The organism is Acinetobacter guillouiae CIP 63.46 (assembly GCF_000368145.1).
GTDB lineage: Bacteria > Pseudomonadota > Gammaproteobacteria > Pseudomonadales > Moraxellaceae > Acinetobacter > Acinetobacter guillouiae.
This window is the reverse complement of sequence record NZ_KB849287.1, coordinates 243,913-359,255: the sequence shown is the minus strand read 5'-3', so window position 1 is coordinate 359,255 and position 115,343 is coordinate 243,913. Positions and strand designations below refer to the sequence as shown.

Sequence of the window (115,343 nt, the reverse complement as noted above, 5' to 3'; positions counted from 1 at the left end):
ATGACCGCATGTAACGTATGACCTGACGGAAAGCTAAAATGATCCAATGGTCGTTCACCCAGAATAATGACTTGATGAACTTGATAAGGTCGTGGTCTCACTGTTTTGTGTTTTAAGAACTTATAAATTCCTGTTCCTAAAAGACCCATAACAACGACATAGAGAAGTTGCAGACCATAGATCCAGCTCTTTTGTAGCCAAATCAGAACCAACATTGCGCACCAGAAAGGACCATCTCCCAAACGGCTCACAGTTTTAAAGAACGTCGCAATACTTTGGGTATGCGATAAATTATTAAGATATAAACAACCTCTAAGGTCGAGATCGAGCATTTTTATTTTGGTATTTTTAAAATTCATTTTCCACTCTCCTCTCATTATTTGAGATGAACTAGGTCAGTCGTTTTGCATACTGCGTTACCTGGTATAGTGCTTCTTCGAATTGTTGTACGGGATGTTGCCATCCAATGCTTTGCACATCATGCATCGCTTGTTGCCCGAAACGTTTGAGTGTGCTGTTATCTGGAAGATCTAATACATGTTGAGTGAATTGCTTGATGTCTCCAATTGGACATAACCAGCCATTCTGAGCATGTCTGCCATGAAGTTGAGCGCAGGCATAGTCATAAGCAATAATCGGTAAACCACTCGCCATCGCTTCGATAACGACATTCCCAAAGGTTTCTACCTGACTTGCAAAAACAAAAACATTTGCACTCGCATAGGCTTCAGCAAGTTGTGTGCCAGTTAGACTGCCCATAAAAATCACATGTTCAGCACCCGGCATTTTTTCTAAACGACCGCGATCTGGGCCATGCCCTACCAGCACTAACTTTACTTTTCGTTGTGCTTGTTGTCGCAGTTCAGAATAGGCATCAATCACCACATTGACTTCTTTTTCAGAAGACAAACGCCCAACATAGATCAAGACTGTGGTGTCTTCATCTGCACCCCACTGTTGTCTCAACTGTTCGGAGTAGCGTTGTGATGAAAAGCGTTCTGTATCAATTCCTCGCCCGACCACAACCAATGGACAGGTCACACCAAACTCACGTAATGCCTGCTCTGTATCACTGCTTGGCACACAGGTCAGTTGCGTTGCGTTATGGAACCATCGCAAATAACTTTGAATTGGTTTGACCAAGAATGCTAAATCAAAGAAACGGCTAAATTCTTGGAATTGTGAATGAAAACCACTTGATACCGGAATTCGTCGTGTCTTTGCCGCATGCAGCGCAGTAAAGCCTAAAGGCCCTTCAGTCACGATATGTACCACATCAGGTGAAAATGCCGAAATCGCTTGAGAGACTTTTAGAAATTGGGGCCAGCCAAACTTCATGTCTGGATATTTCGGAATTGATTGCCCAGTCACCAAGCACTCTTTATTTGGGCTAAAGTCTTGACATTGGGTCTTCTGTGCAGGGCGAATCAGTAATATTTTATGACCTTGATTTTGCAAGCCTTTACACAGTTGCATCAAAGACAAAGCAACACCATTGATTTCTGGTGGCCATGTTTCAGTCACGATTGCAATTTTCAGTCGAGGTCGAGATAAGTCACGAATAAGATGGTCTTTATTCGTATCGATTTTTTTCTTGTTTGGATTAAAATAAAATTTAAAGTTATCGGGAAAATCTTGTTGTTTAAATTGCAAGGTGTTCGCGTACGGTTTATTCATACGATACCTAATCTCTTCATTTTTGAATAGATTAGGCTAAGTTTTTGACATTTTAATGATTATTTAATGACAGTTTTTTGACCATTTCAATTTTCATCAGAAATACGATTTAACAAACCTTTCTGAACTTGATAAAGCTGTCCATTACCAAAATCAATTTGTTGTTTTTCACCATGTAAACTTGGAAAACCAACAATTTTTTCAAGTTGCGGAGAACGTTGAAATTGTTGTGTTTTTGGATTGTACATCCAGTAAATATAGCGCTTATCATCGACTGTACGACCTTGCGACAAGTCCGACACAATGACATCATAATAACCATCAAAATTTATATCCATATAGCCAATGCTGTTTGGATAACCAGTAAAACCTGTCAAGCTCTGTGCCACTGTATTGTTGGTTTTATTTAACACATCAACACGTTTTAAGGTTTTTCCATAAGAGCTATTGGCATCATCTTGACCATAAAATTTAAAGATAAAAACGGGTTTATTGCTGACTTTAAAAGCAGGCTCAAACTGTATCGACTGCCAAGCTGTATTTGGTTTCTTTAACAATGATGCTTTAAACACGCCTGTATTTGCATTTAATAGACCAGTTAATTGATCACTACCATTTGCCAAAGGATCTGATTGAGCAGTAATCGACTTTAAATCCAGCTGATCTGCTTTTTGTGTCCCTTTAAAGTCTGTTGTTGTACCATCCATTAAATCCGTCAGCACACCATGCGGATGAGCAATCCCCGCATAAAGATTCATAAAGTATCGACCTTCACTCGATTTAAGCATGCGTTGCATCGATACGCGTACGCCACTAAAAGGCTTTAGTGCGGTATTGGTCGAAGTGGACTGCGTTTCAGCAAAACTAAAGCATGAAATAGACAAAGTCGTCATTGCGATGAGAAGTTTAAATTTCATGCTTGAATACCACGTTTAACCAGAATCAATAATGTGTAATTTATCACAAAATAAATTTTTGTTAGTTAAAAATTGCTACCCTAAAAGATGATTTTAAAAAACGCGATTTAGACGCGACCAATTGCCTGCTTAGCAACATGACCTTTTTTCTTTAACTGCTCAATGTAGTTTAATTCATTACGCGCTTTTGCGTCTGAGGGATCAACCTTTAAAACTTTATTAAAATATTGAGTAGCTTCATCCAGTTGATTTAATTCAATCAAACTCACCCCTAAACTGCGTCTTACACTCTGTTGAATCGCCAATCTTTTTTCTTCAGGCTCAAGCAAATACAGATCCTGTTCAGCAGTTTTAAAACTTTCCAATGACGCTTGCCACTGTTTTTGTGCTTGCTGAATAAACCCTGCCTCTTTTAAATACTCACTATTAAAAGGTGATAGCGTTAAAGCACTTTTTAACTTCACTTGAGCATTCTTTAGATCATTCATTTCAATAAAGGCATAAGCGGCTTGAAAGTATAAGTCCGCCCAACAACCTGAAAAAACTCGAATATTTTTTTGCTTTCCCATATCAAGTGTCAGGTATAGCAAGGTTTCAGCTGTTCCGTTGGCAGCATAGAGTGTGTCTTGACTACTGTTTTGGTATTTTTCAAAATACTGAATTGCAGTCTGTAATGCCGCGATGGCCTGTTGTGGATGACCCACATTTAAAGACTGCTTGGCTTTTTCTAAAGCATTGTACGCAATCTTTTCATCGAGTAATTTATTTTGCGTATTTTGAAGCTGATTATGATTCTGCCTAGACTTTTGCATAGGATTATCAACGCTCGTGTTCTGTGCATATACTGGATATATAGCACAACAGCCAAGCAGACTGGCGATAGCGAAATATGTTTTTAATGTCATGTTGTTTTCTGCTTTATTATTAACTTTAGCTAAAATATAGCATAAAAAAACCCACTCAAAAGAGTGGGCTTTGATAAAAACTAAAAATTAGTTCTTTTCTTTATCTACAATTTTGTTGGCTTGAATCCAAGGCATCATCGCGCGTAATTTACCGCCAGTCACTTCAATACCGTGAGCTGCGTTTTGACGGCGACGAGCAGTCATAGATGGATAGTTCAATGCACCCTCTTGGATGAACATCTTCGCATATTCACCTGATTGGATACGTTTAAGTGCATTACGCATCGCTTCACGTGATTGCTCGTTGATCACTTCAACGCCAGTCACATATTCACCGTATTCAGCATTATTAGATACTGAATAGTTCATGTCCGCAATACCGCCTTCAAACATTAAATCAACGATTAATTTAAGTTCGTGCAAGCATTCGAAATAAGCCATTTCAGGTGCATAACCCGCTTCAACAAGCGTTTCATAACCCATTTTAACCAATTCAACAGCACCACCACAAAGTACTGCTTGCTCACCAAATAAGTCAGTTTCAGTTTCTTCACGGAATGAAGTTTCGATGATACCTGTACGACCACCACCTACACCTGAAGCGTAAGAAAGTGCAACGTTACGTGCATTACCAGAAGCATCTTGATGAATCGCGATAAGATCAGGTACACCTGAACCACGTTGGAATTCTGAACGTACAGTATGACCTGGTGCTTTTGGTGCAACCATGATCACGTCTAAATCTTTACGTGGAACAACTTGGTTATAAAGTACAGCGAAACCATGTGCAAATGCTAAAGTCGCACCTTCTTTGATGTTTGGTTCGATCACGTCACGATAAAGCTGTGATTGAAACTCATCTGGTGTCAAGATCATCACTAAATCAGCTTGAGCAACAGCAGCTGGAACTTCAGCAACTTTAAGGCCTGCATTTTCAGCTTTTTTCCAAGAAGTAGAACCAGCACGTAAACCAACAGTAACGTCTACACCTGAGTCTTGAAGGTTTTGCGCGTGAGCATGACCTTGTGAACCATAACCAATGATCGCTACTTTTTTACCTTGGATGATAGATAAGTCGCAGTCTTTATCATAAAAAATTTGCATTGCTGTCTCCGCTAAAATGCTGTGTTTCCTCTTCCTATCCTGAAGATTATTGTTTTGAATCTTCTAGTCTAAGTCCCTCTCCTATTGCGAGGAGAGGTTATACATGAGGGAATAAAAAATCAAATAATTAATTACTGGTTGAGGTGCAACTAGAGTGAAAGAACCTTTTCACCACGAGCAATACCAGATACACCAGAACGAACTACTTCTAAAATTGTGTTTTCTGCAAGTGCATCAATAAAGCCATCAATTTTTTCAGTTGTACCCGCAATCTGAATGGTATAAGTCGTTGGAGTAACATCAACCACTTGAGCACGAAAGATATCCGCTGTGCGCTTAATTTCAGCACGTGCAGAACCCAATGCTTTGACTTTAATCAGCATCAGCTCACGCTCAATGTGCGCGCCTTCTGACAAATCAACCACTTTAACCACTTCAACCAATTTATTCAGCTGTTTGGTGATTTGCTCAATTTTATGGTCATCACCATAGGTGGTTAATGTCAAACGTGACATGGTTGGATCTTCAGTTGGTGCGACATTTAAAGTTTCAATGTTATAGCCACGTTGAGAGAACAACCCCACTAAACGAGAAAGCGCACCAGCTTCGTTTTCAACGAGTACAGAAATAATATGTCTCATTCAGTACGCTCCCCTTTAGACAACCACATATCTTGCATAGATTGACCTGCAATAAGCATCGGATATACATGCTCGGTACGATCAACCATCACGTTAATAAATACACATTTATCGTTAATCGCCATTGCTTCTTTAAGCTTAGACTCAAGCTCATCCGCATGGTCAATCTGGATACCTACATGACCGTAAGCTTCCATCAATTTTGGAAAATCGGGTAATGACTCAACATAAGAACTTGAATGACGTCCTTCATAGTTCATATCTTGCCATTGTTTTACCATACCCAAAGCACGGTTGTTCAAGCAGAGAATTTTCACATTTAAGCCATATTGCTTACATGTAGAAAGCTCTTGGATACACATCTGAATCGATGCTTCACCTGTGATACACACCACTTGTTGATCTGGGAATGCAAGTTTCGCAGCCATGGCATAAGGTAAACCCACACCCATTGTGCCTAGGCCACCTGAGTTGATCCATTGACGTGGACGTTTGTATTTGTAATACATCGCACCAAACATTTGATGCTGACCAACGTCAGAAGTAATGATCGCTTCACCATTGGTTACTTTGTCTAAGACTTCAACCACTTGTTGTGGTTTCATCACACCATTTTCACCTGGCGCATAACGCAAACCATGTACTTTGCGCCATTCGTTGATTTGTGACCACCATGCCGAGATTTCTTCAGGGTTTGGTTTAGAAACATTCATTTGTTTCAATTGAACCAACATCTCTTGAAGTACTGGCTCTACCGCACCCACGATTGGGATATGCGCCATAATGGTTTTTGAAATCGTCGCTGGGTCGATATCAATATGAATCACTTTCGCATTGGTACAGAACTTCGCTGGATTATTGGTTACACGGTCATCAAAACGCGCACCGATCGCCAAGATAACATCAGCATTATGCATACTCATATTGGCTTCGTATGTACCATGCATACCCAACATACCCAAGAATTGCTCATCATCGCCTGGGAATGCACCCAAACCCATCAGCGTATTGGTCACTGGGTAATTCAATAAATGCGCCAATTCAGTCAGTAATGCAGAAGCATTGCCCTGAACAACACCACCACCTGTATAAATGACAGGGCGTTTGGCATTAATAAGTTCATCAATGGCTTTACGAATTTGACCTGAATGACCGCGGTGAGGTGGCTGATAAGAGCGCATCTTCACTTTTTCAGGATATTCATAAGCAAATTTGTCGACAGGATTAGTGACATCCTTCGGAATATCAACCACAACAGGACCCGGACGACCTGAAGCAGCAATATAAAATGCTTTTTTAATAACGGCAGGAATTTCACTTGCATGACGCACTTGAAAACTATGTTTTACGATCGGACGAGAAATACCGACCATATCTGTTTCTTGGAATGCATCTTCACCAATAAGATGGCTAGCAACCTGTCCAGACAAAATCACCATTGGGATTGAGTCCATATAGGCTGTAGCGATTGGTGTTACAGTGTTGGTTGCGCCAGGTCCAGAAGTGACCAGCACTACACCTGTTTTTCCCGTCACACGTGAGTAAGCATCTGCCATATGACCAGCAGCTTGCTCATGACGTACGAGGTAATGATTGATTTTATCTTGTTTAAATAGCGCATCATAAATATGTAATACTGCGCCGCCTGGATATCCAAAAACATGTTCAACGCCTTCGTCCGCCAATGCACGAACGAGCATTTCACCACCAGATAAAAGTTCCAACGTATTCACCCTAATCTTTATTCCACAGCGCTATGGGAGACACAGGCCGTGTTTCATTCATTGATTGTGCGCTCTGTTATAGCACACATATTTACTAGTTTTTGCAGCAATAAAAAAATAAATCGTCACGCAGCTGTTTGAGCTGTATGAATCACTGAAATATGTTGGGATAAACATGCTTCGGTAGAGTCATTTTCTCGGCTTAGAGAAAATGTTATTGCTTGCTTTGATATTTTTACTCGAAGGGTGATCGAAAAAAACATCTGAAACTAAAGCAAGCATTTTTGTAGTTTTAGCGAACAAAGTCAAGGTTTCTATCAGGCTTTTTATTGTTTATTTACCAAGCGTTTATTTTTAAAACTATTCCTTTTTTTTGGTTGTCTTATAAATAAAATTTTCAAAGACTTATAAGCCAATAAAATTGCAAAAGAATTATTTAAAATTTTATTATTCTGTATAAAATAAATACGATTTTTAAAATACCCAGATCAAGCGAAAACAATCCGATGTATATTAGATAGCAGAATGATTTTTCGTTTTCATCTGAATAAAAAATGACTCAAAGGTTTTATAAAATGAAACAACGTCAACGCTTTGCACACACGGTTTTTGTATCGACAATTTTTGCCTTATTCTCTATGGTTGGGGTCAGCGCCAGTCATGCAAAACAGTATTATAAATGGGTAGATAGCAAAGGCTCTACACATTACACCACCACACCGCCGCCGAAGAATGCGCGTAGCCAAAGTAAGGTGAATACTTATGGCTATCATGGAGATTCGACACCCACCAACCCAGCACCAACAGCTCAGCCAAATGCCTCACAAAATCAGCCACAAAATGGGCAACCTCAAGGTACTCAACCTGTAACACCTGCACCAGTGGTTAACCCACCAAATACACAACAGCCGAATGTCGCACCACAAAATGAGCAAAATACACCTCCTAGCCTTGCGACGCCTCAATAATTAAATTAAAAGTAAAATCACAAGTTTTTCAGATTTAAAAGCGCGCAAAATTCACTTTTAGATGGATTTTGCGCTATGCTGTGTGCACAGTTTTTTAACCATTATTCTCAAATACATTTATGACTACTCATATTGACCCTGAATATCAAGCAAATGCGATTGAGCCTCAAGTCCAAAAAGACTGGGAAGATCGCAAATCGTTTAAAGTTGCCGACACTGTAGAAGGTCCACATCGTTATATCCTCTCGATGTTCCCTTACCCAAGCGGCAAACTGCATATGGGTCATGTGCGTAATTATACTATTGGAGATGTGATCAGCCGTTTTCACCGTCTCAAAGGTGAAACTGTGCTACAACCAATGGGTTGGGATGCTTTCGGCTTACCTGCTGAAAATGCAGCGATTGCTCATCAAGTTGCACCAGCAAAGTGGACCTTTGAAAATATTGCATATATGCGCGATCAATTGAAGAAACTTGGTCTATCTGTCGACTGGGATCGCGAATTTGCCACCTGTACACCAGAGTATTACCACTGGGAACAATGGTTATTTGTACAGCTCTATAAAAAAGGCTTGATCTATCGCAAGTTGTCTACAGTAAACTGGGATCCTGTAGACCAAACTGTTCTTGCAAATGAACAAGTTGAAAATGGACGTGGTTGGCGTTCAGGTGCATTGGTAGAAAAACGTGATATTCCAATGTATTACTTCCGTATTACCGATTATGCACAAGAATTATTAGACGATTTAGATACATTAAAAGACGGTTGGCCACAACAAGTTTTAACCATGCAACGCAATTGGATTGGTCGTTCAACGGGTATGGACATTACCTTCCCGTCAGCAAATCCCGAAGTTTATGCAGATGGTTTAACGGTTTATACCACACGTGCCGATACCTTGATGGGGGTAACTTATGTTGCGGTTGCAGCTGAACATCCTCTAGCGCTCAAAGCTGCTGCGATTCAATCTGAAGCAGGCAAGCCAGAACTTGCTGCCTTTATTGAAGAATGTCGTATGGGTTCTGTTGCAGAAGCGGATCTTGCGACTGCTGAGAAAAAAGGCATGGCAACAGGTTTATTAGTTAAACACCCTGTTACGGGTCAAGATATTCCTGTTTGGATCGCAAACTATGTATTGATGTCATATGGTTCAGGCGCGGTGATGGCCGTTCCTGCACATGATGAGCGTGATTTTGAATTTGCCAATAAGTTCAACTTACCAATCAAACAAGTCATTGATGCCAAAGGCTCAGATGATGCTGAATATTCTGCGTCAGAATGGCAAGAATGGTACGGTTCTAAAGAAGGTAAATTGGTCAATTCAGCTGAATTTGACGGCTTAGACTTCCAAGCTGCTTTTGATGCATTCCTAAGCAAATTAGAACCACAAGGTCTTGCCAGCGCTAAAGTTCAATTCCGTTTACGTGACTGGGGGGTTTCTCGTCAACGTTACTGGGGTTGTCCAATTCCGATGATCAACTGTGATAAGTGTGGTCAAGTCACTGTTCCAGAAGATCAACTGCCAGTTGTTCTTCCAACAGATGTGGTTCCAGATGGTTCAGGTAATCCTTTAAATAAAATGCCTGAATTTTATCAAACAAAATGCCCAAGCTGTGGTGGTGATGCACGTCGTGAAACCGATACTTTGGATACCTTTGTAGAGTCATCTTGGTATTATGCACGTTATGCTTCTCCTGATTTCACGGGTGGTTTAGTTAAACCTGAAGCTGCAAAATCTTGGTTGCCTGTAAACCAATATATTGGTGGTGTAGAGCATGCCATCCTACATTTACTTTATGCTCGTTTCTTCCATAAACTTATGCGTGATGAGGGTGTGGTACAAGGCAATGAACCATTTACCAACTTATTGACTCAAGGTATGGTTTTAGCGGATACCTTCTATCGTGAAGCGGAAAGTGGCAAAAAAACTTGGTTTAATCCTGCGGATATTGAGTTAGAAAAAGACGAGAAAGGTCGTGTACTTTCTGCTAAATATTCAGGTGACGGTCAAGACGTTGTGGTTGGTGGTCAAGAGAAAATGTCGAAATCGAAAAATAACGGTATCGACCCACAAGCGATTATTGACCAGTACGGCGCGGATACTGCACGTGTATTTATGATGTTTGCTGCACCACCAGATCAATCTTTAGAATGGTCTGATGCGGGCGTTGAAGGTGCAAATCGTTTCTTAAAACGTGTATGGCGTTTAGTTGCAGGTTTCCTTGAAAAAGGCAACCATGCAACAGCAATTGATGCTTCGAAACTTTCCACTGAAGCACAAGACCTGCGTCGTAAGACCCATGAAACGATTCAAAAAGTGGGTGATGACATCGAACGTCGTCATGCATTCAATACCGCGATTGCAGCTTTGATGGAATTACTCAATGCCAGCAATAAGTTTGAAGCAAAAGATGACAACGATGTTGCTGTAGCACGTGAAGCGATTACCACTTTACTGACTTTACTTGCACCATTTGCACCACACTTAAGTCAGACCTTATTGACTGAGTTTGATATCGATTTAACTTCGGTACTGTTCCCTACGGTTGATGAGTCTGCATTAACACGTAATACACAAACCATCGTAGTTCAAGTCAATGGTAAGCTTCGTGGCAAGTTAGAAGTCTCTGTTGATGCATCGAAAGATGAATTATTGGCATTGGCTAAAGCGCTGCCTGAGGTTCAACAATTCTTAACAGGTCCAACCAAGAAAGAAATTGTGGTTCCAAATAAGCTTGTGAATTTGGTGGTTTAATTTCCTGCTTAAATCCCCTCTCCTTCTAGGAGAGGGTTAGGGAGAGGTCATTCCCCTCATCCTAACCGTCTCCCTAAGGGCATAGGTATCTACACATCTTTTGTTAGAGACTCTAATGCAATTTCAGCAATCAGCTTAAGGTCATCAACCGAATGTTCAGATAATAATTGTAGTGTATTCAGTAATATTGACAGACCAGCCAAGATTGCTGGAGCACTTTCCCTTGTTCCTCTTTTTTGTTGCCTTCCTGATAGACGTGTTAGAAAGACTCTAACTCTTGAATTTTTCTCATCATTTTCTCGCTGTATTCGCCAAGTTAATACACATGCCATACTTGCAATTAAGAGTCGTCTTAATATCGCTTGCGGAGTTGTTTGTAGCCATGACTCAATGTCATGGCCCGCCTGTTTTAACAACTTAAAATAGTTTTCTATTTTCCAACGCCAGTAATACCAAGTTACCAATTCTATACTTGGTATTTCTGATGATACATTACTTAATAAGCTCCAACGAGAAAGTGATTTTCCTTGCTTATTTTTAACTTCAACTACAATCAGTCGAACGGTTAATGACTTTCCCTTTTGTGGTGGAATTCTTTTTCCCGTTTCATCTTTTTGCATTGGTCTTGCATTACGCGTAATACTGATTTGAGTTTCACCAACATAGAGTTGTTCGCAATTCCCTTTATATTGAATTGTATGGGTTTGTGTAGTTGGTATTTGGTCTGACACTTTCCTTAACTTAACATCTTCTCCTTGATATTCAACACGATTTCCTTCTTTACCTCGAATAAGAAATAAATGTTCTTGTTGATTCAATAATCTAAGATGAGCAATTGAATCTCCTTCACGATCAATAATATGTACGAGTTTCTTTTCTATTGGTAAAGACTCAATATGTTCGATTTGTTCACATAGTGCATTTAAATGGGTTTCTTTTATTTTATGCCCATCAGTAAATGTTGAATAACGTCCAGTAGCATCACATAAAGTTTGATCTAATGGTGCAATGGGTAAACCCGTTTCAGCATCAATTAATAAACTGCTTTGTAATTCATAGCCTTTGTCACTTGCATGTGTTCTTTTGAATCTATTTAACTTGTTGTTATGTTTGAAATATTGTAGTTGAGACCAATCATGAGCAACTAAGGCATAGTGGTGATTCGATAGAGCGATTTGTTCAAGCTCAAGTTTTTGAATAGGCTGATTGAGTTGTTGAAATGAAACGTTTTCGTTATTTAAGAAACGCCAAACTGCTTGGGTTGTAGCAAAGCTAGTCTTTTGGGTAGAAGCAATATCTTTAAGCGCTGGGGCTAATGAAGCAAGTGGATTCATATTAAGTTTTACAAGACGTCCGTAGCGTTTAACTAATCGGTTATCTAAGTGTGGAATGTTAAATTGGAGAGCATGCTCTCCAATTTAACTTAAATAGATTTAATTGTGTAGATACCTATGCCCTAAGGGAGAAGGGACTTTAGTAGAATAAACAAAACCCAAACAAAGCCCGTTGTCATTCAACGGGCTTTGATTCTAAAATGGCGTGAATTTATAAAGATTAAATATTCCATATCCAATGGAATTTCATGAGGACAAAGCATGCATTTAGTTCAACGTGTTGCTGCAGTTGTATTAACTTTGGGTCTGAGTGCGGGCTTAGTAGGTTGTGGCTTTCATTTAAAGGGCACCAATGCCCAAGCAACGCCTTTGGTTTACACCAAATTACAACTGGTGTTACCAGCGAATACTGAAGATCTTGAAAAGAAACTCAGTGTTTATTTAACCGCGACAGGTGTCCAACTGAGTAATTCAAGTGATGCTTATGTATTACGAGTATTAGACTACAAACCCGTTCGTCATGAGTTAAATGGTAAATTGGTAGAAACACTACTCCGTCTAAGTGTTACTTTCCAGATTGAAGATAAACAAGGGAATCCGATTACTGAACCTCGGACCTTAAATGCATCTCGTAGTTATCAATATGATGTTGCAACGGTCAACACAGATGATCAACAATATAAATATCTGAGCCAAATTTTGATTGATGACATTGCACAACAAATGTCGCGTCAAATTGCAGCCAATCGCTTACCTAAAGCACGTACTCTTTCGACCCAACCTGTAGCGCAATAATCCTATGAAACTTGACTATTTACAAGCCCTTAAACGTGTTGATGAAGCGCGAGGTGTTTGGATTTTACATGGTCAAGAACCACTTCTAGAACAAAACCTACTCGATGCTTTAAGAAAAAGCTGGGCAAAACATGAAGTAGAAAGACAACGCTATGATCTCAATAGCGTTTCCGACTGGAAAAATGTCTTTAATGCGTTGAATAGCTTATCTTTATTTTCTCAAAATCTTGCACTTGAAGTCCATGGCAATATCAAACCCGATGCCAATGGACTCAAACAACTCAAACACTATATTCAACATAATGAACACAACTTGCTTGTGATCATTATGCCCAAACAAGACTCAAGTAGTCTAAAGTCAAGTTTCTTTCAAACAGTTGAAGCCAATGGTGTTGTGATTGCTTTAACCGCAAATTACCCGCAAGACCGTCAACGAATATTGTCAATCGAAGCAGATCAGCTCGGTGTCCAATTAAATCAAGATGCCTGGATCTGGCTTGAACAACATCATGAACATAATCTTTTGGCTGCCAAAAACAGCCTGATGCGTGTTGCCGATACCTTCCCAGATCAAAAACAGATTTCAATTGAACATTTACAAGAATGTTTACAGGATCAATCACGTTATAGCACCTTTGATTTAAGTGATGCATTGATTGCTGGAAACTTGGCACTTTCGATTAAAATTTTCCAATATCTTGTGGAGTCAGGCGAACCCAACAGTTTAATTTTATGGACAATTAGTAAAGAAATGCGTCTTTTGATGCAGTTGTATGAACAACCACAAAATGCCTTACAGCTCGGTATTTGGAAAACCAAGATTTCTTTGTACCAACAAGCACTTAGACGCTTAAATCCACATTCATTTTTAACTTGGCCACAACTGTTATTGCGTGTAGATGCTGCAATCAAAGGACTCAGTAAAGAAAGTCCAGAACATATCATTCAACAATGTATTGCTGAATTATGTGGAAAAACTTTATTTATCAATGCTTAGATAGATATTATGCAGAATAATTCTCATTTCCATTTATTTTAAAAAATTCACGCTTTATCCTTATTTAATCATTATAATTTGATCAATTTTTCTCTCAGCCCAATTATCGCTATGCCAAAAATAAAACCAGCCAAAGCCATTCTTATAGCGGTTTGTCTTGCCATCATTGCCGCAATCGCATGGTATGTATTAAAGCCTAAAAATACACAACCTCAGTATATAACCTCAGAAGTCACACGTGGTGATATTGAAGATGCAGTTCTTGCAACAGGTGATTTAGAAGCAACCAAGATGGTGAGCGTTGGTGCGCAGGTTTCGGGTCAAGTTAAAAAAATGTACGTCAAGCTGGGTGACCAAGTTAAACAAGGTCAACTGATTGCACAAATTGATTCAGTGCGTCAAAGCAACGATTTAAAAACAGCTGAAGCAAGTATTAAAAATCAACAGGCTCAGTTGACAACCAAACAGGCGACTTTAGCCAAAGCTGAGGCAGAATATAACCGCCAAAAAAATATGTTTGCACAAGATGCAACCTCTAAAGCAGATTATGACAGTGCCTTAGCCGCATTTAAAACTGCACAAGCTGATATTGCTTCGATGGATGCACAAATTGAGCAATCCAAACTTACACTTGCAACATCACAAGAAAACTTAGGTTATACCCGTATTGTTGCACCTATGGACGGCACCGTGGTAGCCATTGTGACCGAAGAAGGTCAAACGGTAAACGCCAACCAAAGTGCACCGACTATTGTGAAACTTGCAAAATTGGACACCATGACCATCAAAGCACAAGTGTCTGAAGCAGATGTCATGAAAGTTCAAGAAGGTCAAAAAGTTTATTTCACTACACTGGGTGATAGTGAGAAAAAACGCTATGCAACACTGCGTCAAGTAGAGCCTGCACCAGAATCAATTAATACTGAAACATCAAGCAACTCATCTTCATCATCAACAAGTACAGCGATTTATTATAATGCCCTATTCGATGTGCCAAACGATGACGGCAAACTCCGAATTGATATGACCGCACAGGTATATATCATTCTTGCTGAAGCCAAAAATGCACTGACTGTTCCTGCTGCGGCATTACAGTCCTCAAACCGTCCACAACGTGCCAATAAATCCGCAAATGGCGCATCTGGTGCAAATTCAACTCGTTCAGCATCTGCACCTCAAGGTCAAGCAAATAAAAATGGACAAAATGCTGCTGATCGCCCAGAACGTCTTGAACTCACAGCAGATGAAAAGACTTTGATTGATCAAGGTAAAGCTTCGGTTTCGATTGTTCGCGTTTTACAGGCGGATGGTAGTGCTCAACGTAAACAAGTTTTAATTGGTTTAAATAACCGTGTAACCGCCCAAGTACTGCGTGGCCTCAATGAAGGTGATCAAGTTGTACTAGCAGATGGTTCAGATACATCCAATGACTCTGCAAAACGAAGCAATAAAAACAGTGGCCCAATGAGACTCTAAGCATGGATCAGAACAATCATCAGATCAAACCTCTACTTGAGGTCAGTAATCTGATTCGTGAGTTCCCTGCGGGTGAATCCACTATTCAGATTTTAAAGAGTATTAACCTTAAAATTTACCCTGGTGAACTGGTTGCTATTGTTGGGCAATCTGGTTCGGGTAAATCGACATTGATGAATATCTTGGGATGTTTGGATCAACCTACATCAGGTAGTTATCAAGTCAATGGACGTGAAACAGGTCAACTTGAACCCGATGAGCTCGCGCAATTACGCCGTGAATATTTTGGTTTTATTTTCCAGCGCTATCACTTATTGGGTGATTTAAATGCCGCAGGAAACGTTGAAGTCCCAGCGATTTATGCTGGTATGGATCCGAGTGTGCGTCAAAAGCGTTCACATGAAATCTTGACTGACTTAGGACTCGGTGAAAAAACTGAAAACCGTCCAAATCAGCTTTCGGGTGGACAACAACAGCGTGTTTCAATTGCACGTGCTTTGATGAATGGTGGTGATGTCATCCTTGCGGATGAGCCAACTGGTGCACTGGATAAGCACAGTGGTGTTGAGGTTATGCGTATTTTGCGTGAGCTCAATGCTAAAGGGCATACCATTATTCTGGTTACCCATGATATGAATGTGGCAAAAAATGCGACACGTATCATTGAAATCAGTGATGGTAACATCATCGCGGATAAGCCAAATGTTCCCGAACATGATGATGAGATTGATATTGTTGTCGATCCAGAACCTAAATCGAATCGTAAAAAGTCATCTAAATGGCGTTCTGCATTAGATCGTTTTGCAGAAGCCTTCCGTATGGCCTTGCTGGCAATGAATGCCCACCGTATGCGTACCTTTTTAACCATGCTGGGTATTATTATCGGGATTGCATCTGTGGTCTCGGTAGTGGCTTTAGGCAATGGCTCACAAAAGCAGATTCTTGATAACATCAGCAGTTTAGGCACCAATACCATTACCGTCTTTCAGGGACGTGGCTTTGGTGATAACTCGAAAACAGCACAGTTTAAAACCTTGGTTCCAGCAGATGCTGAAGCACTCTCAGAGCAACCTTATGTCGAAGCAGTCAGTCCAACAGTCAATAGTAGCGTAACAGCGCGTTTTAAAGACACCGAAGCTTCTGCAACCGTCAATGGTGTCAGTGCTGATTTCTTCTATGTGCGTGGTATGACCTTTAAATCTGGGCAAGCTTTTGATAAAAACAGTATCACTGGGCGAGCGCAGGATGTGGTGATTGATGCCAATACTGAAAAGACCTTCTTTGCAGATGGCACTAACCCTGTAGGGCAAGTGCTGTTATTGGGGAGTGTTCCAAGCCGAATCATTGGTGTGATTGATGCACAGCAAGGCTTTATGGGCAACTCAGACAGTCTCAATGTTTATCTACCTTATTCAACCGTCATGAGCCGAATGTTAGGACAATCCAATGTTCGTAGCATCATCGTGCGTATTAAAGATGAATATCCAACTGCGGTTGCTGAAAATGCCATTTTAAGTTTGTTGGAACAACGTCATGGCGCACAAGATGTCTTTACTCAAAACTCTGACAGTATTCGTCAAACCATTGAACAGACCACACAAACTATGACTTTACTGGTTTCAGCTATTGCGGTGATTTCATTGGTTGTCGGTGGTATTGGGGTAATGAACATCATGTTGGTGTCTGTGACCGAGCGAACCCAAGAAATCGGTGTGCGTATGGCTGTAGGTGCTCGGCAAAGTGACATTCTGCAACAGTTCCTGATCGAAGCTGTTTTGGTGTGTATTTTGGGCGGTATCTTAGGGGTTCTGCTCTCTTTAGGCATTGGACAGTTAATTGGACATATTGCGAAAGGCAGTTTCCAAATGGCGTATTCAAGCACCTCTATCATTGCGGCATTTGTATGTTCAACCTTGATTGGTGTGGTATTTGGATTTATCCCAGCTCGTAATGCAGCACAGCTCAATCCTGTTGATGCACTTTCGCGTGAATAACCGAAGAATAAGGAAATTATTAATGCAAATGAATTTAAGCAAACTTGCAAGCGCCTTGATTTTTGGGAGTTCATTGGTCGGTTGTGCGGCTGTGGTTAAAACCCCATACGAGGCCCCTGCTGTGCAAATTCCAAATGGTTTTGTTTATGACAATGCAAAATCTAAACACGTTCAGGCAGATTTATATGCAGATCAGTGGTGGACCTTATTTGGTGATGCTCAGTTAAATCAACTGGTCAATCAAGTGATTCAACGCAATGCTGATTTGGCTGTTGCAGGGATTAACTTACAAACAGCCCGTTTAAGAGCTGGCTTAGCGCGAGACCAACAAGGTCCTCGTGTTAATTCAGGGGTATCTACAGGCCATAGCTTTGACCTCAATTCAGGTGATGATGCTGCCAAAGGTCTATCTCTCAGTGCGGGTGTCAGTTATGAAGTGGATTTGTTTGGTAAACTGGCGCGTCAAACGGAAGCATCGAAGTGGGAATCTTTAGCCACTGAACAAGACTTACAAGCCACTGGGCAGACCTTAATTGCCACAACCGCAAATTTATATTGGCAATTGGGTTATTTAAATGAACGCTATAGCTCTGCCCAACAGAGCTTAGCTGCTACTCAAAAAACCTTTGAATTGGTGCGTACTCAATATCGTGCTGGCGCAGTTTCAGGACTAGATTTGACCCAAGCTGAGCAATCGGTACAAAGCCAAAAAGCCAGTTTAAGTCAGATTGAACAGCAACGTGTTGAAACACGTACCGCTTTGGCCGTGTTATTACAAATACCTGTGCAACAGTTAAATATTCAAGAACCACAGCAATTACCGCAGATCAGTCTACCCAATATCTCAGCGGGTTTACCGGCAGATATTTTGTCGCGCCGTCCAGATTTAAAAGCAGCCGAATTGCGTTTACGTGAATCTTTGGCGACCAAAGATGCCACCAAAGCCAGCTATTATCCTTCAATCAGTTTGACGGGGAATTTAGGTTCAACCAGCACATCATTGACAAATTTATTGAAAAATCCTGCACTGACTTTAGGCGCAAGCTTAAGCCTGCCGTTTTTACAATATAATGATATGCAAAAGAATTTAAAGATCAGTGAACTGGACTATGAAATAGCCATTGTTCAATATCGCAATACCTTATACCAAGCTTTTGCAGATACTGAAAATGCATTGTCGAATCGTACTGAGCTAGATAAACAAGTCGCCTTTCAACAAAAGAACTTGGAACTTGCGGAAAAAACAGAACGTTTGACCAATGTACGTTATCGTAATGGTGCAATTGCTTTAAAAAATGTTTTGGATGCCCAAGAAACCACACGTAGTGCTCGTTTGTCTTTAGTCCAAGCCAAGCAAAGCCAATACAATGCTTATGTCACTTTGATGCAAGCTTTGGGTGGCAGTCCGATTAAGCAATTACCTTAAGAATGTGTTGAGATGAGAAAGCCCTGAGGGGCTTTTTTTAAAATTACTATTTGAATAACACAAACGCTCTTTCCGAAAGCTTCAATTTATCTTATGATTGACTTATATTTAATCAACTCCATAATTTAAAACAATATAATGAAACACAATTTAATCGCTATTTTACTCTCGAGTTTAGCCTTATCTGCTTGTGCAAAAACCACCAATGAGACATATACCAATTCAACAACTCAAAAGTCCAATGAAAAAAATGATCTTGAGTTACAGGAACGAATTAAAACACTGGTAGACAAAACCAAAAAGAACATGATTTTTGTACAGGGTGGAACTTTTATGATGGGGGATTTCGGTGAACTCGTGAATAAAGGAAATTTACCTTTTGATGGCGATGGTCATAGCAAACCTTTACACAAGGTCACTTTAGATAGTTATAGCCTAAATGCATATAAGTCCAGTTATGAAGACCTAGACACTTATAGCGCAGCAACAGGACAGCCTAAAGTTATGGATGATCCTGATTTGCAAGATCTACGATATAAAAATGCAGCGGCTGGACTGAATTGGTATCAAGCTCGTGATTATTGCCAATGGTTAGGCAAGCAATTAGATGTACCTATGGACTTACCAACCGAAGCACAATGGGAATATGCTGCTCGTAACCGTGGGCAACAAGTGGTCTACCCTACCCATAATGGTAAAGTAGAGTATGGTAAAAACTTTAATAGCTATGAACAACAACAAGCATTTACAGAAACTGTTGCAGAGAATTCGATAATACTCATCACTCAACTCGGTGCCCATCAGCCTACTCCATTGGGTTTTTACGATTTAATCAATGAAAACTTAGAATGGGTCGCTGACTGGTATGCGCCTGACTATTATGCTAAATCGCCTGAAAAAAATCCCAAAGGGCCCGAGACAGGTACTGCAAAAGTACTTAGAAGTACCAATATTAATGATGAATATATGATCCGTACTGCTTTTGGTTTTACATTTTCCAGAATGTTTAAAGAACCTGGTTTAAAAGGAAAGGATTTTTCTCGCTATTACACTACTTCAGTTAGATGTGCTGCCAATAGCCCTACACCTTTATCCTAAATTATCTTTGTTATAAAACTCAAAGCTCGTTTGACCTTTATATTTTTTAACAGAATCAACCTTTATATCGTGCAAATTAGCAGTTAAGATAAAAATTAAAATACTGATAGTCTTATTTAAAAAATGATGAAACACAATATAATCGCTATTTTACTCTCGAGCTTAGCCTTATCTGCTTGTGCAAAAACAACCAATGAGACACATACCAATTCAACAGCTCAAAAGTCCAATGAAAAAAATGATCTTGAGTTACAACAAAGAATTAAAACACTGGTAGACAAAACCAAAAAGAATATGATTTTTGTACAAGGTGGAACGTTTATGATGGGGGACTTCGGTGAACTCGTGAATAAAGGAAAATTACCCTTTGATGGCGATGGACATAGTAAACCTTTACACAAAGTCACTTTAGATAGTTATAGCCTAAATGCTTATAAGTCCAGTTATGAAGACTTAGACACTTATAGTGCAGCAACAGGGCAACCCAAAGTTATGAATGATCCTGATTTACAAGGTAAAAGATATAAAGATGCAGCTGCAGGGCTTAATTGGTATCAAGCACGCGACTATTGTCAATGGTTAGGTCAACAATTAAATGTGCCAATGGACTTACCAACTGAAGCACAATGGGAATATGCTGCTCGTAACCGTGGACAACAAGTGGTCTATCCCACCGATAATGGTAAAGTAGAATATGGTAAAAACTTTAATAGTTATGAACAACAACAAGCATTCACAGAAACTGTTGCAGAGAATTCAATAATACTCATCACTCAACTCGGTGCCCATCAGCCTACTCCATTAGGTTTTTACGATTTAATCAATGAAAACTTAGAATGGGTCGCTGACTGGTATGCACCTGACTATTATTCAAAATCGCCTGAAAAAAACCCCAAAGGGCCCGAGACAGGTACTGCAAAAGTACTTAGAAGTACCAATATTAATGATGAATATATGATTCGGACTGCTTTTGGCTTTACTTTTTCAAGAATGTTCATGGAACCTAAAAAGCCAAATGATGAATTATCCTACTATACTACCTCTGTTAGATGTGCGGCCAATAGCCCCAATCCAATACAAAAATAAGATTAGCCATAGCCCCATTCATCTAAAGGCTTAGCTCATATTTTTCAAAAAAAATTTTAACTATAAAAGGATTTTAGGAAATATTTATTATGCCCTAAAATCCTTAATACTTTTTAAGTTAAATATGTATCATTATCAGATTCCGAGAATAATGGTTTATCGTTGGTGCTCGCCAAATATATAATTTCATTATTTTCTTCATATCCCTGCATATGTTTAATTTGCTTAAAAATACTATCATCCTGATTATAAGCAATTTGTGGTAAAGGCCATGTCTTAATACCTTCCAAACTCGTTCTTGCTTCTATAAAGTCTTTAATCCATTTATTGGTAGGTCCGGTATATTCTGTATTATTATTTAAAGCCAAAACAATATTATCTATTTGAAACCTTACTAGGTTTAAGCCGCTGGCTAAAAAGTTGATAATATGTCTTTCTAGATTTTTGGTATTTCCAGTATTTTTTTTACCTTGTTGATTTACTCTTTCTATAATATTTTTCCATTCATTTACATGCAATGTTGATTTAAAAATATTAACAATTGCTGTTTTTCGTTGGTCTAAATAGTGAATACCATCCCAATCTATACTTGGAAAATCATCATAATGTGCCCAGCGCGTACTCCAATGGCATAATGAATATACCAAAATCCCTTTGGAATTGGGTGTTAAACCAATCAGTGTTTGTAAGTTATTATTAATGTTCTGAGCACATGCTAGTTTTGCTTCATCTTCTTTTATTGATGAAAGCCATTTTTCAAACTGCACTGACACATTTACAAAGAACTTTGACATATTATTTAATTGTGTTGAATAATTTTTTAAAATTGCATAATCATTATTTGCTGCGAGCATCGCAAAAAGTTGAGAGAGTTGTATAAATAAATTATCAGCAATATAGGCCAAATGCATAAAACCCATTTTAAGTAAATTCTTTTTGATAAACAGCATTAAAGATACTAAATCTTTAGGATTGACTTCTAAATCAACCGCACCTTTTGCCCCAACCCCATAACATAAATGGGCAGCCAATTTAATTCTTATCGAGCCATTCGGATGAATATACATATAAAAATTAAATTCAGCTCCTGCCCCCCCACTGACTCCAGCAGTGACCGCGGCTTTTGCTAATGTTTCAAACTTAGGGTCTCCACTTGATTCACGAGGATTGCCATTTGCATTAAACCACTGCAATTCAACTTTTGGAGTGAGTGCTAACTGAGCGCCAGCAAAAGCCTTGACTTCGACTTGAGCTTTATTTAGCACATCAGGAGGTATATCTTCATTGCTTTTAACTTCTACTTTTAAGCCTTTTACTGCATCTACTGCATCTTTCATCGATTTTTTAGGATCATGTGAAATTGCTTGTAGTTTTTGATAGCCTGCAACGTTACCAATCGCGACACCCATTTGACCTGCAATTGCTAGATTTGCACCTGCAAATCCTTGTAATGCTGCACCTGCAACAACTCGAATTGTCGCAATGGGATCTCCATCATCAAAAACAATACTCCAACCGTATTTAGATGGCCAAAAAAAGTCCCAATTTGCTCGTCCCTCAAATAATACAAATTTTGCAGCCGCCTTCGCCTCAGCCTTACCGTGTAAATGCTCTTTAGACAGGTTAAGAGTCGCTTCTGTGCCATTTGTACCGACGAACCTCATCCACTGAGCATCAACAGTGAGTTCATCATTCTCACTCATCATATTATATTGATTAGAGTACTCTCCACCAACACGTCCCAACACAGGTAAATACAAGTCTCGGATACTTTTTTCATCTGCTGACTTTGATTTGTAATTTGCTAATTCAATGCCAACACCATTGATAAACTTTTTTAAGCTATTATTAAACTCTTGGGGATTCGATGTGCTTATCTCATCTGTTCCTTCTCTGGCATTTGCCCCTGTATCACTGGTAATTTTTATTTTAGTTGTGCTTTTATTTATCCTTTGAGTTCTTAACTCTTCAATTCTACGCCTGTTGGCATATCTTCTTAAGATATCCGGATTCCCATTTGAATTTCCACTTGCCTCTATTACAAGAACCTCTTGAATTTCTGCACTATTTTTAAATTCTCCATTAATTTTATCTAGTGCTTCTTTTTTCGCAATACCCAGTCTTTCTTCTATTTTCTTAATGTCAGATGGGCTTCTAGACTCAAGCTGTAATTCTAAATCCTTTTTATTCTTATAGATTGAAGATATAGATTTCTCAAAATCTTTAGTCAATTTATCAAATGGCTTAAAAACATCCATCGGTAAAATATAAATTTCATTAGATTCTGGAACAATGATTATTGGTAACGTTGTTTTAGCGCCTAAGCTCGCTGTATAAGTTTCTTTAGGATTTGTAGTGGTACTACTCAATTTAATTTCAAAAGCATGGAAATTCCCTTTGGTTGAAGCAACCAAAGGTGCCATTAATTGGGATTTAAATTTATGCCCATTCAGATCAAATTCGATATAGGTTTTATTGTCGGTATACAAAAGATTGGATATCGATTTTTCATTCAATACACTTGGTTTAATTTGTTTTGATGAAGCATCCAATCTTTCATTCTTTTCATTAAATATTCTATAACCACCTTTGGGGAAATATTTTATCTTTCCACCCAGTCTCATAAAAACCTGATATAAAACAAAGGCCTTTTGTAATACCTCAATTTTTTTCTCTACAGTAACTGTTTCTTTTTTTATAGGCTTTAAATCTAGCTTTTGATTAAATACTGACCTCGTATCAATATAGCTATAACTTTCAGCATTTATTCTATAAATTCCATTTTTCCCGTCTCTTGTCTCAGGCTTCTTACCATTAACCCAAATAGTCACTTCTGCATTTAAATAAGCATCAAAATATATTGCTCTTGTCTCTCCTTTACTATTCGTTGAAAAAGAGTCTTGAGCTAATGTACCTCCACCTAGTGAGCTTAAATCTTTTACGATGAGCTTATAATTTACTCCTGCAAGTGAGTTTCCCACATTATCTTTAACAACCAAAATAAGTTTATTATTTTTTGGTTGTAGATTAGCTTTAAAAATGTCTTTATTTTGATTATTTTTTAATGGAAAGCCTCCCATAATTTATTCCTCTACTTTCAAATTGTAGCTATTAATATTTTCATCTTCTATATAAATAGAAATATTTTCTGGTGACCCTGTTGTTACTTTTTTAGTTTTTCCTTGGCTATCTGTAATACCCTGTATAACCTCACCATTTTGTAAAATCATTAAGTACTTTTTGTTCGCTAATGGATTTCCAAATAAATCTTTTGCTTCATAAGTTAAATAACAAGGTGTTTCTTTGAATTCATGAGATTTCATCTCAACCTTCGCACCACTGGTAAATTTCTGTTGTCCCGACTTCACCTCAAACAAACCACCTGTAGTTGAAAATACCCCTGTACCATTGATCTTTAACTCAGAACCATCCCCTATCAGCCTGATCTCTTTCGGGCTGGTAATATAAACTGCTTCTTCAGTAGAGATAATTTGAATACCTTTACGTGCAATCAAATCCGCACCATCGCCTTGTGCTTGGATTTCAACTTTACCTTTCCCTGCAAATAACCTTGCTCCTTCCTGTGCCGCAAAAAGACTGATCTTAGCACTGGCATGCCCAATCAAAGCCTTTTGTGTACTTAGGTTGATACTGTCGCCTGCGGTATGACTGATTTGCCCATCTGCTGAAAGATGAATATCTTCGTTACTGGCAAGCGCAATCGAATTAGGGGAAGCCAACATCATCACCGCAGACTTAAATGCATCTGCTTTTTTCGGATCTTGTTGGTCTAGTGTATTGATAAACCCTTTTATTCTTTCCAACACCTCCAAAGGGTCAGTTTGCTGGTTCTTGGCAACTTCACTTAAGGCCTTGGAATTATTTAGACTACTTTCTAACTGACTTTTCGCGGCGGTCGCATCGAGATGGTTACCTGAAGCTGAGTCTTGAGCATGGGTACTCAGCAATAAACCTTGTCCTGCACGCACTGCTCCCCATTGGTCTGTTCTTAGTTCAAAGCCTTCGCCTCGCCCTTCACTGGTATCGGTTTCTTTAGGATGACTCAGGTTACCGAGGTTAAGTTGACTCGCACCGTGACTGCTTTGTAGCTGGCTGCTGATTTGGTCTGTGGTATCGTCAAATCTAAGTTGGTTGTAGCCACTGCCTTTAACTTCTCGACTTTTGATCCCCGCCAGTTTTTTGGTATCAGGCAATTGGCCTTTGTCATCAAATTTAGTTGGACTTCGTTGCGCTTCATGGATACGCCCCACTACAAATGGTCGGTCAATATTGCCATCAAAGAAATCTATCACCACAATCTCGCCGATCCTCGGTAAGAACCGCGCACCATAGCCTTCACCTGCCCACGGGGTCAGTACATCCACCCAAGCAGAATCAGTGTCGTTGTCATTGCTCCCTGCTCCACCATCATGACTGTGATCTTCATTGCGGGTAAATAGGAAGCGAACTTTGATACGTCCCCATTCATCCACATGAATTTCCTCTCCACTTGGCCCAACCACTTTGGCTCGTTGTGGATGGGTACTCGGGCGGTGTTGTAGTGGATGGTATTCAGGAACAGTGGTGATATTACGACGTTGTATTACCAATTGATTGGCTTGGCGTTCATCACTGTTGCTGTTGTCTGCTTTATTTTCGTTTACCCAGTTGCTTTGTTGGAGCAAGCGATTGATTTGTTCGCTCAGGTCTTTGGGTAAGTTGTTCTGGTTATAGAATGTCTTTGACGTAATCAGAAACTCTTTGTCTGAGCCACTGTGTTGGTCTATTTCTGGGTGTTCGTTTAACTCAAACCAGTAACCTACTTGTGCATCACGTACAGTGGAGTTGGCAACAAATTGTTTGGATTGAGCATCGTAATAATGACTGAGGTTTTGGTTAATCTTTTCAATCTGATTGTTATTTGAAGCAGTTGCTTGATCTTCACCATTCAGGTCTTGAATCCATGCCGGACTGATATGCCAAGCTTGTTCTAAACCGAGACTGGCATTGTTTTGATTTTGACTGTGTTGGTGTTTGCTTTGAACACTGCCTGCACCCTCTTCTTGCTCTAACACATCTGCTTGCCAGCGTTGTACGTGGACAGCGGTGGATTGTAAGCTACGTTGTCCGATAAAGCTGGTGATGCTGTCTTGTTGTTCTGTGGGACTGCTACGATGGAAGCGGATCTTTCTTCGTTCTAGCGCTTTATATTCGCTATTGTCATCCACCAAGCGCAGTTTTTGTGGCTGAATTTGAGTCGCAGAACTAGGCACAATCAATTGCGCTTCATCAATCAACCAGTTGATCCCTTCACTGCGCATCAGGCGGGTTAAAAATGCATAATCGCTTTCGTTACTCTGCATGATGAATGGTCGAATATCGTAATCTTTTTTAAGACCACTTTTATCGAGGCTTAGACTGGAGGCAAAGAGTGGGCTTTTGTCTTGCCATTCTTTAAAGAGGGTTTCTATGACTTGCACAACCGACTTATTCATAAACACTCGGCTGTTACGGCGTTTATGCCATAGTGAAGTGGCATCTTCGAGTTTGAGTTTATATAGCGTTAGTGCACCATCACTTTGCCCTTGTGCGGCCTCAGTAATCACCCCAGTGCTACGAAACAGTTGTCCATGATCTGTGACTTGATCAATCGCTACTTGGCTACCAATGAATTGTTTAAGCGGAATCGTTGCTGAGGTGGCAAGGCAAATCAGTTCAATAGACACGCCTTGGTTTAGACCATGTTGTCCATCGATACGTTGTAAGAAGACTTGGTTGTTTAAGTCTGTATTGCTAAATTGGATATGCAAGGCTCGTTTTTGCGCAGTCAATCCAAGGTGTTGCAGAGCCGAAAATATATTGGCAAAATTCATTTTCTTATCAAACTTAAAATAATATTAATATTTATGAATATTTAATCAAAAAAAACGATTGAATCCTAGTTTATTGATCGGTTAATTTTTTAAAATTTGTAAAAAAATCTCAACATTAAATGCTTAATGTTGAGATTTATATTTTTAATTCAAATTGTTATATAGACTAAATACTATTCGCTGTCCATCATTGACTGGCTCATACCGACTGTATTAAAACCAGCATCGACATATAGAATTTCACCAGTGATCCCATTTGCCCAAGGTGAGCATAGGAATAAGGCTGCATTACCAACGTCTTCAATCGTAACATTACGTTTTAACGGTGCAATTTTTTCATTAGCATCTAACATTTTACGGAAAGATTTAATCCCAGATGCCGCTAAAGTACGGATTGGACCTGCTGAAATTGCATTTACACGGATACCTTCAGCACCTAAGCTTGATGCTAAATAACGTACCCCTGCTTCCAAAGATGCTTTCGCCATACCCATAACATTATAGTTTGGCATAACAGACTCTGAACCTTGGTAAGTTAAAGTCAATAAACAGCCTTGGCGAGCCAACAATAAAGGTTTTGCTGCGCGTGCCATAGCAACAAAACTATAAGCGCTGATGTCATGGGCAATTTTAAAACCTTCACGATCTGTGACGTCCGTGAAATCACCATCAAGTGTATGCGCAGGTGCAAAGCCGATTGAATGTACAACACCATCCAAACCATCCCAATGCTTCGCTAATTCAGCAAATGCATGGTCAATTTCAGCATCCACAGCAACATCACAAGGGAAAACTAAAGTAGAACCGAATTGTTCTGCAAAATCATCTACACGTTTTTTTAGTTTATCGTTTGGATAAGTAAATGCGAGTTCTGCACCTTCACGATGTAATGCCTGAGCAATACCAAATGCAATGGATAATTTACTTGCAATACCCGCGATTAAAAAGCGTTTACCTGCCAATAGTCCTTGTGCCATGAAATTCTCACCTGATCAATTTTGTAAGCATAATGCCAAGTCTTGACCCATAACTAAATTGCATAATGCATCTTTTTTTAAAAGTTTACTAAAAACATAAAAAAAGCGCACTGAATCGAGTGCGCCTTTTCAAATCTATCAATCTATATAAAGGGAATGATTAATCATCACCTTGCAACAAGCTCAATAAACGTAAGAATGAATAGTACATCCATACCAATGTTGCCAATAAAGCAATACCACATAACCATTCATAAGCTTTCGGTGCACGTTGTGCAGCAGCAGATTCAATCAAATCGAAATCAAGAATCAAGTTCAATGATGCGATCACTGCAACAAATGCAGCAAAACCAATACCTAAAATGCTGCTTTCAAATAAGAATGGAATGCTTGAACCAAAAGCCAAACGCATAATGAACTGCACCACAAAAACCAATGCAATTGCGATAGATGCTGAAATCACAATAGATTTAAATTTTTCAGTTGCACGAATAATTTGGAATTTATATAAACCAAACATCACTAAAGTTGTGATAAATGTAGCTAAAAGTGCTTGTAATGGTACGCCCGGAAACTTCAGTTGGAAGATCACTGAAACACCACCCAAAAATGCACCTTCAAAGAACGCATAAGGAATAGCTAAAACACGTGCCGTATTCGGCTTAAATGTAGCAACCAATCCAAGAATCAAACCACCAATTGCACCGACCACTGCGGCAGCATAGGCAATTCCAACATTCATTGTGGTAAAGCTATAGAAAAAAATTCCAACACCGAGTATGGCCGCAATAACAGTCAATAAAACTGATTTTTGAATTGCGCCTTGTACAGTCATTGGCTGTTCATAATCTGCATACGTTTCCGCACGCGTTAAAATTGGGTTATTACTTTGCATAGTCAATCTCTTTGTAATAATTCAAATATATATAAGGATATTAAAACGTTTTTTATGCAAACAATTTGAACTGCTTGCTATTTTTTGTAACGAGTTGTCAGAGGACATCAGCTTTAGTATAGCTTAAAAAACCAAAATGCATAGCAAAAAAAGAGGCTAAAAAGCCTCTTCTTTCAATCTGATATGTAATGAGATTTAACCACTCAAATGATTAATCTTGATTGGCGATAAAGAAATACTGACGATAATATTTAAGTTCAGCAATCGAATCGCGGATATCATCCATTGCCAAATGTGAAGCATTTTTCTTTAGACCGCTCATAATTTCAGGTCTCCAGCGTTTTGCTAACTCTTTCACTGAAGACACGTCCAAATTACGATAATGGAAGAATTGTTCAAGCTCAGGCATTAAACGGTGCATAAAACGGCGATCTTGGCAGATTGAATTACCACACATTGGCGAAGTTTTAGGATTAATCCATTTCTTCAAAAATTCTAACGTTTGCTGCTCTGCATCTTGCGCTGTGAGTTTACTACGACGTACCCGTTCAATCAGACCTGACTGACCGTGTTGTTTGGTGTTCCACTCATCCATTGCATTGAGGATAACATCTGATTGATGCACTGCAAGCACAGGCCCTTCCGCCAAAATGTTCAAATGATCATCTGTTACAATTGTCGCAATTTCAATGATCTTGTCATTATCTGTATCTAAACCTGTCATCTCTAGGTCGATCCAAATTAAGCGGGTATCCGGAGTGCTGCTCATATAGTGCAATCTTATTAGGCCAATAAAAAATGAATAGTAGCAAATTTCTTGCATCTTCGCTGTAATTCATTCGCCTGTCATGGTATTTTTGCCTTCTCATTTTTAAGGTTTTTAGGATATGAATGGCTTTAATTCGTAAACGTCGTTTAACTGAACAGCAGCAACGCCGCATTCAGAAACAACATAAAACACGTCAAGAAGAAATCGACACTTCCAATGACCTTGAAGGTCTTGTTGTTCAGCATTATGGACGACAACTCGAAGTACAAGCCCTTTCTGTTCCTACTCAACATCCGCAAAAACCCATCGTCAATGAAGGTGATCCAGAGCCCTTTTGGAAACCGATTGAATTAGGCAGTGTCTGGCGCTGTCATACACGAACCAATTTAGAGCTGTTAGTGACGGGCGACAAAGTTCAGTGGCAAGCAGATCCAAATACAGGTTTAGGCATCATCACTGCCATTCACCCAAGGACCTCGTTGTTAACGCGTCCCGATCGTTATCATAAAGTTAAACCTGTCGCAGCCAATATCAGTTTAATCGTCATTGTCTTTGCAACTCTGCCTGAGCCAGCACCCACGCTGATTGATCGCTATTTGGTGGCATGTGCAGATGCGGATATTCCAGTCCTTTTGGTGTTAAACAAATCAGATTTACTCAAAGAAAATGATCCTATTTTAGATCTCATTAAAGAATATCAAGACTTGGGCTATGAAGTACTGATCACTCAGTCTGAAGGTGATATTAGCGAATTAAAGCAACGACTCGACAACGAAACTGTTGCTTTCGTTGGGCAATCAGGTGTCGGCAAAAGTACCTTGATTAATGTCATCGTTCCTGATGCAGAGCAGAAGACCAATATTATTTCTGAAAACTCAGCACTCGGACAACATACAACCACCTCTACCCGTTTGATTCGTTTTGGTGAAAATGGTGCTTTGATCGACTCGCCCGGCATCCGTGAATTTGGGCTTTGGCATTTGAGCCTAGAAAAGATTGATGCAGGCTTTCCTGAAATCTCTAACTTGATTGGACATTGCCAATATCGTAATTGCACCCACACACATGAGAAACAGTGCGCAATTAAAAAAGCGGTAGAAAATGGTGAAATTCTAGCCAGACGACATGAAAGTTATTTACGTTTAATTGAAGAAATCACTGATGCGCAACAAAAAAATTAAATTTCTTCTTTGAGAACCTTGAAGCGGTGATTTTGATCACCATATATATACGCTATACTCGACGCAATTTTTGATTGTAATTAGGTGACTTGTGGAACGTTGGTTTGAGTTTATGGGGAATCACCCCTTCTTATTTGGTATTTTAGGGGTACTGGCGATCTTGTTCTTTATTTTTGAAGGACAACGCAGTGGTCGTAAGATTTCACCACAATCACTTGGTATTTTAGTGAAGGCTAAAAATGCGATGTTGATTGATTTACGCGATGCTAAAGATTTCCGTGAAGGTCATGTGAGTGGCAGCCGCAACATTCCATACAGTCAAATTGCCAGTCACATTGAAGAGTTAAAAACTGCTGACCGTCCTTTAGTATTTATCTGTAACTTAGGTCAAGTTGCAGGAAGTGCTTTACAACAAGTCGGCCATGCAGACAGCTATCGTCTTGATGGTGGTATCAGTAACTGGAAAGCCCAAGGCTTGCCATTAGTTAAAGCTAAAAAATAAGCTTAAGGAGCTCAACATGACTGCTGAAGTAAAAGTATATTCAACAACTTTTTGCCCATACTGTGTACGTGCGAAATCTCTACTTGAGCGTAAAGGTGTTGCTTTTACCGAAATCAATCTCGATGAAGAAGCACCTGAAGTTAAGACTGAGCTGATCCAGAAAACTCGACACCGTACAGTGCCACAAATTTTTATTAATAATGAATTTATCGGTGGTTTTGACCAGCTTTATGCTTTAGAAAAAGCCGGCAAACTCGATGAGTTACTTGGTTAATCCACAACTTAATTAATGAATCACTTCTTAAAATTTAAGGAATAAAGAATGAGTGAAGAACAACAAGCTCAACCACAACTTGCTTTAGAACGTATTTATACAAAAGACATTTCTTTTGAAGTACCTGGGGCTCAAGTTTTTACCAAAGAATGGCAACCTGAATTAAACATCAACTTGTCTTCTGCTGCTGAAAAAGTGGATGCAACCCACTTTGAAGTGTCTTTAAAAGTTGTTGTGCAAGCGAACAATGCTGGCGATACAGCATTTATCGTCGATGTAACACAATCAGGTATTTTCTTGATTGATGGTATTGAAGAAGACCGTCTTCCATACATCTTAGGTGCTTACTGCCCGAACATTTTGTTCCCATTCTTGCGTGAAGCAGTTAATGATCTTGTAACGAAAGGTAGCTTCCCTCAATTACTTCTTACGCCAATCAATTTTGATGCAGAGTTTGAAGCAAATATGGAACGTGCCCAAGGCGCTGCTGCTGAAGGCCAAGCTTAATTTCTCAATAATTAAGTTTAAAAGACCGCACTATGCGGTCTTTTTTATATTTGATCAGATAAAAATCACCCAAACTTCACAACCGTGGGTGATGCAATTTTTTATAATTTAAACATCACAATAAGCATGAACAATAACAATGCCATTTACTCCCTTACATTTGGGCTTAGGCGCAAGCTGTAAAGCCATTGCAAATAAAAAATTTAGCTTGTTAATTTTCTCTGGTGTTCAGGTTTTGATGGATATAGAACCTCTATTTGGCATCATTCGAGGCTGGACCACACTCCATTTATATACCCATAACTTACTTGGTGCTTTGTTGATTGCTTTGCTTGCAGTCCCCATAGGTAAAGTGATGAGTGAGTTTTGCTTACGCAACTTATTCAAACAAGCAGACTGGCAGATCACATGGCAAGTGGCGACAGTCAGTGCTTTGGTCGGTAGTTTTAGTCATGTTTTTTTAGATGCGTTGATGCATGTAGATATGTGTCCCTTTTATCCACTGAGTTATTCTCAAGTTTTACTCAACATGATTCCCTACAATTTTATTTTCTATGGGAGTTTAATCAATTTTATTTTTGCCGCAATGGTTTGGCTTATCCGTGAGGGAAAATCATGATTCATCGATTGTTCTAAAGGTTAGATTAATCCGAGCCGTATGCACTTTCTTTGTTGGGGCTAAGCGGTGCAACCAATATGTTTGTGTGGTGTCTTTCATGACCAGCAAACTGCCATTTTCGAGAAAAACCTCAATCTTTTCTTGGCTATTTTTATGTTTAAAGGCAAATTTTCGAACTGCGCCTAGGCTTAAAGATGCAATTGCACCATTCTTTTTTAGATCTGTTTCACCATCACTGTGCCATGCCATACCCTCTTCACCTGTATGGTAAAGATTCAGCAAACAAGAATTAAATGTTTCACCCGTGATCAATTCAATCTGTTTTTTCAGTTCGATTAATTCTTCAGTCCATGGCAAGGCATATTTGGAGCTATTTGAATAAGTGTATTCAAAAGCACGATCTCCATACCAAGCCACTTTCCGTTTGGTGATAATCTTTTTGCCAAAAATAATCGCTTGGTCATTTTGCCATTCAATATGCGTTAGCAATTGCTCAAAATAATCATTGGCGATGGCTTCATCCATGATTTTTCCGAAATAATTCACTGTTCCATCTTGTGGAAGCAAGTTCTCATGGTGATCGGTTAGAAACTCAAGTTGTTGCATTTTTCCATTTCACATAGGCTGATTTCATACAATGTCTACACGGGCGAAATTGCAATGCCAAGGCTTCAGCTTCACAACTAAAGAACACCCGATTGGCTTTTAACATACGCTTGCCCGAACCACAGTTTAAACGTCCATAAATTTTTAGCTTTTGATTGCCTGCAAATAAAATTTCAGCATTCCTGATTTTTCGATATAACGCCAAACGCTCAATGTCATCATGCTTAATCATCATTTAACTCACAGCATCATGAAAAATAATCCCCAATGTATAACGCTCCCCTGTACGCACCTGACTGACAGCATGCTTCATATTGACTCGATAATAGCCATGAGTGCTTTTCTTGGGTCTAAACTGCGTGGTAAAAATTAACACATCCCCTTGATCAGGTTGTAAAACAATGGCTTTTGACTGTGCTCGTGGTACTTGCTCAGTCAACACCAACTCACCACCGGTAAAATCGCTATTGACTTGACTAAGAACAAATACCATTTGGATCGGAAAATAGACCTCGCCATATAGATCTTGATGTAAGGTATTAAAACCATCTTGCTGATAGTGCAAAATCAAAACAGTGGCCTTATTTTGACCCACTTGTTGGCATTGTTGTAAAAATTCAAGATGTGAATCTGGATATTGTCGATCCAACTTTAAAGCATCAGACCAAGCATTGGCGATAGGAACCAGATAGGGATAAAACTGAGTTCGAAGCTGTTGAAGCAAGTTTGGTAATGGATAATTAAAATATTTATACTCGCCATATCCAAAACGATGTTGCTGCATAGTGACGGTTTTTCGATACAGTTGTTGATGGTTATAATGACTTTTGATTAACTCACACAATTCATCAGATAAAAAGTCTTTAAGGATTGAGTAGCCTTGTGTATGCATCTGAGCATGGATTGACTCCCAATCTAAACCCTCAATTTTATTGAGCAACGCTGTTGCTTGTTGTGAATTAAACGCTGGCATGTACTTGCACACCTTCCCAGCCAATCATTGCGGCTTTACGTGTTTTTCCCCAATGGTATTCACCTAAAACACCTGTCGCTTGAATCACACGATGACATGGAATTAAAAAAGCCACTGGATTATTGCCAATCGCAGTACCGACTGCACGGGAAGCTTTTGGATTTCCAATCTGTTCTGCAAGGTCTGCATAGGTCGCCAATTGTCCCATCGGGATTTTAAGCAAACTTTCCCAAACTTTAAGCTGAAAATCAGTACCTTTTAGATGCAGCTTAATTTGGCTCCATGGTTTTTGTTCAGATGAGAAAATGGCCAAAGCGTGTTCATGCAAGGCATCTGCTTGCTGATAAAATCTTGCTTTAGGAAATTTTTCAACGAGTGCGCTATAGGCATCTTGTTCATGCTCGACAAAAGACATAAAACAAATCCCTTTGGCTGTTGAAGCCACTAAAACTATTCCAAAGCGTGTTTCAGCATACTGGTAGTGGATGGTTAAATTTTCTCCGCCACTTTTGTATTCAGCAGGTGTCATCCCTTCAATTTGTATAAATAGATCATGTAACCGACTGGTGCTCGATAGTCCTGTATCATAAGTCGCATCAAATACCGAATGCTCTTGTTTTAACAAGTTTTTTGCATGTTCTATGCTGATATATTGCAAGAACTTCTTCGGGCTGGTACCAGCCCATTCTGTAAATAAGCGTTGAAAATGTGCAGGGCTTAAATGAATATGCGCAGCCACCTCATCTAAATTCGGTTGTGCTTTAAAATTGTGTTTAATGTATTCAATGGCTTTTGCAATACGTTCAAACTGATGGTGCTGTTGCATCGCATTTCTCCTCACTTTTCTACATCTAACTTAACAGTTGTTATGCAATGAGCAAATCCGAATCATGCTGAGTTTAGTGATTCAATATCGTTAAAAATCTCCTCACAATAAAAAACCGTTAGTCATTAAAACTAACGGCTTTTAAATGGATAAATCTATTCTTCGAAATTACGTTCGTCAAAAAACAAGTAGTCCATACGCAATCTATATAAATTTACCTGATTCTTTGTATTATTGAATCGTACATGGTCGATCTATCATGTGGCGACATGGATGTCGCTGTTGGGCGGGGGTACAGGACGTACCCCTCGCCCAACGGAAGATTTTTGTCACCTTTTCATCTCTGAAAAGTGAGGCATCGCCTACGCAAAGCTATTTAAACTTTAATTGTAAAGTGTGGCATTGCAAGCGTTATAACCATATGAATCACGTTAATGAAAGTATATAAATATATGATTTATAATTTTGACCTTATTTATAAATCATCTAAATGCATATTTGCGCAATAAGACTATTGATAGATCTTATGCCCTTGATCACGTATTTCAGCAATTTTCTTGCCTTCCATTTTGGCATGATCTAAATGACCGCCTTTGACTAGCGCTTGAGTCTTATCAATTTGCGCAATCAATTGATCATATAACTGAGTCGAAGTCGGTGCACTGGCATCACCACGACCTTTAAGTTTGACTTTTTTAGCGTCGGTTGCAGCAGCACGCATATTATCTAAAGCTTTATTTGCTTCAGCGGCATTATTGGTTTGATTAAATGCTTTATAGTTTTTACCTAATGCCTGCATATTTTGTTGTAGCGTTGCAGCAAAAGTCATTGAGCTGAAACCTAAAGCAGAAATCATCATGACGGTGGCTAAAGTTTTTTTGATCATTATGATCTTCCTTAAAACTGTGGCTATTGTTGGGTGTAAAAAAGCCCATTGTGGCTATTGTCCATTTCCAAGATTAAACATAGTTTAAAAGCACAAAAAATAGCAAATAAAAATGCAACGAATTCGTTGCATTTTTATATTCAGAAATAATCAGAGAAAGGCTTAAATTGGTTCAATCTCATGATGTAAGGCATCGTGGATCGCTTCAACCAATTGTTGTGCAATCTCTTGTTTCGAGGCTTTCTCTAAATCACGCTTTTCCATCTGGTACTGTTCTGCAAAAAACACGGTCATCGCATTTTGGTCAGAAGCAAAACCAATATCAGCACGCGAGACATCATTGCAGGCAATCATATCGAGTTTTTTGGCAACCAGTTTTCCTGCTGCATATTCCTCTACATTCCGGGTTTCAGCCGCAAAACCCACCATAAATGGGCGCTTTGACTGCTGTGCAATGGTCGCCACAATATCAGGGTTTTTCACCAACGAAACATTCAGCTCATCACCCGCTTTCTTGATCTTATGTTCCGAAACTTCTGCCACACGATAGTCAGCGACAGCCGCGGTTGCAATAAACACGTCACAGCCTTCCTCAAGCTGATGCATGCTTTCATCAAGCATTTTTATCGCAGAAGAAACATTGATACGACGCACACCATTCGGAGTATCCAAACTGACTGGACCAGCCAATAGTGTCACTTTTGCCCCTGCTGAATAACAGGCTGCCGCAATAGCAAAGCCCATTTTCCCTGTACTGTGATTGGAAATATAACGTACAGGATCAATCGCTTCACGTGTTGGTCCCGCAGTAATCACCACACGTTTTCCAGCAAGCAAGCCAAACTTCTCAGCAATCGCACGTTGTGCTTGATGGAAGTAATTTTTAACTTGTTCGGCTAAATCTTCAGGTTCAGGCATACGCCCTAAACCGACATCACCACAAGCTTGCGAACCTGCTTCAGGCATAATCACATGTACGCCATCTTCAACTAAGGTATTCAGATTACGTTGTGTCGGCTTAGCTGCCCACATTTGCTGATTCATCGCAGGCGCAACCCAAACAGGTGCTTTGGTTGCCAAATACAAAGTACTGAGCAAGTCGTCAGCCAAACCCGCGGCGAACTTTGCGATGGTGTCACAACTTGCAGGTGCAACTAAAATCAAATCGGCCCAACGCGCCAATTCAATATGCCCCATTCCCGCTTCTGCTTCAGGGTCTAATAACTCAGTATGAACAGGATTGCCGGATAAGGCCTGAAAAGTTAAAGGGGTAATAAATGCCTGTGCACCTTTGGTCATTACCACGCGTACATTAAAGCCATAATCCTTTAAACGACGTACCAGGATTGCACTTTTATAGGCGGCAATACCGCCTGTTACAGCGAGGATAATATTTTTATTAGAAAATACACTGAGATCAAAACTCACTATCAGGCTACCTTTCAGTTGCAGTGGCGCTCACAATATCATTAAATAGTCTATCTCCCAAGTCATTCAAGGGAGAAAAATCAGAAGTAAAATAATTTTAAAATGTGAAAAATAATGAATCATTCAATCAAACAATGGCCTGAACAAGAACGTCCACGTGAAAGATTACTCTTACAAGGGGCGCACAGCTTATCTGATGCAGAATTACTTGCGATTTTTCTACGTTCAGGCTCAAAACAACACTCCGCTGTTGAATTAGCACGCTTGCTCATTCAACATTTTGGTCATTTAAATGCTGTATTTGATTCGTCTTTAGACGATTTAAAACAATTTCATGGCATTGGTGAAAGCAAGTATTCACAACTGATGGCGGTGAAAGAACTGGGGCGACGTTACTTGAAACATCAACTGAATCAAGGTTTAGACTTGAGTCGTTCTGATTTAATCCGAGATTATTTACGTTATGAATTGATCGGAGAATCTCAAGAAGTCTTTGCCGTACTCTGTTTAGACAGCCAGTTACGTAAATTGAGTTTTAAAAAACTATTTTATGGTTCAATCAATTACTGCAATATTTCCATTAATCAATTATTACGATATGTCATACAAAAACATGCGACTTTTATCGTTATTGCCCATAATCACCCTAAAGGTTTTGCCAAGCCTTCACGTGAAGATTACGATTTAACTCAAGAAATATTAAAAGCCTGTCAACTGCTTGAAATAGAATTATTGGATCATATGATCATTGCTGCTGAGCAAAGCTACTCCTTTGCTGAACACGGACTCATCAAACCCAAAACTTTCCCTACAAATGTGATTGACAAGCACCTTTGAAGCGGTGAAGATCATTAAAAAATATAGATTTAAAAGTATGATTGTCCGCGATCAAAACGATACCCTTAAAATATTACTCTCTTGGCGTGGTACGATTTTACCCAAAGTGCTGCCACCGCTTGGTTTTGTGATGCTGATTTCTGCAATTGTGGGTGGCATTGAGTATACCAATTTATATCGTTTTCCTGAATTACCCTTGGTTGGCTTTACCCTGATTGGTGTGGTGCTTTCTATTTTTCTAGGCTTTAAAAATACCGCCTGTTATGACCGTTGGTGGGAAGCGCGTAAACTTTGGGGAATGCTGATCGCCAATGCACGTCACTTTGACCGTGATTGTCGTATATTCCCTCAAGGGCGTCGTGAACGAATCATTCAACATGTGATTGTATTTGCAAACTTATTAAGAGATCGTCTGAGACATCAAACAGCAAATCCAGATGCGCTGGTGGAAACCAGTGGTATGAGTCAACAGGCACTGACACAGTTGTATCAACAAACCAATGCGCCGCAATACACGCTGAGTTTGATCCAATGGGAATTGATGCAAGCGCTCAAAGAAGGCGAAATTTCCGACATTATCTATACCCAATTAAATGAACATGTAAATGAGCTCAGTTTGGTACAAACCGGTTGTGACCGTATTGCAACCACACCTTTGCCTTTTGCTTATTCAGTTTTATTAAATCGTACGGTCTATTTTTTCTGCTTTATGCTGCCCTTTAGCTTAGGTTCATTACTGGGTTTAGCAACACCTTTGCTGGTGGGTATTTTAGCCTATACTTTTCTGGGGCTAGATGCTTTAAGTACCGAGATAGAAGAACCTTTTGGTACGCAAAGTAATGATTTACCTTTAGATTCAATGGTAAGAATGATTGAAATTGAATTATTGGGAACTCTAGGGAAACCGACTCCTCCACCGATTCAAGCCCATGATCACAATTTACTTTAATACATCAGTTTCTGATTTTATTGCCCTTTTTAAAGAGAAGTTAAAGTAAAGGCCGAGCACTGAAAATGAAATATGTAGTTATCTTTAAGGCACAGATCAATACGCTTGATCAACAGTATTTTCAGACTGCACAACTTTTACGAGAGAAAGCATTGAGCCAGTTTAATTGTCAAAAATTTGAGTCTCTTTGTGAAAATGACGTTGAAGTTGCACTTTCTTATTGGAATACACTTGAAGATATCCAGGCTTGGCATAAAGATGCAGAACATCAAGCAGCCCAGCGGATTGGCAAACAACAGTGGTATAAAAAATTTAGTGTTGAGATTTGTCAAATTCAAAAAAGCTATTAACACTAGATCACTTAAAAATCGGTCTATTTATGAAGGTAGATACTAAAAAATAGAATCAAGATAATCCCATTCAATCTGGTTCAGTTTCTAGCGCACTTCAAATTCAGATTCAGCTGGATCAAAACGCCAAGTACGCACGATCCGCAGTTCAGAAATATCTTTCATTTTTGAATCAAAACGTCCAAAAGGTGCACCTTTACGCACTGAGTTTTTGGCAGCTTCATCGAGGATTGAATGACCTGAGCTTTCAATCAATCGTATAGCACGAATCCCACCCTCATTATTGAGAATGACCATTAAACGGACCTCACCCGAAAGACGCTGCTGTTTGGCAAGATCTGGGTAATATCGGTTTCCATACATCTCAACTTTTTCGCGAAATTTATCTAAATATCCAGCAGATGCATCTTGTTTGGCTTGAATACCATCTAAGGTTTTAATTTTTTGTTGTTTACTAAAATTTTGTTGTTTCTGCAAATATTGAGCTTCTAAACTCGCCACCATTGCCGTTTTAGCTTGCATTTGGCTCTGCAACTCTTCCATGGCCTTTTTTCGATCGTTCTGTTCCGCCTGCTTTTGCCAGCTAAGAACCGTCATTAATACTTTTTCTTCGAATTTCAATTCTCGTTTTTGCTGTATTTGCTCTAAAGCTTCGAGTTGCTGATCACCCGCACTCTTGTCTTCTGCTTGCGCTGGCATATCACTTGAAATACGATGCTCTTTACGGAATGTTCCAGAACCTTGCTGATTTGCTTGCGCTAAAAAGTCTGCATCTTTAATTTCATCTTCACTTGGGCGAATACTGATTGCGATTTCTTTTGTGCTGGTATTATTTTCTTGTGGCATTCCAAATTGAACAGATAAAAAAAGTACATGTGCAATGACAGCTGCAGAAACAGCTCCAACAAATAATGCGTCTTGCCACCAGTACTCAGAATGCTGTGTATTGGCAAATAATTTTTTTATCATGACATTAATCCGACAAAATTCCCCAATCGCCAAATTTAAAATTTATTAAAATAAGTTTAACTTTACATTATTCACAAACTTTGTGACTTATTTAGTAAAAGTAAAAACGTAATTTTAAAACACTCAAAATGGTGCAATGTTTTTTGTTAAACTGCAATCGTTAGACTTGTATTTTTTTAATAATCGACAAGTTTATCGCCTTAAAAAATGATGATGATTTGGGACAATACTTATGCCGACGCTACTTTCTAACATTGTTAAACGTATTCGACAAGTATACCAAAAAGCAGAAGGTTTTATAGAAGAAGAACGCGAGTTTCCAGTATCACAAGTATTTTTAAATGCGACCTTTAAACGTTTTGTCACCGACAACGTCAAAATTTTAGAAGATTTACATGCCGACCTGCATGATGATTGGTTAAAACTTTATGCCACACTCAATGTCAAAGGCATGCATTTGGTTCTTTCTGTAGATCTTAAGTTAGTTCAAATGGAACTCAACAAAGATATGCAGTTGATTGTTTTTGAACAAATCAGCAACACCCAAGTGATCGAAGCTAGCTATCCCAATGTTTGGTATAAGATGGGCGTAAATACTGCTTTATTCTTCTATCAAAAGGTACTGAAAAAAGATCCTTTAGGAATGATCCTAGAAAAATTTAATGTCATTACCGTAAAAGATGAATTACTTCACTTAGATCTGAATCGTTGGTTAGGAAAAAATCGTTCTATTATGGACACATTAAACAAAGTCCATGTGAACCATGCAGAATTACGTGAAACTGAGTTGGTGGTGATTGGTAATGTAAACCTAACCGCTTTATTTAGTAAATTTAGAGAAGATAAAGACCCAGACTGGGACGAAGATGATTATCTTGAAACTGAAGTTACACCGATTGAGCAAAAGAGTTAAGTCTCAAATTGCAGATTAGATTTCAAGTTATCGCAATCAAAATGTATACATAAATTCACAGGATTAGAAATAAAGTGAATATTTTCTCTTTAATTACACCGCATAATAGGTGTCATATCCAAAAATACTTTTAAATGCATAGGACATTTAATGATGGCAAAAACGTTATTTAAAACATTAAGTATCGCAACTGGTGTTTCAACTGCAATGTTATTGGTTGGATTTTCAAGCAATGCTCTTGCCATGAGTCCGTTCCAAGCAAGCTACCAGTTTGCCTATAATGGTAAAAACTTAGGTACTGCGACCCGTACATTGAGTCAAAGTGGCAATAACTGGACCTATGTATTTGCAGCAAAAGCAGCAGCAATTGCTTCTGCAAGTGAAACAAGCCGTTTTAGCTTTACCAATGGTCAAATTAACTCAAGTAGTTTTAGTCGTACCAGTAAAGTGTTGGTACATAATGACACTATGACCATTAACTTTAATCCAAACAGCAAAACCATTAACACCAAGAAAAAAGATCAGGCACGTTCTTTCCCATGGAAAGCAGGTGCTTTAGATGAGTTAAATGCTGAATTACAAGTACGTGAAGACTTAAAAGGTGCAGGTCTAAAATCAAGTTATTTGATTGCAGATGCAAAAGGTTTAGATGCGCGTCGCTTTGTTAAACAAGGCACAGAGTCAATTAAAACCCCTGCGGGAACCTATAACACGGTCAAAGTTGTACTCACCCATGACAATGGTGAAAAGAGTTCAATTTTCTGGTTAGCGCCTCAATTAGACTATTTACCCGTGAAAATGTCACATGTTGATGGTAAAACATCTTATAACCTAACCTTGACCAGTTACAAAAAGTAAGACATTTTTCACCTTTTGATCAATTTCAGCTTGCATTTTTTTTAGTGCTTTTTAAAATACGCCTTTGCTTTAAAAAGCACCTTGCCTCTAGAGGATTCTCCCTGTGCACGCACTAGAACAGAAAATCTTAGCTGAAGGTATCGTTCTATCTGATCAAGTTCTGAAAGTCGATTCTTTCTTAAATCACCAAATTGACCCTGTGATGATGCAGCTCATCGGTCAAGAGTTTGCTCGTCTTTTTAAAGATGCCGGCATTACCAAAATCATCACAATTGAAGCATCAGGTATTGCGCCTGCTGTGATGGCTGGTTTGGAACTTGGTGTACCCGTTATTTTTGCACGTAAATATCAGTCTTTAACCCTTAAAGATGATTTATATCGTTCAAAAGTATTCTCTTTTACCAAGCAAATTGAAAGCACCATTGCGATTTCTAAGAAACATATTAGCAAAGGCGATAAAGCTTTGGTTATTGATGATTTCTTAGCGAATGGTCAAGCCGCTTTAGGTCTTGCTGACTTGATTCATCAAGCGGATGCAGAAGTTGTGGGTATTGGGATTGTGATTGAAAAATCTTTCCAACCAGGCCGTCAATTGTTATTAGATAAAGGCTACCGTGTTGAATCTTTGGCACGTGTTGAATCTTTGGCAAACGGTACGGTAAGCTTTGTAGAAGAATAAGCTGGTCTTACTTCAAAAGTTTTCATTAAAAAAGAGTGCTTTAGGCGCTCTTTTTTTTGCTTTTTGATCAGTAGCGTCTTTGTTTTACCTTTTAATTTGATCAAGCCCTCAGCTATATTGTGTAAATAAAGAGATAACTCAGGTAAATAATAAATGAGATCAATCACTCAAAAATTAGTTGATCTACTCGACGTACAACAATTGGATGATGGTCTATTTCAAGGGCAAAACACACGTTTATTTGGATCACACCTTGTGGGTGGGCAATTGGTGGCACAAGCATTGATTGCCACATCAAAAACCACCAATCGACCAGCACATTCATTACATGCTTATTTTATTCGCAGTGGTCGCACAGATATTCCGATTTTATATAAAGTTGAAAATTTAAGAGATGGCAAAAGTTTTTCGACTCGCCAAGTCCATGCTTGGCAAAACGGCCATATTATATTTTCGGCCATGATTTCATTTGCCAATATTGAAGAGGGTTTAGAAAATCAAATTGAACCGCCTCTCTACCCTTCGCCAGATGAACTGATCCCAGAACAACAACTTAAACAAATGATTTATGAGGATGTTCCTGAACCTGCACGCGCAATATTTATGCGTCAATTTTTGATCAACATCCATCCTGTACAGCCATTCAATCCATTTAAACCGATAAAATTAGACACAAATTATGCTGAATATTTTCAAACCTTTGAAACGATTCCCACTCAACAAGATACACCCATGATGCACCAAGCCATTGCTGCATATTATTCTGACTATAACCTACTGACGGTTTCACTTAGACCGCATGGTGTCAGCTATGCGAACGGCGGTGTACGTAGTGCAAGTTTAGACCATAGCATTTATTTTCATACAGATTTTAGAGTAGATGAGTGGCTACTTTATGATATGAACGCCACAGTATCTAGCCAATCCAGAGGGCTTAATTTCGGCCGGATGTGGCAAGATGGTCGATTGGTGTGTAGCGTTAATCAGGAGAGTTTAATGCGGCTGAAGCAATAACAAGATGTTTCTATAAGCTTGTATCAATCATTCTATCTATTACATTCACACAAAATATAAAGACTGATCACGGTATTCAGTTACAATCAAAATCATGTCATATCCCTGACATGATTGTAACGATAGCGATAAGCATGACAAAAATGCCAGTAGTGAACGTGAATATAACGCTTAACCATAACTTAACGAAGACAAATGGACTTTGTTGAGTGAGTAAAAATCAATGACTGATGAACAAACAGTAAAGTGCCCAAAGTGTGGCGCTACAGACTTAGAACGCCGTGACCATGAACAACTTTTAGGCAAAGCAGGCAGTGTATTATTGACTTCTGCGGGTGCAGCAGCAGGAACTGTAGGTGGCGCTGCCTCTGGTGCTTCAATTGGTGCGGCTATCGGAACGGTTGCAGGTCCTTTAGGCGTTATTGTTGGTGGAACTGTAGGAACCTTCGTGGGCGCAATCAGTGTTGGAATTACAGGTGGATTTCTAGGAAATCGCTTTGGTAAACGAGCAGGTGTGATTGTTGACCAAAATATCTTTTTTGATTACCAATGTAAAAAATGTAATCATCGCTTTAATCTAAAATAACAAAATATAAAATATCAATATGATAAAGAACTTCTCTTTTTATCCATTAGACGCCAGATAAAAGAGAAGTCTTTGAATTTTTATCTAGATCTCGCAAGAGCATCAAAAATTATGGGTTTAACTTTTTAACCGTTTCACCTAGACGTTTGCCCTGTTCTGCACATAAAGCTTTTTCATCGGAACTTAAGTTTTGGTCATGACGTGGTCCACTGACATGACTGACTCCATACGGCGTACCGCCTGATTTGGTATTGGATAAGGCTGGATTGGCATTGGTCAGCCCCATGATCATCATGCCATGATGAAACAATGGCGGTAACATCGTTAATAATGTGCTTTCCTGTCCACCATGCATTGACCCTGACGCGGTAAATACACAAGCAGGTTTATCGTGTAATGCACCATTTAGCCAAAGGCTGGTGGTTTGATCCCAAAAGTATTTCATTTCAGATGCCATATTGCCAAAACGTGTTGGTGAACCTAAAGCCAATCCTGCACAATTTTGTAAATCATCCAATGTACAATAAATATCGCCATGTTCTGGAATACTGGCTTCCGCTTCTTTCACTACAGTGGAAAGATTAGGCACAGTGCGAATTTTTACTGCGACACCCGCTGCTTCTACCCCATTGGCAATCAAGTGTGCCATCTCTTTGGTAGATCCATATTTACTGTAATAGAGTACGAGAACATAAGCTTGCATAGAGATTTCTTGATTTCAACATAAGAAAATAAAACTATACGGTATTTTTCTGCTTTTTTGGGTAAGCTAGACAATGAAAATGCAAGATATGCCGAAAAATAATTGAGATCAAAGATATATATGCTTGAATTACTTAAAAAACTACCCTTCTATGAAAAAACTTGGTTTCAATTCATTCTTTTTGTACTTGGTCGTTTTGAAGCAGATCGTTGTCGTGAACAAGCGGGATCGCTGACCTATACGACATTATTTGCTGTTGTTCCAATGTTGACTGTTTTCTTGGTTATTATCTCATCAATCAAAGCCTTAGAGCCTGCTAGACAGCAACTCCAGCAGATGATTTATAGTAATTTCTTGCCGAAAACCAGCATTGCTTTTGATAAAGCTTTTAATGTCTTTACCGAGAATTCAAGTAATTTAACTGTTATTGGTGTGCTGTTTTTATTCATTACCACAGTACTGATGCTTACCAGTATCGAAACGGTTTTTAATCGGATTTGGCGTGTTCAAGAAACGCGTAATGGCATCATTGGCTTTATGCGTTATTGGACCATTATTTCTTTAGGCCCGATTTTATTGGGGAGTGCCTTTGTCATTTCATCAACATTGGCCTCTATGAATGTTTTAAGTAATAACTTTGCAGGTTATGAAGTTGATGGTACAGCGTTACTTGGGGTCATTTCGTTTGCACTGACTACTTTAGGCTTTTTCATTTTATATTGGACGATTCCAAATCGCAGTATTCCTGTTCGAGCGGCTGCGATTGCAGGTCTTTTTGGTGCGATTGCATTTGAGCTACTTAAAAACCTATTTGGTTTTGTTATGGCAAATTTCACCAGCTATACCCTTGTTTATGGTGCTTTTGCTGCTGTACCAATTTTCCTGTTGTGGATCTTTTTATCGTGGAATATCGTCTTATTGGGTGTGGAAATCAGCTATGCCCTTACCGCATTTCATACAGGTAAAATCCAAACCCGCCATCCTGTGTTGATGATGCTCGATATTCTGGAATTATTTTATAAAAAACAGAAAACGGGTGACGTGGTGACTGATGCAGAAGCACTAAATATTTTAGGTCGTGGTGAAATTGGACGCTGGCCAGTTTATATCCAACTTCTAGAAAAACAAAATTTGGTTAAATGTACTGACAATAATGAATATGTGCTGGTCAGAAATTTAGATGAAATTGATTTCTGGTCATTCTATACATCATTGCCTTATACCCTCCCTCGTCGTCATGATGTTGAACATGTCCATGATGATGATGTTTGGATGAAACATATCGGTCCAACTTTAATTGAATCCGATGAATATTTGGCCGCTAAATTATCAATTCCACTTTCAACCATTTTGGATGATAAGTAATTTTAACCCAGATAGATAAACAACGTCCCTTTCCAAGCAATGCCCATTGGAAAGGGACGTGATATTACTTTTTCGATGAATCGTTATAATTTCGCAATAGCCAAAACCACTGCATAAAGCGGATAAAAGACACCACAATGGTATGAACCTGTCTTTTTTATAGGATATAATTCAAAGTAGACAAAAGATCTTTTTATTCAGGCAATCTTTGCATGACGATAACAAAAACCAGCGATAAAAATATACTGACTCAACTCAGTACCAATGATGAAATTGTTGCACCGCTGTGGCTTATTTTTCGACATGATCCTGCACTGTCTGTTTATCCTGAACATGGGCATGCTTGGGGCGAATTTATTTATGCCTTTAATGGGGTGATGGAAGTCAATATCGATCAAATTAATTATATTACGCCACCTCCATATGGAGTTTGGTTACCGCCAAATACGCAACACAGTGGTTTGAACCGGACTCCTGTTTCCCATGCAACTTTGTATATCCACCAATCGTTATGTAGTGCCTTACCTCAACAAGCTGGGATTCTCTTAACCTCACCCTTGGTTTCAGCGATTTTACAGCACATCAAACAACACCCAATGCAAGCATCTGAGCCTGAATATTTGCGACTGTTACAGGTATTACTTGATCAATTACAACATGCTGAGTTAATCGGTAGTTATTTACCCCATACCAATCATGTTGCCTTAAAACAAGTTTTGGATTTTTTACATGCCCACCCTGCTGACCACAGTACCCTAGAGGCCTTAGCCCAACGGATTAATATGACTGAACGTACCTTGGCAAGGCTGAGTCAAAAAGAGCTGGCTATGTCACTCAATGAATGGCGACAACGACTTAAAGTCATGAAAGCGATGTCTATGCTCAATGAGGGAAAAACGGTTGAAAGCATTGCACTGGATTTAGGTTATGCCAATGCTTCTGCTTTTATCAATATGTTTAAACGTTGGATGATGCGTACCCCAGACCAGTTTAGAAAATTGTTGCGTCACTAAATCAACTTTTTAAATTTTGAGTAGATGAAGTGGAATGATCTAAATACTGATAATAAACAATCTTCCCGACCAATCTATACACCGATCTAAAAATGCATGGGCTGAATTTAACTTTGGGTTATGTAGTAATTTACCAAAGTCATCCAGCTTTTCTGCTTCTTCGCTATCAAAGCGTTTCGTCCAAGCTTCTACACGATAGCTAAAAAATAGCGATGCTGTAAATTTCAACTGATAAATAAAGCGGGATATATCCCAAAAGTTAGTGATGAATTATTGTTTTATAAAACTGTAGATAATAAAAAACCCAATGCGTATTGATTATAAATAAACACTGGGTTACTTGAATTTTAAATGCTTATTTTACAAAAGTTTTCCAAACAAAATCTTGGCTTTGACCATGTAAAGTCATACTCAATTGATCACCAGAAGCCAATGCTGCAACACCTGCTGGTGTCCCTGTCATCACCACATCCCCTGGTTCTAAAGAGAATACTTGGCAGATGTCTGCAAGTAAGTAAGCAATATCAAAAATCAATAAAGCAGTATCTCCCTTTTGACGAACTTCATCATTGACTGCAAATTCAAAAGTAACAGCCGACCAATCTTTAATTTCATCCACACTGACCCAATCTGCCAGTACACATGAGCCATCAAAAGCTTTTGAACGCTCCCAAGGCTGGCCTTTGCCCTTTAAGTCATCTTGGAGATCACGTAAAGTTAAATCTAAGCCTAAAGTCACCGCACCAATCGCATCCAATACTTTATCTAAATTGGTTTCGCCCTTAAGTGGCTTATCGATACGTAACGTCAGTTCACACTCATGGTGGCAATTTCCCCACGCCTCATTCCAAGAGATACCGTCTTGCAATGAAATCAAACTACTGGGCGGCTTGATAAATAAGACTGGACGATCTGGAATTGCGTTACCTAATTCTGCTGCATGCGCTGCATAACTACGACCGACACATACAATTTTAGATGGACGTGTACTCATATTGTTCCCTTCTTATTGCTCAGCGTTAAAAACTTTATAATTCCAAATTACTTTTTAAAAGTATTGATAAAAATCGTTTGATCTGCGGGTGTAGCAAATGCTCGTTTAGGCACAATCACCACAGTACGATTTTTTAATTCGATCATATAGGTAAGCTTGCCTTCTGCAAATTTATCTACATCTGAATAATGATGAACTTGTTTTGGACGGCCACTACTGAATAATTCCATATAGTCTTGAAATAATTCAATACCTTGTTCGCTTTTACCAAATTGATATTTAACGAATTGGCGTTTAAACATCATCGGTAAAAACCAATACCGCATCAGCATTTGCAGAATTAAGAAAAAAGCACCTAAGCAAACATAATATTTACCCACACCCTCTAAACCGAGGTAAATCCCCCAAACGATGATTCCGATGCTGACCAAAGGCGTGAGAAATTGGCTAATTTGCTTTTTACCAAAAGTTGCCAATTTAAAACCGTCTTGAGATTCTTCTAAATTAAGATAATAACGTGCAGATAATGCAGGCTGGGTGTCTGACATAGTTGCTTCAATACAAATATTTTACGATGCCAAGATATTACACTAGATTTTTCCAGCGAGATGCGGATTTTCATCTTGTTTTACAGAACACCTCTATTTTTTAAAAGTGAATCCTTTTAGGGTCTTTCATACAAATGGTTTTTATAAAAACAAAAGATTGCCGCTTATCAAGGCGCAAAAGGAATTGTGATGAAAGCTTTTTATTTAAATATCGGTCTAGTGCTCTTAATCGGTATCAATCAAATCAGTTTCGCGAAATTGGTCACTTGGACCGATAATATTCCCAGCGCATTAAAGCCATTTGGCAATAATGCCCAGCAAATTGCGGCAATTGCTCAAGACAATATCTTAATTTATGCCCATCCAGCGACCAAGACGTCGCTACCAACATTCAGCAAACAGCCCCAACCTATAGCTAAATTTTCAACAGCAGCCATTGTTGTGCCTGTAAGTAGCCAAGAAGTGGCTAAAACATTAAGCAATTACACGCAATATGTTGGGTTATTCCCGACTTTAAAATCAGCAAAAGTCATCGAAACAGCAGGACCTGTCAGTCAATTGAAATATCGTATTTCCATCCCGACACCGATACCTGTATTGAATTTTAATGAAGATGTGGTGATGCAACATCAAATTGGACAAAATAGCATTTCAACCATGGTGATTGATGGCCCAATTCCTTATGCATTAGGGAAATTTGAATGGTTCAATTTAGCTGACAACAAAACCTTAGTGACCCTGACACAATGGGGCGATTTAAACCAACCGCAGGGTTTCCTATTTAAGAAAATTTTAAATGCTTTCCCTGAAGTAAAACTGGCGATTCCAAATGGTTCGAGCGCCTTTGTTTTAGAAGCACTCAAAAATAAATACACGGCTAAAAAAGTGACGGCATTAAATGCAGGGCAACTGCCTAGCCCACAATTAAATACAGCTCAAATCAATAAAATTGTTCAGGTCAGTGCCAACGTGCAACAGCCCGTCAGTATTGTACTTAATCCTGTTACTGTACCTTATACCCATGGTCGGGAAGTTTTACGCTTTACCACAAGCTATCAATATTTAAATGCCACCCCGCTACAATTACAACGTTGGACACAACCCTTATCCTATAAAGAAATTTTTCCAAAACAAATCAAAAGTATTAAAACCACAGCGATCAACACACAAGGACAAGATGCAGACTTTAAAGTCAGTGTCGGATTGGGGGTTATTAGCATCCCATTTGATTTTAAAATGCGTTTTAGCTATCCCAAAGCCACTGAAAATAACTTCTATGCCAATGGCGGTGATCTACGTTATCTCAAAGGTCAAATTCAATTTTTACCCCAAGGCAATAACACCTTACTCAAAATGACCACCACCATCAAAATTGATGAAAAAGCACCATTTCTACTCAAAGCAGCACGCAGTTTACCCTACCATGAAATGTTACCTGCACTGGGTGCAAATGCAATTTTTGCTCAAAAAGTAAAGTAGTGCTGATTGGGCTTTTAAAACTCAATTAATCAGCCAGATGTTTGATTGTTGTGCCAATATTAAATAGGAAATATAACGGGATTACGACCAGATCACCGACTAAAGTGACTGGGGTTAAGGCGACTTTCTGCAACAGTGTTTTAGAATGTAGTGAGTATTTGGTTTTTCCTTGTGTATACATCGCAATCGTATAGTTCTGATTAAAGTTTTGAAATTTCATATTTTTAATTTCAGCGTTTAAACCCACAATACGCCCAACCAATCCAATTTTTCTTTGATAAAATTCAGAGTTTTCCTGACCATATTCGTACTGACTCAGTCCAAGTCGAGATAACCTATTTTCTTCCTGTTCAGTTAAATTGTTTTTTGCATAATACAGTTCAATATCACCGCTAAATTGAGTTGCTTGTGGATTTTTTTGATCATCGCTTTCAGGCATTAAAGACAAGCTAAAATGCTTGGCACTCGGACGGACTGGTTTGATCCGCCAATACTTGGGGTCTAAATCAGATTGAATGGTCTCTAAAATTTCCTTATTTCCAATATCAATCATATACGCATATTTTTGCCCAACCACGATTAAGGAGCGATCTACATTGCTTCTATCATGGCTATTTTTTGAGGAGGCATTTTCTTCTAAATAGGCAAAACCGACAATTTGATCCTGATCTACAATCACACGATCTGCATGGGTTGAAACCACTTTACCCGTCGCCAACCTGCCAGAATCACTGTTATTCCAAAGAATGGCGGTACATCCGATCATTTGACTGATGAACAGCACGATAAACAATGAGAAATATTTATGCATGAATGATTGGCCTTATTTTTATTATCTCACTCATTGTGCCATTTTTTAGGCACAAAAAAACCGCAATAAAGCGGTTTTTTTAAATATTTTATCAAGTTGGTGCGCTCAGAGAGATTCGAACTCCCGACCCCTTAGTTCGTAGCCAAGTGCTCTATCCAGCTGAGCTATGAGCGCGACGTCTTGATGGGACGCATTATACGCCTTTTCATTTTTTTGTTAAGGATTATTTCAATAGTTAAACACCAAGTGTTTAGTATTTGGGCTATTTATCTTTAAATCGACAAAAAACCTAGAATTTATGCATTTATACACTGCTTGCATGCTGTTTCATTTGAAATTGAATTAAATATTTTTCAGTAAACAACCAAAATAAATAGCCAACTACACTCAATAGGACTCCAGCCGCACACACGATATACCATCCCCAATGACCATAGAGTGTTGTTGCCAGTAATGATCCCACAGCACTGCCCAATGCATAAAACAACATATAAGCACCAACCAATCGCCCATGTAATCGAATATCGGCTTGGAAGATCAGACTTTGATTAATCACATGAACTGATTGAATGGCCACATCCAATAAAATAATCGCTAAAATAAAAATCCAAATTGAAAAATATAAGCTGGTTAAAATGACCCAAGCTCCAATCAGTAATAGAAACGCATATTGTGTAACACGCTGCGCATAGCCTCGATCAGCCAACCCACCAACACGGATTGCCATAACCGCACCAATAGCACCAATGATGCCTAAAAAACCAATCAAACTATGTGAATATTCAAAAGGCTGGACAGATAAAGGAAACACCAGAGCATTCCAAAACAGATTTAAATTGACGAAAATGATGAAAGCAAGTACGCCTCTAATCTGTAACACTCTATTTTTAAAAAATTGTTCAAACAATGTAAAGATCATCTGGGAATAAGTAGATTGCTGAATAGGATCTTTTTCGATACGGATAACAGCTAAGTATTTCCATAAAAACACACTGATCATACTCATACATAGTACAGAGAATATATATACCCCTTGCCATCCAAACCAATCAGCTAAACTACCAGACAGTACCCGAGATAAAAGTATGCCAATCAACACACCAGCTTGGACTGTACCGACGATTTTGCCGCGTTCATCAGCAGCTGCCAAAACTGATGCATAAACAATTAAGCCTTGGGTCATCGCTGTGCCCAACATGCCCACAATCAGCATACTCAATAACAACGTGAAAATATGATCTGAAAAAACCAACGAGATTAAAGCTAGGCATAAAATGATGGACTGAAACAACATCAAAGATTTTCGTGGTAATAAATCGCCTAAAGGCACAATAAAAATTAATGCAATGATTGATCCCACTTGAGTCAATGAAACAACTAACCCCGCCCACGAATAATCTAATTTAAAATCTTGGGCAATCAAATCCAGCAATGGCTGTGCATAATAAACATTTGCAACACTCAATCCAGCAGCACACGCCAACAGCATCACCAAGGCTGGAGAAAGATGGGATTGCTTTTGCTCTCTTGTTTTATTGCGCTGATGATGATCTGTTTTGTTCATTTTGCACCAATCTGGTTTTAATTTGCAACCAGATTAAATTACGCAATCTTGTTTTAAATTGCAACTAGATTTATAGTCTATTTTTTAAGATGAAAGGAACGACTGATGAATCAAGACAGATATGAAGCTTGCCCAGTTGCACGGTCAGTGCAATTGATTGGAGATCGTTGGGCTTTATTGATCATTCGCGAAGCTTTTGATGGGGTAAAACGATTTAGTGATTTTCAAAAAAATTTAAATGTCGCCAAAAATATTTTATCTGATCGTTTGGCTAAACTTATTGATGCTCAAATTCTAAAGAACCAACCCGCTTCTAATGGCTCAGCCTATTTGGAATATGTGCTCACTGAACAAGGTTACGCACTGTTCCCGATCATCGTGGCATTACGTCAATGGGGTGAGCAATTTTTATTTGCTGAGGATCAACCACATTCTATTTTACTTGAGAAAAACACAGGTGATGAATTGGCACTTATGCAACCTATGACAAAAAAAGGAAAACATCTACTTGCACAAGAGACCTTTGTGAAAAAGATCAATTAAATGCAAATCATGTTTTCCCAGTTAAAGTCGATGATATTTTTAAAAGAGCAAACTTAAGTTTTAAGGGTTTTACTCAACCAATAAATCTTTTGGATTAATGCTATCACCGTAGACAGGTTTTAACGTCTTTTCATAGGCTTGCTGGATAACCCCTGCTTTAGATAATTTTTCTAAGTCTTGATTCAACCAATCCAATAATTCTTTATCGCCTTTTTTGACTGCAGGTGCAATTAAATCATGCTGACCTAAGCTGGTAATACCCACGGTGTAATTTGGGTTCTCTTTTGCCCAAGCCAGTACCAATAAATTGTCATGTGCCAAAGCCACACCACGTCCATCTTTCAGCGCATCAAAGGTCTCTGTATTCTGCTCGTACTTCTGTAATTTAATTTCAGGATGTGATTTGCTAAAGAATGAGTCTGCTGTCGTGCCTTTATTGACCAATAAAGTCTGGTCTTTAAGCTGCGCAATATCTGTAATCGGCTTAGCTTTAGGTGATACAACGCCCAAAGAAACCTTTAAATAAGGCTTGGCAAAATCGACAACTTCCTTGCGTTCAGGTGTCACGGTGAAATTGGCAAAAATAATATCCACCTTATTGGCTTTAAGGTACTCCACACGATTGGCAGCTTCCGTTAAAACAAACTGAACTTTGTTTTCATCTCCCAATAGGTCTTTGGCAACATGCTTGGCAATTTCCACATCAAAACCTTGGTTTTTACCTTGTGCGTCCAAGTAACCAAAAGGCGGCTTATCACTAAACACCCCGATACGAACCACACCATTTTTCTTAATTTGCTCGATACTTGAGCTGGTTTTTTCAGGTTCAGCAGCTTTTTCAGTTGTTGACGCGTTTTTATTACACGCCGCTAACCCTAAGCTAAGCACTGAGGCCGCAAGTAGATGAGTCAGCTGTTTTATTGATATATTCATTTAATTTTCCTCTGATCTATTTTCATATTTAAACAATGATTTCTTTTCATAGTTAAACGCTTTAATGCAATTTTTATTTCGGTGTCACATCCAAAAAGACTTGAGCATCCACAGTTCCACCGTAAACAGGCTTTAAGGTCTGATCATAAATCTTCTGAATTTCACCTGTTTTTTGTAAGCTTGAAATTTCAGTATTGAGCCAATTTAGAAGTTGGCTATTGCCCTTTTTCACTGCAGGTGCAATAAAGTCTTGATTACCAATTTGTTGAATTCCCGCCGTAAATGTTGGATTCTCAGCTGCCCATGCCAAGGCATAAGTACTGTCTTGAGAAATTGCATCACCACGACCATCTTTCAATGCATTAAAGGCATCAGTATTTTGTTCAAACTTTAATAAATTAATTTTTGGGTAATTCTTAGTGAAATAAATATCTGATGTCGAGCCTTTATTGACGATCAAGGTTTTGCCTTCAAGCTGCTGAATATCTGTAATCGTCTTGGCTTTAGGCGATACGATGCCTAAAGCAGCCTTTAAATACGGTTGAGCAAAATCAACCACTTGTTTACGTTCAGGAGTGACTGAAAAGCTGGCAAATACCGCATCTGCTTTACCCGATTTTAAAAACTCCACCCGATTAGCAGCCTCAGTCACCACAAATTCAACTTTATTTTCATCCCCAAGCAAATCTTTGGTCACTCTTTTTGCTAAAGCGATATCAAAACCTTGTGGTTTACCTGCACTGTCCACATAACCAAATGGTGGATTATCTGCAAAAACAGCCACACGAAACACGCCCTGCTGTTTAATCTGATCTAAAGATTGATCATTCTGGGTATTTTGCTCCGCTGATGCATTTGGTTCAGTTGGCTGACTACATGCGCTCAACATTCCCATACATAAGCCCACACTCAATGTTCGAACAACGTTGGAAATATTAAAAAAAATCGATGGTTGAGTTAAATAAGATAAAGCCATACATCCTCATTTTTATAGATCATTATGTGTTGCTATTAGGGTGAATATTGATGTCTAAATTACTGTTAGTAATTCAACATATTTAAAAAGGCTTTTGCCCGTTCAGTCTGTGGATGCTCAAAAAATTGTTCAGGTGTGGCTTGCTCAATAATTTTGCCTTTATCCATAAAAATAATTCGGTCTGCGACTTTTCTGGCAAAAGACATTTCATGAGTCACGATCAACATGGTCATTCCTTCATGTGCAAGTTTTAAAACCACATCTAATACTTCACGGACCATTTCAGGGTCTAAAGCAGCGGTGATTTCATCTAGCAGAATCACTTGAGGCTGCATCACCAATGAACGCACAATTGCGATACGTTGCTTTTGCCCACCCGATAACTGTCGCGGATAATCTCGCTTACGATCGTATAAACCGACACGTTTCAATAATTCGTCTGCGACTTTCTCAGCTTCAGCTCTTGTTCGTTTTTGAACTTTTAAAGGGCCTAATAAAATGTTATCAATCACATTCATATGCCCAAAAAGTTCATAGTTTTGAAACACCATGCCAATTTTTTGACGTACATCCACCCACGCTAAATCTTTGCCCAATACACCTGAGCCAGCTAAATTGATTGTGCCACCCTGAATTTTTTCCAAGCCATTGATACAACGCAACAATGTGCTTTTCCCACATCCCGATGGACCAAGGATCACCACGACTTCACCCTGTTTTACGTCCAAATCTATGCCTTGTAAAATATGACTTTCTGCAAATGATTTCTGTAAATGTTGTATAGATAACAAAGTCATGATTACTCCCAAACTTTTTCTAAATGCGTCGCTAAACGGGATAAGGGATAGCAAATGATAAAATATAAAATAAAGATCAAACCATAAATCCAAAGAGATGCATTCGGAACAATTAACAGCGAATTTTCAATAATTTGCTGTCCAACTTTAATCACTTCGACCACGCCAATCAGCACTGCCAAGGAGCTGGTTTTAATCATACGCGTGAATAAATTGATTGCGCCCGGCGTGACTCTTTTTAAACTCTGCGGGAAAATCACATAGCCCAAAGTTTGGATAGGACTCAGGCCAAGTGCATGTGCAGAATCGCGTTGATGTTGATCTATCGATGTGATGGCAGCACGGACTAAATCGCCCATTTCAGCAGTCCCCCACAATACAAAAACCACAATACATACCAGTACCGCTGAGAGCTGCCAGTTAAACCATGTTGCAAAGCCAAAATAGAAAACAAACAATAAAACCAGAATTGGAATAATCCGAATCGCTTCTAAATACAATCGACAAAAACTTTTAATCAGTAAATTTTTTGACGTCATAATGACACCGAAAATCGTGCCAAAAATTGCTGAAAAAAATACTGATATAAAGGCAATTTTTGCAGTAACCCACAGCCCTTCCAGTAATCGTGCAAGATGACTGGGTTGAAACAGATAATCAAATTCCATGGCTCACCTTCCGACTGCGGTATTCCAGATAACTGGTGAGAATAGACACAGGCAATAAAATAATCAGATAAGACATGATCAAGAGAAACAATGCTTCTGTGGTTTTATAATCCATACCAATTAAGTCTTTGGTGACAAACAATAGTTCCACCACTGCGATGGCACTCACCACAGAACTTTCTTTAATCAGAAATAAACAATTTGCACCAATTGCAGGAATTGAAATTGCTAGAGCTTGAGGGAAGATCACATATTGAAAAACTTGCAGTGGATTCAGTCCAATACTTTCACCAGAATCAATTTGCCCTTTGGCCACAGCTTGTAAACCCGCACGAAAGGCTTCAGCCATATAGCTTCCACCTAGAAAAGTTAAACCAATGACCCCACAGGTAAATCCATCAATTTTAATCCCCAGTTTTGGTAAACCGTAATAGAGAAAAAATAACTGAATCAATAAGGGCGTATTGCGTGATAATTCAATGTAAATTTTGGCAATTTTGTCAAAGCCCCGTACCCGATAGGTAATGAGAATACTGCAAATTAAACCAACCAATATTGCGAGAATAATACTGATGATTGAGATTTTGAGTGTCGTCACCATTGCCGAAGCAAACTGTGGCATCACACTGTAGATATATTGCCAATTCAAAGAAATCGTCCAAAATAATTATTTTATTGTTACGCTCTAAAGCAGAAAAAATGATTTGGAACTATCTTACAGTGAGAATTTTTTCTAAATAAATATGATTATCAGATAAGCTTTTCTATAAAAATAATGCTAGAGAATGCTTACTTTTTTAGCGAGAAAAATAGGCGTAGTTAAAATTGAACAATCATCGACCCGAAGCAATTATTCGGCATTCACCACATCTAACAATTCCATACATTCAGCACAGAAGATGACAGATTCATTTTCTAAACTTTGGATTTGCAGTTCATAGACAAAACCTGTCAGCGTGCGATTACAGCCATCACACTGTTGCCGGTTGAAATGACAAATAAAATCAACATGCTGGTAAATATAATATCCATCTGTATATTTCTTCATGTTCTTCTTTCTAAAGCTCCGGTTATTTTATTATTTTAAAGTTTTTAGCTCTAGAATAGATGTTGCAATCCTTGCTCTGCGACAAGAATAGACGTGTAGATTTAATTGCAATTATAGGTGTAGACTTTTCTTAAATTTTGTAGTTTTATTAATTAATAATTCTTAGCCACTATATTAAAAATGAGCTGTTATATTACTTTGCATTTTTCGAATAGTCTCTCCCCTGAATACGATTTCAATGATGCCGATACGCCATACTTTGCATCGAAAAATTTAATCCCTTTATTTTGGTTAGCACTTTTTTCTAAAGAAAATATCCATCTTTATGAATCTCACATAGAGGATGAATATTCCTATTATTACTTACAAACCAATCGATTAAATGCTATTTATAATTTTCAAAAATATTTTGGGATATGGATCCACTTTGGTCAGGAAGCACTACAGCTCTCTCAATTATTTCTAGATTTTTTAAAAAGCCAAAGTCAAGAATATATAATTCTTAGACTTGATGATTTATTTGCGATGGCTGAAGAACCTGACACCCCAAACGTATACTCAATTTTAATCGAAATGTTAAATTTTTACCCTCAACTCCTTAAAAAACCTAACCTAAAAAAGGTTAAAGCTTACTGTTACTTAGCTCTATCTGTTGAACTATATCTAGAAGAGAATATGCGAAATGGTTTAGATGCTGATATGGTCCAATTTATTAAAACTGAATCGCAAACGGTAAATCAAAAACCTAAAAATCAACTAAAAGAATTTTTTTCAAATTTGTTTAATAAACTATAAAACTCAGATGATAAAAGGAAACAATGGGACATTACTCAACACTTTTAATTTCATCCGATCTCGATAGAACCACGGGTGAAATGGATGAAAATGAAACCTATCAAGAAGTTAAATACTCTATTCCATTATTTTGGTTGGCCTTATTTAAAGTTGAAGACATTACCACTCTTCAAGATGAAGATGGCTTAAGCTATTACGTCTTTCGGGCAACGATCTTAAAAAGCTGTGAAACATTTAAATCCAGACTCAATATATGGTCAGCACTCTATAATGATGAAAAAGTAGCAACTTTAGCTCAATCATTTTTACAATATTTACAACGTACTCCAACATTTTCAGTCGAGCTTAATATTACCGATATTATGGCAATGATGATTGATCCATTTAGCATAGAAGCTAACAATGAAATGGTGGATATGATCCATTTCATCGAAGAAAAACATCGAGATCCCAAAAGTCCATCACCATCCAAATATTGGCTGCCAAAATCTTTTGAACTTAAAACACCCCAAAATCGATATTTAGATATCGATGGTTTTGGAGAGTCTTTACTGCCCTGCTTTGAGGTGGATAGATGGTTAAATAATCATGAAAAGACACAACAGCCTGTTAAAAATAAACTCAATGCGTCTTTTGATGAGATCCATTTTTATCGAATGCTGCTGTCCAAAGCTGAAATCTCGCCAAACAGTTCATTCGGTTTTAAACATCGGTTTTTATTTCTGACGCGAATTAAAAATAAGGCATTACGCAAATGGCTCTTTCAAGTATTCTTCTTTAATGAAATGCTATTTTTCTGTTTATTGTGGCTTAGTCTAAGTTTAATCAGCATCTTTTTTCTTTTTAAAATTAGCACTTTTTCCTATTTAGAGATAACTGGCATTATTATTGGGCTTATTGCATTTAGCTATTTTATTTTTCGAAAAATAGCCAAGAGAATCAAGATATTCAACCAGCTAAAATCACCGGTCTAAAATCATCGACCTAAACTCCAGGCACAAAAAAACCGCAATGTATGCGGTTAATTCTTCAAGTTGGTGCGCTCAGAGAGATTCGAACTCCCGACCCCTTAGTTCGTAGCCAAGTGCTCTATCCAGCTGAGCTATGAGCGCGTCATAAGTAATCGTTGGCGGTGAGAGAGGGATTCGAACCCTCGATACAGTTACCCGTATGCATCCTTAGCAGGGATGTGGTTTCAGCCACTCACCCATCTCACCGTAACGAGCCGCCATAATACAAACTAAAACCCGATTCGGCAAGTGATGACATTAAAAAAAATAGAGAAATTTACTCAATTAAATACTTTTTAAGCGATTTTCATCATTTTGTTGTTTTTTTATGCTACAAAATAATCACAATCTACAAATACCTAGAAATTTTCTCTAAAAACTAAATTAAAAACACAATATTGCAATCAATTACGTGCAGTATTCCACTGTATGTCTTATGCTAATCCTATCTTCTGACTAGAAACCAAATACATCATGAAAAATTGGGTCGATCCTGAAGCCAAAGCTGAAGCTGAGCGTTACGACAATCCCATTCCAAGTCGTACCCTTATCTTAGAAATCATTGAACGAAAACAAGAAGCATTGTCACATGCAGATCTTGTTGAACTGCTTGAAATTGTCGATCAAAAAAGTATAGATGCGCTCAGCCATCGTTTAAGTGCAATGGTCCGTGATGGTCAGTTGATGAAAGATGGTTTTAAATATCAGCTGATGGCAGATCAACCTACCCTAGACGCTACTGTTTATGTCAACGCTAAAGGTTTAGGCGTTGCAAGCTTAGATGGTAAGAAAGATGAATTCCTTCTCCCTGAACGCGAATTACGTCAAGTCTTCCATGGTGACCGCGTTAAAGTCCAACAAACTTCTGTAGACCGTAAAGGTAAAGCTTGGGGCTATATTACCGAAGTGACTCAACGTCGAGTTAAACAATTGATCGGTAAAGTTGCAGAATTTGAAGGTGAATACTTTATTCAACCTGCACCTCCAAATGCACATCAACCCATAACTTTAGAAAAAGAACTGATTGAACATGCCAAAGCCAAAGTCGGCGATGCATTACGTGTTGAAATTGATGACTATCCAACTCGAGATGAATTTGCGACAGGTCATGTGATTCAGTCAATGGCGGATAAAGCAGATACTGAAATCATTATCCCGCAAACCATTTTAGAATATGGTTTACCTTATGAGTTCCCAGAAGAAGTCATCAAAGAAGCTGAAGCATTTAAAGAACCTTCTGCAAAAGATCGTCATGGCCGTATAGATTTACGAGATTTGCCTTTAGTCACCATTGATGGTGAAGACGCACGTGATTTCGATGATGCAGTCTATGCGGAAAAACGTCCTGGTGGTGGCTATCGTGTCGTTGTCGCGATTGCAGATGTCAGTCATTATGTCCGTGTTGGTAAACCTTTAGATGATGAAGCGCAAGAACGTGGTACATCGGTGTATTTCCCACACTATGTATTACCAATGTTGCCTGAAGCACTTTCAAATGGCTTATGTTCTTTAAATCCACATGTTGACCGTTTATGCATGGTGTGTGATTTAAATTTAAGTCGTGCTGGTAAAGTGACTAAATTTGAATTTTATCCGTCAGTGATGCATTCAAAAGCACGTTTAACCTATACCCAAGTTGCACAATATTTGGATGGCGACAGCAATGCGATTCCTGAAGATCGTGATGTCCGTAAATCGGTCAATACGCTCTACCAATTGTATGAAACCTTAAAAGGTTTACGTGCACAACGTCATGCAATGGAATTTGAAACCGTTGAAACCTACATGACTTTTGATGAATTGGGTGGAATTAAAGAAATTTTACCGCGTTCACGTAATGTTGCGCATAAGCTTATTGAAGAATGTATGTTGCTTGCTAACGTTGCAGCAGCGGAATATTGCTTAAAAAATGAAGTTCCAATGTTGTACCGTGTGCATGAAGCACCAGAGTTTTCACGCATTCAAAAAGTAAAAGACTTTGTAAAATTATTGGGCTTTAAATTCCCAGACCAACCGACACAAGCCGATTATCAAACGGTGATTGAAGCAACCAAAGATCGTATTGATGCACCAAGTATTCATGCGGTGTTGTTACGTTCAATGATGCAAGCCTACTATGGTCCAAAAAATGTGGGGCACTATGGCTTGGCTTATGAAGCATATACCCATTTCACTTCACCAATTCGTCGCTACCCTGACCTGCTATTACATCGTGCGATTAAAGCCAGTTTAACCAACAAAAAGTATCCTCTTTCAGGTGCGGCGTTAGAAGATGCGGGTGAACATTTCTCAGCGACTGAACGTCGTGCAGATGAGGCTTCGCGTTCGGTTACTTCATGGCTGAAATGTCACTATATGCAGCAGCATTTAGGCGAAGAATTTGTTGGTGTGATCAGTGCAACCGCTGAATTTGGTTTATTTGTAACCCTAAAAGACTTATATGTGGATGGTATGATTCACGTGAGTCAATTGGGTGATGACTACTTTGTTTATGACCAAGTTAGTCAAAATTTAGTCGGTCAAAATCGTGGTCAAGCCTTTGGCTTGGGTGACGAAGTCAAGATTAAAGTTGCTGGGGTTAACCTAGAAGAACGTAAGATTGATTTTGAATTGTTACAACAACTGTCGCATGCGGGCCGTGTAATCCGTAGTCGTGCACCACGTGTTGCAAAACCCGTTGCCAAAGAAGAAGTTTTTTCTGAACGTCCTGTCAAAGTTAAATCTGAATCTGACAGTGGGAATGCCAGCGAAGATGGGGAACGTCCCATTCGAAAGAAAAAGCCCAAAGGAAAACCCAGCTCTTACACTAAGAAACCTGGAAAAAGTGCTGCAACTCAGCCTGAAACAAAGGCTAAAGATAAAGTGAAGAAAAAGGCTAAAGCAAAAAAGAAAAAGTCGAACGCTAAAGCAAAGACTGAATAATTTTACTTACCGCAAAATCAGAGAGCTTCGGCTCTCTTTTTTATCATTAAAATTTTAAATTTGAATACGTCTAAAAATACTTTTCTTGTACCCTCATAGAGTCTTCCTTGTTTTATAATGCATCTATAGTGACTCAAATAACTCTAGAAATAACAGTATGAAAATTAAAAATATACTATCACTCTCAATGCTGCTACTCAGCTGTATAGCTTCTGCTGAAACCATCACCTTTACAACCCAAGCGATTCCTTCAAAATACATAAACTTTTCAGGAAATTTTCCCTTTATCCAAGGCAAAGGTTTTGAAAAAATCAACCAACAGATCAAACACGAACTTTTGGCAGATGATGCTACACGTATCGACTTTAGTTCAGGAAAGATCTATCAGGATCAAAACTATTTAAGTGTTTATACTCATTTAGAAATTGAAGGCGGACGAAGCTATTTTCGTGAAAAGTATTACGTGATCGATTTAAAAAATAAACAGTTCGCAACATTGTCCCAAATACTACAAAAATATCAATTGTCTGCAGCACAAATCTCAAATGAAATTGCTCAGCAACTTGACCCATGTATTGAAAATAAAACAGCAACGCTTTCTAAAACGTCTAATGACTGTGATAGCGCAGATCTGCAATATCTATACCGATACTATGCTGAAGATCGAAATTTTATTGCGCTAAAAAATGCAAATGGCTTTTATCTTAAAAAAGATATTTTGGGCATCAGTTTTGATGCGGGCGCATATTCTATCCCTTTTGAATACAACCTCAAAACCAAACAAGTCCATTAACATCTGTGTTAATTTTATTGTCACACCTTGATTTCCCCTGCCAGAAGCCCTACATCTATCTATAACTTAAGAAATGATTTGGCATAAAGCTCATGACACTAGAACAGGCAACGTTGCCAGTACCGCAATTTGATCAAATTAGTTTAGATCAACTCAAACAAAATATTGAAAAAGCCATCCAAGACGGTCAAAACTTTTTAAATGACTTGGTCCAAGTCCCTGAAAGCATTCAACAACAACTTGCAGTGATCGAAAATGTAGATTCACTTGAAAATAACATGAGTGAATCTTGGGGAATTTTGTCACACCTCAATGCAGTGATGAATAACACTGAAACGCGTGAAGTCTATCAAGCCTTATTGCCAAGTCTAAGTGAATACTACACTCAGATCGGTCAACACGTTGCCTTGTTCCAAACTTATCAAAATGTTTATGATCATGCGATTTTTAGCGACTTGCCAACGGCGCAACAAAGTGCAATTAAGCTGGCTTTACGTGATTTTAAACTTTCAGGTGTTGCCCTCGAAGGTGAGGCTAAAAAGCGCTATGCAGAAATTTCAGCACGATTATCACAACTGTCTTCTGATTTTTCTAATCATGTTTTGGATTCGACTCAAGCCTATAGCAAAACTTTAACCACGGATCAGCTTAAAGGTCTACCGCAAGGCAGTATTGAATTACTCAAACAATATGGTCAACAACGCGAACTAGATCAGCCTGTTGCTACCTTAGATATTCCATCTTATTTGGCCATCATGACCTATGCAGAAGATCGCGCGCTCCGTGAAGAAATCTATCACGCTTATGTTACACGCGCCTCAGATCAAGCCAGCGATACGCAATTTGACAATGCACCCGTGATGGTTGAAATCCTCAGCTTACGTCAGGAAATGGCCAAGCTTTTAGGTTTTGACAATTTTGCAGAATACTCACTTGCTTCAAAAATGGCACCCGATGTGGCCACTGTTGATCAATTTCTGGTTGATTTAGCAGAGCATGCACGTACACCTGCATTAAAAGAAATCGAAGAACTCAAAGCCATTGCCAAACAAGATGGCATAGATGAGCTAAAACCTTGGGACAGTAGTTATTATTCTGAAAAACTAAAAGTTCAACAGTTCAACCTTTCTCAGGAAGATTTAAAACCATACTTCCCTGCGCCTAAAGTGATTCAAGGCTTATTTAATGTGGTCAATCGTTTATATGGAATCCAAGTCATTGAACGCCAAGCACCACTTTGGCATACAGATGCTCATTATTATGAACTAGAAGACCAAGGCACTGTGATTGGTGGTTTTTACTTTGACCTCTATGCACGTAACGGTAAACGTGGTGGTGCATGGATGAGTGGTTTCCGCTCGCGTATGCAAACCGAAACGGGGTTACAAAAACCAATCTGCTATATGGTTGGGAACTTTACCCCGCCTGTCGGTGATCAGCCTGCCCTATTAACGCATGATGAAGTCAATACCTTATTTCATGAGTTTGGTCATGGCTTACACCATATGTTGACCGAAGTAGACAATATTGCAGTTGCTGGAACGCACGGCGTTGCATGGGATGCAGTGGAGTTACCTAGCCAGTTTATGGAATTTTGGACATGGGATACGGAAAGCTTGGCTTTAATCAGTGAACATATTGAATCTAAAGACTCACTTCCTGAGCATCTTTTAAAAGCATTACTCGATGCTCGTTTCTTCCAGTCAGGTATGCAAACTTTACGACAAATTGAGTTTGCACTGTTCGATTTAACCATTCATAAACTTACACCTGCACTAAATGCCGAACAAATCCAAGCCACTTTAGATGATATTCGCCAGAAGTATGCTGTTTTAGCAACAGCACCTTATAACCGCTTCCAAAATGGCTTTAGCCATATTTTTGCGGGTGGTTACGCTGCGGGTTATTATTCTTATAAATGGGCAGAAGTTTTAGCAAGTGATGCTTTTGACCGCTTTGAAAATGAAGGTGTGTTTAATACCCAAACTGGACAAGAGTTCCGTAAGGCAATCCTTGCAGTTGGCGGAAAAGATACAGCACTTGATGCATTTATCAATTTCCGTGGTCGTGAACCTAAAATAGATGCATTATTACGTCATCAAGGTTGGACGAATAGCTAAAAAAACGCTTAAACTAACGGCCAAAATTGTTTAAAGTGTGGTGGGTGTATGAATATTAGACGTCGTTTCATTGCTGGTGCAAAATGTCCAAAATGTGAAGCGATGGATCGTATTGTTATGCTCACCCAAGGCGATGCTGAATGGATTGAATGCATCGAGTGTGGATATTCTGAAAATCGCCCTACCCATGTAGATGCGCCTGAAGAACCTGCTATACCTGATGAAATTGGGGTCATTCAATTCAAGCCTCGCTCTTCAAAATAGATCGGACCGAATAAAATGCATATAGAACAAAGAAACAATTCAAAATTAATGTGGATTATTGCAGGCGGGTTGGGGGCAGTTATCGTTTTAATTGCTATTTTTTTCTGGTTAAATAACACCTCTGAAAGCACCCAAATCAATGAGCCATTGAATCAGACTACACCTGCTGCGAAGAAAGTGGAAGCAACGGCACCCCCTGTGGCAACGCCTGTTGAACAAAGTGCTGCTTCAGAGGCTGCCAATGTAGAATTGGTCAAAGCATCAATTTTAAAAGATAAAATTCCTGAAAATGCCAGTTTAGCTAAAGAAGAAGTGGCTAAACTAGAAGATATCCAAAAACAACTTGATGATCAGCAACAAAACCTAAAATCACAACATGCTGATGCGGATCAATTGATTAAACTTAAGGAAGAGCAAATCAAGCTACTTCAACAGCAAATGGCCGCACAAAATCAATAATTTTGATCATGGGCAAAAATGACGATCTGATATCAGAAAGCCTTAACCTCTTTATAAGTTAAGGCTTTTTTCAATTTGAACAATAGACATTTCAATATTTTAAAGTGAGTCCAATGACTGCTGTGTTGATTTTTTCCATTGGATTGGCTTTTGGATAATTTGCGCCAATAAAATTCCACAGAGTGTTAAACCACCACCAATCAAATGAAAAACTTGTAAATGTTCACCCAAGAGCACCACGGCAATTAAAGCTGTAAACACAGGCAATAAATTCATAAAAATACTATTTTTATTGGGTCCCAAATGTCTTACACCTTCAATCCATAGATAAGACAATAAAATCGATGAGAAAATACTGGCATACAAAATCAAAGGAATGGTCTGTTGATTCAGTTGCATTTGTGATGCGGGTAAAAAGATAAAAAACGGCAAAACATATAAGATGGCAAAGCTCGACATCACAAAATTCGATTGCCATGCAGGGATCGGCATTTTCCAACGTTTTAACAGCACACCATATAAGGCGTAGCCGATTGCGGCAAGCAACATCAAGCCATCTCCAAGATGCATACCTTGGCTAAAAACTTGGGCAATATGACCATGACTCAATAAATACAAAATGCCATAGAATGATAAGAAGCCTCCGATCACTAAGCCATAGCTAATCTGATCTTTTAAAATCCATGTACTTAAAATAATCGTCAATAATGGAATCAATGCCGTCACAATCGCCATATTGGTCGCTGTTGTGGTTGTCGCTGCTTGATAAGACAAAAATTGGAATAAGGATACAGAAAGAAATCCACCTAAAGCCAAATGTTTCCAATACTGGCGAATAATATGGCGATTTTTCCACGTGGGAATCAATACAAAAGTACTCATCACCGCGAGCGCAAAAACCAAACGATAAAATGTAATCGCCACAGGTGAAATTGCATGACTTGCCATTTTAGACACAATCACATTTCCAGCCCAAAATAAAATGGCGAACAATGGGTAGAAATAAGCTTTTTGAAACATGCTGCTCTGCCTATACAGAAAGATTCAACCATGTTAAAAAATAATCATTTTGTATTTGTACGACAAAATGACAATAACTATCGCAAAAAGGACATTATGCTTGAGGTCTAAGCAATTCCACGAATATATGATTGGCAGTGCCGTATTGATTGAGGAGTAAATCGTGGGGAATAATTATGATCATGGATTTTTAGATTATCCAATTTATGCCTTTACTGAAAATTATTCCCATGGGCATATTGAAGATTGGCATAGCCATGAACGTATCCAACTGATTCATACGCTTTCTGGTGTTCTCCGTATTCAAACGACAGAAGGAACATGGGTCACGCCACCGGGACGCGGTGTATGGATTCCAGCATATAAGGCTCATGCGTTACTGATCAGTGGTGATGTGCAAGCTTATGGTGTATTTATTGAGCCAGATGCGCGTTCAAAATTAGTCAATGAATGTCGTGTTGTCACGATCTCGCCCCTGCTAAAAGAGCTTATTCGCTCAGCGATGCAGATTCAAACCACAATCCATCCTCAAAGTCGTGAAGCACGATTGCTTGAACTAATTTTAGATGAGTTGGAGCTTCTCCCTGTTCTACCATTTAACTTACCTGAGCCACAAAATATTAAATTACAAAAGCTTTGTGCTGAAATCAAACTTGATCTCAGCCATACATGGACACTCGAACATGCCGCCCAATTTTTACATGTTAGTCCGAAAACCCTTACTCGGCATTTTCAGAAAGAAACCAATATGCATTTTAGTCATTGGGTACGTCAGGCAAGGCTGATGCAAGCCATGACTGATTTGGCAATGAATAAATCTATTTTCAATGTTGCACTTGATTTGGGCTATGACAGTGCCAGTGCCTTTAGTGCCATGTTTAAACGTGAAACCAGTTTGACGCCGAGTGAGTACATTCAGCAGTTTCAATTTAAAGATCACTAAATCTATTCAAAGCCACAGACAGAAAAAAAGCGCCCGAAGGCGCTTTTTAGACATTCAATTATTTACTGGCATACCAGTCAAACAAGTTAAACATGTACGGCGCATAGGTCACAATCACCAATGCTGAGAACAGCACCACGATTGGCAAAATCCAACGCTCATAACGATAGTAGAAGCTTGTATATTTGGCTTTTGCCTCAGCATCGGCGGCGGCAACCTCTGCATCACCGACCGAGAGCCTCGTCAGCAAATGATTGAGCGCAACAGGTGGCGTAACATAACCAAACTCAAATGCAACCAGTACGATCATCCAGAAGTGAATCGGATGAATACCATTTTCAAATGCAACTGGCGCAATCGTCGCAGCAACAAGAATCACCGCACCAAATGGATCTGTTGTCATACCAATTAATGCAAGTAACAATGCCATAAAGCCAAGTGTCACCAAGATACTACCCAGATGCGTTGGAACCATGGTCACGATTTCACTACGTTCAATCAGACCACCAACACTTGCAGACAATGCCATTAGGATAATTAACGCACCAATATGACCAACACTTTCCGATGTTGCAAAACGAATTGCGCTACGGAAGCCACGTTTCGTTTCAGCGGTATCACCATGCTCACGTAAGTATTCAGAATTTTTTTCATGCTCTAGAGCAAGCGCTTTATTTGGGTTTTCTGGTATCGGTAATTTATTACCAAATAACTTATCAAATAAAATAAATGCCAATAACATGATTGGAAGAATTACAGGTGCAGTAAATTCATCCATTTTCGTGTCCAGACCAAACTGATAGAAGCCAATCACGACAGCAACAATCAAGATATATGGAAGCACTGGAACGAAAGCACGCAACATACCTGGGACAGCAGTTTTCGGTGAGTTAATACGGAACTTATTCTCTGCAAGGAATAACGACACCCCTAAGAAAATAAATGCGGTTAACCAGAATACATAAATACCATGATCAAATAACTCGTCTGAAGTTACATGACGGCTATCCAGCATTGAAATTAAGATCACCAAGAGACACGGACGTAATACAACACCCAGTGAACCAGACATTGCCGAAACAGCCAGTGCATATTGACGACGTGCACCTGAATTCCACACTTCTTTATAGATAATCGCACCAGCAGCAACAACGAAGATTCCCGAAGCACCTGTATATGCGGTTGGAATTGCTGCACCAATCAAAATGATCCACGTCAACGTTTCAGGCGCTAAGTTCCAAGGACGAAGAATCGCCAAGAAAAGATCCATCACACGTGTTTGGGTCAATAACATCCCTGCCCAAATAAACAGTGCTAAGTTAAGGAAGATATTTGAAAATTCAGTCAACAAGCCAAGGTAAATACCTTGCCCCATTGGGTAGTCCATAAAGAAAGTAAACGCAATACCTGTCACAATTGCCATAAAGGCATATAAAGGTATGCTCAACAGCGCAAGGCCAAATTTACCGCCTTCTTCAGCATTTTCTGGTGTACGGAATAATTTAAACAGGCTGATGACTGTTAAGACTACAAACAGAATCATCCATAGCCAATAGACTCCAATCGTTTCAATGGTCGATTCAACACCAGAATTGAGTACTGAACGATATTGGCTAATGACCGAGAAGCTCAGTAAGGCATTCCCCAGTACCATCGCAATATTATAGACTTTAAAATCAAGCTTAGTACGCGCTGGACGTAGCCCAATATGATGCATCTTCAATGATGCTGTAATTGCAGCAATCACCACCATCAAAATCAGGATGAGTACGCGATGTTCAGAGCCCCATTTTAATATCCAGAAGAAACCCGTTTCCATCGAACGATATGAACGAAGGGATGGATGATCTTCCATATGTTTGATCGATTTATCATAGAACGCATACTTCTGTTCACAATCCGTTTGAGCTGAAACGAATGAAGCGCGAACATCTGCTTCTGGCGTTAAACCAAAAAATGCCGCATCAGGATCACTGGCTTCCTGTTGCATTTTTTCTTTGACAAGCTTATCGATATCTACATTGCGGTCACATGAAGGTTTGTTGGGCTCAGCACGTAAAAAGGAATATTGCATTCCTATTTTTTCGTCTCCATATAGGCGTTCACCTAAACGAAGCATTTGCCCATGAATCATATCCCCTGTCCCAATGATCAAGGTCAGGAGAAGCAGAATAAGGATGGAAAAGGTTGAGAACCACTCATTCCAGAGATAACTGAGTAGACCTAATCCCGATCTATTATTTACAGGTTCTTGCATTGTTATTCCAGTTTTTATAACCAGTGTACAATCGCTTGCACAGCTTATCTTTTATTATTAGGTGAGAGGTAAAATCCTTTACCAATACCCATTCCTATCATCACCACTCAAATTTGCCCTAATTTTCCTAAGAAAAACATGACAAAGATTAATTTTTTTGGCGAGCTTTTTGTCAACTCATCTATAGTCTTATCATTAAATGTGAAAAAACAACTAAGTACTTATATTTTTTACAACTAAAATGGATGTAACATTCACATAATTAACCACAAATGAGAATCAGCATCCATTCATTACAAAGCATTCATTCAAATTTATTTTTTAAATATCTTTACACTTCTATGTGCTTAACCTCATCAAAATAATGAAATTTTATAGAATAATACTTCATACAAATAATATTCTTGATTCATTGTCTATTTCATAACATTAAGTCGAAAAATTAAGCTCAAGATGGCACAAATACTTCCAAAAATCACCCCAAGCAAATGCGCCTGTATTAAAACAGGATGACCAATCAATTGTTCAGTTTGTAGTGCACCAAAAAAATGTTCCCATGCGATTTTGCCGAAGATGCATAACAATACGATGAAGGCAAAATTTCGTTCTGGCTTTTCTTTTAAACTGACGATTGCACAAAATACAAACAGACCATGAAGAATGCCAGACAAACCTGCATAAGCAAAAATATGAGGATAAATCAGATAAAAACAGAGACTGAGTAAAGGCGGTAAAATAAGCAATAAAGCAATAAAAACTTGCTTTTTAATGTTTGGAAATAAAAAGGGTAAACAAGCCAAAGCCAAAACATTTAAAACATAATGAATCCATCCCACATGAACCCAATGCCCTGTCCACCAGCGCCAAGGCTGGCTTAAAAAAACATCGTGCTGATAAATGAAATGAGTTTGAAAAAGCTGAAGAATTGCAAAAAAAATGATACTGGTTGCAATAAACAATATATTTTTATCTAACTTGTGTTGTTCCATGCTACACCATAAAAAAAGAAGAGCTATCGCTCTTCCTCAATTCTAACCAATTCATGCAATTGAATACTATGGATTTGCTACAGGTTCGTCAGCTGAAGCACTTGGCTCTTCGGTCGGTGCAGGTAGATCATTAAACAATTCATCATCACCCGTAGATGCTTGTTCATCCCAGAATGTGGTCATGCCATCATCTGCTGCACGAACACCAGTATGTTCAGTCCAATAACGATCTGCAATACCTTGAACCATTTGACCGGCCATACCATCTAATAATCTAAATTCAGGGTTTACTGGCTTATCATCTGCACGCGATGCGGCATAGGCTTTTAACGCCGCTCTTAATTTAGCATCATCACCACTGGCTTGCGCTGCAACGGCATTCATTGCAAATGCTAAACGAACACCTTTCTGTTCTGCGATTTGCATTGATTGTTGTAAGGTCTGTGTTGGATCAGGCTTACCATCTCCTGCACCTGGTAACAATACCCAAATCACTGCACGTGTCGCCATTGGCGCACCCCAGAATTTGTTATTGTCTAAACATGCCATACCACGTTCGACAATCGCAGCAATATCTTTCGGTACATTCACTGCACCGCCAGAGTTAATGTCATTGGTCATCGATTGCAAACCACTGAGCATACCAATTAAATAGATGGTTTGATCTAAGTCCTTACGCATGGTTGGACAAGAATCACCTAAAGTATATTTATATTTTGCCTGCCAACGTTCTGCAAATAATTGATAACCCGTGTATTGACGTTCTGCGGCAAGGGCTGCCCAACGTTTTTGTTCTATACGAGCATCTTGCGCTTCAGTCACTTTACCGTCTTTTGAAGCACGTAAATATCTGAGTTCTGCATCCAAAGCACGATTTTCTGCACACATCCCCGCAGCTGAATATAACAATACTGCCATACGGGTTGGGTCGGCCCCCATATCTTTTGTTGCCATAATCGCTGGCGTTAATGCATTGCCTGAGTTGCACGCCATATCAGTATCATTGCCCGCCAAAATGGGTGGGACGATATGTTTTTCACTAAAGCCAAGCGCAACATTGGCACCTGATTTTACAACATATGAACAACCTGATAACACAGATGAGGCAACAACAGCGGTCAGCATCAATTGACCAAGCTTGTGGACCTTAGACATACTTCCTGTCCTCTATATAATTGTGTTTATATCCCTTTTAAAATAACAATATCAGATGCAATCTCTGAATAACAGAGTAATAGCTCTAATTTCATCTGAAGAATTTGCCACAATATAGAAAGTATTCAATTGACCTGATCTGGTTTTTATACAAATTTTAAGCAAAAAAAAGTAGCATTGCGACGGTTCAGCACATGCTACTTGTTAAAAGGTAAACTCTTTAAGAGAGTTTATTGGTTTTAAGTCTTTTAAATTTGCTACCGTTAACACTGTTAGCGTTAGCTTTCTCAATCTGTTCCCTCAGCATAGTTCCTAGTCTTCCAAATATAATTGCAAAAACAATTGCAACCACTAAGAACCAAAACGTATGAATTTCACCCATTTGGAAATTCCTCCTCGCTGTTGGTAGTTTTAATTTACATGCAAGATCAGATTTTTACAGAGATAATTGTCGGACAATTTTACAATTGCGCTATTTTGTATATATTTGGTCTAACAATGAATATTAAATAAGCAAAAATATAAATAAGGTTATGTTTTATTTAAATTAAATTAAAATTATATTTTTTATACTTGTTAGACAATTAACTTAATTTAACCCGAGATTTTAAAGATTTCCACTGTATTTTGCTCACTTGATCTTGCCAAATAATTAAACTTTTATTGTTTTTCTCACAAAAATACACTGCAATATAAAATCGATGATCAATCATTTGCTGAATTTGTACATGATGAATTTGATTGGAATCCTCATATTGTAAGGTCCACTGATCTAAATCAAAATGTTCTAAACTTCGGACTTGTGGACGCATTCTAAATATTTTTAGACTGAAGCATGCCAACAACAGCAGTAATACACTTATCCATACAGTGATAATGGAGTACAGCACTATAAAAATAATTGTTAAACACAAAAGCTGAAAACCCAGTGCAATACGACTGGGTTTGAATTGATATCGTTGGTGAGTTTTTAACTCATCCGTGGACATAATCTTTAAGTTTATTGATCAAGCTTCTGAGTTCAGGTCGAGGTGGCTCTGAAACTTCCATAAACCAATCCAATAAATCTGGGTCTTCTTGATCAACTAACTCTTTAAACAAGGCTTTTTCTTGGGCACTTGCTTCTAAGTAATATTGTTTTACGTATGGGTCAAAATATACATCAATCTCTTTTAAACCGCGACGAGCACGATAAATCACTTTACGTTCTTCTAAAGTAAGTTCTTCTGACATCATTTTCCCCCAATGGTTAATTCTGACTTAGTTTACCCGATTCCCGATCAATTTCTCGCTAAATTCTTCTAAATGACCAAATTCATCATTTAAAAATGAGTTTTGAGCATTCATCTCATTGCGACAAATAAGCAATTCACATAATTTCAACTCACTAAAACTCATATGGATATTATAAAAATGCAATCAGGTGCTATCCGACCTTTAACCAATATGTTGCCTCGTAAATTGTTTAATTCCGATCACGATGCTTTTCGTGAAACAGTACGTAAATTTTATGAAAAAGAAGTTGTGCCAAATATTGCTAAATATGAACAGCAACAACATGTAGATCGCGATTTATGGAACAAAGCAGGTGAAATGGGTCTGCTCTGTGCGACTATGCCTGAAGAATATGGTGGCTATGGCGTAGATCGCCTCTACAGTATGATTCTGATTGAAGAACAAGCCTATGCAATGGATTCTTCTACAGGTTTTTCTTTGCACTCGGATATTGTTGCCAACTACATCAACAACTTTGGTAATGAAGAGCAGAAAAAACATTGGATTGCTAAAATGGCTTCTGGAGAAACCGTCACAGCCATTGCGATGACAGAACCAGGAACAGGCTCAGACCTACAAGGTGTTCGCACCACCGCTGTTTTAGATGGGGATGAATATGTAATCAATGGTTCTAAGATCTTTATTACCAATGGTTATCTATGCGATATGGCAATTGTCGTATGTAAAACAGGCAGTTCAGAGAAAGGTTCTGCCAACCTATCTTTGATTATCGTTGAAGCTGACCGTGCTGGCTTTAGCAAAGGAAAACCACTCAATAAAATTGGTATGAAAGGACAAGATACTTGCGAATTGTTCTTTGAAGATGTTCGTGTGCCAAAAGAAAATTTATTGGGTATGGAAGGCATGGGTTTTATCATGCTGATGAAAGAGTTGGCATGGGAACGTATGCTGGTCGCGATTATCTGTCAAGCAGGCGCAGAAGCAGCGCTAGCACATACCGTTCAATATACCAAAGACCGTAAAGCGTTTGGTAAACCGATCGGTGCTTTTCAAAATACACGTTTTAAACTTGCTGAAATGCGTACAGAAATTGATTTCTGCCGTGCTTACCTCGACCGTTGTATGGAATTACAACTTGAAGGTACATTAGGTGTTGATGCTGCAGCTGCCGCAAAATACAAAATTTCAGAAGTATTCTCTAATGTGGTTGATGAATGCCTTCAATTACATGGTGGGTATGGTTATATGCTGGAATATCCAATTGCACGCGCTTATATCGATAATCGGGCAAATCGTATTTATGCAGGTACAAACGAGATTATGAAAGAACTGATTTCTCGTTCTTTATAATTTATCTCATGACAGTTAAAGGAGCTTTGGCTCCTTTTTCTATCGCCAAGCATTCTTTTTAAATCAATTTTCCTGTTGCAATAAAAAGGAGCTTTCGCTCCTTGTTTATTTCATAGCTTGTTTATTTTGCTATTTCTTAGTTGAGTGATTTCTAGGTTTGATTAAGAAACCAGTTTAGGCTTTTTTGCGAGTTGCGCTTCACGCTTATGAAATTTTAAAACACCATCTTCAAACTTGGCATTTTTAAGTTCTTTACGATCTGCTAAATAGTTATTCGACACTTTCCAAGGTGCATGCTTACCTTGTTTTGGCATCACATCCGCCGCACGAGCAATATACCCTGAGCTTAAACTACCCATCACCGTATCTTCCATCAATTCAGTTGCATCACCTTGAGGAATAACTTCGTCATAGCCCTTCTTGTCCATATAGTTTACAAGACGGCAAATATACTCACCTGCAATATCAACCTTCAATGTCCATGACGCGTTGATATAACCAATGATCATTGCCATATTTGGCACATCGCTAACCATCACACCCTGATACAGCATGTGCTGAGACGTATTCATTGGCTTATTATCAATTGTAGCTTTGATACCACCCAAGATTTGGATTTCTAAACCTGTTGCTGAAACGATGATATCCGCATCTAAATGCTTACCAGATTTTAATTGGATACCTGTTGCTGTAATTTTCTCAATTTGATCTGTTTCAACGCTGGCTTTACCAGAACGTAAAATCTTAAATAAGTCACCATCTGGCACAACACATAACCGCTGATCCCACGGATTATATGTTGGGGTAAAGTGTTTCATATCCACTTTACCTTTTAATTGCATTTCAATCGATTTGAGTAAGAACTTACGCAGTAACTTCGGTTGTTTTTGTGCAAGCGCATAAATACCGCGTTGCATACCAATATTACGTGCACGGGTTAACTTATATGCCACATCTTCAGGTAAAACCTTACGCATTTTGTCATAAACAAAATCAATAGATGGGATTGAAGCAATATAGGTTGGTGAACGTTGCAACATGGTCACATGCCCTGCTCCACCTTTTGACATCGCAGGCACTAAGGTAATAGCTGTTGCACCACTACCAATAATCACTACTTTTTTACCCGTATAATCTAAGTTTTCAGGCCAAAATTGTGGGTTAATAAATTCGCCTTTAAAATCATTTTTACCTGGATAATCAGGTTGATAACCTTGATCATAATTATAATAACCCGTACATCCGATTACAAAGTTTGCAACCCACGTATTGAGTTTTTGATTTTCATCTTCAATTTGTACGACCCATTTTTTAATTGATGAATCATAATTTGCAGTACGTACACGTTGATTAAAATGAATTTTATCTTTTAGTTTAAATTCATCGACAACTTCAGCAACATAGCCTTTAATCGAAGCGCCATCTGCCAAGACATTGGCTTTTTGCCATGGTTTAAAATTAAACCCAAAAGTAGACATATCTGAATCGGAACGGATACCCGGATATTTAAATAAATCCCAAGTACCACCGAAGCTCTCACGACGCTCAATAATTTCAAATGAACGTTGTGGTGAGTGTTTTGAAAGATGCGCAGCTACACCAATACCAGAGATACCTGCACCAACGATAAGAATATCAACTTGCTTTTCCATGTTGTTTTTATAACCTTTTTAAGAGTACTTTTTTATTAAAGCACAAATCTGACAATACGCAATGTCAAGTTTGCATTTTTCTGACGAAATTTAAGTCAATTTGGGACAAAACCATAAATTGTCCAACAAAAAGGCATAAAAAAAGGCCGATGAAACACCGACCTTTTTCGAACAACCGATTGTTCTGTGACGTGAGTAATTAGTTTACTTCACGATCCACAAGTTCTACATAAGCCATCGGTGCAGCATCACCTGCACGGAAACCAGCTTTAAGAACACGTAGATAACCGCCGTTACGTTCTTTGTAACGAGGGCCAAGAACGGTAAATAATTTACCAACTGTTGCTGCTGAACGAGTACGAGCAAACGCCAAACGACGGTTTGCTACAGTATCGTTTTTAGCTAAAGTGATTAAAGGCTCAGCTACACGACGTAACTCTTTTGCTTTAGGCACAGTAGTTTTAATTAACTCATGCTCAAACAAAGAATTAGCCATGTTTTGAAACATCGCTTTACGATGGCTGCTGGTACGGCCTAATTTCACACCACTATTACGATGACGCATGGTGATAGTCCTACTTAATTAACGGCTACGATAGGCGAAACGATCGTCCATACGGAGACTAGCTGGTGGCCAGTTCTCTAAACGCATGCCGAGCTGTAAGCCCTTAGAAGCCAGAACATCTTTGATCTCAGTAAGCGATTTTTTACCAAGGTTAGGAGTTTTAAGCAACTCAACCTCAGTACGCTGTACTAGATTACCAATGTAGTAAATATTTTCTGCTTTCAAACAGTTAGCAGAACGAACAGTAAGCTCTAGATCATCAACTGGACGAAGCAAGATTGGATCAACTTCTTCACGTGGCTCTTGAGCAACTGGAGCTTGATCTTTCTGAAGATCAACAAAAATTGCAATTTGTTGTTGCAAGATTGTTGCCGCTTTGCGGATAGCTTCTTCAGGATCTACAGTTCCATTCGTTTCAAGATCAATGACGAGCTTATCAAGGTCAGTACGTTGTTCTACACGAGCATTTTCAACTGTGTAAGACACACGTTTAATCGGGCTATAAGAAGCATCTAACTGTAGACGACCTACAGGACGCGTTTCGCCTTCAGGGAAACGAGAGTCAGAAGTTTCATAACCACGACCTTGAGAAACTTTCAAGCGCATTTTTAATGAGCCTGAAGCACTTAAAGTACCAATCAGATGTTCAGGGTTAACCACTTCAACATTATGTGGTAAACGAAGGTCAGCAGCAGTTACATCGCCAGGACCTTGTTTTTCCAATGTCAAATATGCTTCGTTTTGATCGAACAGCTTAATAGACAATCCTTTTAGGTTCAGCAAGAGCTCGACGATGTCCTGCTGCAAGCCTTCTAAAGTACTGTACTCGTGCTCGACACCCTCAATCTCTACTTCAACCACGGCTGCGCCAGGTAAAGAAGACAAAAGGATGCGACGTAAAGCATTACCAAGAGTATGACCAAAGCCACGCTCTAATGGTTCAAGAATCACTTTTGCCGAGGTCCCGCTTGCCGCTTCGACCTTGATCGCTTGCGGAGTTAGAAACTCGTTTGCAGTACGCGTCATTATTGCTACCTCAAGGATTATTTAGAATACAATTCTACAATCAAGCTTTCGTTGATTTCAGCAGGTAAATCAGAACGATCTGGTGCAGCTTTAAATGTACCTTCAAGTTTTGAATGATCTACTTCAATCCAAGCAGCTGTTCCACGTTGAGCAGCTAATTCAATTGCGTTTTTGATACGTAATTGTTGTTTAGCGCTTTCGTGAACTGCAATCACGTCGCCCGCTTTAACTTGGATAGACGCGATGTTAACACGACGACCATTTAAAGTGATTGAACGGTGAGATACCAGCTGACGAGCTTCTGCACGTGTAGAACCAAAACCCATGCGATAAACAACGTTATCGAGGCGGCTTTCAAGCAATTTCAACAAGTTTTCACCTGTTGCGCCTTTAACACGAGCAGCTTCTTTGTAGTAGTTACTAAATTGACGCTCTAAAACACCGTACATGCGACGTACTTTTTGTTTTTCACGTAATTGTAGTGAATACTCTGATTGTTTAGCACGGCTTTGGCCATGTTGACCAGGAGCTTTAGCAGATTTTTTTGTTTTGACGTCAAATGGTTTAACGCCAGATTTTAATTGCAGGTCTGTCCCTTCGCGGCGAGAGAGTTTGCATTTTGGACCAATATAACGAGCCATGAATGTTTCTCCTTACACGCGACGTTTTTTAGGTGGACGGCAACCGTTGTGCGGAATCGGTGTCACATCGGTAATGCTGTTAATTTTATAACCCACTGCACCTAATGCACGAACCGCAGATTCACGACCTGGACCAGGACCTTTTACAAGGACGTCCAAGTTTTTCAAACCGTAATCTAAAGCAGCTTTACCAGCAACTTCAGCAGCTACCTGAGCAGCAAACGGAGTTGATTTACGTGATCCACGGAAGCCTTGTCCACCTGAAGTAGCCCAAGCCAATGCATTACCTTGACGATCAGTAATCGTAACAATGGTGTTATTAAAAGAAGCGTGAATGTGTGCAACACCTTCAGAGACGGTACGAGTGACCTTCTTGCGTGTGCGAGTATCTTTAGCCATCTTTTAGCTTCCAGAAATCTTATTTCTTAATAGGTTTGCGCGGACCTTTACGGGTACGTGCGTTAGTTTTGGTGCGTTGTCCGCGAACAGGCAAGCTGCGACGATGACGAAGACCGCGGTAGCAGCCTAAATCCATTAAACGTTTAATGTTCATGGAAATTTCGCGACGTAAGTCACCTTCGGTCGGAACCTTAGCAACTTCTGCACGAATCGCATCAAGCTGAGCATCATCTAATTCACGAATTTTAGTAGTAGTCGTAATACCTGCAGCAGCTAAAATGTTTTTAGCTGTGTGGCGGCCAATACCAAAAATATACGTGAGAGAGATAACAGCATGCTTGTTATCCGGAATGTTTACACCGGCAATACGAGCCATTCAAATTTCTCCAAAAAGGCAGTAGAGATAATCAACCGCCCCACAAAAATCTTGAGGGGCGGATAATAACCTAATTAGCCTACTGAAATCAACAGGTCTTAATTAAATTAACCTTGACGCTGCTTATGACGAGGTTCTGCGCTGCAAATTACGCGAATAACCCCATTACGACGGATAACTTTACAGCTACCACAAATTTTCTTTACAGAAGCTTGTACTTTCATGATGAAACCTTCTAAGTGCGCTTATCCCTTAGGATGAGCAGTCGTTTTTCTCATTAACGATTGATCGTCATACTGGTGTGATGTCAAATGGGCTTGAAGCTGAGCCATAAAGTCCATAACAACAACAACTACGATAAGTAATGAGGTACCACCCAAATGGAATGGAATACCAAAAGAACTTTGTAAAATCATCGGCATTAAACAGATGACTGTAATGTAGATTGCACCAATAAACGTCAAACGATTAAGAATATGATCTAAGTAACGAGCAGTTTGCTCACCTGGGCGAATACCAGGTACATAAGCTCCACTGCGTTTCAAGTTCTCTGATACTTCTTTCGGGCTAAAAACAAGCGCCGTATAGAAATAACAGAAAAAGATAATTAACGCACCGAAGAGCACTAAATACAACGGTTGTCCAGGCGATAATACCAATGCCAAATCTTGTAGGCTACGTTTTACAATTCCTGCATTTGGATCAGCACTACCTAACCATTGACCTAAACTTGCAGGGAACAACAATAACGAACTTGCGAAAATTGCTGGAATAACCCCTGCCATGTTGATCTTCAATGGCAAATGCGTTTGCTGTGCAGTGAATACACGACGACCTTGCTGTTTTTGAGCATAGTTCACAGGTATACGACGTTGAGCTTTTTCAATAAACACAATCGCTGCTAAAACAGCAACTGATAGCAATCCAAAGATAGCCAAACCAATTAAACTTGATTGGCCATTATCTACCGAAGTAAATGCTTGGATCACTAAGTTTGGTAAACCAGCAACAATACCTGCAAAGATAATCATTGAGATACCGTTACCAACACCGCGTTCAGTAATTTGCTCACCTAACCACATTAAGAACATGGTACCTGCAACTAACGATGTTAGCGCTGGAATGTAAAAAGCCAGTCCTGAAGTCAAAGTAATACCTTGACTGATTAGACCAGCACACATCCCGATACCTTGGACTAATGCAAGTAAAAGGGTGCCGTAACGCGTATATTGATTAATCTTACGCTTACCTTGCTCGCCTTCTTTCTTCAATGCTTCTAACGAAGGCACCACGGTCGACATCAACTGCACAATAATAGATGCAGAAATGTACGGCATGATACCTAACGCCAGAATGGACATTCGTTCTAATGCTCCACCCGAGAACATATTAAACAAACCTAAAAAAGTACCTTCATTAGCTTTGAAAAAACGTTCTAGAGCAACATTATCAATACCTGGCAGCGGAATATGCGCTCCTAGTCGAAAGACTACCAATGCACCAATCAAGAACATTAATCGGCGAATAATTTCACGATATTTCACATGAAATGGTTGACCTTTCATCATGTTAACATGACCTGAAGAACTAGGAGACATAGTCACTCGCGATTACTCCTCGACTTTACCGCCAGCAGCTTCAAGAGCAGCTTTAGCGCCTTTAGTCAATGCAACACCTTGAACAGTGAATGCACGAGTGATTTCACCAGAAAGAACAACACGAGCACGCAACATATCTTTACGTACAACATTCGCAGCTTTCAAAGTTTCAAGTGAAATAATATCACCTTCAACTTTAGCAAGTTCAGACAAACGTACTTCAGCAGTTTTCAAAGCCAATTGGCTTGTGAAACCGAATTTAGGTAAACGACGATATAACGCAGTTTGACCACCTTCAAAGCCTGGACGAACGCCACCACTTTTACGTGATTTCTGACCTTTGACACCACGGCCACCAGTCTTACCGACACCAGAACCGATACCACGGCCTAAACGACGATTATCACGTTTTGCACCTTCAGCAGGTGCAAGCTCATTTAAACGCAGAGTCATGGCTTATTCCTCTACACTAACCATATAGTAGACTTTGTTGATCATACCACGGTTAGAAGGTGTATCTATTACTTCTACTGTATGACCAATACGACGCAGACCTAAACCTTGTAGGCAAAGTTTGTGATTTTTCAAACGATGCGAAGAAGATTTAGTCTGGGTAACTTTAATCGTTTTCATGATTGATTACCCTAAAATTTGTTCTACTGAAAGACCACGTTTAGCAGCAACTTTCTCAGGAGACGTCATATCACGTAAACCATTAAAAGTTGCATTTACAACGTTAGCCGCGTTAGTAGAACCATAACATTTCGTCAATACGTTACGTACACCAGCAGCTTCTAAAACTGCGCGCATAGAACCACCAGCGATTACGCCAGTACCTTCAGATGCAGGTTGCATGTAAACACGGCTAGCGCCATGACGAGCATGAATAGGATGTTGTACAGTACCATCAACAAGATCAACAGTGATCATGTTGCGGCGTGCAGCTTCAAGTGCTTTAGAAATAGCAGCTGGAACTTCACGCGCTTTACCGCGACCAAAACCTACACGACCATTACCATCACCCACAACAGTTAATGCTGTGAAAGAGAAGATACGACCACCCTTAACAACTTTGGCTACACGATCAACGGCAACCAGCTTTTCAACAAGACCTTCGTTTTGTTCAACTTTAGCCATGATTAGAACTCCAAGCCGTTTTCACGAGCAGCATCAGCCAAGGCTTTGATACGACCATGATATTTAAAACCAGAACGGTCAAATGCAACTTTAGTTACACCAGCAGCCTTTGCACGTTCTGCGATTAAAGCACCTACTTTAGTTGCTGAATCTACATTACCTGTAGTTCCGCTACGTAAAGATGCATCCAAAGTAGAAGCTTGCGCTAATACTTTGCCACCATCTGCAGAAATAACTTGAGCATAGATGTGACGCGGCGTGCGGTTTACACACAAGCGAGTCGCACCCAATGCACGAATGTGCAAGCGTGTGCTTTTCGCACGACGCAAACGGGATTGTTTCTTTTCGTTCATAAGAACCTCGCGCCTTATTTCTTCTTAGCTTCTTTACGAAGAACAACTTCGTCAGAATAGCGAACACCTTTACCTTTATACGGCTCTGGTGGACGATAACCACGGATTTCTGCAGCAACTTGACCTAACAATTGCTTGTTAGCTGATTTCAAAATGATTTCAGTAGCAGTCGGAGTTTCAGCAGTTACACCTTCAGGAAGAGCGTAATCAATCGGGTGAGAATAACCAAGGTTAAGGTTCACAACTGTACCTTTAACCGCAGCTTTATAACCAACACCGATAAGTTGTAACTTACGTTCGAAGCCTTCATTAACACCTTTTACAAGGTTATTAAGAACAGCGCGAGCAGTACCAGCTTGCATCCAAGAATCGCGAGATTCTTTAACTGGAGCAATATGAAGTTGACCTTCTTCCTGTTTAAGCTCGACCAGCGCATGCAGGTTGAAAGACAACGTACCTTTGCTGCCTTTCACTTCGACCTGCCGGCCGTTCTGAGTAACTGCTACACCGTTAGGTACAGTTACTGGGGCTTTAGCCACACGAGACATGAGGAATCACCTATTAAGAAACAAAAGCAATAACTTCACCACCAACGCCTGCAGCACGTGCAGCGCGATCAGTCATGATGCCTTTGCTTGTAGAAACAATTGCAATACCTAAACCTTGCTTAACGCTCGGAAGTGCATCTTTACCGCGATACTGACGTAGACCTGGACGGCTTACGCGTTTCACAGTTTCGATAACTGGTTTGCCTTCAAAATATTTTAAAGTAATTGTCAAAGTAGCTTTGCCTTCAAGATCAGCAACTTCTACATTTGAAATGTAACCTTCTTGTTGAAGTACGTTTGCAATTGCAACTTTCAACTTAGAATTAGGCATAGAAACAGTTTGTTTCTTTGCCATTTGTGCGTTACGAACACGTGTTAGCATGTCGGCAACGGTATCTTGCATACTCATTTATAGTCGCTCCTTACCAGCTTGCCTTAACAACGCCCGGTACATCACCCTGCATTACTGTGTCACGTAATTTGTTACGGCTTAAGCCGAACTTACGGAAGTAACCATGAGGACGACCAGTTAAACCACAACGGTTACGAAGACGTACTGGAGACGCATTACGTGGTAATGCTTGTAACTTCATCATCGCTTCGAAACGTTCTTCATCAGATGCATTTACGTTTGCAATCGTAGCTTTTAATTCAGCACGTTTTGCAGCGTATTTAGCAACTGTAGTTTCGCGTTTCAATTCGCGATTAATCATACTTTTCTTAGCCATATCGACCTCTTATTTGAACGGGAAGCCGAATGCACGGATTAGCGCACGGCCTTCGTCATCAGTACGAGCAGTCGTAGTGATAGTAATATCCATACCACGAATACGATCGATCTTATCAAAATCGATTTCAGGGAACATAATTTGTTCCTTGAGACCCATTGAATAATTACCACGACCATCGAATGATTTCGCAGAAAAACCGCGGAAGTCACGAATACGAGGGATAGCGATAGAGATCAAACGGTCTAAGAATTCGTACATTTGTTCGCCGCGTAAAGTTACTTTACAACCAATCGGCCAACCATCACGGATTTTAAAACCAGCGATTGATTTGCGCGCTAATGTAAGAACTGGTTTTTGACCAGCAATAGCTTGCATATCCGCCAAAGCGCCATCTAACAATTTCTTGTCAGCTGAAGCCGCACCAACACCCATGTTGATGGTGATTTTAGTAATGCGAGGAATTTCCATCACATTGCCCAAACCAAGTTCTTCTTTCAACTTAGCTCGGATTTCGTCGTTATAACGTGTTTTAAGTCTGGCCATAGCCTAGTTCAACCTATTACTTCGCTACCGCCACTGATTCACCATTTGATTTGTAAACGCGAGTTTTCACGCCTTCAATCACTTGGTAACCAACACGGTCAGCCTTTTGGGTTGCAGCATTAAAAACTGCCACGTTTGAAATATGAAGCGAAGCTTCTTGTGTAACAATAGCGCCTTCAGCACCTGTTGCACGGTTCGGCTTTTGATGCTTCTTAACTAAATTAAGGCCTTCAACCTTAACTTGGTCATTTGAAACAGACAAAACAGTACCCTGTTTGCCTTTTTCTTTACCTGCGATCACAATTACTTGATCGCCTTTTCTAATCTTAGCCATGATTGCCTCTATTATAGAACTTCAGGAGCCAATGAAATGATTTTCATGAACTGTTCAGTACGAAGTTCACGAGTCACTGGTCCGAAAATACGAGTGGCAATCGGAGCCTTGTTGTTGTTCAAGATAACTGCAGCATTATCATCGAAACGGATCACAGAACCGTCTGGACGACGAATACCGAATTTAGTACGAACTACAACTGCATTCATCACGTCACCTTTTTTAACACGGCCACGTGGAATTGCTTCTTTTACAGTAACTTTAATAATGTCGCCAACAGAAGCATAACGACGATGTGAACCACCAAGTACTTTAATACATTGTACGCGGCGAGCACCACTGTTGTCTGCTACGTCTAGCATACTTTCGGTCTGAATCATTGCCCTACTCCAAAACCGAGCATCACCGGTCGCAATTTCGAAAGGCTCAAAGAGTACTCGAAATTGACCGATGATGCAACAAGAACGTCTAATTACTCAGCAGCTGCTTCAATAACTTCCACTAAAGTCCAAGCTTTAGTTTTTGAAATTGGGCGGCTTTCTTTAATGGTTACAACATCGCCAGTTTTAGCAGTGTTGTTCTCATCATGAGCGTGTAATTTTGTTGAACGGCGGATTGATTTGCCATACAACGGGTGTTGAACGCGGCGTTCAATAAGTACAACAATAGACTTGTCCATTTTGTCACTTACTACTTTGCCTGTTAACGTGCGAACTGTTTGCTCACTCATTGTGCGTTCCCCTGTTTTTCGGTAAGGAGGGTCTTGATACGAGCAATAGTCTTACGAGTTAACGCAACTTCATGCGATTTACCCAATTGACCAGTTGCTTTCGCCATACGAAGACGGAATTGGTTAAGCTGTTGCTCATCAAGCAAAGCTGCCAACTCTTCTACCGATTTTTCACGTAGATCTTTAGTTTTCATTACATCACCGTCTTAGTAACGATAGTGGTTTTAAATGGAAGCTTAGCAGCTGCAAGCGTAAACGCTTCGCGTGCCAATTCTTCACTAACACCATCCATTTCGTACAAGATCTTACCTGGTTTGATTTGGCAAACCCAGTATTCCACAGAACCTTTACCTTTACCCATACGAACTTCTAATGGTTTTTCAGTAATTGGTTTGTCTGGGAAAACACGGATAAAGATCTTACCACCACGTTTAACACGACGGCTAATTGTACGACGCGCAGCTTCGATTTGACGAGCAGTCATTTGACCACGCTCAACAGATTTAAGTGCGATTGTACCGAAAGATACTGTGCTACCACGATGCGCTAGACCAGTGTTACGGCCTTTTTGCACCTTACGGAATTTAGTACGTTTAGGTTGCAACATGGATTATTCTCCTTTTTCAGCAGAACGATCATTGCGACGACCACGACGCTCTTGACCTTCACCACGACCGCGACCGCGTTTAGCTGGACGTTCTTCAGCAGGAGCAGGGTTCATGACTTGTTTCATGCCACCTAAGATCTCGCCACGGAAAATCCAAACTTTAACACCAATCGTACCGTAAGTAGTTTCAGCGCGCATAGTTGAATAGTCGATGTCAGCACGAAGTGTATGTAAAGGTACACGACCTTCACGATACCATTCAGTACGTGCAATTTCTGCACCACCTAAACGACCAGAAACTTCAACTTTGATACCTTTCGCACCAGCACGCATAGTGTTTTGAACCGCACGCTTCATAGCACGACGGAACATTACACGTTTCTCTAATTGTGAAGCAATTGCTTCAGCAACTAAACGAGCGTCTAAGTCTGGGCGATCGATTTCGTTGATGCTTACTTGCGCTGGAACACCCATAATCTTGGTAAGTTCACGCTGTAATTTCTCAATGTCTTCGCCTTTTTTACCGATAACGATACCTGGACGAGCAGTGCTAATAGTTACTTTAGCAGCGCCTGTAGGACGTTCGATAAGAATTTTGCTGATCATCGCGCTTTTAAGTTTTTTAGTTAAAAACTCACGAACTTGAAGATCTTTAAGCAAATATTCAGCGTATTGTTTCGGACTCGCATACCAGTTGGCGTTATGACGTTTTACAACACCAAGGCGGATACCGATTGGATGAACCTTCTGACCCATATCAAACCCCTACCTTAACGGTAATGTGACAAGTACGCTTAGTAATACGATCTGCACGGCCTTTAGCACGTGGCATAATACGTTTAAGGCTAGTGCCTTCATCAACGTAAATCGTAGTAACCTTAAGGTCGTCTACATCTAAACTGTTATTGTGTTCAGCGTTTGCAATTGCAGATTCCAATGCTTTTTTCACTATAACTGCAGCTTTTTTGTTGCTGAAGTTTAAGATATTAAGCGCGTGAGCAATAGATTTGCCACGGATTAGGTCTGCAACCAAACGAGTTTTTTGTGCCGAGATAGCGGCACCGCGTAATTTAGCAGTAACTTCCATCATAGCACCTTAACGTTTAGACTTCTTGTCAACACCGTGACCACGATAGGTACGAGTTGGCGCGAATTCACCGAGTTTGTGACCAACCATATGTTCAGATACGATCACTGGAACATGGTTACGACCATTATGTACAGAAATTGTTAAACCAACAAAATCCGGGAGGATCATCGAACGACGCGACCAAGTTTTGATCGGCTTACGGTTATTAGCCGCGATAGCCGCTTCAACCTTAGCGAACAAGTGCGCATCGACGAATGGGCCTTTTTTCAGAGAACGAGGCATTGTCAGATTCCTTTACTTGTTACTTAACGCGACGGTCGCGAATGATCATCTTAGTCGTACGCTTATTGGTACGTGTTTTGTACCCTTTAGCTTTTTGACCCCATGGGCTTACAGGTTGAATACCTTTGTTACGCCCTTCACCACCACCATGTGGATGGTCAACTGGGTTCATCGCCATACCACGAACGGTAGGACGAACACCACGCCAGCGTGCAGCACCTGCTTTACCAAGTGAACGAAGGTTGCTTTCTGAGTTAGATACTTCACCTAACACAGCGCGACATTCAACGTGTACTTTACGCATTTCGCCTGAACGAAGACGAATAATTGCGTAAGAACCGTCACGACCCAACAACTGAGCAGAAGTACCAGCAGAACGCACTAATTGTGCACCTTTACCGATTTTAAGCTCAATGTTATGTAATGTAGAACCGATAGGCATATTACGAAGCGGTAAGCAGTTACCTGGACGAATTGGAGCATCGTTACCAGATTGTACTTTATCGCCAGCACGTAAGCCTTTAGCAGCAATAATATAACGACGCTCACCGTCAGCATATTTCAATAAAGCAATATGAGATGTACGGTTAGGATCGTATTCAATACGTTCAACTACAGCTGGGATGCCGTCTTTGTTACGTTTGAAGTCAACGATACGGTAGTTTTGTTTATGACCACCACCAACGTGACGAGTAGTAATGTGACCGTTATTGTTACGACCACCAGTACGTTTTTTAGCTTCAACCAACGGTGCATAAGGCGCGCCTTTGTGAAGATGATTATGAACCACCTTCTCTACAAAGCGACGTCCTGGAGACGTTGGCTTACATTTTTGAATTGGCATAATTTTCGTCCTTATTCCGCTGTGCTTTCAGCGGTATCGCCCAAGTCAGCCATTTCAACATCTTGGCCAGCTTTCAGGGTGACGTATGCTTTTTTAACATCAGAACGACGTCCTAATGTTTTACCAAAGCGCTTAGTCTTACCTTTAGTGATAGTCGTGTTAACTTTAACAACTTCTACACCAAATAATTGCTCTACTGCTTTTTTGATTTCAAGTTTGTTTGCATCAATAGCAACCTTAAAAACTTGAACACCAGCAGTTTCGCCTAGAACTTGTGCTTTTTCTGAAAAAACAGGCCCTTTTAGGACTTGATAGATACGTTCGTTGTTCATCCGAGTTCTACCTCAATCTTCTTAGCAGCCGCAACAGACATAACAACTTTATCAAACGCGATCAAGCCAACAGGATCGATCCCAGCAGCATCAACCACATCAACGTGTGGAAGGTTACGAGCAGCTAAATATAGATTTTCATCTACAGCTTCTGTAACGATTAATGCGCGAGTAGCGTTCAAGCCGTTAAGTTTAGCAAGCAATTCTTTAGTTTTAGGTGCTTCAACAGCAAACTCTTCAACCAATACAAGACGATCTTGGCGAACAAGTTCAGCTAAGATACATTGCATTGCACCGCGGTACATTTTACGGTTAACTTTTTGAGACCAATCTTGTGGACGAGCAGCAAAAGTCTTACCACCACCAACCCAGATTGGGCTACGAATAGAACCCGCACGAGCTCGGCCAGTACCTTTTTGACGGAATGGTTTCTTACCACCGCCAGAAACGTCTGCACGTGATTTCTGAGCTTTAGAACCTTGACGACCACCAGCTAAATAAGCTGTAACAACTTGGTGTACAAGAGCTTCATTAAAATCACGACCGAAAGCTACTTCTGATAATTCAACAGCAGAGCCGGAAACAGTTTTTAAATTCACGTTATTTCCCCTCAGGCCTTGATCGTAGGACGAACGATAACGTCGCCACCAGTAGCACCAGGAATCGCACCTTTAACAACAAGAACTGAACGTTCTGCGTCGATAGATACAATTTCAAGACCTTGAACTGTTACGCGTTCAGCACCTAAATGGCCAGCCATTTTTTTGCCTTTAAATACGCGACCAGGGGTCTGGTTTTGACCTGTAGAACCTAAAACACGATGCGACAAAGAGTTACCGTGTGTAGCATCTTGCGTACGGAAGTTCCAACGCTTAACACCACCCTGGAAACCTTTACCTTTTGATTGACCAGTTACGTCAACAACTTGACCTACTGCGAACAAATCAACACCGATAGTTCCACCAACTTCACGACCTTCAAGATCAGCTTCTGTAGCACGGAATTCGCTAACTAAACGACCAGCAGCCACACCAGCTTTCGCAAAGTGACCTTTCTGAGCATTTGTTACGCGAGATTCGCGACGTTCACCAGTAGTGATTTGAATCGCTTGATAACCATCAGTTTCAAGCGTTTTGATTTGAGTGATACGGTTAGGATCAACCTCAATCACTGTTACAGGTACAGAAACACCAGCATCTGTAAAGATACGTGTCATACCGCACTTGCGACCGACTAAACCAATAGCCATGTGCATAAACCTCTAAAAAAGCGGCCTAATTAACTTATAGAGCGTTAATTAACCGAAAGCCTTAACCCAATGCGATCTGAACATCAACACCAGCTGCAAGATCCAACTTCATCAACGCGTCTACAGTTTTGTCTGTAGGTTGAACGATGTCGATCAAACGTTTATATGTGCGGATTTCATATTGGTCACGCGCATCTTTGTTCACGTGTGGTGATGTTAAAACGTTAAAACGTTCGATGCGAGTAGGCATCGGAATTGGACCACACACTTGTGCGCCAGTACGTTTTGCTGTTTCTACGATCTCTTGAGAAGATTGATCAATTAAACGATGATCAAAAGACTTAAGACGGATACGAATTCTCTGGTTAGACATACCAGTTAACTCCAAGCCAAATATATAAAGAATCACCCTTGACGCATCTCACCCCACTAAATAAGGTAAGTGTCAAAGGCAGTGAAAATCACTAAGGTCGTGATCGATGCCACGACTGTAACGATCTGAATGACTTTCTTCGCCATTCACCCCACCATATCGGAGGGTCGCTCATTATAACGATTGTTTAACACTTAAGCAAACTTATTTGGACATTTTTACCTTTTTTTGAGTAATTAATTATAAATAAAGCGCTTATTATTTAAACATCAGCTTAAACCCTTAAAACGTAGTCAATCGCATGATTGAGCAACTGATTCCCAATCACATAATCCGTTTGTTGCGATTTTTTTAGCTTCAATAATGATTGACTGTGTACTCCACTAAACACCATATCTTCTTCTTCATGCTCAATGAAGATTTTTAGGCTATGCGGGGTGATTTCTGGATGGAACTGAAACCCCAATACATTTTTGCCAATTTGATAAAGTTGGTTGGGACATGCTGGATTCTCCGCCAAACGAATTGCGCCTTTAGGAATATCAAAGGTCTCACTATGCCATTGCATGACATTGACCCGCTCAGGCAATTGGAAATAACCTTCTGGCACATGGTTGCTTTTATTGACCAAGGTCCAGCCAATCTCTTGCACAGTATTACGCCGAACATTGGCACCTAGAGCATTGGCTATCAACTGCCCACCCAAACACAACCCGATTGCGGGCTTTTCCGAAGCCAAATAACGGCGAATCCATCGTTTTTCGACCTTTAACCAAGGATAGTTGGCTTCATCATTTACACTCATTTCCCCACCCATAATGATGAGTAAATCCACATCATTGACATGCGGCAAAGCTTCTATTTCTAATTGTGAATCTGTGGGTAAAGCAAAAAATTCTGTTGCAGTAATTTCCGCGCCCATTGCTTTTAAATACTCATAACAGCTACCAAAGCCTTCACCTGCAATATGCTGAAAATAATGCACTTTAAGTTTTTTCATGTTATCACCTATTCTTGTTGTATCAATTACGCTACAAATCACAAAACATAGTTGGATAAATGCAAAAATGAAGCCAATATCAATTTTATTTATTATTTTTCACAATTTATTGCTTTTCGTCACTGAGCGATTATGTTTTGCTTACTTTAGTCCAGCTATTAACAAAAATTGAGTATTCCTGTGAAACAAAAACCAGTTACTGCTTTAATTCATTCTTCTCGTAAAGCACCACAATATATAAATACAATACAGCCTCCCCTATTTCGTGCGTCAACAATTATATTTGAAAATACCGATGCACTATTTAATCGCCATTGGACAGATCGTTATGACTATAGTTACGGCACACATGGCACACCGACAACGTTTACCTTAGGCGATCACATTGCCCAAATAGAAGGTGGTGAATATTGCTTGCTTGCGCCCAGTGGTTTATCTGCGATTAATCTAGTCAATTCATGTTTTTTAAGTCATGGAGATGAAGTCTGGGTCGCTGACAATATCTATGGTCCCAACATGGAACATCTACGTCATCTTGAAAAAAGTTATGGCATTATCGTTCAAGTTTATAATCCTATCGATGCAGACACATTCCAACCCAATGAAAATGCCAAACTGATTTGGTTGGAGGCCGCAGGTTCAGTCACACTCGAATTTCCTGATTTAGTGAGTTTAGTCAAAAAAGCCAAAGCAAAAAATATCCTCACGGCTTTGGACAATACCTGGGGCGCTGGCCTAGCGTTTAATGCCTTTGATTTTAGTCATGAACATTTAAGTGTAGATATCAGCGTACACGCCTTAACCAAATACCCAAGTGGTGGTGGCGATATTTTAATGGGATCTGTGGTCACTCAAGATAAAGCTTTACATCATCAGCTGTTCCGTATGCATGCCATCCAAGGTATCGCGATTTCGGGTGATGATGCCGCACAAGTACAGCGTAGTTTGGCCTCAATGCAAATTCGTTATGAGCATCAGTCTCAAAGTGCTTTAAAGATTTTAAATTGGTTAAAGAATCAAAATGCGTTTGCTCAAGTTTTACACCCTGCGGATTCTGACAATATAAGCCACACCTATTGGAACCAGACCTGTCAAACAGGACAAAGTGCTGGTCTGGTTAGTGTTATTTTTAAACCTGAGTTTGATATCAACAAAATCAGAAAGTTTTGTGATCATTTATCTTTATTTAAACTCGGTTTTAGTTGGGGTGGTCCTGTCAGCTTAGTCATGATTTATAATCTGACTGACATGCGTCATTTAGAACGCGCACATCTAGAGCAAGGTCTATTGGTTCGTTTCTGTATTGGCTTAGAGCATCCAGACGATTTAATCCAAGATATTCAAAACGCACTTCAAGCCATTCAAGCTTAATATTTTAACTCAGCAGGCTTAATACATAATATCTGGGTCTTTGCTATATCAAATGATGGCAAGGGCCTTACACTCACCTCTAAACACGATTAAGCGCAGAGATCATTCAGCAAAAAGTACATTTAGCTTTTACTTATTCCCACTGCATTTCAAGACACAATCCGCACCACCTTACATTCAAATTCAACAATAAAAACAGATTTACAACATCATCATTTAATGCAATTTTGTATAACAACAATGATATAAATATTGAGTCAGATAAAGAACATCCAAACTCAAATTAAAGCTATAGGAATAACAATGGGCACACCAATCGTCATCGCAAAAAAAACCTCAGATACAACACAAGATATTGTATTACATTCACAATTTGCTAACCGCCATGGTTTAATTGCAGGTGCCACAGGGACAGGTAAAACCATTACCCTTAAAGTGCTTGCTGAAAGTTTCTCACGGATTGGTGTACCCGTATTTCTTGCCGATGCCAAAGGGGATGTTTCCAGTATAGCCAAAGCAGGTTCAACCAATCCTAAATTTGAAGAACGCATTAAAAGCTTAGGAGTAGACAGTGTTCCTTTTGCTGCATCACCGACTATTTTTTGGGATTTATTTGGTGAACAAGGACATCCGATCCGTACCACAATCTCTGAAATTGGCCCACTGTTACTTTCGCAAATGCTGAATTTAAATGACACTCAAGAAGGTGTGCTTTCAGCAGTGTTCCGTGTTGCAGATGATCAGGGCTTACTGTTAATTGATTTTAAAGATTTAAAAGCCATGCTGACCTATGTCAGTGAAAATGCTACGGCTTTAAAAGCAGAATACGGCAATCTCTCACCAGCAAGTTTAGGTGCTATTCAGCGCAATCTATTGGCCTTAGGTGATCAGGGCGGTCAACGTTTCTTTGGTGAGCCAAGCCTTGATATTATGGATTTTATCCAAACTGATGCCAATGGACATGGTTATATCAACCTATTGGCTGCGGATAAGCTGATGAACACACCAAAGCTCTATGCGACCTTCCTGCTTTGGATGCTTTCAGAATTATTTGAAAAGTTACCTGAAGTCGGTGACTTAGATAAGCCAAAATTGGTGTTCTTTTTTGATGAAGCGCATTTGCTCTTTGATAATGCCAGCCCAGCATTACAAGAAAAAATTCAACAAGTGGTCCGTCTAATTCGCTCTAAAGGTGTCGGAATTTATTTCATCTCACAAAGCCCATTAGATATCCCAGAAAATGTTTTAGGACAGCTAGGCAACCGTGTACAACATGCTTTACGCGCTTTTACCCCTAAAGATCAAAAAGCAGTAAAAACTGCGGCTGATACCTTCCGCGCTAATCCAGAGTTTAAAGTAGATCAAGCAATTACAGAACTGGCTGTCGGTGAAGCGCTTATTAGTTGCTTAGATGAACAAGGTACACCTCAAGTGGTTGAACGAGCGATGGTGATGCCACCCTACTCATCATTTAGCCCAATTACTTTAGATGAACGAAAAGCATTGATGGCGCAAAGTATTGTTGCGGGTGTTTATGACAATGAAGTTGATCGTGATAGCGCTTATGAAATGCTACAGCGTAAAGTTTCTGATAGCTCACAACAGCAGGTGGCTTTTGATGCAGTGGCTCAACAAGCCAAGCAATTAGAAGAGCTCACAAAGCAACAACAGACTCTCGATAAGCAACAAGCCAAAGAGCAAGAACGCATAGAGAAAGAGGAAGCAAAAGCTGCAGCTGCACGTGCCAAACTGACTCAAGATGTGATCGGAACTTTTGCTAAAAGTGCCGCAAGAACCTTAGGCGGTCCTACAGGGCAAAAACTGGTCCGCGGTTTGTTAGGTTCATTATTTGGTGGCCGTTAATTCTTTTAAACAAAAATATGAGGAGCGTTAGCGCTCCTTTTTTATTCCTCATTTTATAGCTTATGTTCTTGCTTATGTTTTTATTTGCTTATCCCGCTTATCAAGCTCGCTAAACATATCTAAAAACTTATCAAAAAATTCATCTAAAAAAGCTTAAAAATAAGTTCAATGATTTCAATCAATAAAGCTTAAGTTCAAAATAAACCATAATTATTTTATGTGTTTTTCTTAAAGGTGTATTGCAAATACATTTTATAAGGTATATTTTAAATACATCTTATAAATGACAGCCAAGAGAGATCAACAATGACTCCGCAGCAAATTGACCTTGTAAAAGCAACAGTTCCTGTTCTTCGCGAAAATGGTGTAGCACTTACCGGTTATTTTTATAACCGCATGCTCGGCAATAATCCTGAATTAAAAGAAACCTTTAACATGGGGCATCAACGCAGTGGTGCTCAGGCGCAAGCCTTGGCTGGTGCTGTTTTAGCATATGCTGAAAATATTGAAGATCCTTCAGTACTTTTGCCTGTGGTTGAACTGATTGCCCATAAACATGTCAGTCTGAATATTCAAGCACCTGATTACAACATTGTCGGTGAAAACCTATTACATTCAATTAGTGAAGTATTAACTATTTCGATGGAAGATCCATTGATTGATGCATGGGCTGCAGCTTATGGGCAATTGGCCGATCTATTTATCAGCACTGAAAAAGCGATTTATGAGCAGCACCAACAAACTCAAGGCAGTTGGTTAGGCTGGCGTAAATTTAAAATCGCTAAAAAAGTGAATGAAAGTGAAGAAATTACCTCTTTCTATCTTGCACCAGTCGATGGTGGCGCATTACCTAAATATGAAGCGGGTCAATATATTTCAGTGCGCGTATTTGTTGAGGCATTAGGCTTAAAACAGCCACGTCAATACACGCTATCAACAAGCCCACAAACAGACTATTTACGTATTTCAGTTAAACGTGAAGATGAAAAAGGTGATTTGGCAAGTGGTTGGGTATCAAATACTTTACATGGCTTAGCTGAAGGCTCAGAAATTGAAGTGTCTGCTCCAACAGGTAACTTCTACCTAATTGATAGTAGCAAACGTAATGTCTTCATTAGTGCGGGTGTAGGTTTAACCCCAATGATTGCAATGCTTAACCAATTGGTGACTTTAGACATGCCTCAACCGGCTAGCTTTATTCATGCATGTCGCAGTAGCCAAGTACATGCGATGAAACAACATATTCAAGAGCAAAAAACTAAATTCCCACGTCTCAGTACATTTACAGCTTATGAGTTCCCACATAGCGGTGATGTTATAGGTGAGGACTATGATGTGGCTGGTCGTTTAGACTTAGCAACGGTTGATACAGCATTACTCCCAGCCCATGCTGATTATTATCTTTGTGGCCCAATACCATTTATGCAACAACAACACCAAGCATTGGTGGCTCGTGGTATTAAACCTGAACAAATTCATAGTGAAGCGTTTGGTACGGGTGGTGCAGGTATCTAAATCTACATCCGTTCTTTATAAGGCTGGTCTATGATAGACTGGCCTTATTTATTTCAGGATGAGATACATCTTTACCCATAGATGAGCAGCCTACATGCAACTAAATAAATTTACCGACTATGCCCTGCGCATCTTAATGTACATCGCGCCTCCAAAAGATGTGCCTTATACGATTGCTGAAATTGCAGAAGATTTACATGTTTCAGAAAATCACTTGGTCAAAATTGTGCATTTTATGGGAAAGCAAGGTTGGTTGATTACCACACGAGGTAAAGGCGGTGGTTTGCGCTTAAACCCAGATATCTTAGAATTTCGCTTAGGATATATTGTACGAATTCTCCAACGCGATGCACAAATTGTAGAATGCAATACGCCACCTTGTGTACTACGTCCACGCTGCGGCTTAAAGGGTATTTTAGATCAGGCCGTTGAACAGTTTTATCAAAGCCTAGATCACTATACTGTTGCCGATGTTCTCAACGCACCACCACAACATCCAAAGATCGTAAACTCGCCTATTCCCAATCTCAATGTTTAAATCACAAAAGTTCATCGTCCAAAATCCAATACCTCGATAGCCAATATCTCAGTTTAGACGATCAAAATTCGCTTGAATCTCCGACTTCCTTTATAATGCACTTTGTTTATCCGTTTATTGAAGTTGAAATATGCATCGCAGCAGTGGAAAGTCTAAAAATAGCAAGACCTCAAGCGCCCCTAAACAAAAAATCAGTTATGAAAAAAAGGCTGATCCTGCGATTTCAGAATACTCAACTTCATCTTTGAACTGGTTGCGTAAAGCTGAATTTCTGATGAGTGCGCCTAAACTGAATCTTTGTGTAGAAGATACCGGTTATGAAGTTGCCTTTGCAGGCCGTTCAAATGCTGGAAAATCAAGTGCTATCAATGCATTGACCAATCAAAAGCAATTGGCACGCGCGTCGAAAAGACCTGGCCGTACGCAAATGATTAACTTTTTTAGTTTAGGTAACCCAGATCAACGCCTTGTCGATTTACCAGGTTATGGTTATGCGGCTGTACCTGAAGCAATGAAAATTGTATGGCAAAAAGAACTTGAGAATTATTTGATTCATCGAAAAAGTTTACAAGGTCTTGTTCTACTCATGGATATTCGCCACCCTTTACAACACTTCGATGTGATGATGTTGGAATGGGCATATTCACGTCACTTGTTTGTGCATGTGCTGTTAACTAAATCCGACAAACTCAACCGTGGCCCTGCCAGTAAGGTATTGTTAGATGTACAAGAGCAATTGAAGAAAATGAAGTTGAATTTTTCTATACAACTGTTTTCATCACTCAACAAACAAGGTCTAGAAGAACTTGCTTCGATTATGGCGGGTCGCTTAAATTACACCTTAGACAAAACTTTAGATTTTGATATTGATGCAATTCCTGAAGCCACTGAAGATGATTTGGATGAAGAGTTCATTGATCAAGACCAAGAATCCGAATTCAATAGTGAAAATATTGATGGAAATGTAGATGAAAATCCACAAGGATAAATAAAAAAGTCTTGTCTAACAAAATTCATCACATATTGATACTGGAATGTCCTAAATTGCTAATAACTATTTAGGACATTTTTTTATACTTGAATAATAAAGTGTGAAATCACCAAAGAAAAATTAGGACACTGTGATGAAGTTACTCGCTAAATTAAAGAACAGTCGGATTGGATCGTCTATTCAGTACCACATCAAACCACGTAAAGTGAAATTTGAATGGCAAGATACCCCTGTCGATTGGATTCCAAATCAGCCATTTGTCAGCTACTTTATCAATGAAATTAACAATATTCTCCCAGCAGGTGAATTTTGGTTTTGCCGTTTATACAATCGTGTTTTACCCAAAATCACAGATGAAAAATTAGCTGAAGATGTTCGTGCCTTTATCCGCCAAGAAGCGATGCATGCTCAAGCACATGCTTCAGCAAATAAAGAATACTTAACTGTGCGTAATATTGATATTCAACGTAATCTTGAGATTATGGATTTCTTGTTTGGCAAATTACTTGCAGATCAACCACTCGGCTTTAAAGTACCCAAAATCCTCGATCATCAATGGGATTTGTTCCGCCTAGGTATCGTCGCCACTGTTGAACATATGACTTGTGTGTTGGGTAAATATGCGCTTTATAATAAAAAATGGGCGGAATTGGGTGCAGATCCAAATATGCTTGATTTAGTCAAATGGCATGGTGCCGAAGAGATTGAACACCGTACAGTGGCTTTTGATCTGTATCGTCATTTGGGTGGTGGTTATATTTCCCGTTATTATCAAAGTGTTATCGTGATTGCCGCTGTATTAGGCTTATGGGTTGATGGTGCTGCACATATCATGGGGCAAGACCCACGTTATGCAGATAAAAAACCTGCTTTCTATAAGCCTTGGATTTGGCGTGAATGGGCGAGTATCGCACAATCAGATAATCGCTTAATGCCACATCCATTATGGTTGGTTTCACAGCAATTGGGCTATTTAATGCCTTGGTATGATCCAGTACATGAAGCTAAAACAGAAGATGCGATTGCTTATTTGGATCAATCCCCTGCAGCAAAACGTGCATTGCCTAGAGTTGCAGCATAATAACTGTTAAAACTAATCAATACTGAAATCAAATAAAAAAAGCAGGATTTAGATCCTGCTTTTTTTGGGTCAATCTTTTAGAACACGATCCTAACCATACACTAAGTTGGACTTTCCATATCTTTGGTATTTCGGTCAACAACCACACTAATCATCATATCCCCTTGTACATTCACTACGGTACGTACAGTATCGAGAATACGATCAATTGGCAGAAGAATCGCAATTGCCTCTGCTGGTAATCCCACAGATTGTAGCACCATGATCATGGTGACCATGCCCGCACTTGGAATACCCGGTGCGCCCAATGAAGCAATCATCGCAGTCAGACAGACAATCACTTGTTGGGTAATTGATAACTCTAAACCCATTAAATTGGCAATAAAAAGCGCTGCTGCTGCTTCATAAAGTGCTGTTCCATCCATGTTCAACTGAGAACCGAAAGGAATCACAAAGCCTGCAATTTGTGGACGTACACCTAAATTTTCTTGAGTACACTTTAAACTCAAAGGCATGGTTGCAGAACTTGAACTGGTTGCAAATGCTGTAATTAATGCTGCACGCGTTCCTTTAAAAAAGGTAATCGGATCCATTTTTCCAAAGATCCATAACAACAATGGCAGAACCACAACACCATGAAATATCGTGGTTCCCGTAACAACAATAGCAAACTCAGCAAGACGGCTTAAAATAGAGATGTCTTCTGTTGCAATCAGCTTTGCCATCAACGCAAAAATACCAATTGGCGCAACTTTCATCACCCAACCCACTAACATCATCATGATGTCAAAAAACTGACGCGCCAGTTGTTTGATTGAATTAAAACGCTCTCCACCATGTACCAGTGCCAAGCCCAATAACAAAGCAAACAGTACGACTGCCAAAACATTGCCGTCACTAAATGCTTTAAATGGATTGATGAGGGTATTTTGAATAAAATTGGTTAAAAACGAGCTGGGTGTCAGTGAATCTGGGCTTTTATGTTGATTCATTGCATCTTGAAACATTGCAATGTCCACACCTTGTCCTACATTGAATAGATGTGTTGAGGCTAAACCGAGAATAAGTGCCAATGTCGTTGTGGTCACACAACAAGCCAAGGTTATTTTCCAAACTCGACTGAGTTGACTACCCGCTTCTAAGTTTGAAACACCCACCAAGATTGAACTAAAAATAAGTGGAACCAAAAGCATTTTTAATAAACCAATAAAAATACTACTGGCGATGCTCAAACCATAAATGCTGGCATCTAAAAATTGAGTATTAGGGAATTGATTTAATAAAAATCCAAATGCCACACCAAGAATGGCTGCAATAAAAATTTGGGTGTTTAAACTCATCTTCGCTGACTATTTATAAATATTTACACGTTGAACTATGCCATTGAAGTTATTTAGAATCGAGCATTTTTTTGTCACAAGCTCTGCTAAAAAATAGAAAAGCCATCAGAGATGATGGCTGAGTTTCACGATTAGCGTATCAGTGCAAAAGTATTATTGGTTTTCGATTTCACGTACCCGCATCAAACCTTCTTGCACCGTACTACAAACCAATTCGCCATTTTGCCACATACGACCAAAATTCAGACCGCGTGAATTTGCACTGACTGTTGCATCCATATCGTAAAGCATCCAATCATCTGCTTTTACTGGTTTATGGAAATAGATCGTATGATCAATACTGGCACATTGCAAACTTGGCGAGAGGTAATTGAGACCATGCGGTCGCAAAGCAGTCATCATCAAGGTATAGTCCGAATAAAACGCAACAATTGCCTGATTTAACGAGATGTCATCCGCCTGTTCTGCAGCTAATGGCTCATGCGTACGCAAGTAATGTGCATAAGACGGCGCTTCAGGTTGTGGTTGAAATGGATTGGTCACATTGATCGGACGAATTTCTACCTGACGTGGACGCATAAACGCAGCACGAATATTTTCCGGGATAAAACTGATTAAATTTTCTTTAAGCTCTTGCTCAGCTTTTAATTCATCAGGTGCCGGATATTCTGGCTCAGCAATTTGATAATTCAAGCCTTCTTCAGGTGTTGCAAATGACACCATTGCTGAAAAAATGGTACGTCCATGCTGGATTGCACGTACTTGGCGACTTAAGAAGCTTTTGCCATCACGTAACCGATCAACCTCATAAATGATTGGGGCATTGATATCCCCACCATATAGGAAGTACGCATGTAAAGAATGTACGGGGCGATCAGCGGTGTATGATGCTGCCCGCAGTGCTTGTCCTAAAACTTGCCCACCAAAAACACGCTTACCAACTAAATTTCGACTTTGACCACGAAAAATATGTTCTTCAAGTTTTTCAAGGGTTAAAAGCTCTACAAGCTCTTGGGTTAAAGCATTCATAAGTGACCTTTCTATATACTGACTTTATTCCAATGGATAGAACAAAGTATCCATATTTTAGAGATTTAACTCTATTTTGCCATAAGTCCTGAGAGAAACATTAAATTTTCATAAACTGTATTGTCACTTCTCTTGTGCTGATGGATTGTTTAAAATACGTTTTTTAACGATAAAATCTGACAAGCGACCCGCAGTTTGTCAGAAAATGACATACTGTTCTGTGCTTTAATTACAGAAAATATTTTTTATCCGCTTTATTGCGTGATTCACCATTGGCTAGGAGTATTTATGTCCAAGAGTGGCTTTGGTCAAATGTATCGTCGACTTTCGAGTAAAATACTTGACCTTGTGGTAACACCACATGTTCTTGGAGAGGTTCCTACAGAAGCTCAACCTTTAGACCCTTCAACTGAAAATTCTGAGCTCATTCAGCCCACAACTCAAAAAGTTGTCTGCTATGTTCTACAGAATTACTCACGAAGTAATGCTTTAGTTGTTGATGGTGAAACACGTCGTTTGCAGCTTCCTCCTGCACTTGACCCATTAATGATTGGCAATAGTCGCGAAAAAGCTGCAATTTTATTTTTACAACACCAAGACGAAAACAATTATTTTAATCCGCCTACGCATGCTTATCCGCCACGTTTAGTTAGACTGATTGAATCACTTGATCAAAATGCTGATTTAGATATTGAATTAATCCCTGTTACAGTACTATGGGGACGTTCACCAGATAAAGAAGATTCTTGGTTTAAGCTGTTATTTACGGACACTTGGGCGACTCCAAGTAAAGTCAAACAATTGATGAACATTGGTTTACATGGTCGACAGTCATTCCTTGAATTCCATGAAGCGCAATCACTTAGAGCTTTAGTGGATCATGCGAAAATTGATCATCCCAATATTTCACCAGCCACTTATATTGTCAATCAATTAAATGACTACTTAGATCGTCAGCGTGAAGTCATTCTCGGTCCAGATTTATCTGATCGCCGTAATGTCATGCAATCACTGATTAAAGCCCCTGATGTACAGGATGCAATTCGTAAAGAAAGTATTCGCTCAAAAATCAGCATGATTGATGCTGAACATAAAGCGATTGGTTTTGTAAACGAAATTGCATCCGACTATTCTGCATCGGCTGTACGCTTTGCAGATATGGCCTTGACTCGTCTATGGACACAGCTTTATGACGGCGTTGAAGTACATAACTTCAATACTGTGCGCGAGTTAGTCAAAGACTATGAAGTGATTTATACGCCTTGTCACCGTAGCCATATCGATTACTTGTTATTGTCTTATGTGATTTATAAACGTGGTTTGATGGTGCCGTATATTGCTGCCGGCGATAACCTTAACATGCCATTTGTCGGTCAATTACTGCGTGGAGGCGGTGCATTCTTTATCCGTCGTTCATTCCGCGGCAATGCACTTTATACATCGGTATTTAAAGAATATTTATTTAGCATTCTGTCTAGAAACACACCTCTTGAATACTTTATTGAAGGTGGTCGTTCTCGAACTGGACGTTTGTTACCACCAAAAACTGGCATGCTCGCAATGACGGTACATGGTCATTTGCGCGGCCGTGCCAAACCGATTGTCTTTATCCCAACCTATGTCGGTTATGAGCGCTTGATGGAAGGCGCAACTTATGTGGGCGAAATGAATGGTAAGCCAAAAGAAGCTGAATCCATTTGGGGAATCTTGCAAACCCTGAAAAAAATTGAGCGTATTTTTGGTAAAGTGCATGTCAATTTTGGTGAACCTGTTTTCTTAGATGACTTACTCAAAGCACATGGCGCTGATCAAATCACCATTGAACATAATGATGATCCAATCCCGCAAGAAGTCTCAGATGCAGTGACCAGCTCGGCAAATGCGATTCTGGAAAATATCAACCGTGCTGTGGTGATAAACCCTGTTTCTTTATTGTCACTGATTTTATTGGCAACTCCAAAACACACACTTGATGAAGAAATCTGCATTAAACAGCTTGATACATATCGCAAGTTATTAACTGCAAATCCTTATGACAGCCGCACTCAGGTCACGCCATTATCAGGTAAAGAAATCATTGCCTATGGTATGAAACTGAAATTGATTAAACGTGTCCAGCACGTCCTTGGCGATATTATTGCCATTGAAGATAATCAAGCAATTTTACTGACTTACTTCCGCAATAACATTTTGCATGCCTTTGTTTTACCGTCGCTGGTCGCAGCATTGGTCGAACATAATGGCAAGATCAGTAAGTCTGATTTACTTAATGTGATTCGTACCCTTTATCCATTCTTAAAAGCAGAGTTGTTCTTAAAATGGAAAGATAGTGAAATCAAGGCTCAAGTGACTGAATATGTCGATGCTTTGGCTCAAGCGAATTTAATTTTTGTCGATGATGAAGATTTTATTTTCAGCCCTGCGCCAAACTCAGAAGACCATAATCAATTGGCTGTTTTGGCTGCTCCAGTACGTCAAAGTCTTGAACGTTATTACATGACACTGGCTTTAATTACTCAACGTGGCTCTGGAAATATCTCGATTCGCCAAGTCGAAGAATTAAGTCACTTGGTTGGGCAACGTTTATCTGTATTGTATGAGTTCAACTCACCTGAGTTCTTTGATAAAGCGTTATTCCAAAGTTTTATGAAAGTCTTAACTGAACAAGGCTATATCAAAACCAATGAAGACCATGCCATTGTTTTTGATGAGCAGTTTAGAAATGTTGCGCAATATGCCAATTTGGTTCTTGATGATGTAACTTTGCAAATGCTGCACCATATCACCTCATTTACAGATGAGGAGTTAAAAGAAGCTTTAGATGCTTTAGCCGCTCAACAAGCCAAGAAGCGTTTAAAACGGAAGAAAAAATAAAAGCTTTAAAGTGCCTTTTCCCTTTGGGAGAAGGCTGGGATGATTACCTCTCCCTAACCCTCTCCTGCAAGGAGAGGGAACTTCTCAAAGTCTCAATTATTGAATAATCCTAAGGCTCTCCGAGCTAATTTATAATTTTCAGATTCTAGTGTGATATATCTAGCTACGAAAAAAGTAACTGTTTCATCAGTTAAATTTATTATTTCTATTTTTAGGCTCTAGCCCCACCAACAACTTATCTGCTGACTAAATTTTACAGCAGCTTCCGAAACGTCAGACTCATTCTAGCCTGTTCAATATTTGATTTTGGAATACAATGTTGCCATTCCTCCTGAATCTGCTGACTCATATAAATTAAACTGCCAGCTGCCAACAAATACTCAGAAGTTACCTCATAAGCATGTATTTTTCTAAATTTTAAAATCCGCTCACCACCTAAAGAAATAATCACAACACCAGTTCCTGGAACAAGGACATCTGTTTGATCCGAATGCCATCCCATACGCGCCTGACCATCTATATAATAATTAATAAGACAATTATTTGGTTCAAAACTCAAAGTCTCTTTAATTAAATCAATAATCGGTCTTATTTCATCCAAAAAAGGAGCTTCAGGATAGGACATTTGAGAATAATTATAAGCTTTACCAAAACTCGCAGTTTTACGTGCTGTCATACGCTCATCCCATATTATTTTTCTATTTAAAAGAGCAAATAATTTATGGTTATCTTTTAAAAAATCTTTAATATAAATAATATCTTCCACTTAAGTCTCGCTAATTTAATTTAGTATTCTGACAATAATTTTTGCTCATAATCAATATAACAATTTTGATGTGCCCACTTAAATCCTGTTGCAAGCATCCTCTCCGCAAAAATCTGCTTCCCTGTTTGATTGGAACTTTCTAAAACCAAGTGCGATAAATTCAACTGTTGTTGGAACCATAAAATTATTTCATGCAATGGTAGCGGTTGATTATTTGTACAAATATATGATTTTTCTGGATGTTCCACGTGAAGCAAATGTGCTAAGAAATGTGCAAGGTCATCTATATGGATTCGATTTGACCAATGAATATTGGGATAGCTTGGCGTGGTTTCTGCAAGCTTAACCATACGAGCAACGGATCTGCCATAAATCCCAGTTGGGCGCACAATCACACATTTAGATGGATAAGCCTGTTGCCATCGCTGCTCCATTGCCAATAACAACTGCCCCTGTTGATCACTTGGAATAGGCATTGACTCATCATCAATACGTTCACCACGGTTTTCCCCATAAACACGTGTAGATGACACCACGATGATGCGTTTTACTGAATGATTTCTTAGTGCCTTAACAATCGGCTGCACCGAGTCGACATAGGTTTGTTGATAATTTTCGATAGCACTTAGCGGAGAATTTCGAGATGGTGCGAGCAATACATACACCACATCGACAGGCTGAATTTGCGCTAAATCGAGTTGTTGAATGTCTTGAATCAAATGTTGTGCGAAATCATCATCTTTCGCACTTCGGCTAACTGTGGTAATTTGGTGATCTTGCTGAAATAATTGTTTGGCAACACGTTGCGATGTTTTACCATAACCAATAAATAGAATATGCATTACACGACCTATTCTTTGAAACCGATTTTCAAAATCAATCAAACTTAAGTTGAGGGGACATGGCTGCCGTCCATCAATTGCAAGGGGTTGGCAATGCCGCCGCTGCTTTACTTGAAAAACTAAATATTTTCACCACAGATGATTTGCTGTTTCATTTGCCACGTGATTATGAAGATCGTAGCACGATCATTCCCATGAACCAATTACAAGTCGGTCGTAGTTATCTCATGGAAGGCGTGGTCAGATCAATCGATATGCCACCCGGTAAACGCAAATCGATGGCGATTTTATTGCAAGATGATTTTGGCAAGGTTACCTTACGCTTTTATCATATCTATAAAGCACTCACAGATCGTGCTAAAGCGGGTAATCGTTTAAGAATTTTTGGGGAAGTCCGTGTTGGCGCTCGTGGCCTTGAACTTTACCATCCCGAGATCCAGTTAATTACTGAACATACAGCACTCCCTAAAACCCAACTAACAGCAATTTACCCTGCCACCGAAGGCTTAACCCAACCCAAATTACGTGAATACGTTAAGCAAGCTTTAAACCAGCACGCTGATGCTTTACCTGAGTTATTACCTGAAAAGTTCACCAATGGTTACGCGCTTAAACAGGCGCTGGAGTATATTCATCACCCTCCTGTAAATGCCAATATGCTACAACTTTCACAAGGCTCTCACCCTGCTCAACAACGTTTAATTTTTGAAGAATTGGTTGCACATCAAATCAGCCTATTAACCCGACGTGCTTATATTCAACAAATTGCAGCGCCAGCATTTTCAACCAGTAAAAAGTTTGCAAAAGCCTTATTGGCAAGCTTACCTTTTGAAATGACCAATGCACAAAAACGTGTATCAAACGAAATTGCCAAAGATTTAAAACAAAACAAACCCATGTTGCGACTGGTTCAGGGCGATGTAGGTGCAGGTAAAACATTGGCTGCAGGTGTTGCGGCTTGTCATATTTTGGAAGAAGGCTGGCAAGTGGCGCTGATGGCACCGACTGAGATTTTAGCTGAACAGCACTATATCAATTTTAAGAAATGGTTCGAGCCACTCGGTTTAAATGTGTCATGGCTTTCAGGCAAACAAAAAGGCAAGGCACGCGCTGCGGCTGAACAAACCATTAAGGATGGAACTGCCAATATTGTAGTGGGTACCCATGCCTTATTTCAGGACAATGTTGAATTTTCCAAACTTGGTCTCGTAATTATTGATGAACAACATCGTTTCGGGGTAGATCAACGCCTAGCTTTACGTAATAAAGGCGTGGATAACACCACGCCACACCAACTGGTCATGACGGCAACACCAATCCCTCGCACACTGGCAATGTCTGCCTATGGTGACCTAGATACCTCAGTGATTGATGAATTGCCTCCTGGACGTACTCCCATTCAAACAGTCACGATTCCACTTGATAGACGCGAAGAAGTGCTGAATCGTATCACCACCAACTGTGCTGAGGGTAAACAGGCGTATTGGGTCTGTACTCTGGTCGAACAATCAGAAACTCTCGATGCTCAAGCCGCAGAAGCCACCTATCAAGAGATTAAAGATCGCTTTCCAGAGATTAATATTGGCTTAGTCCATGGAAAAATGAAAGCCGATGAGAAGCAACTGGTCATGCAACAATTCAAAGACAATGAATTGCAACTGCTGATTGCAACGACAGTGATTGAAGTCGGGGTCGATGTTCCAAACGCTTCCATTATGGTGATTGAAAATGCTGAACGCTTAGGCCTGTCTCAGTTGCATCAGTTACGTGGTCGTGTCGGTCGTGGTGCAACCGCAAGTTTCTGCGCCCTACTCTATAAACATCCTTTATCACAAAATGGCCAAGAACGTTTACGTATCATGCGTGAAACCAATGACGGTTTTATCATTGCAGAAAAAGACTTAGAAATCCGAGGGCCGGGTGAATTACTGGGCACCAAGCAAACAGGAGATTTAGGTTTCCGTGTCGCCAAGCTAGAACGAGATGATCATTTACTTAATCAAGCACATTATGTTGCCAGTCAAGTACTAAAAGATGATCCAGAAAATGCTGAAGCTTTATTAAAACGCTGGTTACCTGAAGCACCGAGATATGCCTATGTCTAAACATTTATTTAGAATATCCATGCATAGACATCATAGCTCAGATGTTTGATTCATTCAGTCTAACGACGCTTATCAAAATCTATGCCCACAAATGATGACATGGAGGTTGTCATAACATGCTGATATGAAGATTAAGTGATATAAAGCTTAATAAAAATCTGCTATTGATCTATTCAGCACACTATGCGAAATTAATCACAAATAAAAAATAGAACAGAGCATGCTCCAATTTATCAATCAACTTCTCCATAAAAGCATACAAAGCCTTTCCCCTTGCCTCCTTTGTGGAATAGACCGACAACAACAGCATTCCCTTTGTAACACGTGTTGGAACGAACTTCCTTGGTATAAGCAGCATATAGAACGGCATCAACACCAGATTGTTTGTGCTCACCGTTACGACTTCCCAATTGATCGCATCATCCAAGTCTATAAATATGAACAACAACTGCAATATCAGACACTATTGGCACAAAGTTTATTGAATTTAAGCCTACCTAAAATTCAAGCCATTGTCCCTATGCCAATTTCTACTGCTCGTTTAAAAGAACGCGGCTACAATCAAATGCTGATTATCGCCAAAATCATGGCAAGGCAATTAAATATCCCGGTATGGCAACCCGTGATTCGAGAGGTGCAACACTCGCAAAAAGGTTTAAGTAGAATTGAGCGCTTAGAAAATATTGAATATCAATTTAAAATGATCAAAACAGAAAAAAGAAAATATAAAAAAGTACTGATTATTGACGATGTCGTGACCACAGGCAGTTCAATTCATGCTTTAACCCATGCGTTAGAAAACTTAGGCTGCCAGCAGATTTATAGTGTATGTATTGCCGCAGCTCAATAAATTTTCATCATCGCTCAGCGATACAAATACTGTGAAGCAAACATAGCGAAAATTATGAATGGATTAAATTTGCTTTACACCATGGAATGACGATCTCTTTGGTCAATGGTGCTAAAAGCGTTTGCGCATCATCCAAATCAATCCATTTCATTTCAGCAATTTCTGCATTAATTTTGGGTGTTTGCTCTAGGTCAACTTGATAGAGATAACTCACCAATTGAAAGTCTGCTTCATTGGCTGCTTTTGTTTCAAAACGCCCAATAAACTGAGTAATCTCTGCTTGAACACTAATTTCTTCTAAAATCTCACGCAACATGGTCTGCTCAGGTGGTTCATTGGGCTCAAGCTTTCCACCAACCTGCATAAAAAATTGTGTATTTTGCTTTCTCACCAAGAGCAATTGATTTTTATCATTCAAAATCACAGCTGCCGCGACAGTAATTACATTTATAAGATTTAAAAATAGAATAAAAACACAATATATTGTGACAGCAATAAATTTAAAAACAATATATTGTGTTTTAGTTTTTAACCAAATGTACGATCTACTTGATCTAATTTAACCAATTCTTCACGTTCTTTTACACCCCATTTTGGTTCTGGCGCTTGATAGTGACTAAACTGGGTTAGAATTTCTTCGATCGAGGCAGAATCAATCAACTGATCTGTAAAACGCGCTTTAGAAAAACCTTTGTCTGTCGTGAGTTGAATAAATTTCAATAAATCATCATAAAAACCTTCAACATTTAAAAATGCACAAGGTTTTAAATGAATTCCCAATTGTGCCCACGTCCATTGCTCAAAAATTTCTTCAATGGTTCCTGCACCACCAGGCAATGCAATAAAGCCATCGGAAAGTTCAGACATTTTTGTTTTACGTTCATGCATATTTTTAACAATATACAGCTCGGTCAAATCTGGATGTGCCAATTCACGATCGACCAATCCCTGAGGGATCACACCAATCACTTTGCCTCCTGCTGCCAAAGCACTGTCAGCGACGATGCCCATTAAGCCTGAACGGCCACCACCATAGACCAAAGTTTTCCCTTGCTTGGCGATTGTTTCACCAGTCAGCTCTGCAACATCAGCAAAAATTTGATCCGTACCTAATGATGAACCACAAAAAATAGCAATAGAATTCATAAATTTAACCTAACTTTAATTTTGTCATGCTAAAAATGCAGACGACCAATCAAGATTTTTTTTACAAAACAGCAATGTAATGAGTGTTTTTCCTAAAATCCTTGTCTAAAATACACACATCAAATCGACACCACACTGCGCAAGGGAGAAAAGACATAATGCTTGAAGCCTTTTACGCCACTGAGCGCGGTAGCTTAGAAGATGCAACAATTAATGGTGGATTCGACCTACATCCTGAATTGGTATGGGTTGACCTCATTGCACCTTCACAAGAAGAACAAGAATGGGTTTTAGATGCTTACCAGCAAAATTTACCAACTCTTAAATCTTTAGAAGACATTTCATCCTCTGCACGATTCTACCGTGATGATGATGGGATTCTACATATCAGTACTTATTTTTTAACAAAAAATAAAAATTACCAAGTTGAAGGCGATCCCGAAGATACTTCAAACATGCTTGCCAATGTGCAAACGGTTGCATTCATTTTGCATAAAGACCGCTTATTTACCTTACGTGGTGAAAAGTTGGTTGCCTTTCGTGCCTTTCGCGCACGTGCACGCCGTAATGACTATGAAATCGAATACAAAGATCCGACATGGATTCTTTTAGGCTTATTAGAAGCAAAACTGGATGAGCTTGCGGATATCTTAGAAGATATCCACAAAGACTTAGAGTTATATTCCACAGAAGTCCTCAACGTACGTCATCGTGAAATGATTTTAGACTTAGATGACATGATTACCCGTTTAGCACAAAAGGAAGATATGCTTGGAAAAGCGCAACTTTGTCTGATTGACTTACGTCGTGTCTTAACCTTTTTGTCTCGTCCTCGCGCATTGGGGAGCCATATCTATGATGCAGATATTCGAGAGTTAAGTGAGGATGTACGTTCCCTTGTAGAACATGATGCGTTCTTGTTCCAAAAAGTACGATTCTTGCTTGATACCACCTCTGGATTTATTAACACTGAACAGAACGATACCATTCGTCGCTTCTCCATCTTACCCAGCATGCTTGCTCCACCGATGTTGATTGCCAGTATTTATGGGATGAACACTGAGATTCTGCCATTTGCCCATGGTCACTGGAGCTTTTATGTGGTGATTACCATCTTAATTGCTTTCTTTGTGGGGCCTTTGGCTTACTTTAGATGGAAGAAATGGATTTAAATACTGCATTCCCCTTATTGGATTGAGTTGATATTTAGCACTGCTCAAAGCAGAAAGAAAAATGAGTTAATAAAAAAGCACCTTTAGGTGCTTTTTTACATCAATCTTGCATAGGCTAAATTAATTTCAAGTCATCTTGCAAATGGCAAGCTTGAATAATTTTCATCATCTTTTCAGGCACTGCTTTAAACTGCAGTCCCTGAAGATTTGGTGTTTGACGTAACCACTGCACAAACACAGATAAAGCAAGGGTACTGCCATGTTCAAGCTGTGATAGATTCACAGTTATTGGAAAATTTTTCTCATTTTGAATCACTTTCAAACCATTTAAATAATAGCTTTCAGCATTCTCGTAAGCAATTTTACCGCTAACATATAATTCCTGATTTTTAAATTCAATCACTCGCTTGCACCTATCTATGTTATGAGCTTACTTCTTAACAGCAGCGTCTGCATCAGGCTTGAATGTTGCAATTGCTTTATCAATATTGCCGCCATTACGTTGCACGTTCGCAGCAAATTGGTTACGGAATTGCAAACCTAGATCGATACCAGACACATTCAAATTACGTACTTTCCATTGGCTACCTGCATCAGACAATTGGAAAGATACAGGGATCTTTTCGCCATTGTTATTGAAGTCTAAAGTAACGACAGGAAACTTGCTGTTGGTTGCCTTATACGGACGCATTGAATACGATTGATTTGAATACTTCGCAAATGCGCTACCATAATTCTCAATCAAAGTATTACGGAAGTTTTGTTCAAATTGCGCACGTTGAGCAGGGGTACTGCTATTTGCATAAGTTCCCATCACAATACGTGTAAACGCTTGACCATCCACATAAGGATCAAGGTTTTGGCGAACAATCGCTTTCACAGTAGCAGGGTTTTGCAATTTACCTTGATCTGCTTTTAAGCGCGAAATCAGGCCATCAGCAACACGTTTAACAAATGCCGGTGGTGCTTCTGCTGGAGCAGCTTGAGCCGCAGTCGCCACCATAGTTGCCAAAATAGTTGCAGTAAAAGTTTGTTTTAACAGCATGTTCATTTTCAATAACTCCTCTAATGCCTATTCAACAAATGAAGTTTGAGCATCAGTTGTTTCAGTGGATGCAGATGCATCTTTAGCTTCCGATGCGCCAGTTGATGATTTTCCTGCACCACCCGTAATAAATTTGGTAATCAAATCTTCTAGATCCATCGTACCTTGGGTATTTTCAATGCTTTCACCACGTTTAATGTAGTTAATGCCGCCGCCTGGTACGATTTTCAAATATTTTTCGCCTAAAAGACCATTGGTTGCGACCATTATGTAAGCATCTTCATCAATATTTGTGATGGATTTCATGTTACCTAACAGTTGCGTTTCCATTTCTTTTTGTTTCTCAGGTGTCGCAGCCTGATAATCAGCACTGTAGTGTAAATCACCTAGCGCATTTTCTTTTACTTTTTTCAACTGTTCTGCATTGAAGGTGGTCAATGAACCATCCAAATCGAATCTAACCGTTGCATGACGGGTCACAGGATCAAGTGTAATCGCATCAACTTGTCCAATTTTAACACCGCTCATGGTCACTTTGGCACGCGGTTTTAAACCATTCACATTGTCGAATGTTGCAGTCATTTCATAACTGTCTTTTAAGTTTGTACCGACCAAACCACTCACTTTCATGGCTAAAAAGAATAGAGCAAGACCAAAAATGATGACAAAAATACCGACGGTCAGCTCACTAGCACGTGATTTCATTAAACACCTCCGAACATGACCGCAGTCAACACGAAATCAAAACCTAAAACACATAACGATGAATACACAACAGTACGTGTCGTAGATGTTGCGATACCTTCAGATGTTGGTTCACAAGCATAACCTTGATACACCGCAATCCAAGTACAAATTAAAGCGAATACTAAACTTTTAATGATGGTCCCGTTAAACACATCTTTCATAAACTGGGTGCTACTCAGAATACCACTCCAGTATGAGCCTTCGTCTGCGCCAAGAAAATCAACACCGACCATTTTGCCACCCATAATACCAATCGCAGCAAAGATCACAGACAGCATCGGTAAACTGACAATACCTGCCCATAAACGTGGAGAAATCACACGCTTTAACGGATCAACACCAATCATTTCCATACTGGATAATTGTTCAGTTGCCTTCATTAGGCCAATTTCAGCAGTCAAAGCAGAGCCAGCACGACCAGCAAAAAGCAAGGCTGCCACAACAGGCGCAAGTTCACGTAACAAGGTTAAAGCCACAGCCGCGCCCAACATGGCTTCACTACCAAAAGTGACCAAGATGTTATACATCTGCAAACCGAGTACTGCACCGATGAACAGACCAGATACAGCAATGATCAATAAAGACAGTACGCCTACTCGATACATCTGATAAATGAAAAGTTTTACACCAAGTATTGTTGGCAAAGAGAATAAAATGCGCAACAACATGAGCATTGCAACACCAATGCCCTGAACACGTTCTAGAACGCGTCTACCCAATAAGGCAATAGCATTCATGAACTAACCTCATTACTTAAATAGGCTTGATGACTAAATTGATAATCAACAGGACCTTCAACCGAACCTGTTAAAAATTGCTGTACAAATGGAGAAGCGTGTTGTTGCAATTGCTCAGGTGTCCCCTCGCCTTGCACCTTACCTTCAGCCACAACGTAAATATAGTCAGCAATTGATAATGTTTCATCAACATCATGTGAAACAATAATTGTTGTTAGATCTAAAGCATCACGTAATGATCGAATTAATCGGGTCAAAACCCCCATCACAATCGGATCTTGCCCAGCAAAGGGTTCGTCATACATAATCAAGTCTGGATCAAGCGCAATCGCACGAGCAAGCGCCACGCGTCGATTCATCCCGCCAGAAAGTTCTGCGGGCATCAACTTTTCAGCACCACGCAAACCAACCGACTCTAATTTTAGCGCCACCAACTCAGCAATTAAATTTTCTGGTAATTTTGTATGTGCGCGAATTGGAAAAGCAACATTTTCATAGACGGTCATGTCGGTAAATAACGCACCACTCTGAAATAACATCCCCATACGCGCACGTGCAGCAAAAAGCTCATTACGTGACATCGAAGCAATGTTTTTCCCATCAAGTCGTACTTCACCAGCATCTGGGCTAAGCTGACCACCAATGAGCCGTAATAAGGTTGTTTTACCCGTTCCAGATGGTCCCATGATTGCGGTAATTTGCCCACGACGAATCTGCAAACTCACATTATCGTAGATAACGCGTTCACCTCGGTTAAAACTTAAATTTTTGACTTCAATTAAAGCTTCAGCTTCGGAATGACTGTGTTTATTCATAGCTGAACTTTTTCCTGCATTTATCAGCCCACATACTATACTCTTAAATATCTATATGTTTTGTAATTAAAAGATAATAAAAAATCATAAAGAATATTCATCTTTATAAACAAGGTTACTTGGGCTATTTTTTTAGTTTTTTACTTTTAAATTTTATTTAATGAGCAAATAGATTATCTAAAAAGCAGGCTATAAAAAAAGTACCCAACATTTGAGATCAATAAAAATGAGAACATATATAACATAATTACCTCAAAGAAATCATCAACTTTATTAGATTCAATTTTTCATAAGTTAAGTCTAACTGTTTTATTAAATAAATTGAACTATGTCACACTTTATTCTACCAAATACTTTTCAACTTGCAATAAAAAACCAGCCTTTAGGCTGGTTTTTTATTAAAAATATCTAATTAATCGTTGAATTTGCGACGCGGACGGTCTGCATTGAATTCACGCTTTGGACGGTCTTCACCACCAAATTCACGCTTAGGACGATCTTCACCGCCAAACGCACGTTTAGGACGATCTGAATTAAATTCACGCTTCGGACGGTCTTCACCACCGAATGTACGCTTAGGACGATCATCACCGAAAGAACGTTGTGGACGGTCACCGAAACCACCTTCACGGCGTGGTGGACGATCACCAAAATCACGCTTAGGACGATCAGCAAAACTGCCTTCACGACGTGGTTTGTAATCTACGCTGTTGCCACGGTTGTCATCATTCGAGTTAAAACGAGGTTTATCGTTAAAACCGCCTTCACGACGTGGACGATCAGAGTTGAAATCACGCTTAGGACGATCTTCGCCACCGAATGAACGTTGTGGACGGTCACCGAAGCCACCTTCACGACGTGGTGGACGATCACCAAAATCACGCTTAGGACGATCTTCACCACCGAATGAACGTTGTGGACGATCACCGAAACCACCTTCACGGCGTGGTGGACGATCACCAAAATCACGCTTAGGACGATC

At 39.4% G+C, this 115,343-nt stretch carries 123 protein-coding genes, 3 tRNA genes and 2 pseudogenes (1 of these 128 running past the window's edge); 45 read left to right on the top strand and 83 right to left on the bottom strand.

What is annotated here, in order from left to right:
• From F981_RS21915 to F981_RS21885, 7 genes are all read right to left on the bottom strand, one after another.
• On the bottom strand, window positions 1-359 hold the 5' portion of the coding sequence (locus tag F981_RS21915) for a phosphatase PAP2 family protein (protein WP_004725875.1). The gene continues 193 nt to the left of window position 1, outside the view; 359 of the gene's 552 nt are visible here — the first part of the coding sequence; it begins with the start codon at window positions 357-359; its stop codon lies off the left edge, out of view.
• A 31-nt stretch (window positions 360-390) separates the two neighbouring features.
• On the bottom strand, window positions 391-1,677 hold the full coding sequence (locus tag F981_RS21910) for a glycosyltransferase family 4 protein (RefSeq protein WP_004725874.1): 1,287 nt from the start codon (window positions 1,675-1,677) through the stop codon (window positions 391-393).
• 86 nt (window positions 1,678-1,763) lie between these two features.
• Complete coding sequence (locus tag F981_RS21905) at window positions 1,764-2,594, bottom strand: XAC2610-related protein (protein WP_004725872.1); 831 nt, start codon at window positions 2,592-2,594, stop codon at window positions 1,764-1,766.
• A 107-nt stretch (window positions 2,595-2,701) separates the two neighbouring features.
• Window positions 2,702-3,499, bottom strand: a complete 798-nt coding sequence (locus F981_RS21900; RefSeq protein ID WP_004725871.1) for a tetratricopeptide repeat protein — start codon at window positions 3,497-3,499, stop codon at window positions 2,702-2,704.
• Window positions 3,500-3,586: 87 nt separating this feature from the next.
• Window positions 3,587-4,603 (bottom strand): ketol-acid reductoisomerase, encoded by a 1,017-nt coding sequence (gene ilvC / locus F981_RS21895; protein WP_004725869.1) that lies wholly within the window; start codon window positions 4,601-4,603, stop codon window positions 3,587-3,589.
• Between the two features lie 149 nt (window positions 4,604-4,752).
• A complete protein-coding gene (gene ilvN / locus F981_RS21890; protein ID WP_004725868.1) occupies window positions 4,753-5,244 on the bottom strand; it encodes an acetolactate synthase small subunit in 492 nt (163 codons plus the stop codon).
• Window positions 5,241-6,968: an acetolactate synthase 3 large subunit gene (locus tag F981_RS21885; protein WP_016539389.1), complete on the bottom strand. Its 1,728-nt coding sequence runs from the start codon at window positions 6,966-6,968 to the stop codon at window positions 5,241-5,243. The genes ilvN and F981_RS21885 overlap by 4 nt, the downstream gene beginning before the upstream one ends.
• Window positions 6,969-7,543: 575 nt before the next feature.
• On the opposite strand from F981_RS21885, the gene F981_RS21880 reads away from it, so the two are divergent.
• Window positions 7,544-7,936, top strand: a complete 393-nt coding sequence (locus F981_RS21880; RefSeq protein ID WP_004725864.1) for a DUF4124 domain-containing protein — start codon at window positions 7,544-7,546, stop codon at window positions 7,934-7,936.
• A gap of 119 nt (window positions 7,937-8,055) precedes the next feature.
• The gene (gene leuS, locus F981_RS21875; protein WP_004725861.1) at window positions 8,056-10,692 is read left to right on the top strand and encodes a leucine--tRNA ligase; all 2,637 of its coding nucleotides are present in this window, start codon (window positions 8,056-8,058) and stop codon (window positions 10,690-10,692) included.
• Window positions 10,693-10,781: 89 nt separating this feature from the next.
• Here the strand turns inward: leuS and F981_RS21870 are convergent, their stop codons facing one another.
• The gene (locus F981_RS21870) at window positions 10,782-12,026 is read right to left on the bottom strand and encodes a transposase (protein WP_004725860.1); all 1,245 of its coding nucleotides are present in this window, start codon (window positions 12,024-12,026) and stop codon (window positions 10,782-10,784) included.
• Window positions 12,027-12,287: 261 nt separating this feature from the next.
• Here F981_RS21870 and F981_RS21865 point away from each other — a divergent pair, with 261 nt between their 5' ends.
• The 7 genes from F981_RS21865 (at window position 12,288) to F981_RS21835 (ending at window position 20,898) form a co-directional block, all read left to right on the top strand.
• The gene (locus F981_RS21865) at window positions 12,288-12,821 is read left to right on the top strand and encodes an LPS-assembly lipoprotein LptE (RefSeq protein ID WP_004725857.1); all 534 of its coding nucleotides are present in this window, start codon (window positions 12,288-12,290) and stop codon (window positions 12,819-12,821) included.
• A 4-nt stretch (window positions 12,822-12,825) separates the two neighbouring features.
• Window positions 12,826-13,818, top strand: coding sequence for a DNA polymerase III subunit delta (gene holA, locus F981_RS21860; protein WP_004725854.1), 993 nt, complete (start codon window positions 12,826-12,828; stop codon window positions 13,816-13,818).
• A 111-nt stretch (window positions 13,819-13,929) separates the two neighbouring features.
• Window positions 13,930-15,294, top strand: coding sequence for a MacA family efflux pump subunit (locus tag F981_RS21855; protein ID WP_004725852.1), 1,365 nt, complete (start codon window positions 13,930-13,932; stop codon window positions 15,292-15,294).
• A 2-nt stretch (window positions 15,295-15,296) separates the two neighbouring features.
• Window positions 15,297-17,288, top strand: a complete 1,992-nt coding sequence (locus tag F981_RS21850; protein WP_004725851.1) for a MacB family efflux pump subunit — start codon at window positions 15,297-15,299, stop codon at window positions 17,286-17,288.
• 22 nt (window positions 17,289-17,310) lie between these two features.
• Window positions 17,311-18,714 (top strand): efflux transporter outer membrane subunit, encoded by a 1,404-nt coding sequence (locus F981_RS21845; RefSeq protein WP_004725848.1) that lies wholly within the window; start codon window positions 17,311-17,313, stop codon window positions 18,712-18,714.
• A gap of 138 nt (window positions 18,715-18,852) precedes the next feature.
• Window positions 18,853-19,812 (top strand): formylglycine-generating enzyme family protein, encoded by a 960-nt coding sequence (locus F981_RS21840; protein ID WP_004725846.1) that lies wholly within the window; start codon window positions 18,853-18,855, stop codon window positions 19,810-19,812.
• Between the two features lie 126 nt (window positions 19,813-19,938).
• A complete protein-coding gene (locus tag F981_RS21835) occupies window positions 19,939-20,898 on the top strand; it encodes a formylglycine-generating enzyme family protein (RefSeq protein ID WP_016539387.1) in 960 nt (319 codons plus the stop codon).
• 113 nt (window positions 20,899-21,011) lie between these two features.
• Here the strand turns inward: F981_RS21835 and F981_RS21830 are convergent, their stop codons facing one another.
• From F981_RS21830 to orn, 5 genes are all read right to left on the bottom strand, one after another.
• Entirely contained in the window at window positions 21,012-23,978 is a 2,967-nt protein-coding gene (locus F981_RS21830) for a hypothetical protein (RefSeq protein ID WP_004725842.1), read from the bottom strand.
• 3 nt (window positions 23,979-23,981) lie between these two features.
• The gene (locus tag F981_RS21825; RefSeq protein ID WP_004725840.1) at window positions 23,982-26,771 is read right to left on the bottom strand and encodes a type VI secretion system Vgr family protein; all 2,790 of its coding nucleotides are present in this window, start codon (window positions 26,769-26,771) and stop codon (window positions 23,982-23,984) included.
• Window positions 26,772-26,944: 173 nt separating this feature from the next.
• Window positions 26,945-27,748: an enoyl-ACP reductase FabI gene (locus F981_RS21820; RefSeq protein ID WP_004725837.1), complete on the bottom strand. Its 804-nt coding sequence runs from the start codon at window positions 27,746-27,748 to the stop codon at window positions 26,945-26,947.
• 160 nt (window positions 27,749-27,908) lie between these two features.
• Window positions 27,909-28,643: a Bax inhibitor-1/YccA family protein gene (locus F981_RS21815; protein ID WP_004725835.1), complete on the bottom strand. Its 735-nt coding sequence runs from the start codon at window positions 28,641-28,643 to the stop codon at window positions 27,909-27,911.
• 211 nt (window positions 28,644-28,854) lie between these two features.
• A complete protein-coding gene (orn, locus tag F981_RS21810) occupies window positions 28,855-29,412 on the bottom strand; it encodes an oligoribonuclease (protein WP_004725833.1) in 558 nt (185 codons plus the stop codon).
• Window positions 29,413-29,534: 122 nt separating this feature from the next.
• Between orn and rsgA the strand changes: the two genes are divergently transcribed.
• The 5 genes from rsgA to F981_RS21785 all read left to right on the top strand — a co-directional run bounded on the left by rsgA (window position 29,535) and on the right by F981_RS21785 (window position 32,495).
• On the top strand, window positions 29,535-30,593 hold the full coding sequence (gene rsgA, locus F981_RS21805) for a small ribosomal subunit biogenesis GTPase RsgA (protein ID WP_004725830.1): 1,059 nt from the start codon (window positions 29,535-29,537) through the stop codon (window positions 30,591-30,593).
• A 91-nt stretch (window positions 30,594-30,684) separates the two neighbouring features.
• Entirely contained in the window at window positions 30,685-31,095 is a 411-nt protein-coding gene (locus tag F981_RS21800; protein ID WP_004725828.1) for a rhodanese-like domain-containing protein, read from the top strand.
• 16 nt (window positions 31,096-31,111) lie between these two features.
• On the top strand, window positions 31,112-31,369 hold the full coding sequence (gene grxC, locus F981_RS21795; RefSeq protein ID WP_004725827.1) for a glutaredoxin 3: 258 nt from the start codon (window positions 31,112-31,114) through the stop codon (window positions 31,367-31,369).
• Window positions 31,370-31,417: 48 nt separating this feature from the next.
• Window positions 31,418-31,876, top strand: a complete 459-nt coding sequence (gene secB / locus F981_RS21790) for a protein-export chaperone SecB (protein ID WP_004725824.1) — start codon at window positions 31,418-31,420, stop codon at window positions 31,874-31,876.
• Window positions 31,877-32,015: 139 nt separating this feature from the next.
• On the top strand, window positions 32,016-32,495 hold the full coding sequence (locus F981_RS21785; RefSeq protein ID WP_004725822.1) for a DUF4184 family protein: 480 nt from the start codon (window positions 32,016-32,018) through the stop codon (window positions 32,493-32,495).
• Here the strand turns inward: F981_RS21785 and F981_RS21780 are convergent.
• The 6 genes from F981_RS21780 to coaBC all read right to left on the bottom strand — a co-directional run bounded on the left by F981_RS21780 (window position 32,490) and on the right by coaBC (window position 37,214).
• Window positions 32,490-33,101 (bottom strand): alpha-ketoglutarate-dependent dioxygenase AlkB family protein, encoded by a 612-nt coding sequence (locus F981_RS21780; RefSeq protein ID WP_004725820.1) that lies wholly within the window; start codon window positions 33,099-33,101, stop codon window positions 32,490-32,492. The genes F981_RS21785 and F981_RS21780 overlap by 6 nt on opposite strands.
• Window positions 33,088-33,333 carry an Ada metal-binding domain-containing protein gene (locus F981_RS21775; protein ID WP_004725819.1) on the bottom strand — a complete coding sequence of 82 codons (246 nt, stop codon included), beginning with the start codon at window positions 33,331-33,333 and terminating at the stop codon, window positions 33,088-33,090. The genes F981_RS21780 and F981_RS21775 overlap by 14 nt, the downstream gene beginning before the upstream one ends.
• Window positions 33,334-33,336: 3 nt before the next feature.
• On the bottom strand, window positions 33,337-34,074 hold the full coding sequence (locus F981_RS21770) for a 2OG-Fe(II) oxygenase (RefSeq protein ID WP_004725818.1): 738 nt from the start codon (window positions 34,072-34,074) through the stop codon (window positions 33,337-33,339).
• A complete protein-coding gene (locus F981_RS21765; RefSeq protein ID WP_004725814.1) occupies window positions 34,061-34,900 on the bottom strand; it encodes a methylated-DNA--[protein]-cysteine S-methyltransferase in 840 nt (279 codons plus the stop codon). The genes F981_RS21770 and F981_RS21765 overlap by 14 nt, the downstream gene beginning before the upstream one ends.
• A gap of 511 nt (window positions 34,901-35,411) precedes the next feature.
• On the bottom strand, window positions 35,412-35,786 hold the full coding sequence (locus F981_RS21760; RefSeq protein ID WP_004725812.1) for a cytochrome b562: 375 nt from the start codon (window positions 35,784-35,786) through the stop codon (window positions 35,412-35,414).
• 162 nt (window positions 35,787-35,948) lie between these two features.
• The gene (gene coaBC, locus F981_RS21755; RefSeq protein ID WP_004725810.1) at window positions 35,949-37,214 is read right to left on the bottom strand and encodes a bifunctional phosphopantothenoylcysteine decarboxylase/phosphopantothenate--cysteine ligase CoaBC; all 1,266 of its coding nucleotides are present in this window, start codon (window positions 37,212-37,214) and stop codon (window positions 35,949-35,951) included.
• A 114-nt stretch (window positions 37,215-37,328) separates the two neighbouring features.
• Between coaBC and radC the strand changes: the two genes are divergently transcribed.
• From radC to F981_RS21740, 3 genes are all read left to right on the top strand, one after another.
• Window positions 37,329-38,051 (top strand): RadC family protein, encoded by a 723-nt coding sequence (radC, locus tag F981_RS21750; protein ID WP_004725808.1) that lies wholly within the window; start codon window positions 37,329-37,331, stop codon window positions 38,049-38,051.
• A 37-nt stretch (window positions 38,052-38,088) separates the two neighbouring features.
• A complete protein-coding gene (locus tag F981_RS21745) occupies window positions 38,089-39,000 on the top strand; it encodes a bestrophin family protein (RefSeq protein WP_004725806.1) in 912 nt (303 codons plus the stop codon).
• Window positions 39,001-39,065: 65 nt separating this feature from the next.
• Window positions 39,066-39,350 (top strand): antibiotic biosynthesis monooxygenase family protein, encoded by a 285-nt coding sequence (locus F981_RS21740; RefSeq protein WP_004725804.1) that lies wholly within the window; start codon window positions 39,066-39,068, stop codon window positions 39,348-39,350.
• Window positions 39,351-39,437: 87 nt separating this feature from the next.
• Here F981_RS21740 and F981_RS21735 read toward each other — a convergent pair whose 3' ends face one another.
• A complete protein-coding gene (locus F981_RS21735) occupies window positions 39,438-40,319 on the bottom strand; it encodes an energy transducer TonB (protein WP_004725801.1) in 882 nt (293 codons plus the stop codon).
• Window positions 40,320-40,551: 232 nt separating this feature from the next.
• Here F981_RS21735 and F981_RS21730 point away from each other — a divergent pair, with 232 nt between their 5' ends.
• The 5 genes from F981_RS21730 (at window position 40,552) to F981_RS21710 (ending at window position 44,369) form a co-directional block, all read left to right on the top strand.
• Window positions 40,552-41,232 (top strand): hypothetical protein, encoded by a 681-nt coding sequence (locus tag F981_RS21730; protein WP_004725799.1) that lies wholly within the window; start codon window positions 40,552-40,554, stop codon window positions 41,230-41,232.
• Window positions 41,233-41,382: 150 nt separating this feature from the next.
• The gene (locus F981_RS21725; protein ID WP_004725798.1) at window positions 41,383-42,090 is read left to right on the top strand and encodes a DUF3108 domain-containing protein; all 708 of its coding nucleotides are present in this window, start codon (window positions 41,383-41,385) and stop codon (window positions 42,088-42,090) included.
• Between the two features lie 103 nt (window positions 42,091-42,193).
• Window positions 42,194-42,769 carry a xanthine phosphoribosyltransferase gene (locus F981_RS21720; protein ID WP_004725796.1) on the top strand — a complete coding sequence of 192 codons (576 nt, stop codon included), beginning with the start codon at window positions 42,194-42,196 and terminating at the stop codon, window positions 42,767-42,769.
• Between the two features lie 153 nt (window positions 42,770-42,922).
• The gene (locus F981_RS21715) at window positions 42,923-43,783 is read left to right on the top strand and encodes an acyl-CoA thioesterase (RefSeq protein WP_004725794.1); all 861 of its coding nucleotides are present in this window, start codon (window positions 42,923-42,925) and stop codon (window positions 43,781-43,783) included.
• Between the two features lie 223 nt (window positions 43,784-44,006).
• Complete coding sequence (locus F981_RS21710; protein ID WP_004725792.1) at window positions 44,007-44,369, top strand: FmdB family zinc ribbon protein; 363 nt, start codon at window positions 44,007-44,009, stop codon at window positions 44,367-44,369.
• A gap of 109 nt (window positions 44,370-44,478) precedes the next feature.
• On the opposite strand, the gene wrbA is transcribed toward F981_RS21710, so the two are convergent.
• Window positions 44,479-45,072, bottom strand: coding sequence for an NAD(P)H:quinone oxidoreductase (gene wrbA, locus F981_RS21705; RefSeq protein WP_004725790.1), 594 nt, complete (start codon window positions 45,070-45,072; stop codon window positions 44,479-44,481).
• Window positions 45,073-45,192: 120 nt separating this feature from the next.
• On the opposite strand from wrbA, the gene F981_RS21700 reads away from it, so the two are divergent.
• Both F981_RS21700 and F981_RS21695 read left to right on the top strand, forming a co-directional pair.
• Window positions 45,193-46,437, top strand: a complete 1,245-nt coding sequence (locus F981_RS21700) for a YihY family inner membrane protein (protein ID WP_004725788.1) — start codon at window positions 45,193-45,195, stop codon at window positions 46,435-46,437.
• A 212-nt stretch (window positions 46,438-46,649) separates the two neighbouring features.
• On the top strand, window positions 46,650-47,450 hold the full coding sequence (locus tag F981_RS21695; RefSeq protein ID WP_004725785.1) for an AraC family transcriptional regulator: 801 nt from the start codon (window positions 46,650-46,652) through the stop codon (window positions 47,448-47,450).
• A gap of 355 nt (window positions 47,451-47,805) precedes the next feature.
• Here the strand turns inward: F981_RS21695 and F981_RS21690 are convergent, their stop codons facing one another.
• Window positions 47,806-48,444 carry a fumarylacetoacetate hydrolase family protein gene (locus tag F981_RS21690; RefSeq protein ID WP_004725784.1) on the bottom strand — a complete coding sequence of 213 codons (639 nt, stop codon included), beginning with the start codon at window positions 48,442-48,444 and terminating at the stop codon, window positions 47,806-47,808.
• Window positions 48,445-48,491: 47 nt separating this feature from the next.
• Window positions 48,492-48,992, bottom strand: a complete 501-nt coding sequence (locus tag F981_RS21685; RefSeq protein ID WP_004725782.1) for a YcxB family protein — start codon at window positions 48,990-48,992, stop codon at window positions 48,492-48,494.
• A 189-nt stretch (window positions 48,993-49,181) separates the two neighbouring features.
• Here F981_RS21685 and F981_RS21680 point away from each other — a divergent pair, with 189 nt between their 5' ends.
• Entirely contained in the window at window positions 49,182-50,471 is a 1,290-nt protein-coding gene (locus F981_RS21680; protein WP_004725776.1) for a hypothetical protein, read from the top strand.
• A gap of 25 nt (window positions 50,472-50,496) precedes the next feature.
• On the opposite strand, the gene F981_RS21675 is transcribed toward F981_RS21680, so the two are convergent.
• The 3 genes from F981_RS21675 to F981_RS21665 all read right to left on the bottom strand — a co-directional run bounded on the left by F981_RS21675 (window position 50,497) and on the right by F981_RS21665 (window position 52,846).
• Entirely contained in the window at window positions 50,497-51,282 is a 786-nt protein-coding gene (locus tag F981_RS21675; protein ID WP_004725775.1) for a YidX family protein, read from the bottom strand.
• 97 nt (window positions 51,283-51,379) lie between these two features.
• Window positions 51,380-51,456, bottom strand: a tRNA-Arg gene (locus tag F981_RS21670).
• Window positions 51,457-51,586: 130 nt separating this feature from the next.
• On the bottom strand, window positions 51,587-52,846 hold the full coding sequence (locus tag F981_RS21665) for an MFS transporter (protein ID WP_004725774.1): 1,260 nt from the start codon (window positions 52,844-52,846) through the stop codon (window positions 51,587-51,589).
• 105 nt (window positions 52,847-52,951) lie between these two features.
• On the opposite strand from F981_RS21665, the gene F981_RS21660 reads away from it, so the two are divergent.
• The gene (locus F981_RS21660) at window positions 52,952-53,389 is read left to right on the top strand and encodes a winged helix-turn-helix transcriptional regulator (protein ID WP_004725772.1); all 438 of its coding nucleotides are present in this window, start codon (window positions 52,952-52,954) and stop codon (window positions 53,387-53,389) included.
• A gap of 69 nt (window positions 53,390-53,458) precedes the next feature.
• On the opposite strand, the gene F981_RS21655 is transcribed toward F981_RS21660, so the two are convergent.
• The 6 genes from F981_RS21655 to F981_RS21630 all read right to left on the bottom strand — a co-directional run bounded on the left by F981_RS21655 (window position 53,459) and on the right by F981_RS21630 (window position 57,811).
• Entirely contained in the window at window positions 53,459-54,322 is an 864-nt protein-coding gene (locus F981_RS21655) for a cysteine ABC transporter substrate-binding protein (RefSeq protein WP_004725770.1), read from the bottom strand.
• A 73-nt stretch (window positions 54,323-54,395) separates the two neighbouring features.
• Complete coding sequence (locus F981_RS21650; protein WP_004725768.1) at window positions 54,396-55,298, bottom strand: cysteine ABC transporter substrate-binding protein; 903 nt, start codon at window positions 55,296-55,298, stop codon at window positions 54,396-54,398.
• A 65-nt stretch (window positions 55,299-55,363) separates the two neighbouring features.
• A complete protein-coding gene (locus F981_RS21645) occupies window positions 55,364-56,095 on the bottom strand; it encodes an amino acid ABC transporter ATP-binding protein (protein ID WP_004725765.1) in 732 nt (243 codons plus the stop codon).
• 2 nt (window positions 56,096-56,097) lie between these two features.
• Complete coding sequence (locus F981_RS21640; protein WP_004725764.1) at window positions 56,098-56,763, bottom strand: amino acid ABC transporter permease; 666 nt, start codon at window positions 56,761-56,763, stop codon at window positions 56,098-56,100.
• Window positions 56,753-57,412 (bottom strand): amino acid ABC transporter permease, encoded by a 660-nt coding sequence (locus tag F981_RS21635; RefSeq protein WP_004725761.1) that lies wholly within the window; start codon window positions 57,410-57,412, stop codon window positions 56,753-56,755. The genes F981_RS21640 and F981_RS21635 overlap by 11 nt, the downstream gene beginning before the upstream one ends.
• Window positions 57,413-57,613: 201 nt before the next feature.
• On the bottom strand, window positions 57,614-57,811 hold the full coding sequence (locus tag F981_RS21630) for a hypothetical protein (protein ID WP_004725759.1): 198 nt from the start codon (window positions 57,809-57,811) through the stop codon (window positions 57,614-57,616).
• Window positions 57,812-57,991: 180 nt separating this feature from the next.
• Between F981_RS21630 and F981_RS21625 the strand changes: the two genes are divergently transcribed.
• Together F981_RS21625 and F981_RS21620 are read left to right on the top strand one after the other, a co-directional pair.
• Window positions 57,992-58,606, top strand: coding sequence for a hypothetical protein (locus F981_RS21625; protein WP_004725757.1), 615 nt, complete (start codon window positions 57,992-57,994; stop codon window positions 58,604-58,606).
• 23 nt (window positions 58,607-58,629) lie between these two features.
• Entirely contained in the window at window positions 58,630-59,580 is a 951-nt protein-coding gene (locus F981_RS21620; protein ID WP_004725755.1) for a hypothetical protein, read from the top strand.
• 61 nt (window positions 59,581-59,641) lie between these two features.
• On the opposite strand, the gene F981_RS21615 is transcribed toward F981_RS21620, so the two are convergent.
• Window positions 59,642-59,718, bottom strand: a tRNA-Arg gene (locus F981_RS21615).
• A gap of 15 nt (window positions 59,719-59,733) precedes the next feature.
• Window positions 59,734-59,823, bottom strand: a tRNA-Ser gene (locus tag F981_RS21610).
• A gap of 264 nt (window positions 59,824-60,087) precedes the next feature.
• On the opposite strand from F981_RS21610, the gene rnr reads away from it, so the two are divergent.
• From rnr to F981_RS21585, 5 genes are all read left to right on the top strand, one after another.
• Window positions 60,088-62,538: a ribonuclease R gene (rnr, locus tag F981_RS21605; protein ID WP_212749879.1), complete on the top strand. Its 2,451-nt coding sequence runs from the start codon at window positions 60,088-60,090 to the stop codon at window positions 62,536-62,538.
• A 157-nt stretch (window positions 62,539-62,695) separates the two neighbouring features.
• Complete coding sequence (locus F981_RS21600) at window positions 62,696-63,331, top strand: hypothetical protein (RefSeq protein WP_016539380.1); 636 nt, start codon at window positions 62,696-62,698, stop codon at window positions 63,329-63,331.
• A gap of 92 nt (window positions 63,332-63,423) precedes the next feature.
• Entirely contained in the window at window positions 63,424-65,451 is a 2,028-nt protein-coding gene (locus F981_RS21595) for a M3 family metallopeptidase (protein ID WP_004725750.1), read from the top strand.
• A 54-nt stretch (window positions 65,452-65,505) separates the two neighbouring features.
• Window positions 65,506-65,715 carry a YheV family putative zinc ribbon protein gene (locus tag F981_RS21590; protein ID WP_171066870.1) on the top strand — a complete coding sequence of 70 codons (210 nt, stop codon included), beginning with the start codon at window positions 65,506-65,508 and terminating at the stop codon, window positions 65,713-65,715.
• A 15-nt stretch (window positions 65,716-65,730) separates the two neighbouring features.
• On the top strand, window positions 65,731-66,174 hold the full coding sequence (locus F981_RS21585) for a hypothetical protein (RefSeq protein WP_004725747.1): 444 nt from the start codon (window positions 65,731-65,733) through the stop codon (window positions 66,172-66,174).
• A 99-nt stretch (window positions 66,175-66,273) separates the two neighbouring features.
• Here the strand turns inward: F981_RS21585 and F981_RS21580 are convergent, their stop codons facing one another.
• On the bottom strand, window positions 66,274-67,194 hold the full coding sequence (locus tag F981_RS21580; RefSeq protein ID WP_004725746.1) for a DMT family transporter: 921 nt from the start codon (window positions 67,192-67,194) through the stop codon (window positions 66,274-66,276).
• A gap of 163 nt (window positions 67,195-67,357) precedes the next feature.
• Here F981_RS21580 and F981_RS21575 point away from each other — a divergent pair, with 163 nt between their 5' ends.
• Window positions 67,358-68,137, top strand: coding sequence for an AraC family transcriptional regulator (locus tag F981_RS21575; protein WP_004725744.1), 780 nt, complete (start codon window positions 67,358-67,360; stop codon window positions 68,135-68,137).
• 58 nt (window positions 68,138-68,195) lie between these two features.
• Here F981_RS21575 and F981_RS21570 read toward each other — a convergent pair whose 3' ends face one another.
• The 6 genes from F981_RS21570 to F981_RS21550 all read right to left on the bottom strand — a co-directional run bounded on the left by F981_RS21570 (window position 68,196) and on the right by F981_RS21550 (window position 73,771).
• The gene (locus F981_RS21570) at window positions 68,196-70,394 is read right to left on the bottom strand and encodes a TRAP transporter large permease subunit (protein WP_004725742.1); all 2,199 of its coding nucleotides are present in this window, start codon (window positions 70,392-70,394) and stop codon (window positions 68,196-68,198) included.
• Between the two features lie 416 nt (window positions 70,395-70,810).
• A complete protein-coding gene (rrtA, locus tag F981_RS21565) occupies window positions 70,811-71,383 on the bottom strand; it encodes a rhombosortase (protein ID WP_004725740.1) in 573 nt (190 codons plus the stop codon).
• Window positions 71,384-71,449: 66 nt separating this feature from the next.
• Window positions 71,450-72,538: a hypothetical protein gene (locus F981_RS21560; protein ID WP_004725739.1), complete on the bottom strand. Its 1,089-nt coding sequence runs from the start codon at window positions 72,536-72,538 to the stop codon at window positions 71,450-71,452.
• Window positions 72,539-72,758: 220 nt separating this feature from the next.
• Complete coding sequence (locus F981_RS24055) at window positions 72,759-72,920, bottom strand: hypothetical protein (protein WP_004725737.1); 162 nt, start codon at window positions 72,918-72,920, stop codon at window positions 72,759-72,761.
• A gap of 202 nt (window positions 72,921-73,122) precedes the next feature.
• Window positions 73,123-73,350: a hypothetical protein gene (locus F981_RS21555; RefSeq protein ID WP_004725735.1), complete on the bottom strand. Its 228-nt coding sequence runs from the start codon at window positions 73,348-73,350 to the stop codon at window positions 73,123-73,125.
• Between the two features lie 163 nt (window positions 73,351-73,513).
• The gene (locus F981_RS21550) at window positions 73,514-73,771 is read right to left on the bottom strand and encodes an FAD assembly factor SdhE (RefSeq protein WP_004725733.1); all 258 of its coding nucleotides are present in this window, start codon (window positions 73,769-73,771) and stop codon (window positions 73,514-73,516) included.
• A gap of 180 nt (window positions 73,772-73,951) precedes the next feature.
• On the opposite strand from F981_RS21550, the gene F981_RS21545 reads away from it, so the two are divergent.
• A complete protein-coding gene (locus tag F981_RS21545; protein WP_004725731.1) occupies window positions 73,952-75,124 on the top strand; it encodes an acyl-CoA dehydrogenase family protein in 1,173 nt (390 codons plus the stop codon).
• A gap of 161 nt (window positions 75,125-75,285) precedes the next feature.
• On the opposite strand, the gene F981_RS21540 is transcribed toward F981_RS21545, so the two are convergent.
• The 30 genes and pseudogenes from F981_RS21540 to F981_RS21395 all read right to left on the bottom strand — a co-directional run bounded on the left by F981_RS21540 (window position 75,286) and on the right by F981_RS21395 (window position 91,534).
• Window positions 75,286-76,776: a flavin-containing monooxygenase gene (locus F981_RS21540; RefSeq protein WP_004725729.1), complete on the bottom strand. Its 1,491-nt coding sequence runs from the start codon at window positions 76,774-76,776 to the stop codon at window positions 75,286-75,288.
• Window positions 76,777-76,975: 199 nt separating this feature from the next.
• Complete coding sequence (rplQ, locus tag F981_RS21535) at window positions 76,976-77,341, bottom strand: 50S ribosomal protein L17 (RefSeq protein WP_004281488.1); 366 nt, start codon at window positions 77,339-77,341, stop codon at window positions 76,976-76,978.
• An 18-nt stretch (window positions 77,342-77,359) separates the two neighbouring features.
• On the bottom strand, window positions 77,360-78,367 hold the full coding sequence (locus F981_RS21530; RefSeq protein WP_004725727.1) for a DNA-directed RNA polymerase subunit alpha: 1,008 nt from the start codon (window positions 78,365-78,367) through the stop codon (window positions 77,360-77,362).
• 17 nt (window positions 78,368-78,384) lie between these two features.
• Complete coding sequence (rpsD, locus tag F981_RS21525) at window positions 78,385-79,008, bottom strand: 30S ribosomal protein S4 (RefSeq protein WP_004725725.1); 624 nt, start codon at window positions 79,006-79,008, stop codon at window positions 78,385-78,387.
• Window positions 79,009-79,020: 12 nt separating this feature from the next.
• Window positions 79,021-79,407, bottom strand: a complete 387-nt coding sequence (gene rpsK / locus F981_RS21520) for a 30S ribosomal protein S11 (RefSeq protein WP_001040166.1) — start codon at window positions 79,405-79,407, stop codon at window positions 79,021-79,023.
• A gap of 19 nt (window positions 79,408-79,426) precedes the next feature.
• Window positions 79,427-79,783: a 30S ribosomal protein S13 gene (gene rpsM, locus F981_RS21515; protein WP_004725722.1), complete on the bottom strand. Its 357-nt coding sequence runs from the start codon at window positions 79,781-79,783 to the stop codon at window positions 79,427-79,429.
• Between the two features lie 107 nt (window positions 79,784-79,890).
• A complete protein-coding gene (gene rpmJ / locus F981_RS21510; RefSeq protein WP_000867907.1) occupies window positions 79,891-80,007 on the bottom strand; it encodes a 50S ribosomal protein L36 in 117 nt (38 codons plus the stop codon).
• 21 nt (window positions 80,008-80,028) lie between these two features.
• Window positions 80,029-81,348, bottom strand: a complete 1,320-nt coding sequence (gene secY, locus F981_RS21505) for a preprotein translocase subunit SecY (RefSeq protein WP_171066869.1) — start codon at window positions 81,346-81,348, stop codon at window positions 80,029-80,031.
• A 45-nt stretch (window positions 81,349-81,393) separates the two neighbouring features.
• The gene (gene rplO, locus F981_RS21500) at window positions 81,394-81,834 is read right to left on the bottom strand and encodes a 50S ribosomal protein L15 (protein ID WP_004725719.1); all 441 of its coding nucleotides are present in this window, start codon (window positions 81,832-81,834) and stop codon (window positions 81,394-81,396) included.
• Between the two features lie 3 nt (window positions 81,835-81,837).
• Window positions 81,838-82,014 carry a 50S ribosomal protein L30 gene (gene rpmD, locus F981_RS21495; RefSeq protein WP_004725717.1) on the bottom strand — a complete coding sequence of 59 codons (177 nt, stop codon included), beginning with the start codon at window positions 82,012-82,014 and terminating at the stop codon, window positions 81,838-81,840.
• 6 nt (window positions 82,015-82,020) lie between these two features.
• Complete coding sequence (gene rpsE, locus F981_RS21490) at window positions 82,021-82,518, bottom strand: 30S ribosomal protein S5 (protein ID WP_004725715.1); 498 nt, start codon at window positions 82,516-82,518, stop codon at window positions 82,021-82,023.
• Window positions 82,519-82,520: 2 nt separating this feature from the next.
• Window positions 82,521-82,871 (bottom strand): 50S ribosomal protein L18, encoded by a 351-nt coding sequence (rplR, locus tag F981_RS21485; protein ID WP_004725713.1) that lies wholly within the window; start codon window positions 82,869-82,871, stop codon window positions 82,521-82,523.
• Window positions 82,872-82,885: 14 nt separating this feature from the next.
• Window positions 82,886-83,419 (bottom strand): 50S ribosomal protein L6, encoded by a 534-nt coding sequence (rplF, locus tag F981_RS21480; RefSeq protein WP_004725711.1) that lies wholly within the window; start codon window positions 83,417-83,419, stop codon window positions 82,886-82,888.
• A gap of 13 nt (window positions 83,420-83,432) precedes the next feature.
• Complete coding sequence (gene rpsH / locus F981_RS21475; RefSeq protein ID WP_004725709.1) at window positions 83,433-83,828, bottom strand: 30S ribosomal protein S8; 396 nt, start codon at window positions 83,826-83,828, stop codon at window positions 83,433-83,435.
• A gap of 13 nt (window positions 83,829-83,841) precedes the next feature.
• Window positions 83,842-84,147 (bottom strand): 30S ribosomal protein S14, encoded by a 306-nt coding sequence (gene rpsN, locus F981_RS21470; RefSeq protein ID WP_004725707.1) that lies wholly within the window; start codon window positions 84,145-84,147, stop codon window positions 83,842-83,844.
• A 9-nt stretch (window positions 84,148-84,156) separates the two neighbouring features.
• Window positions 84,157-84,693, bottom strand: coding sequence for a 50S ribosomal protein L5 (rplE, locus tag F981_RS21465; protein WP_004725705.1), 537 nt, complete (start codon window positions 84,691-84,693; stop codon window positions 84,157-84,159).
• Between the two features lie 16 nt (window positions 84,694-84,709).
• The gene (gene rplX, locus F981_RS21460) at window positions 84,710-85,027 is read right to left on the bottom strand and encodes a 50S ribosomal protein L24 (protein ID WP_004725703.1); all 318 of its coding nucleotides are present in this window, start codon (window positions 85,025-85,027) and stop codon (window positions 84,710-84,712) included.
• A gap of 11 nt (window positions 85,028-85,038) precedes the next feature.
• Window positions 85,039-85,407 (bottom strand): 50S ribosomal protein L14, encoded by a 369-nt coding sequence (gene rplN / locus F981_RS21455; RefSeq protein WP_004725701.1) that lies wholly within the window; start codon window positions 85,405-85,407, stop codon window positions 85,039-85,041.
• A 92-nt stretch (window positions 85,408-85,499) separates the two neighbouring features.
• Window positions 85,500-85,757: a 30S ribosomal protein S17 gene (gene rpsQ / locus F981_RS21450; protein WP_004725698.1), complete on the bottom strand. Its 258-nt coding sequence runs from the start codon at window positions 85,755-85,757 to the stop codon at window positions 85,500-85,502.
• Window positions 85,754-85,951 (bottom strand): 50S ribosomal protein L29, encoded by a 198-nt coding sequence (gene rpmC, locus F981_RS21445; RefSeq protein ID WP_004725696.1) that lies wholly within the window; start codon window positions 85,949-85,951, stop codon window positions 85,754-85,756. The genes rpsQ and rpmC overlap by 4 nt, the downstream gene beginning before the upstream one ends.
• Entirely contained in the window at window positions 85,951-86,364 is a 414-nt protein-coding gene (rplP, locus tag F981_RS21440; RefSeq protein WP_004725694.1) for a 50S ribosomal protein L16, read from the bottom strand. Before rplP ends, rpmC begins: the two co-directional genes overlap by 1 nt.
• Window positions 86,304-87,120, bottom strand: a pseudogene (rpsC, locus tag F981_RS21435) (30S ribosomal protein S3). The gene rplP and the pseudogene rpsC overlap by 61 nt, the downstream one beginning before the upstream one ends.
• 1 nt (window position 87,121) lies before the next feature.
• Window positions 87,122-87,451 carry a 50S ribosomal protein L22 gene (gene rplV, locus F981_RS21430; RefSeq protein ID WP_004725688.1) on the bottom strand — a complete coding sequence of 110 codons (330 nt, stop codon included), beginning with the start codon at window positions 87,449-87,451 and terminating at the stop codon, window positions 87,122-87,124.
• 9 nt (window positions 87,452-87,460) lie between these two features.
• Complete coding sequence (gene rpsS, locus F981_RS21425) at window positions 87,461-87,736, bottom strand: 30S ribosomal protein S19 (RefSeq protein WP_004281508.1); 276 nt, start codon at window positions 87,734-87,736, stop codon at window positions 87,461-87,463.
• Between the two features lie 19 nt (window positions 87,737-87,755).
• Window positions 87,756-88,580 carry a 50S ribosomal protein L2 gene (rplB, locus tag F981_RS21420; protein WP_004725686.1) on the bottom strand — a complete coding sequence of 275 codons (825 nt, stop codon included), beginning with the start codon at window positions 88,578-88,580 and terminating at the stop codon, window positions 87,756-87,758.
• A gap of 11 nt (window positions 88,581-88,591) precedes the next feature.
• A complete protein-coding gene (gene rplW / locus F981_RS21415; RefSeq protein WP_004725684.1) occupies window positions 88,592-88,912 on the bottom strand; it encodes a 50S ribosomal protein L23 in 321 nt (106 codons plus the stop codon).
• On the bottom strand, window positions 88,909-89,511 hold the full coding sequence (gene rplD / locus F981_RS21410; protein WP_004725681.1) for a 50S ribosomal protein L4: 603 nt from the start codon (window positions 89,509-89,511) through the stop codon (window positions 88,909-88,911). The genes rplW and rplD overlap by 4 nt, the downstream gene beginning before the upstream one ends.
• Before the next feature lie 11 nt (window positions 89,512-89,522).
• Window positions 89,523-90,161, bottom strand: coding sequence for a 50S ribosomal protein L3 (rplC, locus tag F981_RS21405; protein ID WP_004725679.1), 639 nt, complete (start codon window positions 90,159-90,161; stop codon window positions 89,523-89,525).
• 61 nt (window positions 90,162-90,222) lie between these two features.
• Window positions 90,223-90,534, bottom strand: coding sequence for a 30S ribosomal protein S10 (gene rpsJ / locus F981_RS21400; RefSeq protein WP_004725677.1), 312 nt, complete (start codon window positions 90,532-90,534; stop codon window positions 90,223-90,225).
• Window positions 90,535-90,808: 274 nt separating this feature from the next.
• Window positions 90,809-91,534, bottom strand: coding sequence for a type 1 glutamine amidotransferase (locus tag F981_RS21395; protein ID WP_004725673.1), 726 nt, complete (start codon window positions 91,532-91,534; stop codon window positions 90,809-90,811).
• 180 nt (window positions 91,535-91,714) lie between these two features.
• On the opposite strand from F981_RS21395, the gene F981_RS21390 reads away from it, so the two are divergent.
• The 6 genes from F981_RS21390 (at window position 91,715) to F981_RS21365 (ending at window position 98,893) form a co-directional block, all read left to right on the top strand.
• Window positions 91,715-92,905 (top strand): PLP-dependent transferase, encoded by a 1,191-nt coding sequence (locus F981_RS21390; RefSeq protein ID WP_004725672.1) that lies wholly within the window; start codon window positions 91,715-91,717, stop codon window positions 92,903-92,905.
• Window positions 92,906-93,208: 303 nt separating this feature from the next.
• A complete protein-coding gene (locus F981_RS21385) occupies window positions 93,209-94,768 on the top strand; it encodes a helicase HerA-like domain-containing protein (RefSeq protein ID WP_004725670.1) in 1,560 nt (519 codons plus the stop codon).
• Window positions 94,769-95,074: 306 nt separating this feature from the next.
• Complete coding sequence (gene hmpA / locus F981_RS21380; RefSeq protein ID WP_004725668.1) at window positions 95,075-96,283, top strand: NO-inducible flavohemoprotein; 1,209 nt, start codon at window positions 95,075-95,077, stop codon at window positions 96,281-96,283.
• A 94-nt stretch (window positions 96,284-96,377) separates the two neighbouring features.
• A complete protein-coding gene (locus tag F981_RS21375) occupies window positions 96,378-96,821 on the top strand; it encodes an RrF2 family transcriptional regulator (RefSeq protein ID WP_004725666.1) in 444 nt (147 codons plus the stop codon).
• Between the two features lie 130 nt (window positions 96,822-96,951).
• Window positions 96,952-97,809 carry a ribosome biogenesis GTP-binding protein YihA/YsxC gene (gene yihA, locus F981_RS21370; protein WP_004725664.1) on the top strand — a complete coding sequence of 286 codons (858 nt, stop codon included), beginning with the start codon at window positions 96,952-96,954 and terminating at the stop codon, window positions 97,807-97,809.
• Between the two features lie 136 nt (window positions 97,810-97,945).
• On the top strand, window positions 97,946-98,893 hold the full coding sequence (locus tag F981_RS21365) for a metal-dependent hydrolase (RefSeq protein ID WP_004725662.1): 948 nt from the start codon (window positions 97,946-97,948) through the stop codon (window positions 98,891-98,893).
• Between the two features lie 101 nt (window positions 98,894-98,994).
• Here F981_RS21365 and F981_RS21360 read toward each other — a convergent pair whose 3' ends face one another.
• Together F981_RS21360 and F981_RS21355 are read right to left on the bottom strand one after the other, a co-directional pair.
• Complete coding sequence (locus F981_RS21360; protein ID WP_004725660.1) at window positions 98,995-100,233, bottom strand: dicarboxylate/amino acid:cation symporter; 1,239 nt, start codon at window positions 100,231-100,233, stop codon at window positions 98,995-98,997.
• 153 nt (window positions 100,234-100,386) lie between these two features.
• The gene (locus F981_RS21355; protein ID WP_004725658.1) at window positions 100,387-101,262 is read right to left on the bottom strand and encodes an acyl-CoA thioesterase; all 876 of its coding nucleotides are present in this window, start codon (window positions 101,260-101,262) and stop codon (window positions 100,387-100,389) included.
• Between the two features lie 288 nt (window positions 101,263-101,550).
• Between F981_RS21355 and plsB the strand changes: the two genes are divergently transcribed.
• Complete coding sequence (gene plsB / locus F981_RS21350) at window positions 101,551-104,136, top strand: glycerol-3-phosphate 1-O-acyltransferase PlsB (RefSeq protein WP_004725655.1); 2,586 nt, start codon at window positions 101,551-101,553, stop codon at window positions 104,134-104,136.
• A gap of 253 nt (window positions 104,137-104,389) precedes the next feature.
• Here the strand turns inward: plsB and F981_RS21345 are convergent, their stop codons facing one another.
• Window positions 104,390-104,902 (bottom strand): alpha-ketoglutarate-dependent dioxygenase AlkB, encoded by a 513-nt coding sequence (locus F981_RS21345; protein ID WP_004725653.1) that lies wholly within the window; start codon window positions 104,900-104,902, stop codon window positions 104,390-104,392.
• 20 nt (window positions 104,903-104,922) lie between these two features.
• Entirely contained in the window at window positions 104,923-105,744 is an 822-nt protein-coding gene (locus F981_RS21340; RefSeq protein WP_004725651.1) for an NAD(P)H-binding protein, read from the bottom strand.
• A 59-nt stretch (window positions 105,745-105,803) separates the two neighbouring features.
• Here F981_RS21340 and recG point away from each other — a divergent pair, with 59 nt between their 5' ends.
• Together recG and F981_RS21330 are read left to right on the top strand one after the other, a co-directional pair.
• A complete protein-coding gene (gene recG / locus F981_RS21335; RefSeq protein WP_004725649.1) occupies window positions 105,804-107,849 on the top strand; it encodes an ATP-dependent DNA helicase RecG in 2,046 nt (681 codons plus the stop codon).
• A 220-nt stretch (window positions 107,850-108,069) separates the two neighbouring features.
• Entirely contained in the window at window positions 108,070-108,699 is a 630-nt protein-coding gene (locus F981_RS21330) for a ComF family protein (protein WP_004725646.1), read from the top strand.
• A gap of 52 nt (window positions 108,700-108,751) precedes the next feature.
• Here F981_RS21330 and F981_RS21325 read toward each other — a convergent pair whose 3' ends face one another.
• Together F981_RS21325 and F981_RS21320 are read right to left on the bottom strand one after the other, a co-directional pair.
• Window positions 108,752-109,150 (bottom strand): NUDIX hydrolase, encoded by a 399-nt coding sequence (locus F981_RS21325; protein WP_035371913.1) that lies wholly within the window; start codon window positions 109,148-109,150, stop codon window positions 108,752-108,754.
• Window positions 109,151-109,227: 77 nt separating this feature from the next.
• Window positions 109,228-109,845 carry an LOG family protein gene (locus F981_RS21320; protein WP_004725643.1) on the bottom strand — a complete coding sequence of 206 codons (618 nt, stop codon included), beginning with the start codon at window positions 109,843-109,845 and terminating at the stop codon, window positions 109,228-109,230.
• Between the two features lie 158 nt (window positions 109,846-110,003).
• Here F981_RS21320 and F981_RS21315 point away from each other — a divergent pair, with 158 nt between their 5' ends.
• Window positions 110,004-111,017: a magnesium and cobalt transport protein CorA gene (locus tag F981_RS21315; protein WP_004725641.1), complete on the top strand. Its 1,014-nt coding sequence runs from the start codon at window positions 110,004-110,006 to the stop codon at window positions 111,015-111,017.
• 115 nt (window positions 111,018-111,132) lie between these two features.
• Here F981_RS21315 and F981_RS21310 read toward each other — a convergent pair whose 3' ends face one another.
• The 6 genes and pseudogenes from F981_RS21310 to F981_RS24290 all read right to left on the bottom strand — a co-directional run.
• Window positions 111,133-111,420: an anti-sigma factor antagonist gene (locus F981_RS21310; protein WP_004725639.1), complete on the bottom strand. Its 288-nt coding sequence runs from the start codon at window positions 111,418-111,420 to the stop codon at window positions 111,133-111,135.
• Between the two features lie 27 nt (window positions 111,421-111,447).
• Window positions 111,448-112,068 carry an MlaC/ttg2D family ABC transporter substrate-binding protein gene (locus F981_RS21305; RefSeq protein ID WP_004725637.1) on the bottom strand — a complete coding sequence of 207 codons (621 nt, stop codon included), beginning with the start codon at window positions 112,066-112,068 and terminating at the stop codon, window positions 111,448-111,450.
• 21 nt (window positions 112,069-112,089) lie between these two features.
• A complete protein-coding gene (gene mlaD / locus F981_RS21300; RefSeq protein ID WP_004725635.1) occupies window positions 112,090-112,767 on the bottom strand; it encodes an outer membrane lipid asymmetry maintenance protein MlaD in 678 nt (225 codons plus the stop codon).
• Window positions 112,767-113,546 (bottom strand): lipid asymmetry maintenance ABC transporter permease subunit MlaE, encoded by a 780-nt coding sequence (gene mlaE, locus F981_RS21295; RefSeq protein ID WP_004725633.1) that lies wholly within the window; start codon window positions 113,544-113,546, stop codon window positions 112,767-112,769. The genes mlaD and mlaE overlap by 1 nt, the downstream gene beginning before the upstream one ends.
• Window positions 113,543-114,361: an ABC transporter ATP-binding protein gene (locus F981_RS21290; protein ID WP_004725631.1), complete on the bottom strand. Its 819-nt coding sequence runs from the start codon at window positions 114,359-114,361 to the stop codon at window positions 113,543-113,545. The genes mlaE and F981_RS21290 overlap by 4 nt, the downstream gene beginning before the upstream one ends.
• A gap of 412 nt (window positions 114,362-114,773) precedes the next feature.
• Window positions 114,774-115,343: pseudogene (locus tag F981_RS24290) on the bottom strand (DEAD/DEAH box helicase); the annotation flags it as partial.

What these genes read in the sequence shown, in the direction of transcription:
- F981_RS21740 (WP_004725804.1), top strand. Translation starts at nt 39,066, where the DNA reads ATGAAATATGTAGTTATCTTTAAGGCACAGATCAATACGCTTGATCAA.
- F981_RS21775 (WP_004725819.1), bottom strand. Translation starts at nt 33,333, where the DNA reads ATGATTAAGCATGATGACATTGAGCGTTTGGCGTTATATCGAAAAATC.
- F981_RS21905 (WP_004725872.1), bottom strand. Translation starts at nt 2,594, where the DNA reads ATGAAATTTAAACTTCTCATCGCAATGACGACTTTGTCTATTTCATGC.
- F981_RS21645 (WP_004725765.1), bottom strand. Translation starts at nt 56,095, where the DNA reads ATGACTTTGTTATCTATACAACATTTACAGAAATCATTTGCAGAAAGT.
- F981_RS21855 (WP_004725852.1), top strand. Translation starts at nt 13,930, where the DNA reads ATGCCAAAAATAAAACCAGCCAAAGCCATTCTTATAGCGGTTTGTCTT.
- rplP (WP_004725694.1), bottom strand. Translation starts at nt 86,364, where the DNA reads ATGTTGCAACCTAAACGTACTAAATTCCGTAAGGTGCAAAAAGGCCGT.
- F981_RS21770 (WP_004725818.1), bottom strand. Translation starts at nt 34,074, where the DNA reads ATGCCAGCGTTTAATTCACAACAAGCAACAGCGTTGCTCAATAAAATT.
- leuS (WP_004725861.1), top strand. Translation starts at nt 8,056, where the DNA reads ATGACTACTCATATTGACCCTGAATATCAAGCAAATGCGATTGAGCCT.
- F981_RS21315 (WP_004725641.1), top strand. Translation starts at nt 110,004, where the DNA reads ATGCTTGAAGCCTTTTACGCCACTGAGCGCGGTAGCTTAGAAGATGCA.
- F981_RS21290 (WP_004725631.1), bottom strand. Translation starts at nt 114,361, where the DNA reads ATGAATAAACACAGTCATTCCGAAGCTGAAGCTTTAATTGAAGTCAAA.
- F981_RS21555 (WP_004725735.1), bottom strand. Translation starts at nt 73,350, where the DNA reads ATGCGTCCACAAGTCCGAAGTTTAGAACATTTTGATTTAGATCAGTGG.
- F981_RS21730 (WP_004725799.1), top strand. Translation starts at nt 40,552, where the DNA reads ATGCCGACGCTACTTTCTAACATTGTTAAACGTATTCGACAAGTATAC.
- F981_RS21870 (WP_004725860.1), bottom strand. Translation starts at nt 12,026, where the DNA reads ATGAATCCACTTGCTTCATTAGCCCCAGCGCTTAAAGATATTGCTTCT.
- F981_RS21865 (WP_004725857.1), top strand. Translation starts at nt 12,288, where the DNA reads ATGCATTTAGTTCAACGTGTTGCTGCAGTTGTATTAACTTTGGGTCTG.
- rpsK (WP_001040166.1), bottom strand. Translation starts at nt 79,407, where the DNA reads ATGGCTAAAGATACTCGCACACGCAAGAAGGTCACTCGTACCGTCTCT.
- rpsH (WP_004725709.1), bottom strand. Translation starts at nt 83,828, where the DNA reads ATGAGTATGCAAGATACCGTTGCCGACATGCTAACACGTGTTCGTAAC.
- F981_RS21685 (WP_004725782.1), bottom strand. Translation starts at nt 48,992, where the DNA reads ATGTCAGACACCCAGCCTGCATTATCTGCACGTTATTATCTTAATTTA.
- radC (WP_004725808.1), top strand. Translation starts at nt 37,329, where the DNA reads ATGAATCATTCAATCAAACAATGGCCTGAACAAGAACGTCCACGTGAA.
- F981_RS21725 (WP_004725798.1), top strand. Translation starts at nt 41,383, where the DNA reads ATGATGGCAAAAACGTTATTTAAAACATTAAGTATCGCAACTGGTGTT.
- F981_RS21530 (WP_004725727.1), bottom strand. Translation starts at nt 78,367, where the DNA reads ATGACGCGTACTGCAAACGAGTTTCTAACTCCGCAAGCGATCAAGGTC.
- rpmD (WP_004725717.1), bottom strand. Translation starts at nt 82,014, where the DNA reads ATGAAAACGATTAAAGTTACCCAGACTAAATCTTCTTCGCATCGTTTG.
- F981_RS21580 (WP_004725746.1), bottom strand. Translation starts at nt 67,194, where the DNA reads ATGTTTCAAAAAGCTTATTTCTACCCATTGTTCGCCATTTTATTTTGG.
- F981_RS21630 (WP_004725759.1), bottom strand. Translation starts at nt 57,811, where the DNA reads ATGAAGAAATATACAGATGGATATTATATTTACCAGCATGTTGATTTT.
- ilvN (WP_004725868.1), bottom strand. Translation starts at nt 5,244, where the DNA reads ATGAGACATATTATTTCTGTACTCGTTGAAAACGAAGCTGGTGCGCTT.
- F981_RS21825 (WP_004725840.1), bottom strand. Translation starts at nt 26,771, where the DNA reads ATGAATTTTGCCAATATATTTTCGGCTCTGCAACACCTTGGATTGACT.
- rplO (WP_004725719.1), bottom strand. Translation starts at nt 81,834, where the DNA reads ATGACTCTGCGTTTAAATGAGCTTGCACCTGCTGAAGGTGCAAAACGT.
- rpmC (WP_004725696.1), bottom strand. Translation starts at nt 85,951, where the DNA reads ATGAAAACTAAAGATCTACGTGAAAAATCGGTAGAAGAGTTGGCAGCT.
- rplN (WP_004725701.1), bottom strand. Translation starts at nt 85,407, where the DNA reads ATGATTCAGACCGAAAGTATGCTAGACGTAGCAGACAACAGTGGTGCT.
- ilvC (WP_004725869.1), bottom strand. Translation starts at nt 4,603, where the DNA reads ATGCAAATTTTTTATGATAAAGACTGCGACTTATCTATCATCCAAGGT.
- F981_RS21560 (WP_004725739.1), bottom strand. Translation starts at nt 72,538, where the DNA reads ATGTCTAAGGTCCACAAGCTTGGTCAATTGATGCTGACCGCTGTTGTT.
- F981_RS21680 (WP_004725776.1), top strand. Translation starts at nt 49,182, where the DNA reads ATGAAAGCTTTTTATTTAAATATCGGTCTAGTGCTCTTAATCGGTATC.
- plsB (WP_004725655.1), top strand. Translation starts at nt 101,551, where the DNA reads ATGTCCAAGAGTGGCTTTGGTCAAATGTATCGTCGACTTTCGAGTAAA.
- F981_RS21385 (WP_004725670.1), top strand. Translation starts at nt 93,209, where the DNA reads ATGGGCACACCAATCGTCATCGCAAAAAAAACCTCAGATACAACACAA.
- F981_RS21675 (WP_004725775.1), bottom strand. Translation starts at nt 51,282, where the DNA reads ATGCATAAATATTTCTCATTGTTTATCGTGCTGTTCATCAGTCAAATG.
- F981_RS21620 (WP_004725755.1), top strand. Translation starts at nt 58,630, where the DNA reads ATGGGACATTACTCAACACTTTTAATTTCATCCGATCTCGATAGAACC.
- F981_RS21815 (WP_004725835.1), bottom strand. Translation starts at nt 28,643, where the DNA reads ATGCAAAGTAATAACCCAATTTTAACGCGTGCGGAAACGTATGCAGAT.
- F981_RS21355 (WP_004725658.1), bottom strand. Translation starts at nt 101,262, where the DNA reads ATGAATGCTTTAACCCAAGAGCTTGTAGAGCTTTTAACCCTTGAAAAA.
- F981_RS21785 (WP_004725822.1), top strand. Translation starts at nt 32,016, where the DNA reads ATGCCATTTACTCCCTTACATTTGGGCTTAGGCGCAAGCTGTAAAGCC.
- rpmJ (WP_000867907.1), bottom strand. Translation starts at nt 80,007, where the DNA reads ATGAAAGTACAAGCTTCTGTAAAGAAAATTTGTGGTAGCTGTAAAGTT.
- F981_RS21660 (WP_004725772.1), top strand. Translation starts at nt 52,952, where the DNA reads ATGAATCAAGACAGATATGAAGCTTGCCCAGTTGCACGGTCAGTGCAA.
- rplE (WP_004725705.1), bottom strand. Translation starts at nt 84,693, where the DNA reads ATGGCCAGACTTAAAACACGTTATAACGACGAAATCCGAGCTAAGTTG.
- rplV (WP_004725688.1), bottom strand. Translation starts at nt 87,451, where the DNA reads ATGGAAGTTACTGCTAAATTACGCGGTGCCGCTATCTCGGCACAAAAA.
- rrtA (WP_004725740.1), bottom strand. Translation starts at nt 71,383, where the DNA reads ATGGAACAACACAAGTTAGATAAAAATATATTGTTTATTGCAACCAGT.
- F981_RS21545 (WP_004725731.1), top strand. Translation starts at nt 73,952, where the DNA reads ATGCAATCAGGTGCTATCCGACCTTTAACCAATATGTTGCCTCGTAAA.
- rplX (WP_004725703.1), bottom strand. Translation starts at nt 85,027, where the DNA reads ATGGCTAAGATTAGAAAAGGCGATCAAGTAATTGTGATCGCAGGTAAA.
- mlaD (WP_004725635.1), bottom strand. Translation starts at nt 112,767, where the DNA reads ATGAAATCACGTGCTAGTGAGCTGACCGTCGGTATTTTTGTCATCATT.
- F981_RS21845 (WP_004725848.1), top strand. Translation starts at nt 17,311, where the DNA reads ATGCAAATGAATTTAAGCAAACTTGCAAGCGCCTTGATTTTTGGGAGT.
- grxC (WP_004725827.1), top strand. Translation starts at nt 31,112, where the DNA reads ATGACTGCTGAAGTAAAAGTATATTCAACAACTTTTTGCCCATACTGT.
- wrbA (WP_004725790.1), bottom strand. Translation starts at nt 45,072, where the DNA reads ATGCAAGCTTATGTTCTCGTACTCTATTACAGTAAATATGGATCTACC.
- F981_RS21320 (WP_004725643.1), bottom strand. Translation starts at nt 109,845, where the DNA reads ATGAATTCTATTGCTATTTTTTGTGGTTCATCATTAGGTACGGATCAA.
- F981_RS21700 (WP_004725788.1), top strand. Translation starts at nt 45,193, where the DNA reads ATGCTTGAATTACTTAAAAAACTACCCTTCTATGAAAAAACTTGGTTT.
- F981_RS21715 (WP_004725794.1), top strand. Translation starts at nt 42,923, where the DNA reads ATGAGATCAATCACTCAAAAATTAGTTGATCTACTCGACGTACAACAA.
- rplR (WP_004725713.1), bottom strand. Translation starts at nt 82,871, where the DNA reads ATGAACGAAAAGAAACAATCCCGTTTGCGTCGTGCGAAAAGCACACGC.
- orn (WP_004725833.1), bottom strand. Translation starts at nt 29,412, where the DNA reads ATGAGCAGCACTCCGGATACCCGCTTAATTTGGATCGACCTAGAGATG.
- F981_RS21830 (WP_004725842.1), bottom strand. Translation starts at nt 23,978, where the DNA reads ATGGGAGGCTTTCCATTAAAAAATAATCAAAATAAAGACATTTTTAAA.
- F981_RS21540 (WP_004725729.1), bottom strand. Translation starts at nt 76,776, where the DNA reads ATGGAAAAGCAAGTTGATATTCTTATCGTTGGTGCAGGTATCTCTGGT.
- F981_RS21840 (WP_004725846.1), top strand. Translation starts at nt 18,853, where the DNA reads ATGAAACACAATTTAATCGCTATTTTACTCTCGAGTTTAGCCTTATCT.
- rpsM (WP_004725722.1), bottom strand. Translation starts at nt 79,783, where the DNA reads ATGGCTCGTATTGCCGGTGTAAACATTCCGGATAACAAGCATGCTGTT.
- rpsQ (WP_004725698.1), bottom strand. Translation starts at nt 85,757, where the DNA reads ATGAGTGAGCAAACAGTTCGCACGTTAACAGGCAAAGTAGTAAGTGAC.
- rpsS (WP_004281508.1), bottom strand. Translation starts at nt 87,736, where the DNA reads ATGCCTCGTTCTCTGAAAAAAGGCCCATTCGTCGATGCGCACTTGTTC.
- F981_RS21650 (WP_004725768.1), bottom strand. Translation starts at nt 55,298, where the DNA reads ATGGCTTTATCTTATTTAACTCAACCATCGATTTTTTTTAATATTTCC.
- F981_RS21600 (WP_016539380.1), top strand. Translation starts at nt 62,696, where the DNA reads ATGAAAATTAAAAATATACTATCACTCTCAATGCTGCTACTCAGCTGT.
- F981_RS21340 (WP_004725651.1), bottom strand. Translation starts at nt 105,744, where the DNA reads ATGCATATTCTATTTATTGGTTATGGTAAAACATCGCAACGTGTTGCC.
- hmpA (WP_004725668.1), top strand. Translation starts at nt 95,075, where the DNA reads ATGACTCCGCAGCAAATTGACCTTGTAAAAGCAACAGTTCCTGTTCTT.
- F981_RS21365 (WP_004725662.1), top strand. Translation starts at nt 97,946, where the DNA reads ATGAAGTTACTCGCTAAATTAAAGAACAGTCGGATTGGATCGTCTATT.
- F981_RS21745 (WP_004725806.1), top strand. Translation starts at nt 38,089, where the DNA reads ATGATTGTCCGCGATCAAAACGATACCCTTAAAATATTACTCTCTTGG.
- F981_RS21640 (WP_004725764.1), bottom strand. Translation starts at nt 56,763, where the DNA reads ATGGAATTTGATTATCTGTTTCAACCCAGTCATCTTGCACGATTACTG.
- F981_RS21665 (WP_004725774.1), bottom strand. Translation starts at nt 52,846, where the DNA reads ATGAACAAAACAGATCATCATCAGCGCAATAAAACAAGAGAGCAAAAG.
- F981_RS21910 (WP_004725874.1), bottom strand. Translation starts at nt 1,677, where the DNA reads ATGAATAAACCGTACGCGAACACCTTGCAATTTAAACAACAAGATTTT.
- rplB (WP_004725686.1), bottom strand. Translation starts at nt 88,580, where the DNA reads ATGCCAATTCAAAAATGTAAGCCAACGTCTCCAGGACGTCGCTTTGTA.
- rplQ (WP_004281488.1), bottom strand. Translation starts at nt 77,341, where the DNA reads ATGCGTCATCGTAATAGTGGTGTGAAATTAGGCCGTACCAGCAGCCAT.
- secB (WP_004725824.1), top strand. Translation starts at nt 31,418, where the DNA reads ATGAGTGAAGAACAACAAGCTCAACCACAACTTGCTTTAGAACGTATT.
- F981_RS21395 (WP_004725673.1), bottom strand. Translation starts at nt 91,534, where the DNA reads ATGAAAAAACTTAAAGTGCATTATTTTCAGCATATTGCAGGTGAAGGC.
- F981_RS21625 (WP_004725757.1), top strand. Translation starts at nt 57,992, where the DNA reads ATGAGCTGTTATATTACTTTGCATTTTTCGAATAGTCTCTCCCCTGAA.
- mlaE (WP_004725633.1), bottom strand. Translation starts at nt 113,546, where the DNA reads ATGAATGCTATTGCCTTATTGGGTAGACGCGTTCTAGAACGTGTTCAG.
- rpsJ (WP_004725677.1), bottom strand. Translation starts at nt 90,534, where the DNA reads ATGTCTAACCAGAGAATTCGTATCCGTCTTAAGTCTTTTGATCATCGT.
- F981_RS21780 (WP_004725820.1), bottom strand. Translation starts at nt 33,101, where the DNA reads ATGCAACAACTTGAGTTTCTAACCGATCACCATGAGAACTTGCTTCCA.
- F981_RS21585 (WP_004725747.1), top strand. Translation starts at nt 65,731, where the DNA reads ATGCATATAGAACAAAGAAACAATTCAAAATTAATGTGGATTATTGCA.
- F981_RS21595 (WP_004725750.1), top strand. Translation starts at nt 63,424, where the DNA reads ATGACACTAGAACAGGCAACGTTGCCAGTACCGCAATTTGATCAAATT.
- F981_RS21760 (WP_004725812.1), bottom strand. Translation starts at nt 35,786, where the DNA reads ATGATCAAAAAAACTTTAGCCACCGTCATGATGATTTCTGCTTTAGGT.
- F981_RS21850 (WP_004725851.1), top strand. Translation starts at nt 15,297, where the DNA reads ATGGATCAGAACAATCATCAGATCAAACCTCTACTTGAGGTCAGTAAT.
- F981_RS21690 (WP_004725784.1), bottom strand. Translation starts at nt 48,444, where the DNA reads ATGAGTACACGTCCATCTAAAATTGTATGTGTCGGTCGTAGTTATGCA.
- F981_RS21330 (WP_004725646.1), top strand. Translation starts at nt 108,070, where the DNA reads ATGCTCCAATTTATCAATCAACTTCTCCATAAAAGCATACAAAGCCTT.
- rsgA (WP_004725830.1), top strand. Translation starts at nt 29,535, where the DNA reads ATGGCTTTAATTCGTAAACGTCGTTTAACTGAACAGCAGCAACGCCGC.
- F981_RS21570 (WP_004725742.1), bottom strand. Translation starts at nt 70,394, where the DNA reads ATGCAAGAACCTGTAAATAATAGATCGGGATTAGGTCTACTCAGTTAT.
- F981_RS21375 (WP_004725666.1), top strand. Translation starts at nt 96,378, where the DNA reads ATGCAACTAAATAAATTTACCGACTATGCCCTGCGCATCTTAATGTAC.
- rplW (WP_004725684.1), bottom strand. Translation starts at nt 88,912, where the DNA reads ATGAACAACGAACGTATCTATCAAGTCCTAAAAGGGCCTGTTTTTTCA.
- secY (WP_171066869.1), bottom strand. Translation starts at nt 81,348, where the DNA reads ATGAAAGGTCAACCATTTCATGTGAAATATCGTGAAATTATTCGCCGA.
- F981_RS21820 (WP_004725837.1), bottom strand. Translation starts at nt 27,748, where the DNA reads ATGGCACAAGGACTATTGGCAGGTAAACGCTTTTTAATCGCGGGTATT.
- F981_RS21695 (WP_004725785.1), top strand. Translation starts at nt 46,650, where the DNA reads ATGACGATAACAAAAACCAGCGATAAAAATATACTGACTCAACTCAGT.
- recG (WP_004725649.1), top strand. Translation starts at nt 105,804, where the DNA reads ATGGCTGCCGTCCATCAATTGCAAGGGGTTGGCAATGCCGCCGCTGCT.
- rplC (WP_004725679.1), bottom strand. Translation starts at nt 90,161, where the DNA reads ATGGCTATTGGTTTAGTCGGTCGCAAGTGCGGTATGACACGTATCTTT.
- yihA (WP_004725664.1), top strand. Translation starts at nt 96,952, where the DNA reads ATGCATCGCAGCAGTGGAAAGTCTAAAAATAGCAAGACCTCAAGCGCC.
- F981_RS21360 (WP_004725660.1), bottom strand. Translation starts at nt 100,233, where the DNA reads ATGAGTTTAAACACCCAAATTTTTATTGCAGCCATTCTTGGTGTGGCA.
- rpsN (WP_004725707.1), bottom strand. Translation starts at nt 84,147, where the DNA reads ATGGCTAAGAAAAGTATGATTAATCGCGAATTGAAACGCGAAACTACA.
- F981_RS21735 (WP_004725801.1), bottom strand. Translation starts at nt 40,319, where the DNA reads ATGATAAAAAAATTATTTGCCAATACACAGCATTCTGAGTACTGGTGG.
- rpsD (WP_004725725.1), bottom strand. Translation starts at nt 79,008, where the DNA reads ATGGCTCGTTATATTGGTCCAAAATGCAAACTCTCTCGCCGCGAAGGG.
- F981_RS21655 (WP_004725770.1), bottom strand. Translation starts at nt 54,322, where the DNA reads ATGAATATATCAATAAAACAGCTGACTCATCTACTTGCGGCCTCAGTG.
- rpsE (WP_004725715.1), bottom strand. Translation starts at nt 82,518, where the DNA reads ATGGCTAAAGTTGAACAAAACGAAGGTCTTGTTGAAAAGCTGGTTGCC.
- F981_RS21550 (WP_004725733.1), bottom strand. Translation starts at nt 73,771, where the DNA reads ATGTCAGAAGAACTTACTTTAGAAGAACGTAAAGTGATTTATCGTGCT.
- F981_RS21305 (WP_004725637.1), bottom strand. Translation starts at nt 112,068, where the DNA reads ATGAACATGCTGTTAAAACAAACTTTTACTGCAACTATTTTGGCAACT.
- F981_RS21710 (WP_004725792.1), top strand. Translation starts at nt 44,007, where the DNA reads ATGACTGATGAACAAACAGTAAAGTGCCCAAAGTGTGGCGCTACAGAC.
- F981_RS21765 (WP_004725814.1), bottom strand. Translation starts at nt 34,900, where the DNA reads ATGCAACAGCACCATCAGTTTGAACGTATTGCAAAAGCCATTGAATAC.
- F981_RS21835 (WP_016539387.1), top strand. Translation starts at nt 19,939, where the DNA reads ATGAAACACAATATAATCGCTATTTTACTCTCGAGCTTAGCCTTATCT.
- F981_RS21900 (WP_004725871.1), bottom strand. Translation starts at nt 3,499, where the DNA reads ATGACATTAAAAACATATTTCGCTATCGCCAGTCTGCTTGGCTGTTGT.
- holA (WP_004725854.1), top strand. Translation starts at nt 12,826, where the DNA reads ATGAAACTTGACTATTTACAAGCCCTTAAACGTGTTGATGAAGCGCGA.
- rplF (WP_004725711.1), bottom strand. Translation starts at nt 83,419, where the DNA reads ATGTCTCGTGTGGCTAAAGCCCCAGTAACTGTACCTAACGGTGTAGCA.
- F981_RS24055 (WP_004725737.1), bottom strand. Translation starts at nt 72,920, where the DNA reads ATGGGTGAAATTCATACGTTTTGGTTCTTAGTGGTTGCAATTGTTTTT.
- F981_RS21880 (WP_004725864.1), top strand. Translation starts at nt 7,544, where the DNA reads ATGAAACAACGTCAACGCTTTGCACACACGGTTTTTGTATCGACAATT.